The organism is Microthrixaceae bacterium (assembly GCA_023957975.1).
Classification (GTDB): Bacteria; Actinomycetota; Acidimicrobiia; order Acidimicrobiales; family Microtrichaceae; genus JAMLGM01.
The window spans coordinates 115,343-209,497 of record JAMLGM010000008.1 but is presented as its reverse complement, the minus strand read 5'-3'; the positions used below and the strand labels follow the sequence as shown (position 1 = coordinate 209,497).

General features: G+C 66.2%; 95 protein-coding genes, 2 tRNA genes, 1 pseudogene and 1 riboswitch (1 of these 99 running past the window's edge). Of the genes and pseudogenes, 30 read left to right on the top strand and 68 right to left on the bottom strand.

Annotation, left to right across the window (positions count from 1 at the left end; translation table 11 throughout):
- A partial coding sequence (locus M9952_12760) for a YbjN domain-containing protein (GenBank protein MCO5313793.1) occupies positions 1-417 on the bottom strand: 417 nt, incomplete at its 3' end.
- 9 nt (positions 418-426) lie between these two features.
- Positions 427-2,460, bottom strand: coding sequence for an NAD(P)/FAD-dependent oxidoreductase (locus tag M9952_12755; GenBank protein ID MCO5313792.1), 2,034 nt, complete (start codon positions 2,458-2,460; stop codon positions 427-429).
- A gap of 77 nt (positions 2,461-2,537) precedes the next feature.
- Between M9952_12755 and M9952_12750 the strand changes: the two genes are divergently transcribed.
- From M9952_12750 to M9952_12730, 5 genes are all read left to right on the top strand, one after another.
- Positions 2,538-3,569, top strand: a complete 1,032-nt coding sequence (locus M9952_12750) for an alcohol dehydrogenase catalytic domain-containing protein (protein ID MCO5313791.1) — start codon at positions 2,538-2,540, stop codon at positions 3,567-3,569.
- Between the two features lie 78 nt (positions 3,570-3,647).
- Complete coding sequence (locus tag M9952_12745; GenBank protein ID MCO5313790.1) at positions 3,648-4,715, top strand: ABC transporter ATP-binding protein; 1,068 nt, start codon at positions 3,648-3,650, stop codon at positions 4,713-4,715.
- Positions 4,715-5,587 (top strand): sugar ABC transporter permease, encoded by an 873-nt coding sequence (locus tag M9952_12740; protein ID MCO5313789.1) that lies wholly within the window; start codon positions 4,715-4,717, stop codon positions 5,585-5,587. Before M9952_12745 ends, M9952_12740 begins: the two co-directional genes overlap by 1 nt.
- A 67-nt stretch (positions 5,588-5,654) precedes the next feature.
- On the top strand, positions 5,655-6,491 hold the full coding sequence (locus tag M9952_12735) for a carbohydrate ABC transporter permease (GenBank protein MCO5313788.1): 837 nt from the start codon (positions 5,655-5,657) through the stop codon (positions 6,489-6,491).
- A gap of 67 nt (positions 6,492-6,558) precedes the next feature.
- Positions 6,559-8,097, top strand: a complete 1,539-nt coding sequence (locus M9952_12730; protein ID MCO5313787.1) for an extracellular solute-binding protein — start codon at positions 6,559-6,561, stop codon at positions 8,095-8,097.
- Positions 8,098-8,145: 48 nt separating this feature from the next.
- Here the strand turns inward: M9952_12730 and M9952_12725 are convergent, their stop codons facing one another.
- From M9952_12725 to M9952_12715, 3 genes are all read right to left on the bottom strand, one after another.
- Complete coding sequence (locus M9952_12725) at positions 8,146-9,441, bottom strand: FAD-binding oxidoreductase (protein MCO5313786.1); 1,296 nt, start codon at positions 9,439-9,441, stop codon at positions 8,146-8,148.
- Between the two features lie 103 nt (positions 9,442-9,544).
- Positions 9,545-10,513, bottom strand: coding sequence for a decaprenyl-phosphate phosphoribosyltransferase (locus M9952_12720; GenBank protein MCO5313785.1), 969 nt, complete (start codon positions 10,511-10,513; stop codon positions 9,545-9,547).
- Between the two features lie 56 nt (positions 10,514-10,569).
- Positions 10,570-11,316, bottom strand: coding sequence for a hypothetical protein (locus tag M9952_12715; protein ID MCO5313784.1), 747 nt, complete (start codon positions 11,314-11,316; stop codon positions 10,570-10,572).
- Between the two features lie 114 nt (positions 11,317-11,430).
- Here M9952_12715 and M9952_12710 point away from each other — a divergent pair, with 114 nt between their 5' ends.
- Positions 11,431-12,369, top strand: coding sequence for an LLM class flavin-dependent oxidoreductase (locus M9952_12710; protein MCO5313783.1), 939 nt, complete (start codon positions 11,431-11,433; stop codon positions 12,367-12,369).
- A 134-nt stretch (positions 12,370-12,503) separates the two neighbouring features.
- On the opposite strand, the gene ald is transcribed toward M9952_12710, so the two are convergent.
- A complete protein-coding gene (gene ald / locus M9952_12705; protein MCO5313782.1) occupies positions 12,504-13,571 on the bottom strand; it encodes an alanine dehydrogenase in 1,068 nt (355 codons plus the stop codon).
- A gap of 299 nt (positions 13,572-13,870) precedes the next feature.
- Here ald and M9952_12700 point away from each other — a divergent pair, with 299 nt between their 5' ends.
- A complete protein-coding gene (locus M9952_12700; protein ID MCO5313781.1) occupies positions 13,871-15,226 on the top strand; it encodes an aminotransferase class V-fold PLP-dependent enzyme in 1,356 nt (451 codons plus the stop codon).
- A 57-nt stretch (positions 15,227-15,283) separates the two neighbouring features.
- Here M9952_12700 and M9952_12695 read toward each other — a convergent pair whose 3' ends face one another.
- The 7 genes from M9952_12695 to M9952_12665 form a co-directional block, all read right to left on the bottom strand.
- Positions 15,284-15,700 carry a cytochrome c gene (locus tag M9952_12695; protein ID MCO5313780.1) on the bottom strand — a complete coding sequence of 139 codons (417 nt, stop codon included), beginning with the start codon at positions 15,698-15,700 and terminating at the stop codon, positions 15,284-15,286.
- On the bottom strand, positions 15,697-16,572 hold the full coding sequence (locus M9952_12690) for a cytochrome c oxidase assembly protein (GenBank protein MCO5313779.1): 876 nt from the start codon (positions 16,570-16,572) through the stop codon (positions 15,697-15,699). The genes M9952_12695 and M9952_12690 overlap by 4 nt, the downstream gene beginning before the upstream one ends.
- Positions 16,569-17,297 (bottom strand): SCO family protein, encoded by a 729-nt coding sequence (locus M9952_12685; protein ID MCO5313778.1) that lies wholly within the window; start codon positions 17,295-17,297, stop codon positions 16,569-16,571. The genes M9952_12690 and M9952_12685 overlap by 4 nt, the downstream gene beginning before the upstream one ends.
- Positions 17,287-17,742, bottom strand: coding sequence for a copper chaperone PCu(A)C (locus M9952_12680; GenBank protein MCO5313777.1), 456 nt, complete (start codon positions 17,740-17,742; stop codon positions 17,287-17,289). The genes M9952_12685 and M9952_12680 overlap by 11 nt, the downstream gene beginning before the upstream one ends.
- Positions 17,743-17,856: 114 nt before the next feature.
- Positions 17,857-18,489, bottom strand: a complete 633-nt coding sequence (locus M9952_12675) for a DNA-3-methyladenine glycosylase I (GenBank protein MCO5313776.1) — start codon at positions 18,487-18,489, stop codon at positions 17,857-17,859.
- A complete protein-coding gene (locus M9952_12670; protein ID MCO5313775.1) occupies positions 18,486-19,259 on the bottom strand; it encodes an alpha-ketoglutarate-dependent dioxygenase AlkB in 774 nt (257 codons plus the stop codon). Before M9952_12670 ends, M9952_12675 begins: the two co-directional genes overlap by 4 nt.
- Positions 19,260-19,290: 31 nt before the next feature.
- A complete protein-coding gene (locus M9952_12665) occupies positions 19,291-19,824 on the bottom strand; it encodes a methylated-DNA--[protein]-cysteine S-methyltransferase (GenBank protein MCO5313774.1) in 534 nt (177 codons plus the stop codon).
- Positions 19,825-19,926: 102 nt separating this feature from the next.
- On the opposite strand from M9952_12665, the gene M9952_12660 reads away from it, so the two are divergent.
- Positions 19,927-21,708: a DNA polymerase gene (locus M9952_12660; protein MCO5313773.1), complete on the top strand. Its 1,782-nt coding sequence runs from the start codon at positions 19,927-19,929 to the stop codon at positions 21,706-21,708.
- A 19-nt stretch (positions 21,709-21,727) separates the two neighbouring features.
- Here M9952_12660 and M9952_12655 read toward each other — a convergent pair whose 3' ends face one another.
- From M9952_12655 to M9952_12640, 4 genes are all read right to left on the bottom strand, one after another.
- Positions 21,728-22,192, bottom strand: a complete 465-nt coding sequence (locus M9952_12655) for a hypothetical protein (GenBank protein ID MCO5313772.1) — start codon at positions 22,190-22,192, stop codon at positions 21,728-21,730.
- A 227-nt stretch (positions 22,193-22,419) separates the two neighbouring features.
- The gene (locus M9952_12650; protein ID MCO5313771.1) at positions 22,420-23,535 is read right to left on the bottom strand and encodes an IS630 family transposase; all 1,116 of its coding nucleotides are present in this window, start codon (positions 23,533-23,535) and stop codon (positions 22,420-22,422) included.
- Between the two features lie 210 nt (positions 23,536-23,745).
- Positions 23,746-24,333: a TetR family transcriptional regulator gene (locus M9952_12645; GenBank protein MCO5313770.1), complete on the bottom strand. Its 588-nt coding sequence runs from the start codon at positions 24,331-24,333 to the stop codon at positions 23,746-23,748.
- Positions 24,334-24,398: 65 nt separating this feature from the next.
- Positions 24,399-25,607 carry an LLM class flavin-dependent oxidoreductase gene (locus tag M9952_12640; protein MCO5313769.1) on the bottom strand — a complete coding sequence of 403 codons (1,209 nt, stop codon included), beginning with the start codon at positions 25,605-25,607 and terminating at the stop codon, positions 24,399-24,401.
- Positions 25,608-25,749: 142 nt separating this feature from the next.
- Between M9952_12640 and M9952_12635 the strand changes: the two genes are divergently transcribed.
- Together M9952_12635 and yihA are read left to right on the top strand one after the other, a co-directional pair.
- Positions 25,750-26,061 carry an N-acetyltransferase gene (locus M9952_12635; GenBank protein ID MCO5313768.1) on the top strand — a complete coding sequence of 104 codons (312 nt, stop codon included), beginning with the start codon at positions 25,750-25,752 and terminating at the stop codon, positions 26,059-26,061.
- A gap of 9 nt (positions 26,062-26,070) precedes the next feature.
- Positions 26,071-26,748: a ribosome biogenesis GTP-binding protein YihA/YsxC gene (gene yihA, locus M9952_12630; GenBank protein MCO5313767.1), complete on the top strand. Its 678-nt coding sequence runs from the start codon at positions 26,071-26,073 to the stop codon at positions 26,746-26,748.
- Here the strand turns inward: yihA and M9952_12625 are convergent.
- The 4 genes from M9952_12625 to M9952_12610 form a co-directional block, all read right to left on the bottom strand.
- Positions 26,736-28,379, bottom strand: coding sequence for an ABC transporter permease subunit (locus M9952_12625; protein ID MCO5313766.1), 1,644 nt, complete (start codon positions 28,377-28,379; stop codon positions 26,736-26,738). The genes yihA and M9952_12625 overlap by 13 nt on opposite strands.
- Before the next feature lie 13 nt (positions 28,380-28,392).
- Positions 28,393-29,502, bottom strand: coding sequence for a thiamine ABC transporter substrate-binding protein (locus M9952_12620; protein MCO5313765.1), 1,110 nt, complete (start codon positions 29,500-29,502; stop codon positions 28,393-28,395).
- A complete protein-coding gene (locus tag M9952_12615) occupies positions 29,499-30,212 on the bottom strand; it encodes a thiamine diphosphokinase (GenBank protein MCO5313764.1) in 714 nt (237 codons plus the stop codon). The genes M9952_12620 and M9952_12615 overlap by 4 nt, the downstream gene beginning before the upstream one ends.
- Positions 30,201-30,311: riboswitch (TPP riboswitch) on the bottom strand. Its footprint overlaps the gene before it by 12 nt.
- Before the next feature lie 44 nt (positions 30,312-30,355).
- Entirely contained in the window at positions 30,356-31,504 is a 1,149-nt protein-coding gene (locus M9952_12610) for an acyl-CoA dehydrogenase family protein (GenBank protein ID MCO5313763.1), read from the bottom strand.
- A gap of 118 nt (positions 31,505-31,622) precedes the next feature.
- Here M9952_12610 and M9952_12605 point away from each other — a divergent pair, with 118 nt between their 5' ends.
- From M9952_12605 to M9952_12595, 3 genes are all read left to right on the top strand, one after another.
- Positions 31,623-32,771: an acyl-CoA dehydrogenase family protein gene (locus M9952_12605; protein MCO5313762.1), complete on the top strand. Its 1,149-nt coding sequence runs from the start codon at positions 31,623-31,625 to the stop codon at positions 32,769-32,771.
- Between the two features lie 112 nt (positions 32,772-32,883).
- A tRNA-Val gene (locus M9952_12600) sits at positions 32,884-32,957 on the top strand.
- Between the two features lie 117 nt (positions 32,958-33,074).
- Positions 33,075-34,394, top strand: coding sequence for an MFS transporter (locus M9952_12595; GenBank protein ID MCO5313761.1), 1,320 nt, complete (start codon positions 33,075-33,077; stop codon positions 34,392-34,394).
- Here M9952_12595 and murF read toward each other — a convergent pair.
- Complete coding sequence (gene murF / locus M9952_12590) at positions 34,279-35,646, bottom strand: UDP-N-acetylmuramoyl-tripeptide--D-alanyl-D-alanine ligase (protein MCO5313760.1); 1,368 nt, start codon at positions 35,644-35,646, stop codon at positions 34,279-34,281. The genes M9952_12595 and murF overlap by 116 nt on opposite strands.
- A 143-nt stretch (positions 35,647-35,789) precedes the next feature.
- Between murF and M9952_12585 the strand changes: the two genes are divergently transcribed.
- Positions 35,790-36,884: a D-alanine--D-alanine ligase gene (locus M9952_12585; protein ID MCO5313759.1), complete on the top strand. Its 1,095-nt coding sequence runs from the start codon at positions 35,790-35,792 to the stop codon at positions 36,882-36,884.
- 167 nt (positions 36,885-37,051) lie between these two features.
- Here the strand turns inward: M9952_12585 and M9952_12580 are convergent, their stop codons facing one another.
- The 20 genes from M9952_12580 to M9952_12485 all read right to left on the bottom strand — a co-directional run bounded on the left by M9952_12580 (position 37,052) and on the right by M9952_12485 (position 57,843).
- Positions 37,052-38,521: a hypothetical protein gene (locus tag M9952_12580; GenBank protein ID MCO5313758.1), complete on the bottom strand. Its 1,470-nt coding sequence runs from the start codon at positions 38,519-38,521 to the stop codon at positions 37,052-37,054.
- A gap of 32 nt (positions 38,522-38,553) precedes the next feature.
- Positions 38,554-39,495 carry a type II secretion system F family protein gene (locus tag M9952_12575; GenBank protein MCO5313757.1) on the bottom strand — a complete coding sequence of 314 codons (942 nt, stop codon included), beginning with the start codon at positions 39,493-39,495 and terminating at the stop codon, positions 38,554-38,556.
- 2 nt (positions 39,496-39,497) lie between these two features.
- On the bottom strand, positions 39,498-41,426 hold the full coding sequence (locus M9952_12570) for a type II secretion system F family protein (GenBank protein MCO5313756.1): 1,929 nt from the start codon (positions 41,424-41,426) through the stop codon (positions 39,498-39,500).
- 20 nt (positions 41,427-41,446) lie between these two features.
- A complete protein-coding gene (locus M9952_12565) occupies positions 41,447-42,739 on the bottom strand; it encodes a CpaF family protein (protein ID MCO5313755.1) in 1,293 nt (430 codons plus the stop codon).
- A 217-nt stretch (positions 42,740-42,956) separates the two neighbouring features.
- Positions 42,957-44,417, bottom strand: a complete 1,461-nt coding sequence (locus tag M9952_12560) for a P-loop NTPase (GenBank protein MCO5313754.1) — start codon at positions 44,415-44,417, stop codon at positions 42,957-42,959.
- A 4-nt stretch (positions 44,418-44,421) separates the two neighbouring features.
- On the bottom strand, positions 44,422-45,279 hold the full coding sequence (cpaB, locus tag M9952_12555) for a Flp pilus assembly protein CpaB (protein ID MCO5313753.1): 858 nt from the start codon (positions 45,277-45,279) through the stop codon (positions 44,422-44,424).
- A 218-nt stretch (positions 45,280-45,497) separates the two neighbouring features.
- Positions 45,498-46,844, bottom strand: coding sequence for a 30S ribosomal protein S1 (gene rpsA, locus M9952_12550; GenBank protein ID MCO5313752.1), 1,347 nt, complete (start codon positions 46,842-46,844; stop codon positions 45,498-45,500).
- A 77-nt stretch (positions 46,845-46,921) separates the two neighbouring features.
- Positions 46,922-47,677 (bottom strand): methyltransferase domain-containing protein, encoded by a 756-nt coding sequence (locus M9952_12545; protein MCO5313751.1) that lies wholly within the window; start codon positions 47,675-47,677, stop codon positions 46,922-46,924.
- A 2-nt stretch (positions 47,678-47,679) separates the two neighbouring features.
- Positions 47,680-50,352, bottom strand: coding sequence for a DNA polymerase I (gene polA / locus M9952_12540; GenBank protein ID MCO5313750.1), 2,673 nt, complete (start codon positions 50,350-50,352; stop codon positions 47,680-47,682).
- 101 nt (positions 50,353-50,453) lie between these two features.
- Positions 50,454-51,047, bottom strand: a complete 594-nt coding sequence (locus tag M9952_12535) for a response regulator (protein ID MCO5313749.1) — start codon at positions 51,045-51,047, stop codon at positions 50,454-50,456.
- Positions 51,044-51,343: a hypothetical protein gene (locus M9952_12530; GenBank protein ID MCO5313748.1), complete on the bottom strand. Its 300-nt coding sequence runs from the start codon at positions 51,341-51,343 to the stop codon at positions 51,044-51,046. Before M9952_12530 ends, M9952_12535 begins: the two co-directional genes overlap by 4 nt.
- A gap of 123 nt (positions 51,344-51,466) precedes the next feature.
- Positions 51,467-51,552 (bottom strand) — tRNA-Leu (locus tag M9952_12525).
- Between the two features lie 170 nt (positions 51,553-51,722).
- The gene (bcp, locus tag M9952_12520) at positions 51,723-52,184 is read right to left on the bottom strand and encodes a thioredoxin-dependent thiol peroxidase (protein ID MCO5313747.1); all 462 of its coding nucleotides are present in this window, start codon (positions 52,182-52,184) and stop codon (positions 51,723-51,725) included.
- A gap of 110 nt (positions 52,185-52,294) precedes the next feature.
- Positions 52,295-52,591, bottom strand: coding sequence for an HU family DNA-binding protein (locus M9952_12515; protein MCO5313746.1), 297 nt, complete (start codon positions 52,589-52,591; stop codon positions 52,295-52,297).
- A gap of 66 nt (positions 52,592-52,657) precedes the next feature.
- A complete protein-coding gene (trpA, locus tag M9952_12510; GenBank protein MCO5313745.1) occupies positions 52,658-53,479 on the bottom strand; it encodes a tryptophan synthase subunit alpha in 822 nt (273 codons plus the stop codon).
- Positions 53,476-54,675 carry a tryptophan synthase subunit beta gene (trpB, locus tag M9952_12505; GenBank protein ID MCO5313744.1) on the bottom strand — a complete coding sequence of 400 codons (1,200 nt, stop codon included), beginning with the start codon at positions 54,673-54,675 and terminating at the stop codon, positions 53,476-53,478. The genes trpA and trpB overlap by 4 nt, the downstream gene beginning before the upstream one ends.
- A 32-nt stretch (positions 54,676-54,707) precedes the next feature.
- Positions 54,708-55,403 (bottom strand): phosphoribosylanthranilate isomerase, encoded by a 696-nt coding sequence (locus tag M9952_12500; protein MCO5313743.1) that lies wholly within the window; start codon positions 55,401-55,403, stop codon positions 54,708-54,710.
- Between the two features lie 9 nt (positions 55,404-55,412).
- Positions 55,413-56,231 carry an indole-3-glycerol phosphate synthase TrpC gene (locus M9952_12495; protein ID MCO5313742.1) on the bottom strand — a complete coding sequence of 273 codons (819 nt, stop codon included), beginning with the start codon at positions 56,229-56,231 and terminating at the stop codon, positions 55,413-55,415.
- A gap of 13 nt (positions 56,232-56,244) precedes the next feature.
- Entirely contained in the window at positions 56,245-56,940 is a 696-nt protein-coding gene (locus M9952_12490) for a DnaJ domain-containing protein (protein ID MCO5313741.1), read from the bottom strand.
- A gap of 6 nt (positions 56,941-56,946) precedes the next feature.
- Entirely contained in the window at positions 56,947-57,843 is an 897-nt protein-coding gene (locus tag M9952_12485) for a hypothetical protein (GenBank protein MCO5313740.1), read from the bottom strand.
- A gap of 15 nt (positions 57,844-57,858) precedes the next feature.
- Here M9952_12485 and M9952_12480 point away from each other — a divergent pair, with 15 nt between their 5' ends.
- From M9952_12480 to M9952_12470, 3 genes are all read left to right on the top strand, one after another.
- On the top strand, positions 57,859-59,124 hold the full coding sequence (locus M9952_12480) for a DUF445 domain-containing protein (protein MCO5313739.1): 1,266 nt from the start codon (positions 57,859-57,861) through the stop codon (positions 59,122-59,124).
- A 178-nt stretch (positions 59,125-59,302) separates the two neighbouring features.
- Positions 59,303-60,073: an FkbM family methyltransferase gene (locus tag M9952_12475; protein ID MCO5313738.1), complete on the top strand. Its 771-nt coding sequence runs from the start codon at positions 59,303-59,305 to the stop codon at positions 60,071-60,073.
- Positions 60,074-60,173: 100 nt separating this feature from the next.
- Positions 60,174-60,962: a maleylpyruvate isomerase family mycothiol-dependent enzyme gene (locus M9952_12470; protein MCO5313737.1), complete on the top strand. Its 789-nt coding sequence runs from the start codon at positions 60,174-60,176 to the stop codon at positions 60,960-60,962.
- Positions 60,963-61,076: 114 nt separating this feature from the next.
- Here the strand turns inward: M9952_12470 and M9952_12465 are convergent, their stop codons facing one another.
- Complete coding sequence (locus M9952_12465; protein ID MCO5313736.1) at positions 61,077-61,424, bottom strand: phage holin family protein; 348 nt, start codon at positions 61,422-61,424, stop codon at positions 61,077-61,079.
- Positions 61,425-61,523: 99 nt separating this feature from the next.
- On the opposite strand from M9952_12465, the gene M9952_12460 reads away from it, so the two are divergent.
- On the top strand, positions 61,524-63,023 hold the full coding sequence (locus M9952_12460) for an HNH endonuclease (protein MCO5313735.1): 1,500 nt from the start codon (positions 61,524-61,526) through the stop codon (positions 63,021-63,023).
- Positions 63,024-63,206: 183 nt separating this feature from the next.
- Here M9952_12460 and M9952_12455 read toward each other — a convergent pair whose 3' ends face one another.
- From M9952_12455 to hisD, 9 genes are all read right to left on the bottom strand, one after another.
- Positions 63,207-64,769 carry a chorismate-binding protein gene (locus M9952_12455; protein MCO5313734.1) on the bottom strand — a complete coding sequence of 521 codons (1,563 nt, stop codon included), beginning with the start codon at positions 64,767-64,769 and terminating at the stop codon, positions 63,207-63,209.
- Positions 64,770-64,771: 2 nt separating this feature from the next.
- Entirely contained in the window at positions 64,772-65,149 is a 378-nt protein-coding gene (hisI, locus tag M9952_12450; protein MCO5313733.1) for a phosphoribosyl-AMP cyclohydrolase, read from the bottom strand.
- Positions 65,150-65,163: 14 nt separating this feature from the next.
- Positions 65,164-65,607, bottom strand: coding sequence for a co-chaperone GroES (locus M9952_12445; protein ID MCO5313732.1), 444 nt, complete (start codon positions 65,605-65,607; stop codon positions 65,164-65,166).
- Between the two features lie 67 nt (positions 65,608-65,674).
- The gene (gene hisF, locus M9952_12440; protein ID MCO5313731.1) at positions 65,675-66,442 is read right to left on the bottom strand and encodes an imidazole glycerol phosphate synthase subunit HisF; all 768 of its coding nucleotides are present in this window, start codon (positions 66,440-66,442) and stop codon (positions 65,675-65,677) included.
- A complete protein-coding gene (gene hisA, locus M9952_12435) occupies positions 66,439-67,236 on the bottom strand; it encodes a 1-(5-phosphoribosyl)-5-[(5-phosphoribosylamino)methylideneamino]imidazole-4-carboxamide isomerase (GenBank protein ID MCO5313730.1) in 798 nt (265 codons plus the stop codon). The genes hisF and hisA overlap by 4 nt, the downstream gene beginning before the upstream one ends.
- A gap of 61 nt (positions 67,237-67,297) precedes the next feature.
- Positions 67,298-67,921 (bottom strand): imidazole glycerol phosphate synthase subunit HisH, encoded by a 624-nt coding sequence (gene hisH, locus M9952_12430; protein MCO5313729.1) that lies wholly within the window; start codon positions 67,919-67,921, stop codon positions 67,298-67,300.
- Positions 67,918-68,553, bottom strand: coding sequence for an imidazoleglycerol-phosphate dehydratase HisB (hisB, locus tag M9952_12425; protein ID MCO5313728.1), 636 nt, complete (start codon positions 68,551-68,553; stop codon positions 67,918-67,920). The genes hisH and hisB overlap by 4 nt, the downstream gene beginning before the upstream one ends.
- Positions 68,550-69,632, bottom strand: coding sequence for a histidinol-phosphate transaminase (gene hisC, locus M9952_12420; protein ID MCO5313727.1), 1,083 nt, complete (start codon positions 69,630-69,632; stop codon positions 68,550-68,552). Before hisC ends, hisB begins: the two co-directional genes overlap by 4 nt.
- Entirely contained in the window at positions 69,629-70,972 is a 1,344-nt protein-coding gene (gene hisD / locus M9952_12415; protein ID MCO5313726.1) for a histidinol dehydrogenase, read from the bottom strand. Before hisD ends, hisC begins: the two co-directional genes overlap by 4 nt.
- Positions 70,973-71,040: 68 nt before the next feature.
- Between hisD and M9952_12410 the strand changes: the two genes are divergently transcribed.
- The 7 genes from M9952_12410 to M9952_12380 all read left to right on the top strand — a co-directional run bounded on the left by M9952_12410 (position 71,041) and on the right by M9952_12380 (position 76,673).
- The gene (locus tag M9952_12410) at positions 71,041-71,241 is read left to right on the top strand and encodes a hypothetical protein (GenBank protein ID MCO5313725.1); all 201 of its coding nucleotides are present in this window, start codon (positions 71,041-71,043) and stop codon (positions 71,239-71,241) included.
- A gap of 323 nt (positions 71,242-71,564) precedes the next feature.
- Positions 71,565-72,272, top strand: a complete 708-nt coding sequence (mshD, locus tag M9952_12405; protein MCO5313724.1) for a mycothiol synthase — start codon at positions 71,565-71,567, stop codon at positions 72,270-72,272.
- Positions 72,269-73,390, top strand: a complete 1,122-nt coding sequence (gene rlmN / locus M9952_12400) for a 23S rRNA (adenine(2503)-C(2))-methyltransferase RlmN (GenBank protein ID MCO5313723.1) — start codon at positions 72,269-72,271, stop codon at positions 73,388-73,390. The genes mshD and rlmN overlap by 4 nt, the downstream gene beginning before the upstream one ends.
- A 4-nt stretch (positions 73,391-73,394) precedes the next feature.
- Entirely contained in the window at positions 73,395-74,372 is a 978-nt protein-coding gene (locus M9952_12395; protein MCO5313722.1) for a rhomboid family intramembrane serine protease, read from the top strand.
- Positions 74,373-74,406: 34 nt separating this feature from the next.
- Positions 74,407-74,865, top strand: coding sequence for a MaoC family dehydratase (locus M9952_12390; GenBank protein ID MCO5313721.1), 459 nt, complete (start codon positions 74,407-74,409; stop codon positions 74,863-74,865).
- 510 nt (positions 74,866-75,375) lie between these two features.
- Positions 75,376-75,669 carry a transposase family protein gene (locus M9952_12385; GenBank protein MCO5313720.1) on the top strand — a complete coding sequence of 98 codons (294 nt, stop codon included), beginning with the start codon at positions 75,376-75,378 and terminating at the stop codon, positions 75,667-75,669.
- A gap of 62 nt (positions 75,670-75,731) precedes the next feature.
- A complete protein-coding gene (locus tag M9952_12380; protein MCO5313719.1) occupies positions 75,732-76,673 on the top strand; it encodes an ISL3 family transposase in 942 nt (313 codons plus the stop codon).
- Here M9952_12380 and M9952_12375 read toward each other — a convergent pair.
- Positions 76,660-76,956 carry a hypothetical protein gene (locus tag M9952_12375; GenBank protein MCO5313718.1) on the bottom strand — a complete coding sequence of 99 codons (297 nt, stop codon included), beginning with the start codon at positions 76,954-76,956 and terminating at the stop codon, positions 76,660-76,662. The two genes, M9952_12380 and M9952_12375, sit on opposite strands and share 14 nt — an antisense overlap.
- Before the next feature lie 692 nt (positions 76,957-77,648).
- Between M9952_12375 and M9952_12370 the strand changes: the two genes are divergently transcribed.
- Both M9952_12370 and M9952_12365 read left to right on the top strand, forming a co-directional pair.
- On the top strand, positions 77,649-77,831 hold the full coding sequence (locus tag M9952_12370) for a hypothetical protein (GenBank protein ID MCO5313717.1): 183 nt from the start codon (positions 77,649-77,651) through the stop codon (positions 77,829-77,831).
- Between the two features lie 56 nt (positions 77,832-77,887).
- Positions 77,888-78,250, top strand: a complete 363-nt coding sequence (locus M9952_12365) for a hypothetical protein (protein MCO5313716.1) — start codon at positions 77,888-77,890, stop codon at positions 78,248-78,250.
- 153 nt (positions 78,251-78,403) lie between these two features.
- On the opposite strand, the gene M9952_12360 is transcribed toward M9952_12365, so the two are convergent.
- Positions 78,404-79,351, bottom strand: a complete 948-nt coding sequence (locus tag M9952_12360; GenBank protein ID MCO5313715.1) for a TIGR03560 family F420-dependent LLM class oxidoreductase — start codon at positions 79,349-79,351, stop codon at positions 78,404-78,406.
- A gap of 109 nt (positions 79,352-79,460) precedes the next feature.
- On the opposite strand from M9952_12360, the gene M9952_12355 reads away from it, so the two are divergent.
- The 3 genes and pseudogenes from M9952_12355 (at position 79,461) to M9952_12345 (ending at position 83,187) form a co-directional block, all read left to right on the top strand.
- Positions 79,461-80,960 carry an HNH endonuclease gene (locus M9952_12355; protein ID MCO5313714.1) on the top strand — a complete coding sequence of 500 codons (1,500 nt, stop codon included), beginning with the start codon at positions 79,461-79,463 and terminating at the stop codon, positions 80,958-80,960.
- 344 nt (positions 80,961-81,304) lie between these two features.
- Positions 81,305-81,793: pseudogene (locus M9952_12350) on the top strand (ABC transporter ATP-binding protein).
- A 524-nt stretch (positions 81,794-82,317) separates the two neighbouring features.
- The gene (locus M9952_12345) at positions 82,318-83,187 is read left to right on the top strand and encodes an ABC transporter permease subunit (protein MCO5313713.1); all 870 of its coding nucleotides are present in this window, start codon (positions 82,318-82,320) and stop codon (positions 83,185-83,187) included.
- 51 nt (positions 83,188-83,238) lie between these two features.
- Here M9952_12345 and M9952_12340 read toward each other — a convergent pair whose 3' ends face one another.
- The 14 genes from M9952_12340 to thrS all read right to left on the bottom strand — a co-directional run.
- Positions 83,239-83,754, bottom strand: coding sequence for a GyrI-like domain-containing protein (locus M9952_12340; protein ID MCO5313712.1), 516 nt, complete (start codon positions 83,752-83,754; stop codon positions 83,239-83,241).
- A gap of 41 nt (positions 83,755-83,795) precedes the next feature.
- The gene (locus M9952_12335; GenBank protein ID MCO5313711.1) at positions 83,796-84,374 is read right to left on the bottom strand and encodes a peroxiredoxin; all 579 of its coding nucleotides are present in this window, start codon (positions 84,372-84,374) and stop codon (positions 83,796-83,798) included.
- Between the two features lie 4 nt (positions 84,375-84,378).
- Positions 84,379-85,128, bottom strand: a complete 750-nt coding sequence (locus M9952_12330) for a YebC/PmpR family DNA-binding transcriptional regulator (protein MCO5313710.1) — start codon at positions 85,126-85,128, stop codon at positions 84,379-84,381.
- Positions 85,129-85,138: 10 nt separating this feature from the next.
- The gene (gene pdxT / locus M9952_12325) at positions 85,139-85,699 is read right to left on the bottom strand and encodes a pyridoxal 5'-phosphate synthase glutaminase subunit PdxT (GenBank protein ID MCO5313709.1); all 561 of its coding nucleotides are present in this window, start codon (positions 85,697-85,699) and stop codon (positions 85,139-85,141) included.
- Between the two features lie 57 nt (positions 85,700-85,756).
- Positions 85,757-86,656 carry a pyridoxal 5'-phosphate synthase lyase subunit PdxS gene (gene pdxS / locus M9952_12320; GenBank protein ID MCO5313708.1) on the bottom strand — a complete coding sequence of 300 codons (900 nt, stop codon included), beginning with the start codon at positions 86,654-86,656 and terminating at the stop codon, positions 85,757-85,759.
- Between the two features lie 56 nt (positions 86,657-86,712).
- A complete protein-coding gene (locus tag M9952_12315; GenBank protein MCO5313707.1) occupies positions 86,713-87,789 on the bottom strand; it encodes a DUF3048 domain-containing protein in 1,077 nt (358 codons plus the stop codon).
- Positions 87,786-88,724 (bottom strand): hypothetical protein, encoded by a 939-nt coding sequence (locus M9952_12310; GenBank protein MCO5313706.1) that lies wholly within the window; start codon positions 88,722-88,724, stop codon positions 87,786-87,788. The genes M9952_12315 and M9952_12310 overlap by 4 nt, the downstream gene beginning before the upstream one ends.
- Positions 88,725-88,731: 7 nt before the next feature.
- Positions 88,732-89,286 carry a LemA family protein gene (locus M9952_12305; GenBank protein ID MCO5313705.1) on the bottom strand — a complete coding sequence of 185 codons (555 nt, stop codon included), beginning with the start codon at positions 89,284-89,286 and terminating at the stop codon, positions 88,732-88,734.
- A 113-nt stretch (positions 89,287-89,399) separates the two neighbouring features.
- Entirely contained in the window at positions 89,400-90,521 is a 1,122-nt protein-coding gene (locus M9952_12300; GenBank protein ID MCO5313704.1) for a glycosyltransferase family 4 protein, read from the bottom strand.
- Positions 90,522-90,523: 2 nt separating this feature from the next.
- Positions 90,524-91,459: a phosphatidylinositol mannoside acyltransferase gene (locus tag M9952_12295; protein ID MCO5313703.1), complete on the bottom strand. Its 936-nt coding sequence runs from the start codon at positions 91,457-91,459 to the stop codon at positions 90,524-90,526.
- Positions 91,460-91,534: 75 nt separating this feature from the next.
- Positions 91,535-92,251, bottom strand: a complete 717-nt coding sequence (locus M9952_12290) for a CDP-alcohol phosphatidyltransferase family protein (protein MCO5313702.1) — start codon at positions 92,249-92,251, stop codon at positions 91,535-91,537.
- Between the two features lie 104 nt (positions 92,252-92,355).
- Positions 92,356-92,994, bottom strand: a complete 639-nt coding sequence (locus M9952_12285) for a hypothetical protein (protein MCO5313701.1) — start codon at positions 92,992-92,994, stop codon at positions 92,356-92,358.
- Positions 92,995-93,005: 11 nt separating this feature from the next.
- Positions 93,006-93,533 carry an HIT domain-containing protein gene (locus tag M9952_12280; protein MCO5313700.1) on the bottom strand — a complete coding sequence of 176 codons (528 nt, stop codon included), beginning with the start codon at positions 93,531-93,533 and terminating at the stop codon, positions 93,006-93,008.
- Between the two features lie 20 nt (positions 93,534-93,553).
- Positions 93,554-94,155 carry the final stretch of a threonine--tRNA ligase gene (thrS, locus tag M9952_12275; protein MCO5313699.1) on the bottom strand. 1,375 nt of this gene lie beyond the right edge of the window, so 602 of the gene's 1,977 nt are visible here — the last part of the coding sequence; its start codon lies beyond the right edge, outside the window — the gene reads right to left on this strand; the stop codon is at positions 93,554-93,556.

Genomic DNA, 94,155 nt, shown 5'->3' with positions numbered 1-94,155 from the left:
CATCGTGCCGAGCGCCGGCATCAAGGCATTCATGGCAAGGCTCGCCGTAAGCGCGTTGTGTTCGAAGTCGACGCTCGACTTGTAGCGCACCTCACCGTCGCGCAGGTCGAGTTCGAAGTTCCCGATCCGCATGCCGTAGTTGGCGCGGGTGAACAACTCCGCAACCGCGAGACGTCGGTCCTCGGGAACCCGAACGTCGGTGAGCACGTAGACGTAGAGTTGTTCGAGTTCCACATTGCAGTGAACGACCACTCGGAAGTTGCCGTTGGTGCCGGCGACGCCGAATCGGTACGCCGTCGTTTCACTCATCTGCTCCGGGTGGAACTCCTCCTGGTCGAGGAGCTGGCCCAGCATCTCGAAGGCCAGCCAACCGTTGGCATGTTCGAGGTCGATGGCGTCGTTCTCGGTGTCGCCCATGTACACAGGCTACGTCGAGGCGCCACGCCCCGTCGCTGCAGACACGACATAGTCCGTCGCATTGGGCTCGCGGGTCCAGGTCCAGTAGTCCACGAGGCGCCACGGGTTGAGCACGTACACCTCGCCGTCATCGGCCTTGTAGTAGCTGTGGGCGATGTGTGGTGAGGCCCACACCGTTTGGCGGACCCGCTCCTGACAGCGGTCGAACCAGTCCTCGTAGGCCGCTGTCGTAGGCTCGATAGAGGTGCCGTGTTGCTCGGCCAACAGTCGCAGGCACCCCATCACATAGCGCACCTGACATTCGCTGCTGAAGATGATGCTGCCGCCGCTCGCCAGGTTGGTTCCGGGTCCGTACAGCATGAAGAAGTTGGGAAACTCCGGCACGGTGATGCCCAGCAGCGCCCGAGGGCGTCGCGCCCAGGCGTCATGTAGGTCCACCCCACCGCGTCCACGGATGCGCAGCGGGCTGATGAGGTCGTTCGCGCAGAACCCGGTGGCCCACACGACGACATCGGCCCGGTGCTTGACCCCATCGGAATCGACCACCCCGTCGGGCTCCAGGCGTTCGACCCCGGCGCGGACGAGTTCGACATTGCCGCGGGTCAGGGTACGCAGCCAACTCCCGTTGTCCTGCAGGGTGCGTTTGCCCGTCGGCGGGTAGTCGGGAACGACCTTGGCGACCAGATCGGGGTCGCCGTCGACCTGGCCGATGATCCAGTCGGCAAAGAACCCTCGCGCCATCTCGTTGATCTCGCTGACCGCCAGACGTTGCCCGCCTTCGGCGTCGACGTAGTCAGGGTCGACGATCGCCGCGTCGAGACCGGTATCGCACCCGGGGAAGAAGATGAGGAAACGAAACCAACGCCCGTAATACGGCAGGTTGGCAATGGCCCACCGCACTCCGTCGCCGACGGCATCGTGATAGCCGAGGTTGGGGAACATCCACTGCGCGCTGCGTTGCAGCACGGTGAGCGAGCGGACCTGCTCGGCGATCGCCGGGGCCACCTGGAATCCGGTGGCACCCGCGCCGATCATCACGACGTCGCGATCGGTGAGGTCGACGTCGTCACGCCACCGGGCGGTGTGGAACGCGGGACCGTCGAAGTCGCCTTCCACCTCGGGAACGAAGGGGCGGTTCAACATGCCCACCGCGCTGAGCAACGCGCGCCCCTCGACGATCTCACCCGAGGACGTCGACACCACCCACACGCCGCGTTCCTCATCCCAGTCCGCATCGGTGGCCTCGACGCCGAATCGCACGTGCGGCCGGACCCCGTGGTTGTCCATCACCCGCTCGAAATAGGCCTGCAGCTCTGGTTGGCGGGCGAAAAACTCCGACCAGTGATCGCTCGGCTCGAAGCTGTAGCAATAGAAGTGACTTCCGACATCGACGCGGGCACCGGGATAGCGGTTCTCCCACCACGTTCCGCCCGGGCCGTCGTTCTTCTCCAGCACGACATAGGGGTGACCGGCCTGTCCGAGGCGAATCGCCGCCAACAGACCGCTCATCCCACAACCGATCACCACGACGGGCAGGTCTTGCGCGCCAGGGGTGGGTTCCTCAGCGCGGTCGTCGCGACCGTCGAGGGCCAGCTCCTCGGTCATCATCGGCACATACTCGTCGCCGACCGGCATTCCGACGATCCACTCCATCAACTCCTTGAGCAGTTCGGGCGATATCGGTTCGGGCGTCGGGGCGCCTCGGTCTCGCCAGTCGGCGATGATCTCCAAGGCGAGTTGGCGCGCCGCGACCTGATCCTCATCCGACATGAACCCCTGGTATTCGTTGAGATAGCTACCGGCCGGTCGCAGCGGACCGTCGAGAATGCTCCGACGTGTCGCGTCGTCGGCGGCCAGGTGTACGCAGGTCACCAACAGCGTCGGAACCGACAGATCGTCGAGAAACGACCGAAGCTGTTCCTCGGAGACCTCGGCGATGGGTTGGGCAATGAGTCCCTCGCCGGAGGTCGAGCCGCCAGAGGTCGGGCTGCCCGTGGTGTCGTCAAAGTTGCTGCGACCGCTGGAGTCGTTGGTGTCGCTCACCGCGGCGAGTGTAGGCACCCGCGTCGATACAACCCGCTCCCGCTCCTGCCCGGGAGCGCGCGACCTATGGTGCAGCCATGCGATCGGTCCTTATCCATGAAGCTGGCACGGTAACGGTCGAAACCGTTCCCGACCCCTCGCTTGGCGATGCCCGCAGCGCCGTCATCCGGGTCGAACGATCGGCGATCTGCGGAAGCGACCTGCACTTCTACGACGGCGACCTGCCGATGTATCCCGTCGCCGCGGGACACGAAGCCGTCGGCACCGTGATCGAGGTGGGAGCCGAGGTTCGTTCGGTCGGCGTGGGCGACCGGGTGCTCGTGGCGTCGGTTGCGGGATGCGGGCGCTGCGCCGGATGCGGCACCGGCAACCCGACGGCGTGTGTCGACGGAGCGAGGGTGTTCGGTGCCGGAGAGCTGGGCGGTGCCCAAAGCGAGTACCTCGCGGTGCCCGGCGCGGATTTCAACCTCCTGGCGATCCCCGAAGGTATCGACGACGAGGCGGCCCTGTTGTTGACCGACAACCTCAGCACCGGCTGGACCGCGGCCAAACGAGCAGCCTTCGCGCCAGGAGCCGACGTCTTGGTGCTGGGGCTGGGAGCCGTAGGCCTGTGCGCCGTGCGCTCGGCGTACGCGCTCGGCGCGGCCCGGGTCTTCGCCTACGACCCGGTGGTCGGCCGCCGCGACCGGGGGCAGCGTTTCGGCGCGATCCCCATCGACGGAGCCCTCGACGTGGCGGCCGAGGCGCGCGACCTGACCGATGGCCTCGGCGCTCACGCCGTGATCGACGCCGTGGCGAACGATCGCTCCCTCGATACGGCCTTCGCAGCGGTTCGTGACACGGGAGGTATTTCGGTGGTCGGCGTGCATAACCTCGAGCCGTACCCGGCTCCGCTGCTGATGGGCGTGTTTCGCAGCATCAACCTCGCCATGACCACCGCCGTCGTGCACCGCAACTGGGCCGAGTTGGTGCCACTCGTGCGCTACGGGCGACTTGCCACCTCCGACATCTTCACCCACACCTTCGACCTGGAAGACGCTCCCGCCGCCTATGGCGCGGTGGCCGCGCGCAGCGAGGACGTCGTCAAGGCACAGCTCATCGTGAGCTGAGATCGAGCGTCGTCGGTGCACCTCGCCCGTTGCGCTCAGTAGGGTTGCGGTCTCGAACCCCGTCCGAAACGGAGCCCCATGAGCAACGTGAGTTTCCAGAGTGTCTCGAAGCACTTCGGCGACGCGATCGCTGTCAACGAACTCACCCTCGAGGTCCCCGACCGCGAGTTCATGGTGTTGCTCGGCCCATCCGGGTGCGGCAAGACCACGGCGCTGCGCATGGTTGCCGGCCTCGACACCGTCACCTCGGGCGAGCTGCGCATCGGCGGCGAACTCGTCAACGACGTGCACGCGTCAGACCGCGACATCGCCATGGTCTTTCAGAGCTACGCGCTCTACCCGCACATGACGGTGCGCAAGAACATCGAGTCGCCGCTCACCGCGCGCTCGGCAAATCGTCTCGACGCGGCCTCGCGCTCCCAGCGGGTGCACGAGGCCGCCGAGATCCTCGGCCTGAGCGACTATCTCAACCGCAAGCCCGGCGAACTCTCCGGCGGGCAGCGCCAGCGCGTCGCACTCGCTCGAGCGATCGTGCGACGCCCGCACGTGTTCCTCATGGACGAGCCGCTGTCGAACCTCGACGCGAAGCTACGAAACCAGACGCGCCTCGAACTGGTCGAGTTGTGGCGACGCCTCGAGACCACCTTCATCTACGTCACCCACGATCAGGTCGAGGCGATGACAATGGGCACCCGCATCGCGGTGATGAACCATGGCGAACTCCAACAGGTCGGGGCACCCCAGGCCGTCTATGACCGCCCGGCCAACAGCTTCGTCGCCGGGTTCATCGGCAGCCCGCCCATGAACCTGCTCGCCGGCATCAGCGAAACCGCCAACTCGATCGGGGTCGGAGCCGGCCGGGTCGGAGTCGGCGCCGCCATGAACGCTGCGCCGGGGCGCGAGGTGACCATCGGGATACGTCCCGAACACGTTCGCATCGGCGGCAACGACCTGCAGGCAACCGTGTTGAGTCTCGAACTGCTCGGCCACGAACGCCATGTGATCGCGTCGGTCGACGGGGCACGCTGGGTGATCCGCCAGAGTTCGGCCGAAGCCGCCCCCGAGGTGGGCTCGGTCGTCGGGCTCAGCGTCGATCCGACACAGGTCCACGCCTTCGACACGGCCACCACCGAGCGGGTGAACTGATGAGCGTCGCCGCACGGTCCCGCAAGGTCCGCGAGGGCCTGCTCGCCTATGCGATGTTGGCTCCGTTGATCGCGGTCTTCCTCGCGTTCGCCTACTACCCCTTCGTGCGCATCATCGACTTCGCGCTGAATCAGAAGTTCACCAACTCCGACGAGACCCGCTTTGTCGGGGTGCGCGGCATCTGGGACACGTTGAGTTCGGCGGACTTCCTCGACGGTCTGTGGATCACCGTTCGCTTCATGATCTACACGGTGCCCGCCGGCCTCATCCTCGGTGTGGTGCTGGCCACCGTCGCCAACCGGAGGCTGCGCGGCATCAAGATCTTCCAGACGATCTTCAGTTCGACGGTCGCCTCGTCGGTCGCGGTGTCGGCGGTGGTCTTCTACACGCTGATCAACAAGAACGCCGGCTTCTTCCGAGACGTCGAATTCATCAGCCTGTCGAGCCAGACCGGTGCATTGCGCGGCGTCGCGCTGACCTCGGTGTGGCAAAACATCGGCCTCACCTTCATCATCGTCCTCGCCGGAATGCAGGCGATTCCCGATGAGATCAACGAGGCGGCGACCCTCGACGGGTACGGCCCGATCCGACGATTCTTCCGCATCACCGTGCCGATGATCTCCCCCACGCTCATGTTCCTTGCGGTCGTGTTGGTCATCCACGCGTTGCAGGCGTATGCCCAGATCGACATCCTCACCAACGGCGGCCCGGCCGGCTCGACCGAAACCCTGTTGTTCAAGATCGCCCAGCTACAGGGGCGCACCGACCTTCAACGCGGTGCGTCGATGGCCATCGGGCTCTTCGTGGTCACGCTCATTGTGTCGATGGGCCAGTACCTCATGCTCAACAAGCGGGTGCACTATGAGAACTGAGCAGAGGACAACTGGGCCGAGAAAAGCCGGGTCGAGGACCACTGATCCGAGCCAGGCCGGCACCTCGATGCTGTCCAAGATCGGCTGGTACGTCCTGCTGAGCGCCATCTCGGTGGTGGTGCTCTTTCCGATCTACATGACGCTGGTCCGAGCGGTGAGTTCGGGCGCGTCGACCTTGTTCGCCAAGTCCCCGTCGCTCACCCCGGTCGACCCCGATTGGGGGGTCTTCACCAAGGCCTTCAACACACTCGGTATGGGTAAACCCATGTGGCAGAGCCTGGTGGTCACCTCCATCATCGTCGTCGCCCAGACGATCACCTCGGTGCTCGCGGCCTACGCGTTCGCCTTTCTCGAGTTCCCGCTGAAGAAGCTCATGTTCGGTTTCGTCATCGCCACGATGCTGCTGCCGATTGAGGTCACCCTCATCGCAAACGTTCAGACGATGTTCGACCTCGACCTCATCAGCGTCAACAACAGCACTTATCTACGCACCCTCGCGGCGCTTACGCTTCCATTCCTCGCCTCCGCGCTCGGGGTGTTCCTCATCCGCCAGGGGTTTCTCGGGATCCCCCGAGACCTGCTCGATGCGGCGCGCCTCGACGGCTATTCCGATCTGCGGTTCCTGTTCAAGGTCGCGGTTCCGGTGACCAAGCCGGTGGTGGGCTCCTTCGTCGTCGTCAGCTTTCTGAGCGCCTACAACCAGTACGTGTGGCCCCGCTTCGCCGTGAAGTCCTCCGACTATCAAACGGTGCAGGTGGCGCTGAGATCCTTCCTCACCGAGAACCCGAACGAACTGAACTACGGTTTCGCGGCGGCCATCATCGCCGCGGTTCCCGTGCTCGCCCTGCTGTTGATTTTCCAGCGTCAACTCGTGCGTGGCCTCACCGCCGGCGCCGTCAAGTAACCGCCCCCCATCGCGTTCGCACCCGTTGCGTCGCGACACACCACGTTCCCGACTCCAGGAGACCAACGTGAAACCACACCGTTCCCGTCTGGCCATCGCCGCCCTCGCCGCCTCGGCGCTGCTGGGCACCGCATGCGGCGAAGGCACCACCGACACCGGCACCGAGGCCCCCTCCGACGGAGGGGTCAACGCCTCGACGCTTCCCGATTGCCCGGTCGGAGCCTTCGAAAACGAGACCGGTTCCACCAAGGTGGTGCTGTGGACCAGCGCCGTCGGCGCAACCCTCGCCACGCTGCGCAGCATCGCGACCGACTACAACTCCAGCCAGAACAAGGTGGAAGTCGTCGTCGAGACCCAGGGCATCAAGTACGAAGAACTGCGCAAGAACTTCGAAACGGGTGTGTCGGCCAAACAACTCCCGGCGATCGTGATGGGTGAGGACACCTGGACCCAGTACATGATCGACAACGGCGTCACCATGCCCGCACAGGCGTGCATCAACGCCGATGACGACGAGCGGGCCCACGCCTATGACGACATGTTGCCCGGCGTGACCGCGGCCTACACGAGTTCCGAGGTGCTGTGGCCGGGGGCGTTCGGAGCCTCCACCGTCGTGTTGTACTTCAACAAGAACCACTTCACCGCCGCCGGCCTCGACCCTGAGAACCCGCCGACGACCTACGCCGAGGTGCAGGCCGCCGCGGAGCAGCTCAAGGCATCGGTCGGCGCCGGCAACGATGCCTACAAGCCGCTCGCGCTCCGGCTCGACTCCTGGTTCGTCGAAAACACCACGTCCGCCGAGGGCGAGACGTTCGTGAACAACGACAACGGGCGAAACGGCAAGCGGGCGACCGAATCCACGATGAACAACCCCGCGACGGTCGAGATGCTCGACTGGCTGGCCACGATGAAGGACAAGGGCCTCCTCAACACCGTCGAGTCGTCGAGCCTGATCGACCACTACCTCGCGGTTGCAACCGAGAGTTCCTCGATGCTGCTGGAAACCTCGACCTCGGCCACGCTCGTCGACCAGATCACCTCGAGTGCCGAGGGCCTCGATATTTCCCAGATCGTCGACGAGGAAACCGCCAAGCAGTTCGAAGCCTTCAACGGATTCAAAGTCCCCTTCACCGTCGGGTTGGGCAAGGGCCCATCGCTGAGCGCAGACAAGGCGGGCAACGGCCAGGTCGCCGGTGCCGCGTTCTACATGACCAACTCCGGCAGCGACGCGGTCGTGTCGGGTGCGTGGGATTTCATCAAGTACTTCAACGACACCCCACAGCAGGTGCGTTGGACACGTGAGGGCTCCTACATGCCGACCCGGGCCGCCGCCGTCACCGAACTGGAAGCCGATCCGGCCTGGGCCGACAGCCAACGCGGAACGTGGATCAACACGGCCTATGAGTCGATGAAGGACCTCGACGCCAGCTTCCCCGGCCCCCTCGTCGGCCCGTACCTGAAGGTGCGCGCCACGGTGCAGTCGATGCTCGAAACCATCGCACTTCCCGACTCCGGCGGCGCAGCCGATCGGGTCGCTCCCGCCCTCGACGAGGCGGTCGCCCAGATCACCTCCGATCTGGCCAACTACAACAGCACCACCCGCTGACCCGCACGACCCGCTGGTAGTGACGCGACCCTCGGGCGGCGTCTCGGCTCAACAGAGTCCGAGACGTCGCCCGAGGTCGCTTTGGAAACGATTCTGCGGATCGACCCGCGCCTTGGTCTCACGGAAGTGCCCCAGACGCGGGTACATCTTTTCCATGTGCGCCGGATCGAGGCGACTGTCCTTGGCCAGATAGATCCGGCCGCCGGCCTCGACCACCTCGGCGTCGAGACGATCGAGGATGACGTTGAGCTCCGGATTGCCCACGGGGGCATCGAACGCGAGGGTCCACCCAGCGGCCGGAAACGACAGGTCACCGAGGTTTCCGGGACCCATCCGTTTGAGCACCGCCAGAAACGACGGTGCCACCCCGGACCGGCTGAGTTCTTCAAGGCTGCGGCGTACGAACTCCCCCGCCTCGTCGGGCACCACGTATTGCCACTGCAGGAACCCTTTGGGCCCATACACCCGGTTCCAGTCGCTGACCAGATCGAGCGGGTGGAAGAACTGGGTGATGGTCTGAAGCCCGTTTCGACGTTGTGCCGGCGCCTTGCGAAACCACAGCTCGTTGAACGCCTTGACCGTCAACTTGTTGATCAGCCCCGACGGGGCAATCGGCGGAAACGCGGCGAGCGTGTTCGACGTGAAACTCAGCGGGTCGGACGCGAGTTTCGACGGCAGCTCGTCGCGCCGGGCGAACCGACCGCGGTCCAACACCGAGCGGCCCATCGCGTCGCCGCCGGTCATGATGTCGATCCACGCCACCGAGTAGTCGTACTCGTGGTCCCCTTCGACCATGAGCTGCATCACCGAGTCGAGATCCGCGGCTCGGTCGGTGTCGACGAGCAGCCGACTCGTCTCGATCGGCTTCATCTGGAAGGTGGCGTCGATGATCAGCCCGGTGAGCCCCATTCCTCCGGCGGTGGCCCAGAACAGGTCGGGGTCGGAATCGGGGGAGACATCGACGATGTCGCCGCTGCCCACCATGATCCGAAACGAATGGACGTGGTTGCACCACGAACCGGCACGATGATGGTTCTTTCCGTGGATGTCGGCGGCGATCGCTCCACCGACGGTCACCTGCCGGGTCCCCGGGGTGACCGGCACGAACCAGCCGAGTGGAATAAACCACTCCATCAGCTCCTCGAGCGAGGTGCCGGCCTTGGCGGTCACCATCCCGTCGGGGGTGGCGTCGATGATGCCGATCGCGCTGCGGCCGTCGACCACGGTGCCTCCGGCGTTCTGCGCTCCGTCGCCGTAGGACCGTCCCAGACCCCGACCGAGCACACCGCGCGAATCGCCGAGCACCTGGGCGCGAACATCGTCGAGGTCGAGCATCGAGGCCATGTGTGATGCCGTCGGCGCCGTTCGACCCCACCCTTGCAACAACCGGGTCGGATGGGTCCGCGCGCCACCTGACCGAGCGTCACCTGACGGCTCCGTCATCGGATCAACCGGCGACATAGAACCCGGCTCCCACGATGACCACCCACAGCACCCCCATCACCTGCAACTGTCGGTCCGACAACAAGAGCTCCTCGGGCGCCGAGCCCTTGCCGAGTTCGACCAGGAGGCCGTAGCGCAGGATGGCGACGAGGAACGGCAGGATCGACACCAGGAACCACACTTCGGCCGACGTCGACTCCTCGGCACGCTCGAATGCCCAACTCACATAGGCCACGAGCACGATCGCTGCCCCGACCCCCTGCAGGAACCGCAGGTACTGCTCGGTGTAGACCCCCAGGGTCTTGCGAATGCCCTCGGTTTGGCCGTCGAGTTCACGCTTTTCGGCGAGGCGCTTGCCGGTGGCGAGAAACAACGCCCCGAAACACGAGATGATGAAGAACCACTTCGACACTCCCACGTCGACGGCGTAGGCGCCGCCGAGCAGGCGCAGAATGAACCCGCCCGACAACACGACGAGGTCGAGCACCGGTTCGTTTTTCAACCAGAACGAATACAGCGTGGTCTGCACGGCATAGATGGCGACGACCACGCAGAACTGCGGGCTTCGCCAGTACGCCAGCGCCAGGCCGGCAACGCCGAGCACGATCGCGAGCGCGACCGCGAAACGCACGGTGATGATGCCCGCGGCGATCGGGCGATTGCGTTTGGTCGGGTGGCGACGGTCGGCCTCGACGTCAACCGAGTCGTTGATCAGATACGTCGCACTCGCGACCATCGAAAACACCACGAAGGCGAGCATGGTCTGCAGAAACGGCCGGCCGTGGAACTCGATGCCGTCGGGGCCCTTCGACACGATGGCGTTCGCCGCGACCGGGGCGATGAACACCAGCGCATTCTTCGCCCACTGCTTGGGCCGACAAGCCCGCACGGCGCCACGAAGCACCGCACCCGGACCCGGGTGCGGTGAATTGGGAACGGATTCGTTGGGGGATGCGGACGCGACGTTGGCCATGGGTGTGTTCACTGTAACGGAGGATGCTCAGACCCGACCGTGACGCCACCAAGTCTTCACCCGCCGATCATGTCCGCCATGAGCTGAATCGATGCGACGTCGGGAGGCCCGGCCACCTCGGAGAAAAATCCGCCGCGTTGGGTCTGCCACCAGGCGAAACACTCGGCCCAGTCGCCCGCACCGCTGGCAAAGTCGGAGGCGCCGTCGCTCACCCACCAGCTCTCGGTGCCACCGCGGTAGTGCATCCACCAGTCGCGCCGTTCGTCGTCGAGCAGGGTGACGTCGAGCGCATGGCCCAGTTCGTGAGCGGTGACATGAACGAGCTCCTCAAAGCCCAGGTCGGGGCGCACGAAGATCTCGATTCGTCGCTCGGCGGTGTAGGTGATTCCTCGAAAGCCGCGCCTCGGTCCGACGAATTCGATCGTCCAACCCGGCAGGTACGCCTGCCAGGGAAAGGTGATCGCCGCCAATACCCGGTCCCCGACCGGACGCGGGGCCAGGGTCGTGGTGGGCGCGGTTGGGGGTGCCGGGGTCGATGCCGGGTCCGTGTCGGTCTCGACCAACCCCAACTGCGGCACAGCATCCGGCGCCGGCGGATCGACCGACTCTGCGCCGAGTGCCCGGCTCGCTTCGTTGGCCAGCGGGTGGTGTTCACCAGCCGGAACGACGACCTCCGCGTACGGAGATGGCCGACTTGGCGACGCCTTGGTGAGCTCAGGGGTTGTCACGACGAGCGCCACGGCGACCGAGGCCGCTGCGGCGACACGACGCGCCACGACGCTCTTGCGACCACGACCAGGCATGCGGCGATGGTACGGAGGCTGTCAATGTATTTCCCGGTTCTTCACCGCCTCTCATTGCTTCATGCACTACTAGGGGGACGGTCTCCGAGCTGGCCGCGTGTCTAGGCTGCACCCATGCAGATCAGTATCTGGCCGAGTTCCGAACGCCCGTGGGGTGAGGTCCGAGACGATGTCGTTCGCGCCGATTCGCTCGGCTGGGACGGGGTCTGGCTGGCCGATCACTTCATGCCCAACGCCCCGGTCGACGATTCCGCTGGTCGACGTGGCCCGTATCTCGAAGCGTGGTCCTGCCTCGGCGCATTGGCGGCGCTGACGAGCAACGTACGGCTCGGTTCGCTGGTCAGTTCGGTCACCTACCGCCATCCCGCGGTGCTCGCCGCCATCGCCTGCACGGTCGACGAGATCAGCACTCGCCCTCATGGCAGCGGCCGGGTGGTGTTGGGAATCGGTGCAGGCTGGCAGGAGAACGAACACGAGGCCTACGGGTTGACCCTCGGTTCGCTTCGCGAGCGCTCCGATCGTCTCGCCGAGGCCGCGACGGTGCTGCGCTCGCTGCTGAGCGACGAACGCACGACGTTCGCCGGCCGGTTCTTCCAGCTCGACGACGCTCCCAACGAGCCGCGCCCAACGGGTCGACCCATCCCCTTGCTGATCGCCGGCAAGGGCGAGCTGCGAACGATTCCGACCGCGGCGCGCCTTGGCGACGAATGGAATGCATGGGCCTCGCCCGAGATGTTCGCCCACAAGTACGGAGTGCTCTGCGACGCCGCCGAGGCAGCCGGGCGCGACATCCGGTCGATGCGATGCTCGACCCAGGCCTTCGTGGTGTTCGGCGATCATCCTGAGGTGGTCGACGCCATCACCTCGATGGGGCGCCCGGTCGTGTCGGGATCCGACGCCCAGATCCTCGACGTGTTGGCGACCTACCGGTCAGCCGGAGTCGACGAGTTCATCGTGCCGGACTGGCTGTGGGACGACGCCACCGAACGCGCCGAGCACTACCACCACTTCTACGAGGTCACCCGCCCCCTCCACGTCGAGGGCGGCCCCTGACCGTCTGCCGCCGCAACAGCCTGCCGCCTCCCCGGCCTGTTCTCCGATAACCAGTGGTCGTGATCACGACCACTGGTTATCGGAGAACAGGCGGGCGCGGGGCATGGCCGGGGCATGGGCATGCGCGCCGGTTTTCAAGCGAGAGCCTCGAGCGGGTCGACGTAGGACAACCCGAGCGCCTCGGCCACCGCGGCGTCGGTGATCCTTCCGCGGTACACGTTGAGTCCGTCGCGAAGGTGCGGGTCGCGCCGCAACGCCTCCTCGGTTCCGAACCGGACGAGCGCCACCGCTGCGGCCAGGGTGGCGTGGGTCAGCGCGGCGGTCGACGTCGCGGCCACCCCTCCCGGCATGTTCGTCACGCAGTAGTGCACCACCCCGTCGACCACGTAGGTCGGTTCGGAGTGCGTCGTGGGCCGCGAGGTCTCACAGCAGCCACCTTGGTCGATGGCGATATCGACGATGACCGAACCCGGACGCATTCGCGCGACGTGGTCGCGGGTGACCAGCCGCGGTGCACGGGCGCCCCGGATGAGCACCGCACCGATCACCACATCGGCCCCGACGACCAGCCGGTCGATCGCCCCGCCGGTCGAGTACTGCGTCGAGATCGCCGGGCCGAAGCGTCGATCCAGATGATCGAGCACCGCCGGGTTGCGGTCGAGGACCGTCACGTCGGCGCCCATGCCGACGGCGATCGACGCTGCGTTCTCCCCCGCTGTTCCGCCGCCGATGATCACCACCTTCGCCGCCGGCACTCCCGGGACCCCTCCGAGCAGTCGACCCGAACCGCCGTGTGGCCCCTCGAGGAAGTGGGCGGCCGCCTGCACCGACATGCGACCCGCCACCTGCGACATCGGGGCGAGCATCGGCAGCGCTCCGGCCGCGTCGGTCACCGTCTCGTATGCGATACACGCCGCACCACTGGCGAGGAGATCCTGAGCCTGCTGTGGATCGGGGGCGAGGTGAAGGTAGGCGAACAGCGTCTGGCCGTGATGCAGGCGCTTGCGTTCGGCCGGCTGAGGTTCCTTCACCTTGATGACCAGGTCGGAGTCCTCCCACACCGCGTCGACGCCGACGATCGAGGCACCGGCGCCGCGATACTCCTCATCGTGCACGCCGATCCCCTCCCCCGCCGAGGCTTCGACCAGGACGCGGGCACCGGCCCGGACCAATTCGTCGACCCCGTCGGGGGTCAGCCCCACGCGATCCTCGGAATCCTTCACTTCCCTGGGCACGCCCACGATCACGGGACCGTCTCGCTTTCCGCCCGCACGCCGTTGTGCGGACCCGTGCGAGTTTATGAACCGAGCGCGACCGGACGCGCCGAGCACGCGCCGAGCACGCGCCGAGCACGCGCCGAGAACGCGCCGAGCACGCGCCGGGCGCGGCTACGGCCTCGCACGGCGCGACAATGGAGATTCAACAGAACGCGTTCGAGTTCACGAACACACTCGGCCGACCCCCGTCCCGCCCACCACCGTTGAATCACCAAGGCCACACCATGCTCACCACACTCGTCGGCGACGACGTCACGGTCCCTTGCCTCGACGGGGTCGAGCGAACCTACCTGTGCCTCGATGCCGGCGCCTCGACCCCGGCTTTTCAAGCGGTCGCCGATGCGGTGACGGGGTTTCTGCCCTGGTATTCGAGTGTGCACCGCGGCGCCGGGGCGAAGTCCCAGTTCGCAACCCGCCGCTATGAGGAGGCACGCGACGCGGTGATGCGATGGGTCGGCCGCTCCGACACCGACGACATCGCGGTGTTGTGCCGCAACACCACCGAGGCGATCAACATCGCGGCCCACCGGATCCCACTCGGCCCGAACGACACCATCGTCACCACCGTCGTCGAACACCACGCGAATCTGTTGCCGTGGCAGCGCGCCGCCACACGCAGCGGCGCCACGATCAGCTATGTCGAGTGCGGCCGAGACGGCACCTTCAGCCCCGACGACGTCGCCGCGGCAGTGAACGCGACCGTTGCAGAAGGTCGGCGGCCGGCGGTGGTCGCCATCACCGGCGCCGCGAATGTCACCGGGTGGATGCCCGACCTGGACCCGATCATCGATCACGCTCATCAACACGGTGCGTTGGTGCTCGTCGACGCAGCGCAGTTGGCGCCCCATCGTCCGCTGCACACGCTTCGGGCGGATTTCATCGCGTGGTCGGGGCACAAGATGTACGCGCCATTCGGCTCCGGGGTCCTGATCGGCCCGCGCCGGGTGTTCGAACACGGCGACCCGTTCCTCGTCGGCGGCGGCGCCGTCAATCTGGTCGACCTCGACGGGGCGATGTGGACCGAGGCCCCCGATCGCGAGGAGGCGGGGTCTCCCAACGTCGTGGGAGCGGTCGCCCTGCACGCGGCGATCGACACCTTCGAAACACTCCGATGGGAGGCCATCGTCGAACACGAACTCGCGATGGCCAAGGCGTTACGCCATGGCCTCGCCGGGATCGACGGGGTCACATTGCTCGGGCCCTCGGTCGACCACTCGTCGACGGCCTCGGACACGCTGGCGGTCGCAGCGTTCACGATCGATGCCATGGCCCACCCACTCGTCGCCGCACGCCTCAGCCATGAGTACGGAATCGGCGTTCGACACGGGTGCTTTTGTGCACACCCCTACCTCGTGCGCCTGCTCGGCCTCAGCGGCGACGAGACCCGGCGGTACCGCCACGACATCACCGTGGGCGATCGCCGCAACATTCCGGGAGCCGTGCGCGCCAGTGTCGCGATCTCGGCAACCGGCGCCGACATTGAGCGGTTCCTGAGTGCCGTCGACGACCTCGCCGGCGGCAAGCCCGAGCCGAGGCCCTATGTGCAGGATCCGACGACCGGCGACTACCTGCCCGGCTGAGCCGCGGCGGTCGCGGCGATAGCCGAGCGCCTCAGCCAAACGACTCAGCCAGGCGACTCAGCTGAGGGCTTTGATGAATTCGATGATCTTGGCGACGTCGTCGTCGCTGAGACGTTTTTCGTCGTAGGCACCCATCGCCGAGCGGGCGTCCTCGCGACGCTGTGCGTTCGGTTCACGAATCGACCGCACGAGGTAGTCATCGTCGACCGTCACCTTGTCGCCGCCCTGCAACGTGACCTGCGCGCCGTAGAGGTCCTTCCACGTCGGACCGGTGGAGTTCGACCCGTCGATGCTGTGGCACCCCTGGCAGCCCATCTCCTTGGCGATGAGTTGGCCCTCGGCGGCGGCACCGGTGAGATCGAGGGTCTGTTCCGGTTCGTTCGAGCACGCGCTCAACATCCACGCCGAGGACACGACGAGGACCGCGGCGATCGCCCGCCGGCTCCGACGCGCTCGAGATGCGGTGATGATCATGGCGAACCCTCCTCTGGTCGGGGTGCGCCGACAGCGGCCGTTACCCCCTCGGGTTGCGACGGTACCAACTTGCCCCGGAACTTCGGCGTTTCGTTGCCCTCGCGCGACATCTTGATGAACCTCACGGCGATCTGGGCCCAGATGACGAGGCCGCCGACCACCTGGAAGATGGCGGCCCCAAGCTCCTGATCGTTCGCCGCGGAGAGCCCGTCCCAGATCCGGGGGGCCAGTTCGTACTCGGCGAAGATCGGGAAGGGCGACCAGCTCATGAAGAACGCGATCGGCAGCGGAACCACCGACACGATGATGAGATACACGACCTGTGGCGGACCCTGAACCCGGGCCCGAAGCGGGCGCGGAGGCTGCACGGGCAACCAGATGAGGATGCCGGCGCCGATCCAGATCACGTCCATGAGGAACGATCCGATCTGGCTGGTGATCAGGCGATCGACGACCACGGGGGCCGTGACCGCGATGAGCATCCCGAGGGCGACCGGAAGGGTGAACTTGGGGCTCGACACCACGCGGTAGATCGCCTTGCGGCGCTCGGTCGCCACCAGTGCCCGCCCAGCGGCTGGCGGTGCCGCCCACAACAGCAGCGGACAGGCGATCATCACGATGATGATCTGGCGGACCATCTGCGCGGTGATGAGATAGCCGGCCCCGAGCGTGGCCAGGGGCCAGTCGATTCCGGCGAGGAGTAGCACCAAGCCGACCACGATGCCGATGCGTCGGCCCTTGCCGTGTTCGGGACGAAAGGCACCCGCCCGGTAGTAGGCGAAACCGAGGAGGGCAACGACAATCCACGCGCCCCAATAGGGCTGCCAACTCCAGGTCCAGTTCTCACCAGTGTTGGAGCACCAGAACCTCATGATTCCTCAGCCGGCCATTCGATCGTGGACAACACCTTGAGCTGATCCGCCCACTCCGATTGACGAAGGTCATAGGGATACATGACATGGCAGAGGTTGTCGCGGGTGAACGCGACGCACTGCAACGGGTGCCCGACGGTGTAGTTGCCCTCGGTGCCGTCGGGGAAGCTGACCGACGGCAATGCGAGCGAGGCGAGGACACCGTCGATCTCGGCCGGCGAGGCGGTGAGCCCGAGGAAATTGCGATCCTTGGACTCCAGGTAGTTCTTCATCACCTCGGGGGTGTCGCGGGCGGTGTCGACGCCGACGAACAACACGTTCACCGCCCGTGCGGAGGCTTCGAGGGTGTCGATCGCCGCCGCCATGTTGTTGAGGTAGACCGGGCACTGATCGGGACATGACGTGTACCCGAAGAACATCAAGGTGGTGCGCCCAGCGGTGGCCTCGGCGATGTTGTACGGCTCGGAGTTGTGGTCGGTCCAGGTCAGCGTCGGCTTGTCGAGTGGCCCGACCAGGATCGCGTCCTCGTGAAGCCCGAGCGCTGCGGCCGGACTTTGGTTGACGTCGACATCGCTGGCCGTTGAGCGCGAGCAGCCCGACAGGACCCCGGAACCAAACGCCGTCGCCCCGAGCACCGCTGCGCCGGTCAGCGACATCGAGGACTTGAGCATCTGTCGTCGGGTCCGTGGGGTCGACGCGAACCGTGGGTGATTCTCAGTGTCCATGGGACTCCTCGGTCAGCGACTCCACGACCTCTGCCGACACGGTGATCGGATCGGAGGTCTTGAACCTCAAGGTGACCTCGACCTGCTGGCCCACGGCGAGGTCGCCGGGGTTGTCCAACATGACGTGGTAGCCGCCCGGTTTGAAGGCCAACGAGGAACCCTCGTCGATGGGAACCTCGTGGAGGGTTTCCATGGCGGAGGTGCCGTCGGGGTTCATCGAGGAGCGGTGCAAGGTCGCGGTGGCTCCGGTGTCGGTGGCGACCTGTGTCAACACGTCGGCACCCCCCGAGTTGTTGATGACGAAATACAGCGCCGCCACCGTCGGGTTCATCGGTACGGGGATGGTTGCACCACTGACCGCGATCGCCGGGTCGGAGGACCCGCACCCTGCGGCGAGGCCCATCATCGCGGTGACGACGGCCAACGACACGAACGAGCGGATCACCCGTGGTTCACGGCATCCGCGTGTCGCGTGGTGGGGGGACCGAACAAAGACGCGCACAGCACCAGTTCAGTCGACCGGCGAGAAGCTGCCAAGTCGAGGCCCGATCGGCGCGTTTCAACCTGCATCGTGGCGATGACAGCCGATGAGGTGGTCGTTCACCATCCCAACCGCCTGCATGAGGGCATAGGCCGTGGTGGGGCCGACGAAACTGAACCCGGCGCGTTTCAACGCGTTCGCCAGAGCCTCCGACTCCGCTGTGACCGCGGGGATCTCCGACACGGCGCGGCGCACGGTCGGCGCAGACGGAGCGAAGGACCAGATGAGGTCGTTGAGACCGTCGCCGTCGCGCAACGCGATGGTGGCGATGGCATTGGTGCGAGCCGAGCGGATCTTGGCACGGTTGCGGATGATCGACTCGTCGGCCATGAGGGCGTCGAGTTGGTCGTCGCTCATCGACGCGACGGCGTCGACGTCGAATCCGGCAAAGGCGCGCCGCAGCGCCTCTCGCTTGTTCAACACGGTGCGCCAACTGAGCCCCGCTTGGAACGCTTCGAGCACGATGCGTTCGAACATCTCCCGTTCGCCGGCGACTTGCCGACCCCACTCGGTGTCGTGATAGCGCTGTTCGAGCGGACTCGACGCCGCCCACGGGCATCGCAGCACCCCATCCGATCCGGCGACGAGGTCGGGTGAAGGTTCGGGCGTGTGGTCGGGGCTGGATGTTGTGGAACGGTCGGATGTGGTCATTGGTCGCCTCCTGTGGCGTGGTCCTGCGGAGGCGGATCGACGACCGGTTGGGTCGCCAGTCGGGTCGCCCGTCGGGGCGCCCGTTGGGTCCTGCGTGGCGCGCGATCCGCGAGGCGCGTCATTCGCAGGGTGATGTTGAGTCGTCCCGACGCAATGCCGAGGTCGCCGCGGTCGGTGCCGGCGATGAGTCGGGGAACCCCGTGATACGCGAGGCGACTGGGTCCACCGAAGACGAACAGATCGCCCGAACGCAGCTCGATGTCGGTCCACGGCCGGCCCCGCGTCTCGGTGTTTCCGAATCGGAAGATGCACGAGGCCCCGATGCTGAACGACACCACCGGCTCGTCGCCCTGTTCCTCCTTGTCCTGGTGGAGCCCCATCTGCGCACCCGGTTCGTAGAAGTTCACCAGTGCCGCGTCGGGAACGTAGCGGCGCCCCCACTCCTGGTCGCGGTACGCATGGGCGACCGCGTCGGCACCGAGTTGCGCCAGCCACCCGGGCAGGGGCTTGACCGGGGCGCCGTCGGTGTCCTCGGCGACGTCGGTGTAGCGATACGGCACCCAGTAGCGACCCAGACAGGTGCCCTTCACGGTCATGGTCCCGCCGCCTGGGAGCCGCACCGCACGCATCGGCGCCGGCGGGCGCATCCAGTCCCGGGCCTCGACGACGAGTCGGCGCTGGGTCGACTCGTCGAGGTAGTCGGGCACGTGCACCGCACCCGGCGCTACGTGTGTGGCGCTCCGTTCAAGCGGGAACAGTTCCAACGACATCACCACCCGTCACCACCCGTCATGCCCGCGCTTACCGGCGCGTTTCCAGGTCGAGCAGGGTGCGCTTCATCCACTCGCCTCCGCCGTAGGACCCGACGCTGCCGTCGCTGCGAATCACCCGATGGCACGGGTGGATGAGCGGCACCGGGTTCGCGCCACAGGCCGTACCCACGGCACGGTGGGCACGCGGATGTCCGATCGCCTCGGCTACGGCCCCGTAGCTCCAGCGGTGGCCATAGGGGATGTGCGACAGCGCCTCGATCACCCTGCGGGTGAACCCCTCGACCAGCGACAGATCGCTACGGACCGAGAACTCGCGGCGCTCACCCGCGAAAAATTCGCCGAGCTCTCGGGCTATCGCCTCGGTGATCAGCGACTCTTCCACCACCTTGGGGCTCACCCTGCGCTCGAGTTCGCACAGCGCAAACTCGTGGTCGGGTTCGGACAACACGATGCGGTGTACCCCGCGTTCGCTGGCAGCAACGAGCAACGGCCCGATCGGCGAGTCGATCACCCGATAGCCGATCGTCAACACTGCCGCCTTGGTGCTCGTTTGAGTTGCCATGTCACGTCCTCCTGCGTCGGGTTCGATGTTATCGAACGGTTGTTCGTCTGTCCATGCGGATGGTGAAAAACCTTCCTCAGTGCGGTGGCAGGATGGCGGGAGATGTCTGAGCACCTCGTCGATCGACTCCTCGCCTCAGGGGCGCGCCGCGGCGATGCGATCGGGTTGGCGACGTCTCGTGACGGGCGCGTGGCCATCAGCCGAGATCAGGTGAGCGCGGATCTCGACCCGGCCTCGGTCGCCAAAACGATCGCCGCCATCGACGCAGAGCTCGCACCTCGCTGGGTGATGTGGGATCAACGCACCGCGGCCACGCTCGTCGCCCACGGCATCCGCCTTGTTCGCTCCTGGGACCTCGCCGCCGCCGACCGATTCGTACACGGCGGCTGGGCCACGTCGCCTGCGCTCATCTGGGCGAGGCTGCACGACCTCGACCCCAACACGATCCCCGTCGAGCGCGGACCCGACCTGTTCAACCAGATCGATCCAGCGGTCGAGTCCGCATCGCCGATCGACCCCGACGGCTATCTGCGCGCGTCGTGGAGCGCCGGTGGTTGGGAGGACTTCGACGGCGGCGCCGTGACGTGGGCCAGCCTCGCGTTGCGATGTGCACGACTGCAGCGCGCCGCTACCGACACACTCCCCGATCCGCCACGAACCCTGTCCGCCTTGCGCAGCGAGTCGTCGATCGAGCTGCTCTGCTCGGAACTCGCCGCGGATGGACTCCCGCTCGACGAGGCCCGAGCGAATGAACTCATCGCCGGCTACATCGGCCCCCGCCCGACCACACAACAAGACGAGTTCGACGCACGTGCCCAACGTGACGCCGCGGTCTTCGCCGCCGCACCCGGCGTTGGCCAAGTCGACCTCCGCAGCCCCGGCCAGGTGCGCACTCTGCTGCGACGCGTCGGCATCGAGGTCCCCGACACCCGGGCTTGGCGCCTCAAGGAACTGCGCGACCGGCACCCGATCGTCGAGGCGCTGCTCACCTGGCGCAAAGCCGAACGCATCGAGAGCACCTTCGGATATCGATGGCTCGATGAGAACGTGAGCGGCGGGCGTCTTCGTGGGGTGTGGAGCGGATGCGACGGGGCGGCCGGGCGTATGACCGCGTCGGCCGGGCTGCACAATCTCCCGGCGGAGTTGCGAGACGCTGTGCGCGCCGAGCCGGGGTACGTGTTCGTGCGCGCCGACCTCGGCCAGATCGAACCTCGCGTCCTCGCGGTGGTGTCGGGTGATCCGAAACTCGCCGAAGCCACCCGCGACGACGATCTGTACGCGCCGGTGGCCACCGCGCTCGGCGTGCCGCGAGATGTCGCCAAGGTGGCGGTGCTCGGCGCGATGTACGGCCAAACCACGGGAATCGGAGCGGAGGCCCTGCGAGGGCTCAACGCCGCCTACCCGGTGGCGATGGCCTACCTCGAACGAGCGGATCGCAGTGCTCAAGCGGCGAACGATCTGCGCACCTTCGGCGGACGCCTCATCCGACTTTCCGCGTCGTCCCCGTCCCCGAATGGAACCGAGGATCGCGCGGCGGTCGCGGCCCGGGGACGTTTCGGGCGCAACGCCATGGTGCAAGGCGCGGCGGCGGAGTTCTTCAAGGTGTGGGCGTTGACGGTTCGCGCACGGGTGGCGCCGCTCGACGCACGGATCGTGCTGTGCCTTCACGACGAACTGCTGGTGCACACACCCGCCGAGTACGCCGACAAGGTCGCCGCTGCGGTCGATGCGGCGCTCCAGGAGGCCGCGGCGCGCTGGGCGCCGAGCTCCGACGGCCGCTCCACCACCGGCCGTTCCGATGCCGGGCGTTCCACCACCGGGCATTCAGCCGTACGTTTCGTCGCAGAAACCTCCGTCGTGACCTCCTGGGCCGACGCCAAATAAGTAGGATAGCGACAGACCACTAGATATTTGGCAGCGCCCGAACCAACAGATGATCGGTCAGATTGCAACGTTCAAATGTGGTTCCCGCAGGACACCCCGACACCTCATAAGTGAACCCTGAGCCGAATGCAAACCCGTGACCTGGATCAATGATGATGTGATCGACTTGGGCATTGGTCACGCCAAGAGTCCTTGAATTGTCGACTGGACCACCTGCGGCAAAATTTGACTTCCAGAAGTTCAGCATTCCTGGCGCGGCTGTGCATTGGTTTAACGTCCCGCCAACCCCGGGAGCAGAGTTTGCCACCCGCGTCAGGTACAGGTCCCCCATTGAAACAAGATTCAAATACCGGGAGTAGGCTGAGTTCATGACATTGGCACGGAACCACTCCATTGACGAACACGCTTCCCCAGACTTGACATCATTGGGCCAGAAATGGGTGGTGCATGCAGTGAAACGGGCTGCTGTTGCGCCCCCGTCCATGCACGCCCAAGTCTTGTACTCGATCGCCGAGGTGGGCGCAATGCCCTTTACGGTTCCACCGTTTGACCATCTTGGCGAGTTGGAACGGACAACGAGAAAGTTGCCAAACCCCGTCCATGGGGCACTTCCTGTATTGAAATTACAGGCGGTCGGCGCCCCTCCAGCAGGGAAGGAGTCGGCAAAGTACCATTGATATTGACTTGGCCATACCCAGTTCAGGAAATTACCTAGTGGTCCGTCGCGGAATTGGTGAGGTGGGTCAGGGTGGCCCGCCCCCGGTTGACTTTCTCGATGATCTCCTCCGCCGTTTTGACCCACACGAGGGGTTCGGGGTCGTCGTTCCAGTGCGAGACCCACACGTCGATGGCTTCGGTTAGAGCGGCGACGCTGTTGAAGGTTCCTGTCTTGAGCCGTTTCTTGGTGAGTTGAGCGAACCAGCCCTCGACCAGGTTCAGCCACGACGCCGAGGTTGGCGTGAAGTGCAGGTGCCACCGCTTTTTCTGCGCTGGCTTGGCCAGCCACGCCTTCACCTCGGCGGACTTGTGCGCCGAGAGGTTGTCCAACACGACATGGATCTCCTGGTCCCGGGGGACGTGGACATCAATCCACCGAAAGAACGCCAACACATCGGCACTGGTGTGGGTCTTGCGGGTGTCATGAAGCACCTCACCGGTCACGACATTCAACGCCGCAAACAGGTCGGTGGTGCCATTGCGTTTGTAGTCATGGGTCATCGTGCGACCCCGACCCCGCTTCATCGGCAGCGACGGCTGGGTGCGATCCAACGCTTGGCACTGGGTCTTTTCATCGAAGCTGAACACCACCGCCCCCTCCGGCGGGTTCAGATACAACCCGACCACGTCGACAAGCTTCGCCTCGAAGTTCGGATCGTTCGACAACTTGAACGTGTCGACCCGCCAGGGACGCAGCTTGCGGTCCTTCCAGATTTTCGCCACGAAGTCCTTACCCACCCCGTGCCGCGCAGCCATCGTCCGTGTCGACCACTGCGTCGACTCGTCATCGGGCACCGAATGCAACGTGTCGTTCACGATCGCCTCGACCACGTCGTGGCTGACCTTGGGTTTGCGACCACGACCTCGAGTGATCTTGCCCACCTCATTGACCCCGCCAGCCTCGAAGCGGGTACGCCACCGCCGTACCGTGTCCGGGGTCGCATCAACGCGCCGGGCGATCTCGTTGTTCGCCACCCCATCGGCCGCCCACAACAATGCCCGCGCCTGGCGCACACAGCGGTACGGCAACACCGACGACCGCGCCATGCGATCCAACTCGGCCCGCTCGGCATCGGACACAGTCAACGGGGCAGCAACAGCGATCGGCATAACCCGACACTAACCCACCTCGCTATTTAACCGACGTACCACTAGCGTAGACGTTCGACGCTAGTCGGTGAGTTCAATCGCCCGACCACTCCCAATGCCGTTCCGTCGGCAAGGGTCCCGCCCCACGCTCAAGCTTCAGTCAATGGGGAGTTCAACCATCGCGTGGACGGGTTGGGCTGACGCCAAATAGGCCCGAGGTCGTGCGGACACCTACGCCTGCAGAACCGCGGCGCACATGTCGACGAGGTTTGCAAGGTAGTCGTCGTGGTCGAGCTCGGGCACCTCGCCGTCGTCGAGACGGCGGGCCCGATCGGCGATCGAGGAGGTCATCAACATGATGAGGGCCACGATGCGTTCACGCCGAAGCGCCGGCGACGCGTCGATACCGCGCTCGATCTCGTCGAGAATGGCCGCCAACTGAGCAGTGCTCTCCACGTCGGATTCGATGCGCCATGCGGTGAAGCGCCCGCGCAACTGATCGACGATGCGTAAGTACGCGCGGCCGCCACCATCGTCCAACATGGCCGAGTACGGCACGACGAGACATGCGATGAGGTCACGATGCGACGCGTCGCCAAGCGAGGCTCGACGGCGACCCCGCTCGATATCGATCGGACCCCCTCGTCGACGCAGGATCGCCGCCAGCAACCCCTCGCGGGAGCCGAAGTGATAGCTCACCGCGCTGGTGTTGCGTTGCCCGGCGGCCTCGACGATCTCGCGAGTCGTCACCGCGGCGATGCCCGAACGAGCAAAGCGCTGCTCGGCGACATCCAGCAGCCGATCCCGCGTCGACGTCACCGGAGCCGACCTCGCCGGAGTCGACGTCGGCGCCCCTGCCGACGCCGACGCGACCGACGCCCGGGTCACTCCGGCAGTTGGATCAACGCGCTCTCGGGAAGCACGCTGACCTTCAGGTTCGGATCGACCGGCTTCTCGAAATCCGGGTACTTACGCTTGGCCTCGCGGCGATACCGGGTGGTCGAGTGCTCCGGGTCGGTGTCGTAATTCGGAATCACCTCGGTGCCGAACAGTTCGATCATTTCGAGGATTTCCTCGTCGCGGAATCCCTCGGTCGGAATGCCGAACACCAGTTGATCGCAGCCGACCTCCTGGTACTTGGCGATCTGTTCGTTGACCTCCTCGGGGGTGCCACACAACAGGTACCCGGCCTCGATGAGGTAGTCGAGGGTCGACTCGTCGGGGATGCGATGCGGAGGGTTCGGCCACACGACGGCGTTGTCCTGGGGCGGCATCGTGTCGTGGTACATGTTCACCATCGTGTTGAGATAGCCGCGGCCGAGCGACATGGCGATTTCACGTGCCCGCTTGCGATCCGATACGCACACCACGGCGTTGGTCATCATCACGTTGTCGTTCTTGTACTGCCCGAGGGTCTCGGTGCAGTTCGTGATGCCTTCCTTGTAGGCGTTGATGCGGCCCTTCAGGTTGTAGATCGGCTCGAAGTTGAAGGCGATCGCACCGATGCCCAACTCGCCGGCCTTGGTGAACGTTCCGGGGTTGCCACAGCCCACCCACATCGGCGGGTGACCGGTTCCATACGGCTTCGGCAAGACGTTGTGGGGCTTTTCGATCTTGAAGTACTTCCCCTCAAACGTGTAGTCGCGCACCTCCCACATCCGCAGAATCTCGTGTGCCGCCTCGTCCCACATCTCCTTGGTTTCGGAGGTGAGCAGGTCGAAGGTGGCCATCTCATGGCTTCCCGCTCCACGGCCGGTGCCCCACTCGTAGCGGCCCTCGGTGATGTGGTCGAGCATCGCCACCCGCTCGGCGTTACGCACCGGGTGGTTGACGGGCCGAGACAGGTTCATGATCGCCGAGCCGATGTGGATCTGTTCGGTCTTGGCGGCGACATATCCGATGAGCACCTCGGGGGCCGACAGGTGCGAGTACTCGGTGAGTGCGTGGTGCTCGCCCATCCACACGTACTTCCAGTTGAACTTGTCGGCGTGGATGCCGTAGTTGACCTCGCGCATCAACATCTCGTGTTCGGCGCCCGGGTTGTGCGCCGCCGGGCCGGGCAGGTAGCCGTTGAGAAAGAGACCGAACTCCATGGGAATCCCCCTGTGATCTGCCGAACGGTGAGCCGCATCCGACATCGAGTACAACGGAGTCTAATGTAGGGCATTAATCGGTCGGGCACAAGGACGGGCACCCGCATGGCACAGACGCACCGCTGCGTGTTCTCATGGATCCATGACCGACCCGGCCACCGACACCCTCTCCTTCGCCAACGACGCGGATCACCACCGGTTCGTCCTGACCGACGGCGACGTGCTGCTGGGCTTCATCGAGTATGAGCTGAGCGACGGACTGTGGGATCTTCAACACACGGTCATCGAACCCACGGCGCGCGGACGCGGCCTCGGATCCGACCTGGCGGCCCGGGCGTTCGCCTACATCGCCGAGCGGGACGAGCGCTTCATCCCGACCTGCACGTTCCTGCCCGGTGTCCTCGACCGGTTCCCGCGCTTCGCCGACCACGCCCGCTCCCCCGAACAGCGCTGAGACACCACCATGGGACCCCTTCCACTCACCTTCGTCACCTCTGCATCGAAGTACACCACGCTTCCCGACTCCCCCGCCGAGGTCGCCTTCATCGGCCGATCGAACGTCGGCAAGTCCTCGCTCATCAACGCCATCGCCAATCAACGCCAACTCGCGCGCGTCTCCAAGACCCCCGGGCGAACCCAGCTCATCAACCTGTTCGCGCTCGGCGACGGCACCACCGTGGTCGACCTGCCCGGCTACGGCTTCGCCAATGCCCCGAAACAGGCCCGCAACGCCTGGGGGGCGATGACCGAGAACTACTTCCTCGGCCGCACCGATCTGCGTCGCATCATCATCCTCGTCGACGCCGAGGTCGGGCCGACCGCGCTCGACGTCTCGATGCTCGAATGGGTGCGCCACCACGAACTTCCCTTCGCCGTCGTCGCCACCAAACACGACAAGGTGAAGTCCTCGGCACGCCAGAAGCGCAAGCGCGAGCTCGCGGCGGGATGCGGCCTCGACGAACGCGACGTCCTGTGGGTCAGCGCCTCCAAGAACGTCAACATCGACCTGTTGCGCGATCGGGTCCGCGGCTGGCTCCACGAGGCACCCAAAGCGTCCACAAGCCGCTGGGCGGACGGCTGGGACGACGGCTACGACGAAGACCTCGGTGGCGACCTGCCGGCACCCCCTCAGCCCAGCTGACCGCGACCTCGCCGATCGACCAGCGCCACGGCACCGATGACGATCGCCGCCAGAACGCAACTCAACGCCATCGCCGCTCCGAAGTTGCCCGTTCCCGCCCGGCCGAGCAGACGGCTAATGAGAATCGGGATGGTGGGGCGATCCGGCCGGGCCAGAAACACCGTCGCTCCGAACTCGCCGATGGCCATCGCGAACGCGAACCCCGCAGCCACGGCCACCGGCCGCCCCAGGAGGGGAACCCCGATACGCAACCCCCGCCGCAACCGGCCGGCTCCCAGCACCGCAGCCGCTTCGAACGGCTGTCGGTCGACGCTGCGCACCCCTCCCAACAGCAGCCTCGCGGCGATGGGGGCCGCTGTCGCCGCCTGCACGAGCGGCACCGCGATCCAGGTGCCGCGCAGGTCGATCCACGCTCCGCTGTAGGCGAGGAGGAACCCGAGTCCGAGGGTCGCGGCGGAGATGCTCATCGGCACGATCAACAGCCGGTCGACGAAGCGACCAACCGAATCGTCGCGCCCCGCCGAGACCACCAGCGGGGCCGCCAGCGCCAGTGCCAGCACCGCTCCCAGCACCGCTCCCAGCACCGACGCACTGATGGCTCCACCGGCGTCTCCGGGACCCAGGATGGTCGTTGCCAGCGCAGGGATCGACCGGTCCGGCCGGTGCTGCCCAGCGCCGAACAGCGCCCGATAGTTGCCCAGCCCCCAGCCTCGAGCCGTGTGCAGCGACCGCAGCACCAATGCCAACGGCGGGCCGCCAGCGAACACCGCGGTGGCGAGCACCGTGAAGGCGGCGAGCGACCGGTCGCCGCGGCCACGCACCGGTCGACGGCGAACCGCACCCACACCCATGCCGACCCGCGTACGGCGCTGTGCCCCGACGCGGGCCTGCAACGCGACGATGGCCAGCACGATCGCGAGTTGTGCCACCACCAGCACCGCAGCGCTGGCCAGATCGAGACTGCGGGTGCTGAGGAACCAGACCTCGACCTCGACGGTCGACACCCGAGCGGAGCCGAGCCCAACGATCACCCCGAAGGAGGTGAGGCAGAACATGGCCACGAGCAACGCAGCATCCGCGATCTGCGGGGCGATCATCCGAAGGGTCGTCGCGCGGACCGCCCGCAGCGGGCGGTGCCCCAACGACCGCGCCGAGTCCTCGATCGATGCCGGCACCGCGGCGACCGCCGCCGCGACGGCCCGGACCATCAGCCCGAGGTTCAAACACACGTGCGCAACGACCACGAGCGCGAAGCGGGCGCCGTCGGCGTCGGGCAACCCGCCCACGACGGCGAGCACCGCGCTGGCCACCGTCAGCGTGGGCAACACGAATGGCACCATCACGACCGCCGAGACGACCGAACTTCCCCGAAAGGACAGGCGCGCCAACGCCCAGCCCATCGGAACCCCCAGCGCCATCACCACGACGACCGACGCCGCGCTCTGAGCGAAGGTGATGGCGAACAGCCGCAGTGTGCGTTCGTCCCACAGCACCGACCACGTGGCGAGTCCAAGCCCCTCGCGCCCGGCGACACCGGTGATACTGCGACCCATGACGGCGACGAGCGGCCAGCCATAGGCCAGCGCCCACAGCACCGCGCCCACGCCGAGCACCGCTCGCCGCCACGTCATCACACGACCACCGTCATCCGGCGATCGACCGCCAGGTGTCGATCCAGTCGTCGCGGTGCTCGTCGACCACGGCCGGGTCGATCATCACGCTCGACGACGGGCGGGGAGCGAACTGAACGAACAACTCGGGCAATTCGGCATCGGGCCGCGCCGGGTACACGAAGTTCGCGAGCGGCAGGCTCTGTTGCCACTCCAGCGACAACATCTCGTTGAGCACCCTCGTCGCCAACTCCTCGTGCGCCGATCCCGCCAGCACCCCGGCGAATTCGACCTGGTCCACACAGGTCGCCTCGACAACCCCCGAGGCCGGTTCGGCGACCTCGCCATCGGAATAGAACACCTCCGCCGGCGGGCTCGACGCGTAGCTGAGCACCAGCGGACGTTCGCCGCCACTCACGCTGTACTGCTCGTACCACGCCTCGCTCCACCCTCCGACCACCAGCGCCCCACCGTCGAGGAGCGAGCGCCAGTACTGCTCGGCCCCATTGCCGAAGTGAACACCGGTCGCCATCAGGAACGCCAGGCCCGGCGTGGAGGTCACCGGGTCTTCGAGCACCAGCAGCGACGCGTACTGCGGATCCGCGAGCTCCTCGAACGAGGTCGGCGGTGCGATGCCGCGTTCGGCAAACCAGCCGGTGTCGTAGTCGACACACACCGGACCGACGTTGATCGGCACGAGGCGACCGGTGGAGTCGAGGTGGAGCTCCTCGGGGACCGAGTCGAGGTTCGGCACCAGTTCGCGGTCGAATTCGACGAACACGGGTTCCGACAACGCCCGGCTCATCACCACGTTGTCGACCCCGAAGAAGATGTCGCCCGCAGGGCGGCCCGCGGTCAGGATCGCCGCCGCGAGCGCCTCGGCGCCGTCACCGCTCGCGCTGATGACGAGGTCGACATCGAGCGCCTCCTCAACCGCCGCCTCGACCTCGGGATCCAACACGTAGCTGTCGTAGGTGACGATGGTGATGGTGGGCCGCTGTGCACCCTCGTCGTTGGGCCGGTCGGCTGAATCGTCGGGGTCGCCGCAACCGGACGCGATCGTGGCGAGCATCGCCATCGCCCCCACGACCGGGACGAACCGGCGAGACCACCCGGACCTTGTACGACGTTGGATTCGACTCATGAGAGCACCTCTGCATCTGGAATCACGACGAGGGTCACTCCTTCGTCGACGGACACGACAACTTCCCCACCGAGCGCTTCGTTGCTGATGCCCAGGGTCGACCCGGCGCGGAGCCGATGCGAGCGCAACGTCCAACGCACGCCCGATTCGGACACGACCGCCTCGGGCGACCACGCCATCACGCTGAGCATGGCGCCCGAGCGCACCGTGGCCGACCACCTCGGCTGTAGCGCCGAGTCGACCACGGCGACATACGCGCCGCCGAGGTACGCCTCGATCGCCACCCCATGCAGCGTGGACATCGACGCGAGCAACGCCACATTGCCGAGCAGATGGTCGAGCCGACCACCCGCCCCACCCAGGACGACGATGCGATTCGACTCGCCGACCGACCCGTGGTCACGGCCCGACCCGTGGTCACGGCCCAGTTCCTCGATCGCGATGCCGAGCGCGAGTTCGAGGTCGGTGGCGTCCTTGTCGGAGGGGTACTCGAGAATCTCGACACCGTCGCGTCGAGCCCGCCCCAGCGCCGAGGCGCTCACCGAATCGAGGTCGCCGACGAGGAGGTCCACGTCCACCCCAAGCCGCTGCGCCAGGTCGAGGCCGCTGTCGGCGGCGACGACCAGGCATGCCACGGACGGATCGTGGAGCCAACCCGGCACGTGCTGATGGGTTGACGCGCCGCCTGCCAGGACGACCCCGATGGTCATGACGATTCCTCCGCTGGCATTACCCAGATCAGGTTCCCGGGTCGGCGACGCACATGTTGCCCTCTCAGCCTGGATGCCCAAGCTCCCCGTGTTCGGTTGTCGGATGCCGTTCTAGCACACGGCGCCGCAGGCTCCCGTCGAACTCACGCCCAGAAGCCGTCGACCCGGGCGAGGGTACGCAACATGATCTCGTCCGCGCCTCCGCCGATCGACCACAGCCGGGTGTCGCGGAAGAACCGGGCCGTCCAGTTCTCCTCCATGTAGCCGAGGCCACCGTGGTACTGCAGGCACACGTCGGCAACCCGCCGGGCGAGGCGGCCCGACTTCAGCTTGGCGATCGTGGCGTAGCGGGTGATGTCCTCGCCGCGGCTCTGGGCCATCGCGGCCTCCCAGTTGTAGACCCGCAACATGTCGACCTCGGCCGACAACTCGGCCAGCTCGTAGGCCAGGTGCTGATTCGCCATGAGGGGCTTGCCGAACGCCATGCGCTCGCGGAGGTAGGCGCCGGTGCGTTCGAGCGCGTAGTGACATGCGCCCGCCATCTGATGCGAGGCCACCATGCGCTCGTCTTGGAACTGTTGCATCTGTTGTTTGAACCCGTTGCCCTCGGATCCGATCAGGTTGGCGGCGGGCACCCGACAGTTCTCGAAGACCAACTCGGCGGTGTCGGAACTGCGCATCCCCAACTTGTCGAGCTTGCGACTCACGATGAACCCGGGGGCGTCGGTGGGCACGAGGATCTGTGAAACGCCCCGCGATCCCCCCTCGTCGGAGGTGCGGGCCACGACGCACACCCAATCCGCCTGGGTGCCGTTGGTGATGAACGTCTTGGCACCGTTCAACACCCATTCGCCGCCCTCGAGATGGGCCTTGGTGCGAATGCCTGCGACATCGGAGCCGGCGTCGGGTTCGGTGATCGCCACCGCCGCCACCGCCTCGCCGGTGATGGCCGGGCGCAGGTACTGCTCTTTGAGTTCGTGGCTGCCGAAACGATGCAGCGACGGCGTGGCCATGTCGGTCTGCACGCCGATCGCCATCGCCACGCCGAGGGGCAACATGCGCCCAAGTTCCTCGTTGAGGATGCACACATAGCCGTAGTCGGCACCACCGCCGCCGTAGACCGGGTCGTAGGTCAACCCGAGGAACCCGAGCGAGCCCATCTTCGAGAACAACTCACGGGCCGGGAAGACCCCGGTCTCCTCCCACTCCTCGGCGAACGGGTTGATCTCGCGTTCGACGAATTCCCGCACGGTCGATCGGAACAGTTCGTGGTCCTCGCTGGCTTGGGGCATCGGTGCTCCTGTCGGGTGTCTTGACGACGCGTGGTGGCGCAGGGAGCGTCGGCCCCAGCGCTCGAATGAACGTGCACCATCGTATGGCCCAGACCCGGTCTCATGGCAGGCTGTCGCGATGACACGACCGATCTTCACCGATGACCACGAAATGTTCCGCGAGGCCTACCGTTCCTTCGTCGAGCGGTCCCTCGTGCCGCGCCGCGAGGAATGGGAGGCGGCGGGCATCGTCAGCCGCGACGTGTGGGAGGAGGCCGGAGCCGCGGGATTCCTCGCGTTCGACACCCCCGAGGAGTACGGCGGCCCCGGGGTCAAGGATTTCCGCTACAACCTGGTGGTCGTCGAGGAACTGGCCCGGGCCGGGGCGATGGCCACCGGCGCCGGCTTCACGTTGCATAGCGACGTCGCGCTCCCGTACTTCCTGCGCTACTGCAACGACGAACAAAAGCAGCGGTGGCTGCCGGGCATGGCGAACGGAACCCTGATCACCGCGATCGCGATGACCGAGCCCGCCATGGGGTCCGACCTGGCCGGCATGCAGACCACCGCGATCCGCGACGGCGACACCTACCTCCTCAACGGCTCCAAGACGTTCATCACCAACGGCATCAACTCCGACCTCGTCATCGTCGCCGCCAAGACCGACCCCACCCAACGCCACAAGGGAATGAGCCTGCTGGTGGTCGAACGCGACATGGAAGGATTCGAACGCGGCCGCAACCTCGACAAGATCGGCCTGCACGCCCAGGACACCGCCGAGTTGTTCTTCAACGACGTCCGTGTCCCCGCAGAGAACCTGCTCGGCGAGGAGGGAACCGGGTTCCTGCAGTTGGTCGCCAACCTGCCGCAGGAACGCCTGGGGATCGCCGCCGCGGGGATCGCCCACGGTCGGGCCGCGTTCGACCAGACGCTGCATTACACCAAGGAGCGCACCGCGTTCGGCCAGCCGATCGGCTCGTTCCAAAACAGCCGCTTCAAGCTGGCCGAGATGGCGACCGAACTCGAGATCGGCCAAACCTTCGTCGACCGTTGCGTGATGGAGAACAACGCCGGAACCCTCACCGCCGAGACCGCATCGATGGCCAAGTGGTGGTGCACCGAACTGCAGAAGCGGGTGATGGATGCGTGCCTGCAACTGCACGGCGGCTACGGCTACATGCTCGAATATCCGATCGCACACGCCTACCTCGACGCCCGCATCACCACCATCTACGGCGGCACCACCGAGATCATGAAAGAGGTCATCGGCCGCTCCCTCGGGGTCTGAGAACCTCGCCCGCCACGGCTCCCCCCATGGCTCTCGCCACCTCGCCGACCTTCAGTCGTGGTCGTGATTGGATCGAGCGGCGCGCCGCTCTGCTAACATTGCGGCCGCCATCGGGCGTTTAGCTCAGTTGGTTAGAGCGCACGCTTCACACGCGTGAGGTCGGCAGTTCGAGTCTGCCATCGCCCACTACGAACACCACGGCAACCTCGGCGGGAGGGTTGTCGGCCACCTCGGCCGCCTCGGCGAGCGCAGCGCATGAGCTCAGATTCGCCCCCGGACCACAGCGCCGGGGAGACTCGACGCGTGAGTTCCCCGACCGCGACAACCTCCAGGCGAACCGCACCGCGACCCGGTTCGCCTCGTGCGGCGTTCGCGTCCCGGGCGTTTCGCTGGGTGTTTCTTGGTACCTTCGCGTCGAACATCGGCACCTGGATGCAAAACGTCGCGCTGTTGGCCTTCGCCGATCAGCTCACCCACGACGCGACCTTCGTCGGCATCGTCACCATGGCCCAACTCGGCCCGATGCTGGTGTTGTCCCCGATCGGGGGTGTCCTCGCCGACCGCTTCGACCGCAAGGTGCTGATGATCGGCGCGGCAACCGTGCAGGCGTCGATGAGTGCGGCGCTGGCGTTTGCGGCGATGTCGGATGACCCGTCGCTGTTGCTCATCGTGATGTGTGTGCTCGGAATCGGAATCGCCTCGGCCATCAACGGCCCGGCCGCCCAGGCCACCACCCCCGCACTCGTCGGGCGCGAGAACCTCGCCGGCGCGGTCGCGGTGAACTCGGCACAGATGAACGCATCGCGGGTCCTCGGCCCGATCCTGGCGCTCATCCCGTTCCTGGAAACTCCGAGCACCGTGTTCTTCGTCAACGCGTCGACCTATGTGTTCGTCATCGCCGCGATCGCGCTGGTGAAATTCGACTCCAAGCCCCCGCACGACCCGAACCGCGAGGCCCCGATTCGCCAATTCATCGCCGGGGTTCGCGCCGCGAAGGCCAACAAGGTGGTCGGCCGCGGGCTCGCAACCGTGTCGATCTATTCGCTGTTCTCGCTCGCGTACATCTACCAGATGGCCGGCTTCAGTCGTGAGGAGCTCGGCCTGGCAGGCCAGGCCTACCGGCTGTTGTTCGGAACCTTCGGCCTCGGCGCCGCGCTGGGGGCCATCGCGGTCGGAACCCGGCTGGCGCAGGTCGATCGCACGATCCTCGTGCGCGTCGGCCTCGGCGGCTTCGGCGTGTCGCTGGCGGTGTTCGGGCTGGCCTTCTCGACGGGTGTGGCCTTCGTGTCGGTCGGGCTCAGCGGGTTCTTCTACTTCATCGTCATCACGGCGCTGTCGACCGCGATCCAACACGAGGTCGAAGAGGAGAACCGGGGCCGGGTGATGGGCCTGTGGATGATGGGCTGGGCCGGGCTCGTTCCGGTCGGAAGCCTGCTCGCGGGCCTCGCCATCGACCGTGTCGGGTTCGGGCCGGTGTTCGTCGCCGGCGCCGTTGTGGCCGCGGCCCTCATCCCTTTTGCGGATCTTGACGCAACCAGGCGTCCACCAAGCGCTCAAGGCCGGCGCTTCGACTCGCCTTCACCAGCACCGCTTCCCCCCGAGACGGACGCGGCAGCGTTCTGATCGCCTCGGCGACATCGCCGAACGGTTCGGTCCCGTAGAGGTCGGTCCCGATGGCGACGACCTCGATGCCGAGTTCACGTGCCTTCACCGCGACCAGCCGATGCTGCTCGTCGGCGTCCTCGCCGAGTTCCCCCATGTAGCCGAGCACCGCAACCCGCCGCGAGGCGTCGAGCGCGGCGAGAGCATCGAGCGCGGCACGCATCGAGGTCGGGTTCGCGTTGTAGGCGTCGTCGAGGAGGCGGCCGCCCTCGGGCAGGGTGTGCAGCGCCATGCGCGAGGGGCTGAGCACGGCATCTCCGAGGCCGGCCGCCACCTCGGCCAGCGGCACCCCCGTCACCAGGGCTGCGCCGGCCGCGCCGAGCGCGTTCGACACGTTGTGGGCCCCGCTCACCCCCAACGTCACCGCAGCGCTGCCCCAGTCGCTGTGCAACGTGAACGAGGCTCGAAGATCGTCGCCCAGCGTCACGTTCTCGGCAACGACGTCGCCCCCGGCCCCGAAGGTGAGCACCGACGCGTCGGTGAGCGCGGCCATCGCCACAACGTGGGGATCCGAAGCGTTCAGCACCGCCACCCCGTTTGTCGGCAGCGCCCGCACCAGCTCCGATTTGGCCTCGGCCACCGCTTCGAGCGACCCGAACAACTCGGTGTGGGCCATCCCCACGGCGGTGACGACCGCATGGGTCGGGGCGGCGATCGAGCACAGATGGGCGATGTGGCCCGCGCCCCGGGCACCCATCTCGATGATGGTGCGTTCGGTGTCGCGGCGGGCATTGACCAGCGTGAGGGGCACCCCGAGTTCGTTGTTCAGCGACTTGGCCGACGCCGAGGTCACCCCGGCGCGTCGACAGATCGCCTCGAGCAGATCCTTGGTGGAGGTCTTGCCGACCGAACCGGTCACCCCGATCACCGGACCGCTCAGACGCAGGCGGGCAGCAGCACCGAGACGGCTGAGCGCGTCGATCGTGTCCTCGACGAGGATCCTCGGCGCGTCGAGGTCGACCTCGCGAGACACGAGTGCCGCGCTCGCTCCCCGCTCGATGGCGTCGCTCGCGAACTCGTGACCGTCGCGGTCGGCGACCAAGGCGACGAACAGGTCGCCGGCCTCGACGCTGCGCGAATCGAACATGACGCGCGAGATCGCCACCGACTCGGCGGTCGAACGGCGCCCCGACGAAAACTCGACACGGCCGCCGGCGGCATCGGCGAGGTCGACGAGACGGTCGATGACGATGGGGTGCAACGGATCGCTCACCACTCCATCCTGCCAGCCGCCGGCTTCCGCCCGCTGCCGCTGGGTTGCCGCTGGGTTCCGGGTGAATGCAGCCGGGTTCCCGGGGCAGGCCTCCCGGGGCAGGCCTCCCGGGGCCACGGTCAGTGCCCGCGTAAGCTCCGGGCATGGCCGCCCCCAGTTCCCGCACGCCGGTTTCGCTTCCCGATCACGTCCGGATCGTGCTGCTCTACGGCGGAGCATCGGCCGAGCACGACGTCTCGAGGGTGTCGGCCGCCAACGTGTTCGCCGCCGCAGACAAGGACCGGTACGACATCACCCTGTTCGGGATCGATCGCGACGGCCGCTGGCACCTCGTCGGCTCCGATGGGCCTCGCCACACCGACGAGGGCCTCGGCGGCCTCGCCGTCGAGGGCGAAGTCGTGTCGCCTTCGGCAGCCCTGAGCGCAATCATCGACGCGGCGTCCGATCCGGTCGTCGTGGTACCGGTCGTGCACGGGCCGAACTGCGAGGACGGTTCCCTTCAGGGCCTGCTCGAACTCCTCGATGTCGCCTATGTCGGCCCGGGCGTGTTGAGCTCCGCGGTATCGATGGACAAGGCGATGGCCAAGACGGTGCTCGACGCCGCCGCGATCCCCCAAGGCCGTTGGGACTCCGGCTTCGAATGGGAACTCGACGACGCACGCCTCGACGCCATCGCCGAGCACCTGGGCTTTCCGATCTTCGTGAAGCCGGCGAATATGGGCAGTTCGGTCGGGGTCACCAGAGCGAACGACCGCGCCGAACTCGACACGTCGGTTCGCGAGGCACTGCGGTTCGACGAACTGCTGGTCTTCGAGGAGATGATCACCGGCCGCGAGGTCGAAATCGCGGTGCTGGGCAACGAGTCGCCTCGGGTATCGGTTCCCGGCGAGATCGTCGCCGGCGCCGAGTTCTACGACTTCGATGACAAGTACCGCGACGGTGTGTCGAAAACCCTGGTGCCCGCGGCGCTCGACGACGCACAGGTCGCCGAGATGCAGGACCTGGCACTGCGCACCTATCGGGCCCTGCGGGCCGAGGGGTTGTCTCGGGTCGATATGTTTTTCGACGCCGACGGTCGAGGCTTTCTCGTCAACGAGATCAACACGTTGCCCGGATTCACGTCGATCTCGATGTACCCGACGCTCTGGGAGGCCTCTGGACTTGGATACCGCGAGTTGATCGATGAACTCATCCGGCTCGCACTCGACCGCCGCGAGCGACGCCGCCGCTCCAACTGATCTCCCGCGCCAGCCTGTTCCTGCCCGCGCCAGCTGTTCCTGCCCGCGCCAGCCTGTTCTCCGATAACCAGTGGTCGTGATCACGACCACTGGTTATCGGAGAACGGGCCAGGGGCGGGGTCAGGGCGGGGGCATGGCAGGGTCGGCGGGGGCAGGGCAGGGTCGGGTCAGGGGCAGAACCCGGAGGCGACTCGACAGGCGATCGTCCACTCCCCCACCTCGTCGACGATCCGGTAGTCCTCGTGTTCGGCGAGCCAGCGGACAAACGGCGTGTCGCTCTGCCACAACACGATGTCGTCGTCGATCGCGTCGATCACCCGCTCGTATCGCGACGGGTCCTCGCCGAGCAGCGCCACCAGACGCGCCAACTCCACGGTGTCGTGCACCTCGGCGCGGTCGTCCACCCACGGCTTCGCCTCGGTGCCGTAACGCCACTCGAGGTAATTGCCCACCCAGTCCGGCGTCAGGATGTGGGGCAGTTCAGCGCGCTCGGCACCGACCCATGTCCGGGCTTCGAGCTCGTCGACCGCCGAGGTCGGATAGTGCGACAGGTCATAGCTGGGTGTCCACATCATCAAGGCCACGACCGCGACGGCGAGCGCTCCGGACACGATCGCCACGTGTGATCGCCGCGGCGACGAGATTCCCTCCTCGGTTCCAAGACCAGCGAAGGCCGGTGCGACGAGGGGCACCATGGCGATCGCGCACAACGGCGCGTAGCGAACCGCATCGATCGACAACGCCAACATCCCCAGCGCCACGGCTGAACGCACCCACATCCGACGCCACAACAACGCCGCACTCCCGGCAATGCCCTGGGCCAGGAACACCATCGACATCCACGAATCCAACCGCAACGGGCGCCACTCGACGATCAAGATGAGCGACTCGCGGCCGAGCTGCTCAAGCGGGAAGGTCAACAACGACCATCCGTACGGGGTCGCCAGGGCTCCGAGGCACGAGCCGGCAACCATCGCTGCCACCTCACCGATCTCGCGTCGGCCGAACGCGCGCGATTCCACCACTCGCACGAAGATCAGCGCCCCGACGAATGGCACCCCCATCGCCCACGAACCGTGCAGCGGCACCCATACGGCGAAGATCCCGGCCAGCCACCATGCGCTGCGCCGCTCCACCACGACCAACAGTGCGGCAGCGAGTGCCAGGTACCCGAACGTCTGTGGCCGCTCGTTCCACCAGCTCACCCCCAAGAGCGCCGCGACCGAGACGAGGCCGAGGCGGGCGACGTTCGCCTTTGCCGGCGCGCTCAGGCGCCACAACGCCAGGATCAGCGCGGCCGTGCATGCGGCGATAATCAGCCGAACTCCGAGGCCCGAGCCGACCCGATCGGCCAACGCGTACAACCCGGAGGCTCCCCAGGCCGGAACCACCAGCGGTGTTCCCTCCGACGCCCACGTGTAGAGATCATGGGTCGGCACGGCTCCGTCGAGGATCAAACGCCCGGTCGCCAGTTGGGTGAGAAAGCTGTTGTCGCTCAGCGCTCCGGTGCCGATCAACGCCCCGCATAGGCCGACCACGACCGGCCACCAGCCGTGATCGAGCAATGAGAATCCGCCCGGCCGCCCGCCACAATCCTCGTTCTCCGATAATGAGTGGTCGTGATCACGACCACTCATTATCGGAGAACGGGTGGCGAGCCGCGAGGGCACTAGAAGTTCTCTTTGATGTTCAGCGCGGCCGGGCCGAGGACCACGCAGAACAGCGCAGGGAAGATGCAAAACACCATCGGGATGAGCATCTTCACCGGGGCCTTCTGCGCCTTTTCCTGAGCGAGCTGACGGCGCTTGATGCGCATCTCCTCCGACTGGGCGCGAAGCACGCGGCCGATCGACACGCCGAAGGCATCCGCCTGCACGATCGCCAACACGAACGAACGAAGCTCCGGAACCTGCACGCGTTCATCCATCGCACGCATGGCATCGGCCCGCGACGCACCCGACCGGGACTCGCCGAGCATCCGGGCGAACTCATCCGACAGCGGCCCCGGCACCGACGCGATCACCCGATCGAGCGCTTGTTCAAAGCCGAGGCCGGCCTCGACCGAAATCGTGAGCAGGTTCAACACGTCCGGCAGGGTCTTCATCACCGCGGACTGACGGTCCTCGACCTTGCGGTTGAGCCACAGGTCGGGGCCGTAGGCCAACCCGCCGCCGATCACCAACGAGGCGACCAACCCCATCATCCCGGACAGGACCCAGCCGAACACCAGATTGCCAAGCCCGAGCGCAATGCCCACCGGTGTCATCACCGTCTTGACAGCGATGAACCGGTCCACGGCGTCGGGGGTCGTGATACCCGCAGCGGTGAAGCGCTGGCGCACCTTGGCCATGTACCCGATCGGAGTGAAACGCCGGCCGAGGCCGACCGCCTTGGCCATCACCGGAACGATCGCCCGCTTCGACAACGACTCGGCGAGGGCGTCGGCCCGCATGTTCGGCATCGGAGCGCCGTCCGCGAGGTCGTAGCCGTCGAGGCTGCGCAACGACTCGCGAACCACCTGACGATCGTGGGCACCGGACGCTATGGCGAACACGACGCCAGCGACCGCCACCATGACCAGGATGAGGGGAACCAACAAAGCACCAGACATGGTCAAACCTCGATCGTGATCGTCTTTTTCATCCACACGAAGCCGATGATCATCATCACCACGGCTCCGACGAGGAGATACAGGCCCATCCCGCTGAACAGCTTCGAGATGTATTCGGGGTTCATGACGTACATGACGACCGCCAGCCCGGGAGGAAGTAAGCCGAGAATGATCGCCGACATACGGCCCTCGGCGGTGAGTGCAGCCACATCGCGACGCAGTCGCTCGCGTTGCACCATGGTGTCGGCGACCGTCATCAACAGTTCGGCAAGGTTGCCGCCGACCTCGCGCTGGATGCGGATGGCCATCACCGCCCAGCCGAAGTCCTCGCTGTCGAGTCGCTGGGCGATCCCTTCGAGCGCCTCGTCGAGGGGTCGTCCAAGGCGGGCTTCGGTCACGGCCCGGCGAAGCTCCTTGCCCATCGGATCGTCAATCTCATTCGACACCGCCTCGATGCCCTGGCCGATCGAATATCCGGCGCGAAGCGTGCCCGCGAGCAGCGTCAACATGTCGGGCAGCATCGCGGTGAACTTCTTCTTACGGCGTTTGGCCATGAAGTCGACGCTGAACCCAGGAAGCACCATCGCCACGATCAACACCACGAGCACGGTCATCATGCTGCGGGTGAGCACGGCCGCACCGAGGATCGCCGCCGCCGCTCCGGTGAGATAGAAGGTCAGGGCTTCGGCGGGGCGCAACGGAAGATCCGCCCCTTCGAGCTTCGCCTCCACCCGATGCAACAGGCCCCGTTCCTTGGCGATCGTCTCGGTCACCGCCACCGCCCGCTGCAACAGCGCCGCGGTGGCGTGCGCCGTGGCATCCTCCTCCTCGGCGAAGCGCGGCGCATCGTAGGACTCGTCGTAGTACCGCAGCGCGTAATTGAGGTTGTCGCGACGCTTGGTGATCAACATCGCTACGGCGAACACGGCGGCACCAGCCGCCACCGCACCGAAGACGATGATCAGATACTTCACCGCATCCGAGGTGAAGAACCCGCTGCCTGCACCATCCTGCACCGGCGTGGCGGTCACCGCCGTCGCACCGCTGGCGAAGACCCCGGGCCGAACGCCGCCGGTGACCGTGTCGTCGCCAACGGTCAGGCGAATCGACAGAAACTCAGCGGAAGAGTCGGGAACCGAGTCGATCGTGACACGACGTTCGCCGTCGATGGTCGCAGCGATGCGGTCGAAGATCGCGGCGAAGTCGGCGTCGGAACCCGTTTGGAACGTACCGCCGGTCGAACGGACGAGGTCGCGCAATGCGGCACCGTCGGCGGTGGAACCGGAGACGCCGACGACGTGCACCACCGTGTCGTTGTCCTGCAGCGTGCGAACGACCTGGGAGAACGAAGCCGCGCTCGCATCGTCGGTCGATCCGACAACCAACACCACGTGGCGACGCAGGTTCGGCGCCGAGCCGTGGGAGGTCGCCGCAATCGACGTGGCATCCCACAATGAGCTGGTTCCTCCGACCCTGACCCCGCCGAAGTTGGCCGACGCCCCGTCGAAGCTGGTCGACGGACGTCCGATCAATGCGGCGCCGTTGCCGGTGGTCACGACGCCGAGTTGGGCAATCCCGCCCTCCGACGGAGCGAGTGCCGCGAGGTCCTCCATCGCGACCCGCAACGTGGCATTCGACACTCCGGCGGAGTTGTCGAGTACCACCATCACGCTCGGGCGGACCCCGAACTGCGACAGCGGCTCTGCCGGCTGGCGATAGGTGGCGCCGTCGACCTCGAGGGTGACCTCGTCGACCGGTTCACCCGCAGAAAGGTAATCCGCGCTCAATTGTCCGCCGCGAGCGTCCACCGCGACGATCTGCAACGGCGGCGTCTCGTCGTTGACCTCTGCTCCCGAGGGGGTGGCACCCCCGGCGACCGCAGTGACGCCGAGCACCAGGCTCACCAGCACCGAAGAAACGCTGCGTCGCATGCGACGACCTCCTGAAGTCCTCATCGGCGCCCCATCCCCGGACGCGAACCGTCGCCGCCGGGCGAGAACACCTCTGGCCCGAGACGAATGCCCTGGTCGGCGAGCTTCTCGACAAACCTCGGGCGAACACCTGTCGCCTTGAGCTGTCCGCGGAACTTGCCGTGCTCGTCGACCCCGGCGGCGAAGTCGAACAAGAACACGTCCTGGAGGGTGATGACATCGCCTTCCATGCCCTGGACCTCGGTGATGTGGGTGACGCGTCGCGAGCCGTCGCGAAGTCGGCTGAGCTGCACCACCATGTCGACCGCTCCGGCCGTCTGTTCACGGATGGCCCGCACCGGGAGGTCGTACCCGCTCATCAGCACGAGCGTCTCGAGACGGGCGAGCGCATCGCGGGGCGAGTTGGAGTGCAACGTGGTCAGCGAGCCGTCGTGGCCGGTGTTCATCGCCTGCAACATGTCGAGGGCCTCACCAGAACGGCACTCGCCGATGACGATGCGATCGGGCCGCATACGCAGCGAGTTCTTCACCAGGTCGCGAATACTCACCTCGCCGCGACCCTCGACGTTGGGCGGACGCGACTCGAGGCACAGCACGTGGTCCTGTTGCAGCTGGAGTTCCTTCGCATCCTCGATGGTCACGATGCGCTCGTTGGACGGAATGAACGAACTCAACACGTTCAGCAGCGTCGTCTTTCCCGAACCGGTACCACCCGACACGATCACGTTGAGTTTGCCGACCACACAGGCCTGAAGGAACCGAGCCGATGCCGCGTTGAGCGATCCGAAGCGGATGAGGTCGTCGACCTGCAGCGGATCCTTCGAGAACTTACGGATGGTGAGAAACGGGCCGCCGATCGCCAGGGGCGGGATGACGGCGTTCACACGGGATCCGTCGGGAAGGCGCGCATCGACCATCGGGGTCGACTCGTCGACGCGACGACCGACCGCGGACACGATCTTGTCGATCACCCGGCGGAGGTGATCGGCATCCACGAACGTAGTGCCATCGCGTTCGACCTTGCCGCCGCGTTCCACGTACACGAAGTCGGGGCCGTTCACCATGACTTCGGAGACGTTTTCGTCGCCGAGCAGCTTCTCGATCGGGCCGTAACCCAAAATGTCGTCGGACACCTCCTGGATGAGCTGTGCCTTGTCCGCCGCCGACAGCGGGGCACGCTCCTGTCCGAGGATGGCCAGCAACTGTTCCTGTACCCGCCGGCGCAGCTCGTCACCCGACAGCCGGTTGTCATAGAGGATCGGGCCCAGTTCCTCGATGAGGTGGCTGTGGATCCGCTGGCGCAACTCATCCATGATCGGGTCACGCCGGGGGGCCGCCACCGCGGTGCCGGCGCCAACACCGGACGTACCGGCCGATGATCCGCTGCCGCCGTGTCCGCCCGAGGCCGGGGCGCCTGGGTGCGCAGGCGGGGTCGGTGAAGCACCGGCACCTTGGTTTGCCTCATGAAGACGTTGGTACAGCGACACCTGGGGAACTCCTGATCAAGGGCGAGTGGGCGAAACGGTGGGGTCAGCGGCGTTTGGCGCCGACGGGGGCGAACAGCTCCGCCATCTGTTGAATGGACTTGGCCACCGGAGACCGCGGGGCGTGCAGGATGACCGGCACCCCCTTGTTGACCGACTGGGGGATCAACACGTCGGAGGGAATCAGAGCATCGGCCTTGATCTGAAGCGTTCGCTCCACCTCGCCGATATCGAGTTTCACCTTCGAGTTGGAGCGGTTCAGCACCAGCATCAACTTGTCCATCGGCGTGTTGAGCAAGCGCAGGGTCTGCAGGCCGATCTTCACGTTCTTGATGTTCGGAATGTCCATGCCGGCCACGAGCACCACCTTGTCCGACACCTCGACGAGACCGAGGACGACTTCGTTGAAGTAGGCGGGGGTGTCGACGATCACATAGCTGCAGAACTTGCGAAGCTGCTCGACGATGGCGACCATCTCGGCCGCCCCCACCTGGTCGGCGAAGGCCGGCTCGAGTGGAGCGGGCAACACCTTGAGTCCCGATGCCTCGTGGGTGACGAGCAACGAGTCGAGCAAGGCCGAGTCCATCCGATCTAGGGAGGACACGGCATCGACGATGGTGTGATGCGGAGTGAGCTTGAGCATGACCGCCACATCGCCGAACTGCAGATCCGCGTCGACGAGACACACCGGTCCGGCGGAACGCTGGGCGAGGGCCACGGCCAGGTTCGTGGCGAGTACCGACTTCCCGGCGCCACCCTTGGTGGAAAACACCGTGATGACCTCGCCGAGTTCACCGGACCCTTCGCCGAATTCCTCGACCGAGTCCGACGGACCGCCGAGTTGCACGCGCTGTTGGGCGGCGTCGAGGTTGACCGCGACCCGCTGGATCGCCGCCGACAGTTGATCGATGTCGCCCTGCAGGGTCAGCACATCCTTGACTCCGATGCGCATCGCCTGTTGCAACAGGGAGGTGGTGAGTTCGTCGGTGACCAGAATCGCCCCGAGCGTGGCGTTGGTTGCGAGCAGGTGATCGGTCAGCGCCAGCGTGGCCGGCGCCGAACATGACGGACCGAGGACGATGACGACCGGGACCGAACCGGTGAGGCGACTCGTGAGTTCCTCGATCGAGCTGAACGGGGTCGCTCCTCCACCGAGCTGAGCGAGGATGACGTCGCGCATCTGCGGGTTCGACTCAACGACCGCAACCGAAACTCGGATGGACGGTGACGTCGGCGCTGCGACATCGCCAGAAGCGATCGCCGGCGAGCCGGTGGGCGGCGGTGGGGTCGCGGTCGCCCACTCCGGTTCACCGTAGGAGGCTTCACCGTAGGAGGTGCCGCCGTAGGAGGCTTCACCGTAGGAGGTGCCGCCGTAGGTCGCGTCGGAGAATTCCGCTCCGTACTGGTCGGCTCCGTACTGGTCGGCGCCGTACTGGTCGGCGCCGTACTGGTCGGTCGAGGTCCCGTATCCGAAGCCGTGCTCATCGTGAGGTGTGTGATCGGACATGGGATCAGCCGTTCTCGTTGGAGTCGGTGGCGGTGCCATACGGCGTGACGCCCAACACACCGGCAGCCGGGATGACTCGGGTGGCTTCAATCGGCTCCGGGACGTAGTCCTTGCGCACGAGGCTCAACCAGATCTGGATGTTCGCCGAACTCGAGGCGGCAACCAGCACCTGTGCGGCGGCCGGAGGCAGTTCGAAGGTGATCATGTTCGAGGTCGGCGGCACGGTCGTCTCGGGGGCGGCGGGATCGGTCGGCGCAGCAACCGCCGAACCCAGCGAACGGCCGACGGCGGCGATGCGTGCCTTCTGGAACAGCGAAGCGGTGCAGGATTCCATCGCAGGAGCGGCGCCGCCCTCCTCGCTCGCTGCGCCGATGACGAAGTCGGTGGTGCCGGGCGTGCATTGGCCGCTGAGGGTGATGTTCACGTAGTCGCCGGGCTGGGGAAGCTGGGCGACCCCGCGGACCTCGTCGAAGCTGATCGTCTGAAAGGTCATCCCCTCGGCGATCGCCGCTGTCGCTCCGTTCTGAGCGACGGTGTCGTTGCTGAACATCGATGCGGTGATGATGGTGCCGGGCTGCAGATCGATCTGGGCGAGCATTCCCTTGATCTCCGCCGGGCGCAGGATGGCGTCGGCCGGAACGTCGACCTGACGCCGTTCGCCCACGTCGATCGCTCCCGCGGCGATGGCCTCATCCGCATTCGAACCGCGGCCGATACCGCCCCTGGCGATCACCACCGATGTCAGCTGAACATCGCCCTGTGCCCGATCCTCGATACCTCCGACGTATTTCGAGGTCATGAAGGCGGCCAGCAATCCTGCCACCAGTGCCCCGATCAGTATCAGTGTTCTACGAGAACTCACGACGACCTCGATCCGTTGTCTGCGCTACGTGCGGCCGCCGGCACCCCCTGATGAGGTCCCTTCGCGACGGCTTGCCACGTCATTCGTCGGCAGCAACGACGCGATTACTTAGGATGTCGTGTCAAAAATCCGTGCTCACCGCCAAAACGACAGCGGCACCCGGCCGGAACCGGATGCCGCTGCTCAATTGATCGAACGGTCAGTCGACCGTGTGGGGACTACGCCTCTTCGGAAGTGCCCTCGGCGGCCGGAGCCTCGAATCCCTCGAGCGGGGTCACGCCGTCGGCGGCGAATCCCTGCTCGGCGTAATACTGCTCCCAGGCTTCCTGACCTTCGGAGGTGCCTTCGATGGCGCCACCGATGTAGTTGCCCTCATCGTCATAGGCGTGCTCGCCGAAGTGCTCCTGGTATTCGGCGGCGACGATGCCACCCTCGGCAGCCTGCTTGATCGACAGGCTGATCCGGCGACGCTGCAGGTCGAGATCGATGATCTTGACCCAGAGTTCCTCGCCGGGGGTGACGACCTGCTCGGGGAGGTCGACGTGATGCGACGACATCTCCGAGATGTGAACGAGACCCTCGATCCCGTCGCCGACCTGGATGAACGCACCGAAGGGCACCAGCTTGGTGACACGGCCATAGACCAGTTCGCCGACCTGGTGGTTGGAGGCGAACTCCTGCCACGGATCCTGCTGGGTTGCCTTGAGCGACAGGCTGATGCGCTCGCGGCTCATGTCGACCTCGAGCACCTCGACCTCGATCTCGTCGCCGACCTGGACGACAGAACCCGGGTGATCGACGTGCTTCCACGACAGTTCGGAGACGTGCACGAGGCCGTCCATGCCGCCAAGGTCGACGAACGCACCGAAGTTGACGACGCCGGAGACCACACCGCGGCGGCGCTCGCCCGGCTTGAGATTCGTGAGGAACTCGTCGCGCTGTTCCTTCTGGGTCTCTTCGAGCCATGCACGACGGCTGAGCACCACGTTGTTGCGGTTCTTGTCGAGCTCGATGATCTTCGCCTCGAGCGTCTGGCCCACATAGGGCTGAAGGTCGCGCACCCGGCGCAACTCCACCAGCGAAGCCGGCAGGAAGCCACGAAGGCCGATGTCGACGATGAGACCGCCCTTGACGACCTCGATGACCGGGCCGGACACGACGCCGTCGGCTTCCTTGATCTGCTCGATCTGACCCCACGCACGCTCGTATTGCGCACGCTTCTTCGACAGGATTAGGCGACCTTCCTTGTCTTCCTTGGTGACGACCAGCGCCTCGACCTCATCGCCGATCGAGACGAGTTCGTGCGGGTCGACGTCGTTGCGGATCGACAGCTCACGTGCCGGAATCACGCCTTCTGACTTGTACCCGATATCGAGCAGGACCTCGTCGTGGTCGACCTTGACGACCGTACCGGTGACGAGCTGTCCGTCTTCGACACCCTTCATCGACGAGGAGTAGAGGGCTTCGAGGTCGGCGTCGGAGACGTCGTAGTCGAGGATCTGGCGGTAGGCGAACTCCTCGCCGGTGGGATCGTCGGAGGTGAGTTCTGTGGTGGTATCTGACACGAAAGAGCCTGTAGGGATTGATGGATAGTGGATAGAGATGCGCTGCGATACAACGGTCGCAGCAAAGCACGAACAGGCTAGGCGCTGCGGCGGCGTTGCGCCACTACGAGAAACTCGGGCGTGTGCACCGAGGGCGCCGTGGCCACGTAGTCGCCGGGGGTGACCGAGAAGATGTCGTTCACCTCCAGGCCGGCGCGTTCGACGATCATGCGAAGTTCCCGGGGCGTGTAGCACGTGGTCCACAGTTCCGCGGGAATCGCCGTCCCACTGGGGTCGCGCACCTCGGTGGTCTCGTGGTTCACCGCGGTCGCAGCGTCGAACGTGTCGTGGTCCTCAAGCCAGCGCACCTGGAAATAGGAACTGAACGCACTCAGCCCGACGACGCCTCCCGGCCGAAGTGCGGCCTCGATGCCGCGCAGCACGGCCAGATCGTTGTCGAGGTTGGACGGATCGAGGCTCACCGGGGGGCCGCCGAGACCGAACGCCCCCTGACACAGCGAGATCGCGGCGTCGAATTCCGCCTGAAAGCTCATGTTGCGGGCGTCGCCGCACACGAATGTCGCGGTGGTCGCCGCAGCGTCTGCGTTCGCGAGGTCGATGAACGTGGCGCTGATGTCGAGCCCGACCACCTCGAATCCGCGACGAGCGAGTTCGAGGCTGTGACGGCCCGGACCGCAGCCGACGTCGAGCACGCGCATCCCTGCCTCAAGCCCGAGCACCTCGACGATGAAGTCGACCTCCTGGGCGGTACCCATCGTGAAGGAGTACCGCAGATATGCGGGTCCCATGTGGTCTGCCAGGGCCTCGAACCAGTGTCGTTGGCGATCGGCCACGGTCACCCCTTCGCCGCGGCCCACGAGTCGCCCGACGCGACGTTGACCTCGAGCGGGACGGCCATGGCAAACGCTCCGCGCATGATGTCGATGACCTGCGCCTGCACCTCATCGAGGCGTTCGGGGGCGACCTCGCAGATCACCTCGTCGTGCACCTGCAGGATCAGGCGCGCCCCGGTGTCGCCCTGTTCGAACGCGTCGTCGATCCGCACGAGCGCCACCTTGAAGATGTCTGCCGCCAGCCCTTGAATGCCGGCGTTCATGGCCTGACGCTCCCCGGCCATTCGTACCGAACGCACGCCGGAACTGAGCTCGGGAATGCGGCGCCGGCGCCCGAAAAGGGTCTCGGTGTAGCCGCGTTCGCGGGCCTCCTCGACGGTGCGATCCATGTAGTTCTTCACCGCAGGAAATGCCAAGAAGTACGCATCGAGAATGCCCTGGGCTTCCTTTGTCGCGATGTTGAGGCGCTGGGCGAGCCCGTAAGCCTCCATCCCGTAGGCCAATCCGTACGAAACCATCTTCGCTTTGGAACGCATCTCGATGCTGACGTGATCGGGTTCGACGCCAAAGACGCGCGCCGCGGTCTGGTTGTGGATGTCGCGTCCGGAGGTGAAGGCCTCGATGAGGCCCGGGTCGTGTGCCAGGTGGGCGATGCAACGCAGTTCGATCTGGTTGTAGTCGGCCACGATGAACACCGATCCGGGTGACGGGATGAACACCTCGCGGAAGCGTCGACCTTCCTCGGAACGCACCGGAATGTTGTGCAGGTTCGGCTGATCCGAACTCAGCCGACCGGTGCGGGCCACGGTCTGGTTGAAGGTGGCGTGAATCCTCCCGTCCGGGCCGACCTCGGCGAGCAGCCCGGTGCCGTAGGTGCTGCGCAGCTTCTCCATCTCCCGGTACTGCAACAGGTACTCGACGATCGGATGTTGATCGCGAATTTTCTCCAGCGAGGCGGCATCGGTGGAATAGCCCGTCTTGGTCTTCTTCTGAGTGGTCAGGCCGAGCTTGTCGAACAGGATGGTTCGCAGCTGCGGGGTCGAGTTCACGTTGAACTCCTCCCCCGCCTCGGCCACCACCGCGCCCCGCAGGCGCGCCGCTTCGGAGGTGAAGTGTTCGTTGAGCGCCGCGAGCGCGTCGCGATCGACGCCGATGCCCAGGAACTCCATGCGGGCCAACGCGGTGATCAAGGGGTATTCGATCGTGTCGGCCAATGAACTCAGGCCTTGTGCCTCGAGGGCCTCGGTGATCGGCGTCGCGACGAACGCCGTGGCGAGGGCCTCGCGCGCCGCTGCGGTCCCCACCGGTTCCGAACCGGCATCGAAATCGAGTTGCCCGGCGGGGGTGGCGTCGCCCTGGGCCAGTTCGGCGTCGGTGTATCGCTCGACCAACTCGGCGATGCCGTACCGGGTGTCGGCCGGGTCGAGCAGGTAGGCCGCGATCTTGGTGTCCATCGCCAATCTCGGCAGTGGACGGCCCTCGGTCAGCCACCGGCGAAGCAGCGGCTTGATGTCGTGGGCGATCACCTCCGGACCGTTCGCCAACAGGTCGTCGAGGGCGTCGCCATGCGCGGCGAGCACCTCAGCGTCGAACCACGACACCTCGGCGCCGTCGCGGTCGCTCACCACCGCGAGCCCAGCCAGATCGCTTCGACCGGGCTGGCCGTGCCACGAGGGCGCCAACACGATCGGTTCGGAACGGTCGGCGAAGCTCCGCAGCAACGCGGCGGCCTCATCGCCGGACACCTCGTGAACCTCGGCCTCGATGACGTTGCGTGCAGTGTCGAGTTCCGCCGTGGTCGTGTCGCCGAACGCTGCGCCCAAACGGCCGATCAACGTGCCGAACTCGAGGAACTTGAACAGGTCGCGCACCGCATCGGTGTCGACGTCGCCTCGCCGCAACTCCGACGGCGCAAGGTCGAGTTCGACGTCGCGCTTGAGCGTCATCATCTCGACGTTGCTGCGGGCCTGAGCCTCGTTTTCCTCGAGGTTCCTGCGAAGGGCCGGGGTCTGATCCGCGGTGTGCGCGTAGATACCGTCCATGTCGCCGTACGCGGTCACGAGTTTCGCCGCGGTCTTCTCCCCCACCTTGGGCACGCCGGGCAGATTGTCGGAGGGGTCGCCTCGCAGCGCCGCGTAATAGACGTACTGCGATGGTTTGACGCCGGTGCGCTCCTCGATGCCGGCCTCGTCGTAGAGCGCGTAGTCGCTGACGCCGCGCTTGTTGTACAACACGCGGATGTGGGGATCCGCCACGAGTTGGTAGCTGTCGCGATCGCCGGTCACGACGATGACGTCGATGCCGTCATCGGCCGCCTGGGTGGCCAGGGTGGCGATGATGTCGTCGGCTTCGACCCCCGCCTGTTCGAGGATCGGGATCTTCAACGTCTCGACGAGTTGGCGCACCAGCCCCATCTGTTGTCGCAAGATGTCGGGGCTGGCCTCGCGCTGGGCCTTGTAGGACTCGACCATCTTGTGGCGAAAGGTCGGTTCGGGGCGATCGAAGGTGACCGCGAGCAGGTCGGGCTGGTGATCGCGCACGAGGTTGATGAGCATCGAGGTGAACCCGAACACCGCATTGGTGACCTGCCCCGAGGCCGTGGCCATGTCGGTCGGCAGGGCGTAGAAGGCCCGGTAGGTGAGGGAGTTCCCGTCGATCAGCATCAGCGTCGTCATCGGCGCCGATGCTACTCATGACCCCCGACCCAGCCTGTTCTCCGATAACCAGTGGTCGTGATCACGACCACTGGTTATCGGAGAACGGATGTGGCGGCGGGTCAGGACGGGGAGAGTTCCCCGTCGACCACCGCCTGGGCGATTGCCTTCATCGTCGAACGTCGGTCCATCGCGCCCCGCTGCAGAAAGCGGAACGCCTGCACCTCGCTGAGCCCGTGGTCGTTCATCAACACGGCCTTGGCACGATCGGTGAGCTTTCGGGTCTCGAGTTGCTCCTCGAGCGTCGCCGACCGATCGGCGAGCGCCGCCATCTCGACGTAGCGACCGACCGCCATCTCGATCGCCGGCATGAGTTCCTCGGGCTGGAACGGCTTCACGAGGTACGCCATCACCCCGGCGTCGCGGGCGTCTTCGATCAGCTTGCGCTGGCTGAACGCGGTGAGCAGCACGACTGCGCACAGTCGTTCCGAGGCGATTTCACCCGCCGCAGTGATGCCATCCATGACCGGCATCTTGACGTCGAGGACGGCGACATCGGGCTCGTGTTGTCGCACGGCCTCCACAGCGAGGTCGCCCTGGCCGACATCGGCCACCACCTCATAGCCCTGCTCTTCGAGAATGGCGCACAGGTCCATCCGGATGATGGCGTCGTCCTCGGCCACCACGATGCGCAACGGTGCGCGCGGTTCGCTCATGATCTCCCCGATCGGCGCTGGTTCATCTCGTCGAGCAACTCGTCCTGGCGCGCCTCGAGCGAGGCGATCTTGTCGACGAGGCCCTGGCGATGACGAACGAGCGCGTCGCGATGACGGATCGCATCGTTGGAGTCAAGCACGGCGGAACGGTCGTCGCTCACGATCGACCGCAGCGCGGCGTCCTCGGCCTCATCGACGAGTTGGTCGAGCTGTTCGTCGGTCACCGCCAGATCGTCTCGGGCGCTGCGAAGGTTCTGTGCGACGGACCGTAACCGGCGTTCCACAAACCAAGACATGCGGCCCAAGTGTAGGCGACGCCTTTGCGCGCACGGATCGGACGGGGGCTCCGGCGGGTTCGCACGACGCGACTCACCCCGAACGTTTCGGTCCGGGGTGAGGTGATCGTGCGTGCTCGCTTTTGGTGCCCGGGGTGGGATTCGAACCCACACGCCCTTTCGGACAGTGGATTTTGAGTCCACCGCGTCTGCCATTCCGCCACCCGGGCCCGGCGCACACTCTAGCGTGGTCGCCATGGGTTCCACGAACGGTTCAACGAGTTCGCCACGGCGCCACCGACGGCTGCCGTTGCTCATCGCCGCCATCGCGGTCGTCGCCTTTCTCCGAGAACGGCAATTCGCCAAAAACCGCTCGGCGCTACACCCGTAGCGAAGGCGTTCAGTCCTCGGCGAGCGCCGCCAACAGGTTGGTCGGTGTGTCCTTCGGGCTGATCTTCGGCCAGGCCACCTCGATGCGGCCCGTCTCGTCGATCAGGAAGGCGCTGCGCTGCACCCCCATGTAGGTCTTGCCGTAGTTCTTCTTTTCGACCCACACCCCGTACTTCTCGGCAATGGCGTGGTCCTCGTCGGACAGCAGCGTGAAGCCGAGTTCGTACTTGTCGTCGAACTTCTTCAGTTTGGCCGGCTTGTCGGGGCTGATGCCGATGATCATCGTGTCTCCCACCTGCCCGGCGATGTCGCGGAGCCCACACGCCTGGGTCGTACAGCCGGGGGTGTCGGCACGCGGGTAGAAGTACACCAGGACCTTGCGGCCGGCCAGCTTGGACAGCTGCACCTTGGCCTCGTTCTGGTCCACCAGGGTGAACGCGGGGGCCTTCTTGCCTTCAGCGGGAGTCGTCATGGGCCCAATCTAGACACCGCGCCGAACGCGTTGAGGGCAGAGCGCGGTCGCGCCCTCCCCTCAACGAGATTTTCTTGCTGAGCGGCGCCGACCTACGGCGCCGCTGCGGCTCACTTCGGAGCAGGCTTGTCGCCCTTGGCGATGGCCTTCAGCGTGGCGCCGGCGGTGATCTTCACAGCCTTGGTCTTGCCGATCTTCATCTGCTCGCCGGTCTGCGGGTTGCGCACGACGCGGGGGTCACGGGTGACCTGCTCGAACTTGATCCAGCCGGGGATGGTGACGGTGTCCTTACCCTTGGCGACGGTCTGAGCGATGATGTCCCAGAACGCGCCGAGAACTGCGTCGACGTCCTTCTTCGACAGATCGGTGCGCTGAGCGATGGTCTCGACCAGTTCAGTCTTGTTCATGTTCCTGACCCTCCCGGGTGCATTGAAGTTACAACGGTGTGACTTTACCGAGTTTTCGGGGGTTTGTCAGCATTCGGCGTCCAAAACGCTCCGAAATTCCCCGACGAGCTCACCGACCGATTCGGCGGTACCCACCTCGATGGCGCGCCGCACGACCGCGCTGCCGACGATCACCCCGTCGGAAATCTTCGAGGTCTCCGCCGCCTGGGCCGGTGTCGAGATGCCGACACCGACCAACACCGGCTTGTCGGTCACCCCGCGCAGGCGTCGAGCGATCTCGAGTGCGGAGGCCGAAAGCGCATCTCGTTCACCGGTGATGCCGAGCAACCCGACGCCATACACGAACCCCCGAGCGCGTTCGGCGACGCGGGCGAGACGCTCATCGGAGGCCGTCGGCGCGGCCAACATGATCGTCTCGATGCCAGCGGAATCGGCGGCCGCACACCACGGAGCAGACTCCTCGATCGGGATGTCCGGCAAAATGACACCGTCGATGCCGGAATCCTTCGCGGTGCGGGCGAAACGCTCATAACCGAATCGGTAGACGAGATTCGCGTAGGTCATGACCGCCAGCAGACATCCGGCATCGAGACGAGACGCCTCGTCGAGCACGCTCACCGGGGTGGCCCCATGCGCGAGGGCGCGCTGGGAACTCTCCTGGATCACCGGCCCGTCCATCACCGGATCGGAAAAGGGGATACCGATCTCGATGAGGTCGGCACCGGCCTGCGCTGCGGCGCGTACCTGGTCCTGCCAGCCGGGGAGCCCGCCGGTGAGGTAGATCACCAGGCTCTTTCGGCCAGCCTGGCGGTTGGCGAGAAATCGCGCCTCGATGGGCCCCGGCTCCGGCGAAACTCCCACGACGCCTGCTGCACCCACGACGCTCACGACTCCTCCCCCAGGAACTCATGGCCGACGAGGCCCATCATCTGATCGACGTCCTTGTCGCCACGACCCGACAGGTTCACGATCACGTGGCTGCCGGCAACCCGCTTCGCCTCACGCATGACCCAGGCGAGCGCGTGTGCCGACTCGAGCGCCGGGATGATCCCCTCGGCCCGGCTCAGGGTCTTGAAAGCCTCGATCACCTCGTCGTCGCTGACGGGGTGGAACTCGACGCGGCCGATGGCGGCGAGATGCGCATGTTCGGGCCCCACCCCCGGGTAGTCGAGCCCCGCCGAAATGGAGTGTGCCTCCTCGACCTGCCCGAACTCGTCCTGCATCAGATAGCTGTGCATGCCGTGCACAATGCCCGGAACCCCGCGCTGCACCGCCGCCCCTCCGGCGGGTTCCACGCCGATGATGGTGGCATCGGTGTCGATGAACCCGCTGAACAGCCCGATGGCGTTCGATCCTCCACCCACCGCGGCGACCACGACGTCGGGGGTGCCACCGACCGCGGCGTCGAACTGCTCGGCCGCCTCACGGCCGAGCACTCGGTGAAACTCGCGCACCATCCACGGATACGGGTGCGGCCCCATCACCGAACCGAGGCAGTAATGGCTCGACTCCACGGTCGCCACCCAGTCGCGCATCGCCTCGTTCACCGCATCTTTGAGGGTGCGGCTTCCCGAGCTTGCCGGCCGCACCGTGGCACCGAGCAACTTCATCCGAAAGACGTTGAGTTCCTGGCGGGCGATATCGACCTCGCCCATGTAGACGACGCAGTCCATCCCCAACAGCGCCGCCGCGGTCGCGGTCGCCACGCCGTGTTGGCCGGCGCCCGTTTCGGCGACGAGGCGGGTCTTGCCCATCCGCTTCGCCAGGAGCGCCTGCCCCAACACGTTGTTGATCTTGTGCGAGCCGGTGTGATTGAGGTCTTCTCGCTTGAGCCAGAGATGGCACCCCAACCGCTCCGACAGGTTCGAGCAGTAGGTCAGCGGCGACGGGCGACCACCGTAGGACGCCAACAGGTGATCGAGTTCCGCGCGAAAACCGTCGTCGGCCCACGCCTCGCGAAACGCCCGATCGAGGTCCTGGCACGCTGGGACAAGGGTTTCGGGAACGAACATTCCGCCGAAGTCGCCGAATCGGCCGTCGACGGGGTCGCCCATCAACGTCGCCGGTCTGATCGTTTCGCTCACGGTGTCTGCCTCATTGGATCTGTCTCGTGGACTCATAGGTCGGAGTCGTCGTACCAGTCGAAGGGCGCCGACGTACTCGCGGCCCCATCGGGGTCGGCACCGGGATCGTCGACCTCCGATGCCGCGGGTGCAGCGGCGCGCACTGCGGCGATGAACTCGCTCACCAGCACCGGATCCTTCTGCCCCGGCGAGGCCTCGACCCCGGTCGACACGTCGACCCCCCACGGACGAACCCGTTCCACCGCCGCTGCGACGTTGTCGGCGGTCAAACCCCCGGCGAGGATCAGCCGGGCTCCGTCGGGCACCCCGTCGACCAGGTTCCAATCGAAGACCTTCCCGCTGCCGGGAACCTGGGCGTCGAGCAACATCGCATCCGCCCGGTACTCCTCGAACCGCTCGATCCCCGGGGATCCCGCGGCGAAGGCGACGATGAGGCGGCGCGGCCGCGGGGTGATCTCGGAGGCCAGTTGCGGGGTCTCATGGCCGTGGAGCTGAACGCCGCGAAGGCCCGCTTCGAGCACTGCGTTGGAAATGAACTGTGGGTCCTGGTCGCGAAACACCCCGATCGGCTCCACCTCAGGCGGCAGCCGCCTGGTGATGTCGCGGGCGACACCGACGCTCACCTGTCGAGGCGAGGGAGCGAACACGAACCCGATGGCATCGGCCCCGAGGGCCACCGCCATCAAGGCGTCCTCCTCGTTGGTGATGCCACAGATCTTCACCCACATGGCCCCAACCTACCGGTCGTGGTGAGGGGGTCGCCGCACCTTTAACGCCGCGAGTGCTGCGCCCGGATCCCCGCTGGTCACCAGGTGCTCCCCCACCAGGACCGCGTCATATCCGGCAGCGGCGAGAGCCTCGGCATCGGAGCGTCCCCGCACACCGGATTCGGCGACCTTGACCACACCGTCGGGAATGGTGGCCGCGACCCGCACCGCCCGGTCCTGGTCGACCTCGAAGGTCTCCAGGTCGCGCTGGTTCACACCGATGAGCGTTCCCCGGGTCGTACGCAGCGCCCGTTCGACCTCGGCCTCATCGTGGGTTTCGACCAACACGTCGAGGCCCAACTGCGCAGCGAGATCGTCGAAGTTGGCCAACTCCTCGTCGCTGAGCGCGGCGACGATCAACAGCACGCAGTCGGCTCCCATCAACCGGGCATCGACGACGTCGAGTGCACATACGGTGAAATCCTTGCGCAGCACCGGCAACGACACCGCCGCACGGGCTTGGGCAAGGTCGTTTGCGGACCCTCCGAAGTGGTGCTCGTCGGTCAGGACCGACAGACACGCGGCGCCGCCGGCCTCGTAGGTCTGCGCCAACCCGGCCGGGTCGAGTTCGGCGAACAAGTCCCCCTTCGACGGCGACCGGCGTTTGACCTCCGAGATGACGGCCAGCGTGGCGTCGGCGGTCTCTGCGGTCGACCCGAGGAGCGCGTCGCGAAATCCCCGAGGCGCCTCCATCGCTGCGGCACGATGCATCAACTCGTCGAGGCTGCGACGGTCGGCCGCGGCGCGGGCGCGGTGGAACTCGAGGATTCGATCGAGGTAGGTAGCCATGACGGCCTTGAACCTACCTGTTCTGCGAGCCGACCCCGCGCTCCTTGGCTGCCGTGGCCGACGCGAGCCTCACGATGAGCGCGCCCAGCGCACTGACCACGACGAACACCGCCGCGATCACCAGCAACGACGGGCTCGACGTCGCTGCCCCGCATGCGCCGATGAGGCCGCCGATGGCGAACAGCACCAATGGAGCGAAGCGGGTTCCGCGCCCAAGGGTTCCGCGCCCGACGGTTTGGTCGACCGGGGTCGGACTGGGAGGGGTGAACTGCTCCCCACCGCCAAACTGGGACCCTCCGGGCCGACCGGTCGCGGGCTGACCGATTGGGGGTTGACCGGATCGCTGGTTGGGATGCAGGTCGGAGAAATCGAGGTGATGTGGAGGCGTCGGCCAGTGATAATCGGCCCCGACGCGCCCGGCGCGCGGCAGCGGCGTGGTCCTAACGCGTGTCGCCCGAGATTCGTCGCCGGCACGACCGCCGGCCGCGGGTGCGGGCAGATCCGGAATCGACAGGTCGTAGAACGCCCGCTTCTCCTCGTCGCGCAGCGTCGCCCAGGCTTCATTGAGCTCTCGCATCCGAGCTTCACCGGACGGGCCGGCCACGTCCGGGTGGGCCTGGCGCGCTGCGTGCAGGTAGGCGTGGCGAATCTCCTCAACCCCCGCATCACGACGCACGCCGATCACCTCGTAGTAACTGTTTCCGCCCACAGAACCTCACTCCTTGGCAGCAACTCTCGTTACCACCGCTTCCGCCGAGCCCACCGTTACCCGAGTGTCCGGTTCGACCGAACGCTTGAGCATCGACAATGCCACGCCATGACTCGAAGAGGTTACCGCGCCCACCACACCATCGGAAAGGGTATTCGCCACGACCTCCGCACCGATCTGGACCATGGCACCGGGGTCGTCGAAGACGAGCACGCTCAGATGCCGCGGGGTGTTGTTGCCCCGGGCATCGACCCGGGCGACGAGTTCCTGCCCCGTGTAACACCCCTTGGTCCAACTCACCGATTCCTCCACGAGCCACGGGCCCAACTCCCCGGGAATCGTGTCCTCGTCGAAGTCGACACCGAAGGTGGGAACTCCGTGTGAGATACGCAGGCGTTCGACCGCAACCGGGTCGAGTTCCATTCCCGCGGGGGCCGCTATCAGCGCCGGGTCGGAACAGATGAGGTCGACTCCGCGCACCCCCACCGACGACCCGGCCGGCGCCCCGACCGGCACACTCGCCGCCTGTGCCGGCACCACGACATCGGCATCGGCACCGGCACCGGCACCGGCATCGGCGAGCGACCGCACCGACAACATCTGGTGGCCCACCGCCAACGACATCGCCACCTCGACTCGCAACTTGAACCGTTCGAGCCGAGCGAGCGCGTCCGGGGCCGCGGCCGGTTCGAGGTCGAGCACGAACGCCTCGTCGCCGACACGATGCACCCGCAGCCACGCCACGGTCTTTCCGCTCGGAGCGAGCAGCAACGACCACCGACTGTCGGCAACGTTCATCGAGGCGACGTCCTGGCTCAGTTGTCCCTGCAGATACGACGCCGAGTCCGGTCCTTCGACCGTGATCACACTGCGTTCGACCCATGCCCCAACGAGGTTGCCCATAGGGTTGAGTCTTCCATGGCTGCCAGCTTTCATCTGACATCGGACGATCGACAACGCCTCGCCGATCTGCGCCGTATGCGTCGGCTCGCATCGCTGGTGCTGCTGGGTGCGACCGTCGTGTTCGTCATCGCTCGCCTCCTCGAGGTCCGCGTCGATGACACCTGGGGATATTTGCGGGCAACCGCCGAGGCCGGGATGGTCGGGGGGATCGCCGACTGGTTCGCCGTCACCGCGCTGTTTCGCCACCCGTTGGGGATTCCGATCCCACACACCGCCATCCTCCCCAACCGAAAGGATCAGCTCGGACGCACCTTCGGCGGGTTCGTCCAGGGCAGCTTCCTCGCTCCTGAGGTACTCACTCAACGCCTCGAAGGGGTCAGCGTGTCGGACCGCATGGCGCAATGGCTGCTCGAGTCCGACAACTCCGAACTCGCGGCCGAGAAGGCGGCGGCGCTGTTGGCGACGATCGCCCGTCTGTTGCCGGACGAGGAGATCGGCGACCTGCTCGTCAACGACGTCCTCGGCCGCCTCGATCAGGTCGATGTTGCACCGATCGCCGGGCAGGTCCTCGACATCACCACCGAGGACGGCCGCCATCACCAGCTGCTCGACGCGGTGCTCAAGGGGCTCAGCGACATGTTGAACGAGCAGCGCGGCGTACTGCGCGCCCGGTTCATGCAGGAGTCGCCGTGGTGGGTGCCTGAGGCGGTCGACGACAAGGTTTTCGACAAGATCTATTCGGGGCTGAACACGTTCATTTCCGAGATCCGGTCGAACCCGCACCACGAGGTGCGTCGACACGTCGACCGCAAGGCCCGCGAGCTGGCGGTGAAGTTTCGAGAGTCACCCGAACTGGCCGAGCGCGCCAATCAGTTGAAGATGGACGTCATTCAGAACCCGGCCGTACGCGACTGGATCATCGACGTCTGGGGCGAGTTGCGCGACGGGCTCATCGAACAGGCGGCAACCCCCGATTCCGCCCTGCGGGCACGCCTCGCCGAGGCCGCCCGATCGATGGCGCAGCGCCTCCGCACCGACGCCGAGCTGCGCGAGCGGATCGACGCCGGCGCACGCGAGGTCACGGTGTCGATGGCTCGCCGCTACGGCGCGGAGGTCGCCGGATTTGTCGAGACCACGGTGCAGCGCTGGGACACCGCAGAGACCACCGCACGGGTCGAGGTGCTCCTCGGCCGCGACCTGCAGATCATCCGGATCAACGGCTCGGTCGTCGGCGGCCTCGCCGGGCTGATCATCTACACCTTCTCGCGCCTGCTCACCTGATCGCGTGCCCGCCTACTGAGCCCGCCGCCCAGCCCGTTCTCCGATAACCAGTGGTCGTGATCACGACCACTGGTTATCGGAGAACGGTGCTTGACGCCCCCACGTGCGGTTCGTAGCCTCGCCGGCCATGTCAGGGCCGAGTTCGGGTACCAGAGTGCAGACGATTTCACGTGGAATCATGAGATACCTCAAGCACTTTGGTCTCCCAAGGACGGTGAAATACCTCGTCCTCGACCGTCCCGGCGCAACGGGATTTCTCGAGCTGACCTGGGAGGGGTACCCGGCGCCGTTTCGGCTCCGCCGCGGCGGGACCGACCTGCGAACCTTCGTCCACGTCATCGCCGGCGAAGGCTATCAACTGCCCTGGGACCTCAAATCCGAGCCGCGTTGGATCATCGACGCCGGAGCAAACTGCGGATTATCAGCCGTGTACTTCGCGAAGACCTACCCGACCGCCACGGTCATCGCCATCGAACCCGACGAGGAGAACTTCCGCCTTCTCGTTCACAACACCGCTTCCTACGACAATATCGTCTGCGTGAAGGCGGCGTTGTGGCCGCGGTCGGGATCGATCAACCTCGTCGACCCTGGGGTGGGGGCATGGGGTTACCGAGCGGCCGATTCCACCGATCCCGGGGCCGAGGACGCCGCTGAACCTGGCGGACCGAACACCGAGGCATCGCTGCCGAGCACCGAAATCGCAGCAGTCACCGTCGAGGAGTTGATCGCCGACCACGGCATCGACGAGATCGGAATCCTCAAGGTCGACATCGAGGGCGGTGAACACGCCGTGTTCGGTTCCGCCGACGGATGGATCGACCGGGTCGAAACGATCGCCATCGAACTCCACGACCGTTTCCAGCCGGGCTGCACCGAGGTCTTCGAGGCGGCCACCGCCGAATTCACCCGCCGGGTGGAGCGCAGCGAAGACCTTTTCGTCGGCCGCTGAATCCCACCCGCCACGGATCCGGTCGAACGCAGATTCAGGCGAACGCTGATCGAACCCTGTCGTGACGGGCGACGAGCGACGAGCGTGACAGACTGAGGCCATGGATTCCTCGACGATGCTCAGACGCTTCGAGGACGAGGCGCGGCGTTTCGCCGAATTGGTCGCCGCCACCCCCGCCGATAGCGCCGTACCGACCTGTCCGGGGTGGACCTTGACCCGCTTGGTCGTCCACCAGGGTTCGATTCTCCACTGGGCCCGAGCGCTGATCGACGCCAACGGCGAATACCTCGATCGCAGATCGCTCGACATCGGCCTGCCAGGAGTCGACGCGAGCCCGCAGATCTGGGCTGATTGGCTGCTGGAGTCGGCGACCCTGGTCATCGAGGCGCTCGAGCGGATCCCCGACGACACCCCCACCTGGACCTGGGGCGACGGCACCACCGCTGCTTGGTGGACTCGCCGCCTGCTTCACGAAACGGCGGTTCACCGCATCGACGCCGAGCTTGCGGCAGGCAACACCGACTGGACGATCGATGCCGAGGTCGCGATCGACGCGATCGACGAACACCTCGCCAACGTCGAGGCATCGGGGTCGTTCTGCGACGCGGTTACTCACCTACGTGGCGACGGCTCGATCCACCTACACACCACCGACCTCGACGGTGAATGGCTGATCGATCTCAACCCCCACGGGTTCACGATCGGCCACGGCCCACGCGCTGCGACGACGGCCACGAGGCAAACGGTGGCCGCGAGAGGAACGGCGCGAGACCTCCTCGCCGCGGTGACCAACCGAGCCTCGAGCACCAACGGGCTTCCCGACGGCCTCCAGATATTCGGTGAACCCGGGATGCTCGTGTGGTGGTTCACCAACAGCGCGCTCACGTGACGCCCGGCCCTGAGCCCGAGCGCTTTGGTGTCAGTCGTTGACGATCAGTCGTTGACGATCAGTCGTTGACGATCAGTCGTTGACGATCAGTCGTTGACGATCAGTCGTTGACGATCAGTCGTTGAGGAGCAGCGACGACCCGATCGAGGTGACGATGCTGTAGAGAATCGCGGCGAACAGTCCGCTCCAGAAGGTGTCGATTTCGAAGCCTGGCGCCACCTCAGCGGCGAGCAACAACAACACGGCGTTCACCACGAGAGCGAACAGCCCGAAGGTCAGGATCGTCAGCGGCAGCGACAGCAGCTTGAGAACAGGACCGATGAGCGCGTTCACGATGCCGATGATGAGCGCAGCGAAGATGGCCGCACCCCAGTCCTCCACACGAATCGTGTCGCGGAACACCACCGGCAACAACATCACCGCACCGGTTGAGATCGCCCATCGGACCAGCAGTCGTTTCATGGCGCGCAGGCTATCCGCTGAGCCGCGGGAGCGTGTCGGGCGCTTTGGGTTTGACGGTCGCGGGCTTCGTTGTCGGGGGTCGCGTTTAGAGTCATACATATGTTCGAGGGCTTCGACACCGAACTGAATAGCCTGGGTTCCGGGATCGACGATGTTGCGGTGTTGTTCGAGCTGCAACGCCGTTTGGATCTACACATGATCGACGTGTTGGGCGAACTGGATGCTGTTGGGATGACCGACATCGTCGAGGGCCTGTCCACCAAAGCGTGGGTGTCGAAGACGGCTCGTTGTTCGGGGGTGACCGCGGCGCGTCGGGTTTCGGTGGCTCGGGCGGTACGGCGGCGGTATCGGCCCGAGGTGTTGGACCGGCTCCGCTCCGGTGTTGTCGGGTTTGATCACCTGGTGGTGATCGGCCGGTGGTCGAACCCGCGTATCGAACCCACCTGGTCCGACAACGCCGGGCCCATGTTGGATTTGGCGGAGCATTTGACGTTCGCGAAATGGGAGAAGGTCATCGCCGCGTTGGCACGACTCGTCGACACCGACGGCACCGAACCCGCCCCACCAGCAGAAGAGTCCTGGCTCGACCTACGCGACATCCACGGCCCCGACGGCGTCATCGGCGTGGAGATCGTCGGAGAGTTCTTCGGCGACTACGCGGAGGTCGTCCGCCAAGCCATCACCGACGCCACCAACCGTCACCGCAAAGCTGTCCGCAACGACGCCGAACAATTCGGCGGGTCGCCGACGACATCAGAATCGCAGTTGCGGGCGAAAGCGTTGATGGACCTGTGCCGGTTCGGCACCCAGTTCACCCTGTCGGGTAACTACCGGCCAGGCACCGCCGAAGTCACAGTGATTCTGCAACACGACGAACACGGTAAACCACGCGCGTATTCGCCTACGGGTGATCCACTCACCGCCGATGTGATCGAACGCATGATGTGTGACCCAGAACTACGCGCCGTCCTGTTGGACTCGCTCGGCCAACCGCTCGATGTCGGCCACTCCGTGCGATTGGCGACCGACGCGCAACGCGCCGCACTCGCCGCGCGTGATGGCGGGTGTTGTTTTCCCGGCTGTGAGGCTCCCGCACAACAAACCGAAGCCCACCACGTGCGCCATCACCGCAACGGCGGCGCCACCGCAGTGAACAACCTGGCGTGCCTGTGCCGACACCACCACGGCCTGGTGCACCGCGTCGGCTGGGCCATGCACATCACCACCGACGGATGGACCCTCTACACCCACCCCTGTGGCATCACCATCTGGGGGCAACAACACGGCGTACAACGCCAAGGCCCCATCCCCGAAGAATTCGCGGCAGAACCCGAACCTCCGGCCCGACCCAAAGTGAAAGTCCGCGGCGGAACCATCGACCTCGCCGACGCGATCGCCACCATCCGGCGCCGCTACGACCGCATGACCGCCACCCCCAACACCCGCATGTACCGACCCCACGACGCCCGCAGGTCAAACACAGGCCGAAACTCGGGCCGGAGCAGCCGAACCGGCGGAGCGACGAGGGCCAGGCGAGCCACAGTCGGGCAACTCTCACTCACCCCGACCAAACCACCCCAACCACCGATACGCCAATGAACCGACGACCCCACCGACTCAGGAACCGGCTCAGGCCTCCGAGGCACTCCGCGATGTCACCGCGCTGTCCCGCGGGCACGCGACCGCGCCTTTGTTGCGGCGTTCGGCGGGGACGCTGATCGCCTCATGCACTGACCACCTCGTGCGCTGACTACCTCATGCACTGACCACCTCGTGCGCTGACTACCTCGTGCGCTGGGCGGTCATCCGTTCGGCCGGGCGCACCGCGGCGAGCAAGGCTTTCGCCTTGTTTCGGGTTTCGAGTTCCTCGTCCGCCGCAACGGAATCGGCCACCACCCCGGCGCCGGCCTGCACGCTGGCCCGAAACGGCATCTCGCCGTCGGCGGTGTCGATGATCATCGTGCGGATCGCGATGGCGGTGTCGATGTTGCCCGAGAAATCGAGATATCCGACGACCCCCGCATACGGACCACGCTTGGTGGGCTCGAGTTCGTCGATGATCTCCATCGCCCGGACCTTGGGCGCCCCCGACACGGTGCCGGCGGGCAGTGTGGCCTTCAACACGTCGATGGGCGTTCTGCCCTCGGCGAGGGCGCCCGACACCTGACTCGTCAGGTGCATGACGTGGCTGAAGCGCTCGAGGGTCATGAGCTCGTCGACCTTGCACGTCCCGAACTCCACGACGCGGCCGACGTCGTTGCGGGCCAGGTCGACCAACATGATGTGCTCGGCGCGTTCCTTGGGGTGCTCCAACAGCTCGGCCGCAAGTCGACGGTCGTGCTCATCGGTCGTGCCGCGGAACCGGGTCCCGGCGATCGGCCGGCTGATCACCTGCCCGCCGAGCAGTTGCACCATCGGTTCGGGTGAACAACCCACCAGCGACAGCTCCGGTTCGCGCACGAAATACATGTACGGCGACGGGTTGATCTGACGCAGCACCCGGTACACGTCGAAGGGGTCGGCGTCGACCTCGAAATCGAAGCGCTGGGCCAGAACCACCTGGAAGATGTCACCGCTGCGGATGTACTCCTTGGCGACCTCAACCGCGGATTCGTACTGCCCCGGGGGCATCGAGGACTCGACCGCTGGCAACTCGTCAGATTTCGACGGTGGCGACACCATCGGCTCATCCAGCGGGGTGGCCCCGTCGGCCGCCATGGCGTCGATCCGTGCGACGGCCTCGTCGTAGAGCGCGTCGAGGTCCGCGTCGCTCGCCCCCTCGGGCACGTACACGTTCGAGATCAGCAACGCCCGCTGGCTCCAGTGGTCGAGCGCGACGAGGTCGCCGATCAGGCTCAGGACCGCATCGGGCCACCCACGGTCGTCGTTCGGCACCCCGGGAAGGTGTTCGACCTCACGAACCACGTCGTAGCCCAGGTAGCCGACGATGCCCGAGTGCAGCGGCGGCAACGTGTCGTCCTCCTCGGCCCGGTATCGCTCGAGCAGCTGCTCCACGACCGCCAAAACTCCACCGGACAGGTCGAGGCCATCGGGCAGATCGCCGGTCACGGTGATCTCGCCACCGCGGCACACCAGGCGCGCCCGCGGCGACCGGCCGACGAAGGACCAACGGTTCCACCGACCGGCGGTGCCGACCGACTCGAGGAGAAACCCGGACTCGTTCGCCCCCTCACCCACGCCGCACAAACGACCGAACACCGCCACCGGGGTGACCTGATCGGCGAGCAGCTCGCGCCGCACCGGCACCACGGTGGCACGCCGGGCAGCGGCTCGGAACTCGTCGCGGCCGGGGATCACCCCGCCGATCTCGCCATCCTCCGACACGCTCAGGCCCCCGCCTCGCCAAATGAGGAAAAGAAGCAGGTGTACGCGCCGGTGTGACACGCACCCTTGCCCTCCTGCACGACCTTGAACAACAGCGTGTCGCCGTCGCAGTCGTAGTAGGCCTCACGGATGAATTGACGATCGCCGGAGGTGTCGCCCTTTCGCCACACCTCGGAACGGCTCCGCGACCAGAACACGGTGCGGCCCTGTTCGAGGCTCATGCGCAGCGTTTCGGAGTTCATCCAGGCCATCATGAGCACCGCGCCGGTGTCGATGTCCTGCACGATGGCGGCCACGAGGCCGTGTTCGTTATAGGTCACCTTGTCGAGCGCCTCAACGGTCGGGGTGATAGGGGTGACGGCAATAGCTGAGTCGCTCATAGTTCCAGTCTCGATCACAAATACAGGCCGGTGCTGCCGACCTCGAGCCGTTCCGCAGCGACGGCGTGGACGTCGCGCTCGCGAAGGATGATGAACAGGTCGCCGTTCACCTCGACCTCACTGAGATCGGACGGATCGAACAGCACCTGATCGCCGATCTCGACGTTGCGAACCGCCGGACCGGCAGCCTTCACCTCCGCCCAGCTCAAGCGCCGGCCCATCTGCGCCGTGGCCGGAATCAGGATTCCGCCCGAGCTTCGGCGTTCGCCTTCCGCAGCGTCGAGCTGCACCATCAGGCGGTCTTGAAGCATCTTGATGGGCAACTTGTCGACGCGCCCCATCGGGCGCGAGCCGGCGGGGGCTGCCGGAATGCCAGCGGTGTCGGCCTCGGCGCCTTGGCTGTCGCCAGATGTGCCATCGGGGGTGTCGGCTGAGATGCCGTCGGGGGTGTCGCTCACGCAGGGTCTTTCTCGAGGTCGGGTCAACAATCTACCGAGCCGGCCGCACCGTCACGCGGCCGCACCGTCACGCCGGCCGTACCGTGAGACCGGCCGCGCTCATCGCCGCCTTCGCCTCGGCGACGGTGAACTCACCGAAATGGAAGATCGATGCCGCCAGCACCGCATCGGCCCCGCCGAGGGTCACTCCCTCGACGAGATGCTGCAGGGTTCCCACGCCGCCCGAGGCGATCACCGGAACGTTCACCAGATCGCTCACCGCCCGCGTCACGGCGAGGTCGAAGCCGTCGCGGGTGCCGTCGCGGTCCATCGAGGTCAACAGGATCTCGCCGCAGCCCAACTCCACGATGCGTTGCACCCACTCCAGCACGTCGATACCGGTCGGGGTTCGACCGCCGTGCACGTACACCTCGAAACCCGACGGGGTCTGGTCGCTCGAACGCGAGTCGACGGCCACCACGGCGCACTGAGAGCCGAACTCCGCCGCGATGTCGCTGATCAGCTCGGGGCGCTCGACCGCAGCGGTGTTCGACGACACCTTGTCGGCCCCGGCGCGCAGCATGCGTCGGGCGTCGTCGACGGTGCGGATCCCACCCCCGACGGTGAAGGGGATGAACACCTCCTCGGCCACGTGGCGGACCATCTCCAACGTCGTCTCGCGCCCATCCGAGCTGGCCGTGATGTCGAGAAACACCAGCTCATCCGCGCCTTCGAGGTCGTAACGCGCCGCGAGCTCGACCGGGTCGCCGGCGTCGCGCAGGTCGACGAAGTTGGTTCCCTTCACGACACGACCACGGTCGACATCGAGACACGGTATGACCCGCGACACGTTCACGCCGCACCTCCATCGCCGCGACCCACGGCCTCAACGCGACCCACGGCCTCAACGCGACCCACGGCCTCGAGCGCCTCGACCAGGGTGAATGCCCCCTCATAGAGCGCCCGTCCCATGATCGCCCCGCCGAGCCCGAGTTCGCCGACGCGCATCGCGGCGAGCGACTCAAGATGGGCGACGGTTCCCACTCCCCCCGAGGCAATGACCTCGGGCGCCTGGGCTCCGAAGGGCTCCATCGCTGCGAGCACCGACGTGAGCTGTTCGATCGACGGACCCTCGAGGGTGCCGTCCCGCGCGATCTCGGTGACGACGAACGCCGAGGCACCGACATCGGCGAACCGCGTCGCCACCTCGATCAGGTTCAGCCCCGAGGACACCTCCCAGCCGTGCGAGGCCAGGTCGGTCCCGCGGGCGTCGAGGCCGACGGCCACCGGCTGACGGGCCGCCACGGCCGCCACGAGATCGGGGTTTTCGAGCGCCGCGGTGCCGATCACGACCCGAGCCACGCCGGCCTGAGCGAGCGCGGCGGCCGCCTCGACCGACCGCACCCCTCCCCCGGACTGCACCGGAACCTCCACCGCCGCGCAGATGGCGGCGATGACTTCGCGGTTGGTGGCGTCTCCCGAGCGGGCAGCGTCGAGGTCGACCACGTGGATCCACGGGGCGCCGGCATCCGCGAACTGGCGAGCCTGGCTCACCGGGTCGTCGCCGTAGTGGGTTTCTCGGTCGTAGTCGCCCTGGTACAGCCGCACACAGCGGCCGCCGCGCAGGTCGATGGCGGGATACAACTTCATGGCCTGTGCCTCATCAGGGTCGGGGATGGCGTCACGTCGCTGCGGATCACGTCGCTGAGGATCAGGCGATCGTTGATCGGCGGGGCTCGGCCCAGCGCAGAAAGTTCGACAAGATCGCCAAACCGGTGGCGGCGGATTTCTCGGGGTGGAACTGGGTCGCCCAGACATTGTCTCGGGCAACCGCGGCACCGACGGTCGCTCCGTACTCACACGTTGCCACAGTATCGGCATCGACGGTGGCGAAATAGCTGTGCACGAAATACACCCACGGGTCCTCGAGGCCGACAAAAATCGGATGGTCGGCCACGGTCGGCGTCAAACGGTTCCACTGCATCTGTGGCCGCTTCACGGTGGGCGGCAACAGCGAGATCGTCGAGTCGAACACGCCCAGGCCCGAATGGTCGGGCGACTCCTCGCTGCCCGCATACAGCAGCTGCATGCCCACGCAGATGCCGATGAAGGGCATCTCGGCGGCGATGGCGCCGAGCGCCACCCGGTCGAGCCCCGACCCCACGAGCGCGTCGACACACGCGCCGAAGGCACCCACCCCGGGCAGGGCCACCGCATCGGCCGCCTCCACCTCTGCCGGATCGGCGGTGAGTCGGGCCTCGGCGCCGACGTGTTCGAACGCCTTCTGGGCCGAACGCAGGTTGCCGATGCCGTAGTCGAGGACCGCCAGCTTCACAGCACGCCCTTGGTGGAGGGCAACTGGTCGCCTTCCACTCGCACCGCGTCGCGCAGGGCACGCGCCACCCCCTTGAAGGTGGCCTCGATGATGTGATGCGCCGTGACCCCACCCTTGCTGGTGACGTGCAACGTGACGGCCGAGGAGTCGGCCAACGATCGGAAGAAGTGCTCGGTCATCTCCGGGTTGAACGGCGGGTTGCCGAGCGGCAGGATCTCGCCGAAGGTCACATTCCAGACGAGATAGGGACGGCCCGACAGGTCGAGGGCCACCTCGATGAGCGCCTCGTCGAGCGGATAGAGCCCCGACGCGAACCGTCGCACCCCGGCCTTGTCGCCGAGAGCCTCGCGCAGCACCTCACCGAGGAGAATGCCGGTGTCCTCGACGGTGTGATGGCCATCGACGTGCAGATCGCCCTCGGCGCGCACGGAGAGGTCGAACCCACCGTGGCGGCCGATCTGGTCGAGCATGTGGTCGAAGAACGGGATGCCGGTGGACACGTCGACGACCCCGGTGCCGTCGAGGTTCAACTCGATCGTGATGTCGGTTTCCTTGGTGGTTCGGCTGCGGCGGGCCGTGCGTGGGGCCGTGCGCGCCGGCCTGGGATCGGGGCTCATGGGATCGGTGCTCATGGGGTCGGGGTCTCCAGAATCTCGGCGAGGGCGTCGAGGAACGCCGTGTTCTCCTCGGCGGTTCCCAGGGTCAGGCGCAGGCAGTCATCGAGCCGCGGCCACGACGCACAGTTGCGAACAAGGATCGAACGGTCGACCAAGTCCTGCCATACCTGCGCGCCCGAACGGTGCCGTGGCCGAAACAGGATGAAGTTCGCACCCGATTCCCACTGATCGACGTCGAGGTCCGCGAGCGCCGACTGCACCCGACCGCGTTCCTCCACGAGGGCGGCGACACGGGCCGACATGTCGTCGAGGTAGTCGAGGGCCAACAGTCCGGCGATCTGCTTCGAGGCGTCGAGGTGATACGGCAACACGACCTTGTCGAGTTCGGCCACGAGCCAAGACGGCGCCAGCGCGTAGCCGAGCCGGGCAGCCGCCATCGACCAGGTCTTGGAGTAGGTGCGGGTGACGACGAGGTTGCGGTCCTCGCTCAGCAATTCCTTCGCCGACCACGGCGCGAACTGCCCGTAGGCCTCGTCGACGATGAGGAGCCCGTCGACCGCCTCCACCAGTTCGAGCACCCGTCGAATCGTCGCCTCCGATTCGAACCGCCCGGTCGGATTGTTCGGCGAGCACAGAAACGTCACCGCTGGACGGTGGCGGGCTATGAGCGTTTCGACCACATCGAGGTCGAGTTCGAACTCGTCGGTGCGCTCCCCTTCGACCACCGCCGTGCCGGCAATCCGACTGAGGTGGCTGTGTAACGCATAGGTCGGCTCGAAGGTGAGCGCGGTTCGCCCCGGACCGCCGTAGGTCAACAGCACGGTCTGCAGCACCTCATTGGAGCCGTTGGCGGCGAAGACCTGATCGGCCTCGACGCCCTCGACCTCGGCGATGCGAGCACGCAGTGCCGAAGCGCTGCGGCTCGGGTAGCGGTGCCACTCGATCGACCCGATGGCCTCGGCCAGGCGCCGGGTGAACTCCGGGGGCGGCGGTTGCGGGGCCTCGTTGGTGTTGAGCCGGATGCTCACGTCGAGTTGGGGCGAGTGGTACCCCTCCATCATCGCGACGTCGTCGCGTACCTTCGGCCGGCTCATGGCCGCTCCCCCGCTTGCGCCGCGTTCGGGTGCGTCGCGTTCGGGTTCACCGCGGCGGCCGCTTCCAGGCGCATCCGAGCGCTCAGCGCGTGGGCGTCGAGCCCCTCCGCGGAGGCGAGCACGTCGACCACCGGAGCCAACGCCGCCGATTGCTCGGCGGTGAAGGTGATGACGTGGTGGTGCTTTTGGAAGTCGGCCACGGTGAGCGCCGAGCTGAACCGGGCGGTTCCGTCGGTGGGCAGCACATGGCTCGGCCCGGCGACGTAGTCACCCATCGACGCGGGCGACCAGGGACCACAGAAAATGGCCCCGGCGTTGCGCACCAGGCCCACGAGCGCCTCGGGATCGGCGGTCATGATCTGCAGGTGTTCCGGTGCGATGGCATTGGCGACCTCCATCGCCTGTTCGGCGTCTCGGCACAGCACCGCGTAGCCGGCCGTGGCGAGGGTTGACACGATCTCGTCGCGCCGCGGCGACGCCTCGGTGATGCGTTCCACCTCGGCGCTGACGGCATCGGCCACCGCCTCGTCCCAGGTCACCAGCCAGGCGAGCCCGTCGGGGCCGTGTTCTGCCTGGACGACGACGTCGACCGCGGCGAAGGCCGCCGGAGCGGACGAGTCGGCGACGACGACGATTTCGGAGGGACCGGCGAAGGCCGATGCGATTCCGGTCACGCCGGCAACCTCGCGCTTGGCGATGGCGACGTACTTGTTTCCCGGCCCGCAGATCACGTCGACCGCCGCGATCGTGTCGGTTCCGTAGGCCATCGCGGCGATCGCCTGTGCCCCGCCGACCGCATAGACCTCGTCGACCCCGGCCACGAGACACGCCGCGAGGGTCACGTCGGTGACCGCACCAGTGGTGCGATCGGGTGGAACGCACACGACGACCGAACCCACTCCCGCGACCTTGGCCGGAATCGCCGTCATCAGCACCGTGGAGGGGTAGGCCGCCCGGCCTCCGGGGACATAGCAGCCGGCCCGGTCGACCGCGACGTTGAACGACCGGATGTATCCGCCGTCGCCATAGGTCGTCTCGCCGTGGACCTGGGTGCGGTGGAAGGCCTCGATGCGCCCGGCCGCCACGGCGAGCGCCTCGCGTACCTCCGCCGGAGTGCGCTCAAATGCGGCGGTCAGCTGTTCGGCGCTCACCCGCACCGACTCCATCTCGATGCCGTCGAACTCCCTGGTGAATCGCAGCAGCGCCTCATCGCCCTGCTCCCGTACGGCGGCGAGGATCGAGCGAACGGCGGCTACGGGTTCGTCACCGGCCACCTCTGGACGGGGAAGGTGGGCGATCACGTCTCGGTCGACGTGACGCAGGTCGAGGCGATTCAACACGGCTCCAACGCTACCGGTTGAGCGCGACCCCCCTCGAATGGGTTTGGCTCGCTGCTAGACACGTCGCCATGAGTTCCTCGGCCGACCTGGCATCTGTCGCTTCCACCCTCGAACAATTGATGGCCCGCGTCGGCGGGGCGGTCGACGAGTTCACCGGTACTGCGGATGAGGACGTGAGCATCGCACTCATGGACGTCGAGCGGTCGTTGCGCAGCGCGAACCGACGCCTCGACCGGCTGGTGAAGGAACTGCGTCGCCGCGGCCTCTAGCCCACCGGCCGTCACATCTGGTCGATTGCGGCAGGCAAAATCACCTTCGAGCAAAAATGCGACCGGCGCCTCCTGATGGGGCGCCGGTCGGGCGAAACGGGTGGCGGGATCCCATTATCGCCTTCTCCGGATGGCGGACATCCGGAGCGGTTAAAACCGTACTGCCAACCCCGAAACTTGTCGAGTCAAGCGGCAATTATTCCTATGTGACGTTTGTCACATAGGAATGAAACCTAAGAAAAACGCCTTACGCCAGACCCCCGGAATTCTGGGGTTTTGTCACTGCACACTGCCGACACATTTTCTCCGCGTACGCTGACACCATGACCAAATCGCCCCCATTTGACCGCCCCCCGCAGGAGCCGGATCCCAGCGCGATTCGAGCCCTCGCCGAGCGCTTCGGCGGGGAGGTCGACCACCACGAAGGCCACGAGCGCGCGTGGGTCATGTGCCCGCCCGCAGACCTCGATTCGGTGCTCACCGCGGCGGCCGAACTCGACCTTCGCCACACCCGCACCCTCCTGCAGATGAGCGTCGCTCTACCGGTCGCCGACCCCGCCCCAACTCGTCCGATCGCCACGCGTCCCTTCGAGTTCGAACGCGACCACGAAGCGTGGCTCCGGGTGAACAACGCCGCGTTCGCCTGGCACCCGGATCAGGGGAACAAAACCACCGCCGATCTCGAGACCACCATCGCCGAACCGTGGTTCGACCCAGAGGGGTTCCGGATCCTCGACCTCGACGAAACCATGGCCGGGTTCTGTTGGACGAAGATCCATTCCCAGGAATCGCCGCCGCTGGGCGAGATCTTCGTGATCGCCGTCGCCCCCGAGTTCGCCGGGCGCGGCCTCGGGCGGGCCCTCACCCTCGACGGGCTCGACTGGATGGCCCGCCAGCGGCACCTGACCGCAGCGATGCTCTATGTCGAAGCCGACAACACCGCCGCGCTGCGCACGTACGAACAGATCGGATTCGAGGTCGTAGCGACACGAGTAGCGTTCGAACCAGCCGCTTCGCCGAATCTCTTATGACCGCACCCACCACGCTCCCCGGCACCACGCTCCCCGGCCGCTTCCAGGTGAGCCGCGACGACCTGGCGGCCCTCCTCGAGGGGCAGCCGGCCTACCGGGTGGATCAGGTCTGGAAGGGGTTCTACGAACAGTTCCGTTCCGTCGACGAGTTGACCACCCTGCCCAAGGCGCTGCGCTCGACCCTGTCCGAGCGCCTCCGCGACAGCCTCGAACTCGTCACCGAGTCGGTCAGCGAGAACGGCGACACCACCAAGTTCCTGTGGCGCCTCCACGACGGAGCGACGGTCGAAACCGTGCTGATGCTGTACCCCGACCGGGCGACGGTGTGCATCTCCACCCAGGCCGGATGCGCGATGGCGTGCCAGTTCTGCGCAACCGGGCAGGCGGGGTTCGAACGCCACCTCGACGTGGGCGAGGTCGTGGAACAGGTTATTCGGGCCGCCCGGGTCGCCGCCGACGCGGCGACGCCACGGCGAATCTCCAACATCGTGTTCATGGGCATGGGCGAACCGCTTGCCAACTATGACGTGACGTGGGCGGTGGTCGAGCGACTCCACGGCGACGTCGGCATCTCGGCCCGGCACCTCACGATCTCGACCGTCGGCATCGTCCCCGGCATCCGACGACTCACCCTCGAGTCGCTACCGGTGAACCTGGCGGTTTCCCTTCACGCCGCGAACGACACGCTTCGAGACGAACTCGTGCCCATCAACAGGCGTTACCCGCTGGAGGTGTTGGCGCAGGCGTGCGCCGAGTACCTGGCGGTCAAAAGCCGGCGGTTGAGCTTCGAGTGGGCGATGATCGACGGGGTCAACGACACCGAACGCGACGCCCGGGAACTGGCGGCCTACGCCACGTCGCTTCGAGCACACGTCAACCTCATCCCGCTCAACCCGACCCCCGGATACCCCACCGTCGGCTCGCCCATGCGGCGCGTCCGCGAGTTCCGGGACCGACTCGATTCCCTCGGAGCGAACGCCACCATCCGCCAGAACCGCGGCACCGAAATCGACGCAGCCTGCGGGCAACTTCGCAACGTTCATCGCAGCCGCGGCACCGCCAAGGTCGCCACACCGGTGTCGCTGGCACAAGATCGCGGCGTTTCGCTGCCAGAATGACCTCGTGTTTCGCTTCGCTCCTCAGCGCTACGGCAACGACGGCTGGTTTCGAGTCGGCTCCGTCGACGTCACTACCACCATCTTGGTCCTCGGCGTGTCGGTCCTGTCACTGTTCCTCACCGCGATCAGCCAGGCGACGTTCTTCGACCCCTACTCGCTCAACGGACATCAGGTCCGATCGGGTCAGGTCTGGAGGATCGCGACGTGGCCGTTCGCGAACTTCCCCAACATCTGGTTCATCCTCTCGGCGTTCATCTTCTTCATGCTCGGCACCCAACTTGAGGGCGACGTCGGCCGTAAGCGCTTCGCATGGATGCTGGCGATCCTCACCGTCGTTCCGGGCATCGTCGGCGTGCTGTACCCGGTGGGTTGGGGAATCTCCGGAGCGTCGCTCCACACCGGAGCGGAGGCGTTCGGCCTGTCGAATCTGACGACCGGCCTCCTGGTGATCTTCGCGCTGCGTTTCCCCTTCGCCCGGTCCTTGCTCAACATCCCGTTGTGGGTGCTGTTGGCCGTGTTCGAGACGATCTACGCCCTGCAGATCATCGCGGAACGCGACTGGGCGATGCTGGTCTTCTTCCTCGCCTCGCTCGCCGTCGCGGCGCTCATCGCCCGGGCCTTCGATCTCACCGAGTTTCACCAGATCCCCAAACTGCCGCTGCCGGGGTTCGTCAGCGGCGACCCGTACGCCAAAACCAACCGATCCCGGGCCCGCAAGAACAAACAGCAGGCCGGCTCGTCCACGTCCAGAGGCAACTCAACCGGCAGGCCGACCGGCAAGGGCCGTTCGCCGGGTTCACCGTTCGCCAGATCCACCCCCGCAGAGGTCATTCCGCTGAGGCCCGAGCCGCGCCTGAGCCGCGAGGCACAAGCCGAACTCGACACGCTGCTCGACAAGATCAGCGAAGGCGGCATGGACAGCCTCACCGTCGATGAGCGCGCTCGTCTCGACGAGCTCAGCCGGACCCTCCGCGGCGAGTAGCGGCCTTGGGTGCGGGTGCGTAAGAATCTGCGCCATGACAACGGAGATCACCGGCATTGAGGGCTTGAAGTCCCTCGAAGGAAAGCACCTCGGATACAGCGACTACCTCGAGGTCACCCAGGAACGCGTCAACCAGTTCGCCGAGGCGACGGGCGACCATCAGTGGATCCACGTCGATCCCGAACGCGCCAAGGACGGCCCCTTCGGCGGCACGATCGCACACGGCTACCTCACCTTGTCGCTCGGCCCGATGCTCGCACCTCAGGTCATGAAGATGGGCGGCTTCAAGATGGCCGTCAACTACGGCTGTGGCAAGGTTCGCTTCCCGAGCCCGGTTCCGGTCGGCGCCAACCTCCGCCTCGGCATCGAGGTCACCCAGGTCGAGGACCTCGGCGAAGGCGCCGCGCAGTGCACCTTCCTGTACACCTTCGAGACCGAGGGCTCGTCGAAGCCGAGTTGCGTCTCCGAGGTCATCATCCGCGTCTACGAGTAGGCCAGACTGCCGAGTAGGCGCTCAGGCCGACTGGGCCAGACTGCTCACCCGTTCACACTCACCCGTTCGCCCCCGGCGAGCGGGTGAGTCGCGCCCAGGCCGCTCCAGGTCCTGAGGCACGAGTTGGTAGGCGTGGAGACGCCGAGGTGCGCCTTCATTTGATACCGCTGACCGGGAATCTGGCTATCGGGCGTCTTCGCGGCGGCAGCGGTGATCTGGTGGACTAGCACTAGAACGCGTGCGTTCGACTGCGCGTCGCACGTCGAGGTCGGGGGTGCTGGCGAAATCGTAGTGAGTCTGGGTGATCTCGAGGCCTGCGCGGCCGGCTGCATACTCGGCCTCCCCACTACTTCAAACGAGTAGCTCGGCCTCACAATCGCCTTTCGATAACGGGCTCTTCGGATTTGAGCGGGGTTTGGGGTCCGCGGGCGCGGGACAGGGGCTCACCAGAATCGGTGGTTCTAACGCCGTCGATGATGGAGAGCCCCTGTGGAATGCAACCCTACGCGCATGTGCGAGCTGCTGGTCGGTTTGGGTGAGGTGAACGTTCTCGGTGTCGATGACCGGCCGGGCGGGCCGATCATCGTGAAGGTCGAGTCGAGGCTCGATGAACAGGCATGGTGTCGTCGCTGCGGGACGCGAGGCTCAATCAAGGACCGCGACGATGTGGTGCTGGTGGACCTGCCGTGTTTCGGTCGTCCAGCACGACTGGTGTGGCGCAAACAACGATGGTGCTGCCGTGAGACGCTCTGCCCGACAAGATCGTGGACGGTGCAGGACGCCAGGATTGCTGTGCCGCGTTGACTGACCGCGCCGGGAGGTGGGCGACGGTCCAGGTTGGCCGTCTGGGTCGAGCGGTCAGCGATGTGGCAGCGGAACTGGGGTGTGATAGCCACACCGTGAACGACGCGGTCGTCGCGTACGGTGAGGCGTTGTTGAAGGCGGACACCGGGCGGGTCGGCGAGGTTGAGGCATTGGGGTTGGACGAAACGTTGTTCGTCCGTTTGGGGGAACGGCACCACAAGCAGTGGGCCACCTCGATCGTTGATGTCGGCGGTGCGGGGCGTCACCCGAAACTGGTCGAGGTGATCGAGGGGCGGACCGCCGTCAAGGTCAGCGGTTGGATCGACGCCCGCCCCGAGGCGTGGCGAGAAGCGATCCGTTTCGGGGTGTTGGATATGTCGGGCCCGTACCGCAAGACGTTCAACGACAGTCTCAGCCATGTCACCCAGGTTGCCGACCCGTTCCACGTGCACAAGCACGCGAACGCCAAGCTGGATGAGTGTCGGCGGCGGGTGCAGAACGAAACGCTCGGCCACCGGGGCCGCAAAGACGATCCGTTGTACCGGTCACGCCGCTTGTTGACCAAAGCCCACGATCGCCTTGATGAGGCGGGCGAAGCGAAGCTGTTGAGCCTGTTGGAGGCGGGCGACCCCAACGGCGAGGTCCGCATGTGTTGGCACGCCAAAGAGACGGTCCGCAGCCTGTATCGCATCGACGACCCCGGCGACGTCGAGGCTTTCATCGACGACATGTCCGACGCCGACATGCCGCCCGAAGTCCGTGCTCTGGTCGGAACGCTGCGACGTTGGCGCGACCAGATTGTTGCGTGGCACCGCTCCAAAGTGACCAACGGTCCGACCGAAAGGATGAACAACTTGATCAAACGGGTGAAGCGTGTCGGGTTCGGTCTGCGCCGGTTCCGGAACTACCGGGTTCGGGTACTGCTGTACGCGGGTCGACCGGACTGGGACCTGCTGGGTGGCGTCACCCCGGAGATGACGCCGAACGCGGTCAGCATATCCTGACGACCGCCGCCACCCTCGTCAGGATATGCTGACAGGCGTCACCCAGGCCGACGGCTTGCTGCGGTCGGCGGAGGTGGCGTTCGTCGGTGCACTCGTCCACCGCTTCCCCGTTCTCTTGCCGCTCCTGCAGGAGCACCTCGATGACTACGACGGGTTGCTCCCGCACGTCTTCCTTGGTGACGTGACTCGGTGGGTTCTTGGGCACATCGAGTCGCCAGCCGATTCGGAGGTAGGGGCTGTACTGGTGTTCTTCGAAGCGTGCTTCGCGCAGGGCGGCGAACATGAACGCGAGCTGATCTCGGTTTCGTTCTTGGAGAATCTGCCTCGGCGAGGTGAGCCGGGTGCAGCGCTGAGGGATCAGCTTGGGCCGGACCTGCTGCGACAGCTGGACCAGATCGGATGATCGTCCGCCGGTCGCTTCTGTTCGTTGTCGGGCTCCTGCTCGCCCTCGATCTGGGCGTTCTGTCAACATCGGCTGCAGCGGCACCGGCCGGAGAACGCACAGCCGCCCCCTACGACTACGACACGTCAGGTGCCGCACGTACGTCCGCTGGCGTTCGACCCTCTGCTGAAGAGGCTCTCGCCCAGGCCTTCGAAGGCGTGGACGGCATCGCTGCGTCGACCGTCGCGGCCCATCGTGCAACTACGACCCCATGTCGCGCACAGGTACCCCAAGAGGAACAGGCGTAGCCGATGACTGGTGGTGGGCGTCGAATGTGGGGCCGAATTGGCCGGGAACGCTGGTACCGGAGAGCTTCGACCTGTCGGTAGCTGGTCAGAAGTTCTCGGTGCATCCAAACGCGACCAAACACATGGCTGTGAATCGCCCTGCCGGCGTCAACACAACCAAAAACCTCACCAACGCCAAAAGCTCCTTGGACGACCTTCTGCCGGTGCAGCCGTCTGGAGCGCTGAGGTCGGTTGGCTGGGCTCTACGGGAGGGTCACGCCCGGGAACCTGACCGAGCAACTTGCGATGACTGAGGTTCGTGCGGCACCTGCAGGTGTACGCGTGCGGGTGACCATGACCGACGCTCGGTGGCCGGCCGCCGAGGGCTGGGTGAAGATGGCCCAGAACGTCAACGGCGTCGAGATGTACTACGTCCGAAACAACATCACCGGCGCCGTCGACGACTTCACGTTCACGAGCGCCGGATGAAACTCACGTGCGCCTTCAACAGGTCGTCTGCGCTGCCTGATGAGCAACGCGGCCGCATGGCCGACTTCGAAGAGACGTACCCGCTGACCGTCGGCGCCGAGTACGTCGTGGCAGGCATGGGTCTTTGGGAAAGCGTGCTGTTCGCCTTGGTTCGCGACGACTGGGGAAAGCCGTGCACCCCACCGTTGGCGCTGTTCGAGCCGGGCTCGGACGAGATGCCCGACGGTTGGCGGTTCGCGCTGTACCCCGGCATCCGGGCGACGGGCCGGGAGCTCTGGGTGCAGCCATGCGGCGCGCTGTGGGGGTACGCCGAGCTTGTCGAAGATGAGGATCACCTCGGGGCGCTTGCGGAACGCGATTCGCAAGCGCTGGCGATCTTCGTGCGTGAATACGCCCGTCGAGTTGCAGAACTCAATTGACGTTCCGTCGGTTTGCGCCCTTGCTGGTCTTCGTCCTTGCCGTGTTGTTCCTCGCCGGCACGACGACGGCCGCAGCGGCACAGGCATCTACGACGGGTTCATTCTCGGGACGTGTTCAAATCAACGGAACGACCAGCGACTGCCGCTCGGTACTCACCGAAACTGTGGCATCACCTGGGTCGCGAAGAGTTCCAACGTCTCGGTGTCGGGAAGATCCGCAATCCACGGCACCACTCCACCGAGGCCGAGGCGCTGGTAGGCCTCAAGCTTCTCGACAACCTGCTCGGGGGTCCCGATGAGGTTACCTTCGACCCAACTGTCATACGGCTCACCCCACGCCCCCATCGATTCGATCGGCAAGTCGGACTCGGACTCGCGTACGAGCAACGACGGCGACCAGGTCTTGACGATTTCGTCGTAGTCGCGACCGACCTCGGCACAATGCGCTTTGAGCACCTCGCACTTGTGCGCCCACTCGTCGAGCTTTCCTCCGAAATTCGAGCGGTCCGCATGCCTGGCGACGATGCGCAACGTCACACGCTCCCCACCCCCACCGATCCAGATCGGCGGCAACTTCTGTAACGGCTTCGGATCGCACTGTGCCCCACGAACGGAATGGATTCGACCGTCATAGGTCGCCTCCGGCTCGGTCCACATGAGCTTGGTGATTTCCACGGCCTCCTTGAGCGACTGGAGTCGATCGCGGTTGTCGGGATAGTCGTACCCGTAGGCCTCGAACTCCTGTTGATACCAACCCGCCCCCACACCGAAATCGAGGCGGCCGCCGCTGACCACATCGAGGGTGGCCGTGATCTTTGCCGTGAGTGCCGGGTTTCGATACGGGGCACAGCTCACCATCTGACCGAGACGCACGCGCTCGGTGACCTGGCTGACCGCTGCGAGGGTCGTCCAGCATTCGAAAACCGCTTCGTTCGCCGGCACGGGGACGTTGTGGACGTGGTCGTACACCCAGATCGAGTCGTAGCCGAGTTCGTCGGCCAGTCTCGCGACGCGCATCGTCGCTGCCCATTTGTCCTGGTCGTCGGGAATCCCCGCGAGTTCCATCTTCCAACCCTGCGGTATGAACGTTCCGAAGATCATGGCGCCACCCTACGACCCGGGGTCATGTCCGAACCGTCCGGGCCTTGATTCCCGAGCATTTTCAACCTCCGGGGCTTGGCTGTCGGGGGTTCCGTTTAGTATCAAACGCATGTTCGAGGGCTTCGACAGCGAACTGAATAGCCTGGGTTCCGGGATCGACGATGTTGCGGTGTTGTTCGAACTGCAACGCCGTTTGGATCTGCACATGATCGACGCGTTGGGCGAACTGGACGCTGTTGGGATGACCGACATCGTCGAGGGCCTGTCCACCAAAGCCTGGGTGTCCAAGACGGCTCGTTGTTCCGGTGTGACCGCGGCGCGTCGGGTGTCGGTCGCTCGGGCGGTTCGGCGCCGGTATCGGCCCGACGTGTTGGACCGGCTCCGCTCCGGTGTTGCGGGGTTTGATCATCTGGTGGTGATCGGCCGGTGGTCGAACCCGCGTATCGAACCCACCTGGTCCGACAACGCCGGGCCCATGTTGGATCTGGCCGAGCATTTGACGTTCGCGAAATGGGAAAAGGTCATCGCCGCGTTGGCACGCCTCGTCGACACCGACGGCACCGAACCCGCCCCACCAGCAGAAGAGTCCTGGCTCGACCTACGCGACATTCACGGCCCCGACGGTGTCATCGGCGTAGAGGTCGTCGGAGAGTTCTTCGGCGACTACGCCGAGGTTGTACGCCAGGCCATCACCGACGCCACCGCACGTCACCGTAAACAGGTCCGCAACGACGCCGAACAATTCGGCGGGTCACCGACGACGTCAGAATCCCAGTTGCGGGCGAAAGCGTTGATGGACCTGTGCCGGTTCGGCACCCAGTTCACCCTGTCGGGTAACTACCGGCCAGGAACCGCCGAAGTCACCATCATCCTGCAAGCCGACGAACACGGCCAACCACGCGCCTATTCACCTACGGGTGATCCACTCACCGCCGACGTGATCGAACGGATGATGTGTGACCCAGAACTCCGCGCCGTCCTGTCGGACTCGCTCGGCCAACCGCTCGATGTTGGCCATAGCGTCCGGTTAGCCACCGACGCGCAACGCGCCGCACTCGCAGCGCGTGACGGGGGGTGTTGTTTTCCCGGCTGTGAAGCACCCGCACAACAGACCGAAGCCCACCATGTTCGCCATCACCGCAACGGCGGCTCCACCGCGGTGAACAACCTGGCGTGTCTGTGCCGACACCACCACGGACTGGTGCACCGCGTCGGATGGGCCATGCACATCACCACCGACGGATGGACCCTCTACACCCACCCCTGTGGCATCACTATCTGGGGGCAACAACACGGGGTACAACGCCAAGGCCCCATCCCCGAAGAACTCGCGGCAGAACCCGAACCACCCGCCCGACCGAAGGTGAAAGTCCGCGGCGGAACCGTCGATTTGGCCGAAGCGATCGCCACCATCCGACACCGCTACGACCGCATGGCCGCCACCCCCAACACCCGCATGTACCGACCCCACGACGCCCGCAGGTCAGCCTCCAGCCGAGGCTCAGGTGGGACCGGACGAACCGGAGGAGCGACGAGGGCCAGGCGAGCCACCGCCGGGCAACTCTCCCTCACCCCAGCACGACCACCCCAACCACCGATACGCCAATGAACCGGCGCCGCCCGAAACGACTCACGAACCCCTCAACACGGGCCCCCTAAACAGCGACCCCTCATCAGGGGCCCTTGGCGCGCACACGAACGGCGCGCACACGAACGGCGCGCACGCAAACCGGCTGACTCCCGTGGGCTGTAGGGATGCAGGGTTCGTGCCGATAGATCGATGTGCCGCCTTTTCGCCGTTCGCCATCTCGCCAGCCGCTCTCCCAGCAGTCTGTAGCTCACCCGCCGTCAGCCCAACAGTCATCAGTCCAGCCGCCGTCAGCCCAGCAGTCGCCAGTGTCCCATCCGACAGCGGCCCAACCGAATGCCGACGCTGTCGTGTCGTTGCGGCACGTGACGCATCGATTCGGCGAAGTCACTGCCCTCAACTCGCTGTCCTTCGATGTCCCCTCGGGCGGCATCACCGTCCTGCTCGGGCCCAACGGGGCCGGCAAGACCACCGCCATCCGAGCGATCACCGGCGCGATCTCTCCATCTGGAACGATCCGAACGTTCGGTATCGACCCTCGCGTCGACGGCGACAGCGTGCGTCCGCGCTGCGGAGTCGTCAGCGCGAAGCCGGCGTTGTATGACCGTCTAAGCGGACGAGACAACCTTGAGTACGCGGCAGAGCTCTACGGCGTCGCCCGGGGTGACATCGACTCGCGCGTCTCTGAGTCCGCAGAGCGCTTCGGCATCACCCATGCCCTCGACCACCTCGTCGGCGGCTATTCCACCGGGATGAAGACTCGTCTCGCGCTGGCCCGCGCCGTGCTACATCGCCCCGAATTGTTGCTCTTCGACGAGCCAACCTCGGGCCTCGACCCGGAATCCTCGGCCGCGGTCCTCGACCTCATCCGGGAGATGACCTCCCTCGGCATCACCGTCGTGATGTGCACCCACCTCCTCTCCGAAGCCGAAGGGCTCGCCGATCACATCGTCATCCTCGAAACCGGTAGCTGCGTATGTGAAGGGCCCACCGCTCAACTCACCCGACGCTTCTGGCCCCATGACACCGTCGTGTTCGACGCCGTCGCACCCGACCAACTCGACCGAATCGCCACCTGGCCTGGCGTCGTCGGATACGACCGTGCCGACCTCGCCCGGGTACAGCTCGACGACATCGGCCGCATCCCGGCCATCGTCTCCTCGCTCGTCGCCGACGGGGTTCAGCTCACGCGGGTCGAGCCGGTGGTTCCCACTCTCGAACAGCTCTACTTCGCCGTCCGCAGCGGCCGCGGGCAGGACCGTTTCGGCCGCCCCGCAGCCCCCACCGCAGCCCCCACCGCAGCACCCGCTCACGCCGCCAACCCCGCCCGTGCCCATGCCAATGCCCTGGCCGGCTCTGCCTCCCAAGGAGGTCGACGATGACCGCGACCAACATGACGACTACACCGATCACTCGGCCGAGATTCAGCGGCCACCGAATGTGGGTCGTCGCCCGCACTGAACTCAAACAGCTCGCCGGCGCCAAGGACTACTGGATCCCGATGGCGCTGCTGGGCTCATTGTTCTTCATCGTGCTGCCCGCGATCCTGTTACTCACCGTGTCGTCGTGGGGTGACACCGAGGTCGTCACTCAGGTCTCCCAGTCGCTGCGGGTGCTGCCGAAGTCGGCGCAGGCGCAGATCTCGCGCATCGACGAGGGCGGCCAAACCCTCTACGCGCTGTCGGTGTTCCTGTTCGCCCCCGTGGCGGTCATCGTGCCGATCACGATCTCCACCGCGGTCGGCGCCGCCACCATCGTCGGCGAACGAGAGCGAGGCACGGGCGAATTCCTCGCCCACTCCCCCGCCTCGGCCCGCGAAATCTACCTCGGCAAGCTCATCGCCAGCTTTGTTCCGGGCTACCTCACCACCCTGGTGGGATTCGGGTGTTACTCGGTGCTGGTCAACACGATCGCCGGTCCCGCCGTCGGAGGCTGGTTCTTCCCCACGGCCCAATGGTGGGTCATGGTGCTGTGGATCATCCCCCCGTTCCTCGCGCTGACCTTGTCGCTGGTGCTTCGGCTCTCGGCGACGGTTCGATCGACCGCTGCAGCCCAACAGGCCTCCGGCCTCATCAGCCTGCCGTTGATCGGTATCGCCTACGGGCAGTCATCCGGGGCGGTGTTCGGGCAGACCAACGCCGGCATCTGGGTCGGGGCCATCGCCTGGGCGTTCGCGGTTGTGAGCCTCACCCGCGGCGTACGTTCGGTCACGCGGGCACGCCTCCTCGGGGTCGCCAACGAGGCATAACACCCCCGGTAGCCGCCTCGCCCGCACTCGACCTTTCAAGAACTCGACCGCTCAAGTACTCGACCGCTCCAGAAGGGTGCAATACAACTCGGTGATCATCGCTGCCGGGTCGGCATCGGGGGTCGGTTCCGTGACGTACACCTCCCACGACACCTCACCCGGGTGCTCACCCTGCGACATGACCCAGCCGATCATCTCGGGCCACGCAGCGGAGAGGAGGTCGTATCCGCCCCGAAGCGTTGCCGTCGCGACACGACCCGCCGGCAGCTCACCAGCCACAACGCCGTCCTCACCAACCGAGACCTCCGAAGCCCCTTCGTAAGGCTCTGAAACGGCGAAACCCGCCTCGATGTCAACGGTGTCGGTGGGATGTGAGTTGTAACGGGCAAAGGCAGGTCCCGCCGGCACTACCCCCGCAGCGTGAATTGCGGCGGGTACGGCAGTGAACACCCTGTCGAAGAACGAAGTGATGTCGGCAAAGGCGACTGTGCCTTTCACGACCGCTGTATGAACCCGGCCGACCTCAATGATTCGCTTCTCGCTCAGCACGTCCATACGCGCAATCATTCCACAACAACTCAGTGCGGCCCAGTGCAACTCAGTGCGGCTCACTGCGACCCAGTGCGAACCGAACTCGCCAGAGCATCGAGCATCTCGGCGAGCGGCTGATACCCCGAACCGGGACCGATCGAGCGATGGATGGCGGCGATGCAACCCTCGGCGTCGACGATCACCACGGTGCGGCGATACAGATCCAACAACCCCAACACCGCGTAATCGGCACCGACGCTACGGTCGATATCGCTGAGGAGCGGAAACGCGAACCCCCCGTGCGCCGCCGCGAATCGGCGGTGGCTCTGCGGGTCCTGCGGCGAAATCGCCACGAGTGCCGCGCCCGACTCCGCCAGCAGACCGACGTGTTCGGTATAGCTCTTGAGCTGCGCGGTACACACCGGTGTGTCATCCGCCGGGTAGAACGCCAACACCAGCGGAGCTCCTTCGAAGTCCGACAGCGACCACTCGCCGAGATCCCCGGTGCGCCCGTCGATGCCCTCCAGCGAGAACGGCGGAGCGGCTTCGCCGACGCGCAACTCCCCCGGCTCCCCCGAGACGCCGGGCTCCCCCGAACCGCCGGGCTCCCCGGGCGCTCCAGGCTCCCCAGCGTGCCCCGACCGTGACGTGCTCACGGGATCACCCCGCCAACTCGGCGAGGATTTCCTCGGAAATATCGAAGTTGGAGTAGACCTCCTGCACATCGTCGTGGTCGTCGAGCGCCTCGATCACCTTCAACACGGCCTGGGCGGCCGACAACGTATCGATGGTGATCGTGGACGACGGCAGCATCGTCAGGTCGCTCGACTTCGGAGCAAACCCACCCGCCTCGAGCTCCGTTCCCACCGTGTGCAGCTCCGACGGAGGCGTCACCACGTTCCAGTCGTCGCCGTTGCGGGAGATGTCCTCGGCCCCGGCCTCGAGCGCAACGAGCATCAGCTCCTCCTCGTCCGCGGATCCGTCGATGACGATGAGCCCCTTGCGTTCGAACTGCCACGACACCGCACCCGGCTCGGCAATCGACCCACCGTTCTTCGAAAACGTCGTACGAATTTCGGGTCCGGTCCGATTTCGGTTGTCGGTCAGCGCTTCGACGTACACCGCCACCCCGCCGGGGGCGTACCCCTCATAGGACACCTCTTGGTAATCGACGCCCTCAAGTTCGCCGGTGCCGCGCTTGACGGCGCGTTCGATCGTGTCGAGCGGCACCGAGGCCGCCCGGGCCTTCTGGAACATGGTGCGCAACGTCGGGTTGGAATCGACGTCGCCGCCGCCCTGTCGAGCCGCCACTTCAACCTGCTTGATGAGCTTTGCGAACTGCTTACCTCTCGCCTTGTCCGCTGCGCCCTTCTTGTGCTTGATGGTTGCCCACTTGGAATGGCCTGACATGGCAGTTCTCCTACTCGCCGAGTACGGACAGAAAATAGCGGTGCAGACGGTCATCTTCACCAAGTTCTGGATGAAAAGTCGTTGCAATGACGCGACCTTGGCGAACCACGACGGGCTGGTCGCGAGCGCTCGCAAGCACCTCGACCCCCTCCCCGCAGCGCTCGATCACGGGGGCCCGGATGAACGTGGCGTGGAACGGGTCTTCGAACCCGCGGATGGCCAGGTCGGTCTCGAAGGAGTCGATCTGTCGACCGTAACCATTGCGCCGCACGTCGATGTCGAGGCCGCTGAAGCAGCGTTGGTCCGCTCGGCCATCCGCGATGTGGTGCGACAAAAGGATCGCCCCGGCACAGGTCCCGAACGCCGCCATCCCGTCGGCGAGCCGCTCGGCGATGGCGTCGAAGATCCCGAGCGAGATCGTCAGCTTCGACATCGTGGTCGACTCACCCCCGGGCAACACGAGCCCGTCGATGCCTTCGAGATGGCGAACCTGGCGAACCTCGACGGTATCGACGCCGAGGCGCCGGAACACCTCGCGGTGCGCTGCAAACGCCCCCTGGACCGCCAACACGCCGATCCGAGGACCGGAACCGTGTCGGTGGTCCGGCGACTGGGTCGTGGCGATGGGCTACCAGCCCCGATCGGCGAACGTGGTCTCGAGCCCACCGATTTCGAGACCGGGCATCGACTTGCCGAGACCGCGTGAGACCTTGGTGAGGATTTCAGGGTCGGCGTAATTGGTCGTCGCCTCGACGATGGCCTGAGCCATGAGCGACGGGTTCTCCGACTTGAAGATGCCGGAACCGACGAACACCGCCTCGGCACCGAGTTGCATGACCAACGACGCATCCGCCGGGGTCGCGATGCCACCCGCACAGAACATCGGCACCGGCAACTTGCCGGTGTCGTGGATCTCCTGCACGAGCCCGAGGGGCGCACGCAACTGCTTCGCCCACTCGAACTGCTCGGCCTCATCGGCCTGGGTGATCTTTCGAATGTCGCCGAGGATCTGACGCAGGTGGCGCACCGCCTCGACGATGTTGCCCGTGCCCGCCTCGCCCTTCGAGCGAATCATGCACGCACCTTCGGAAATGCGCCGAAGTGCCTCGCCCAGGTTGGTGGCCCCGCACACGAACGGCACCTCAAAGGCCCACTTGTCGATGTGGTGCACCTCATCGGCCGGGGTGAGCACCTCGGACTCGTCGATGTAGTCGACACCGAGGTGCTGCAGGATCTGCGCCTCGGCGAAGTGGCCGATCCGAGCCTTGGCCATCACCGGAATCGTGACCGCCGCCTTGATCTCCTCGATCATCTGCGGGTCGCTCATCCGCGCCACTCCACCGTCGCGTCGGATGTCGGAGGGCACCCGCTCGAGCGCCATGACCGACGAGGCTCCGGCGTCTTCGGCGATCTTGGCCTCCTCGGCGTTGACCACGTCCATGATGACGCCGCCCTTCAGCATCTCCGCGAGCCCGCGCTTGACGCGCACGGTGCCGCGAACCGACGACGGGGAGTCATGTTCTGTCATGGCCCGAATCCTAGCGACCCCTCGCCCGCCGCCCGAAAACAGCACCGCTGCGAGGGCTATTTCAACGCACCCGCGGCGGCCTCGTCGAGCACTGAGGTCGTGTGTCCTTCGGTCAATTCGACCCAGGTGCGACCCGGATACAGCTTCAACGGCTGGCCGTCGAGGGTCGTCAGGGTCATCCCGGTGATCTGGTTGGGGCGGTTCCAAGTCCCCTCGATGATCTTGCCGTCGGCAAACACCTGCACGCGCCCGCTGCCGACGACCTCGGCGGTCGGCGTCTTCTTACCCCCCTTGTAGTCGATCTCCATCACCACGATGTTGGTGGCGTTCACCTGTCCGCCATCGGAGGTCACGTGAGCCGATTTGGCCTGCCAGCGAAGCCATTGGGCCGCCTCCGGGTCCCAGCGCCACGCCGAGGTGGTGTCTCCGACCCTCAGGGTCACCCCGGGCACCGGAATGCCGGTGGCGAGCTGCTCGCCCGCCGCGAGGTACTGAAACACGGGCAACGGCGGACCCTGCCCGGCCTCGGCGTACGCGAACAGCTTCTCCGTGCTGGTGAACAGGTTGTGCGGAGCCTTGTGGTCGGAGGAACGCCAGTAGTCGGAGTTCTTCACCTTGTCCCAGTTCACGTTCACGATCCAGTCGGAGGTGTACATGTCCTTGGTCACGCCGTCATTCGCCCCGGACCACCCAAACAGCGGACGTCCGAGCAAGGCCAGGATCGGCGGATCGGAATAACGGGCCGAGCGAGTCGGACCGACATTTGCAGCATCCTGGGTGTGGAACACCGCCATCAGTCGGCTCGGGCCCTCGACCTTGATCTCGAACACGATGTCGGCCGAGTTCAGCCCCGACTGCGGCATCGCTCCTGCGACGTTGTCGATCTTGATGGCCAACGCCGGACGTTGGAGGAACTGGTTGGTCGCCTCGTCGACGGGCGCGCCGGTCAGCGGAGCGACCGCCACCGGGTCGGGGACCGTGGTCGTCGTGGTCGTGGTGGTGGTGGTCGTGGTGCTGGTGGTCGTTGTCGTGGGAGGCGGATCGTCCTTGCTGGAACATCCAAGGGCCAACGACACGACGGCGAGGGCGCCGGCCGCAGCTCGAAGCCGGCAGCTCGCAGTTCCGCCGCTCACAGTTCTGCCATGAGCATCGAGCGCTGATCGATCGGGGTCGGGGTTCGCAGGAGCCGAACGACCTCGTAGGCGTTGTGTTCGCCGGCGATCGGGGTCAGCGGATCGACCAGCCACAGGTGCGCGGTGCCCAACGTTGCGCTCGCAACGTGGGTGCCCAGCTCGATCATCTTGTCGAACGCGGCGCCGAGGCCCGGGGGATACCGCGTGATGTCGACCGCGCCAAGGTCTCCGAGGAACTCGCGTTGGGTTCCAAATGCCTCGGTCAGCACCCGCACCAACGACTCCGCGGCGCGTGTCTTGCCGGGCAGTTCGGCCGCGTCGACGCCGAGGCCCAACAGCCCGAATGACCGGTTGGCGGCGAGTTGCATCGCCAGTTCGGCATCGTTGGCCCGCAGCCGCACCAGCGCGGCCGCGAACACGCCCTCGAGCTCGATGCGTTCGAGTTGCTCGAGTAACCCTGTCGTAGCGACGACCACACCGGCATCGGCGGGCCCATAGACCGCAAGGTTCAACCCGCTGGAGTCGACCACTCGCAACTCCGGGCGTTGCGCGCCGACGTTGAGGGTCAACCCGTCGATCAGGTTGTAGTAACGCGGATAGTCGTCCTCTGTCGCCGGCCTGGAGTCGACGACCGCGTCCACCTTTGCCTTCGCTCCCTCAGGCACCTTCTTCAGGGTCGCCCAGGCGGCGACACCGCCGATCAACAGCCCGACGATCACCCCGACGGGCCACGAGATCAAGAACCCGATCACCACCGCCGACACCACGAACGACGCCACACCGGCCACGATCGCATGCGGTCGGGCGATCATCGCGATGGCCTTGGAATTGAGGTCGCTGCGTTCGAGCAATGATCGGTGCTGGCCGCGATCCGTTCCGGCGGTCCCGGCGGTCCCAGCGGTTCCGGTGGTCGATTTGGTGGAGTTCGGTGTCATAAGCGTTTCAGAACGAGACGGAGACGTCGCCGCGAGCGTCGCCTTGGGCTTGGAAGTATTCGCGTTGGGTGAACTTGAAGGCGTTGGCGATCAGGTTCGAGGGAAAGGCTTCGATCTTGGTGTTGTAGGCCCGCACGTTGTCGTTGTAGTACTGCCGGGCATACGCGATGCGGTCCTCGGTCGAACTCAACTCGGCCTGCAGCTGCTGAAAGTTCGTGTTGGCCTTCAACTCGGGGTACGCCTCACTCAACGCGAACACGCTCTTGAGCGCTCCGGTGATGGCGTTTTCGGCCTCGGCCTTGTCCGCGATCCCGTTGGTGTTCATCGCCAGGTTTCTGGCCTGCACCACCTTTTCGAGCGTCCCCGACTCGTGCGCCGCATACCCCTTGACCGTCTCGACCAGGTTCGGGATCAACGAGTACCGGCGATTCAGTTGGACGTCGATCTGGGAGTACGCCGACTCGATCTTGTTTCGCAGCCCGACCAGCCCGTTGTAATTGGCGATCAGCAACACCGCGACCAACACGATGAGGATGATCAGAACGATGACAACCCATTTCATGGACGGCTCCTCGACCGGCGACTCGTTGCCGCGCCGCCCCATGATAGGCAACCCGACCCACCCCAGGGGGTGCCGTCGTCAGCGACCGAACAAGGCCCACTGGCGGCCTCGGATCACGCCCGCATGGCCGCTTCGGCGATGACCGCCTCGTACAACACGGTGTAGGCCTCGGCGAGGCGGTCCATCGAAAACCGGTTGGCGCGCCGGCGCCCGTGCTCGCGCAACACCTCGGCCAACGACCGGTCGCGGAGTACCTCCGCGAGCCCCTCGGCGAGCGATCGACTGTCGCCGGTCCGGGTGATGCGCGCCGCAGCAGGCTCGCCGTCGAGCGGGCCGGCAACGCCCACGTATCCGGTGATATCGCTGCACACCACCGGAGCGCCGGCGGCCATCGCCTCCAGCAGAATCACCCCGAAGCTCTCGCCACCGAGCGACGGGGCCACGAAGGCCGCGGCCGCAGCGAGGCGACGGTTGCGTTCCTCGTTGCTGATTCGCCCAAGCCACCGCAGCCGCTTGTCGTCGCGGTACTTCGCCTTGAGCGCAAGCGTTTCGGGCCCCGTCCCGGCGATCCACACCACGACGTCGTCGTCCATCTCCGACAACGCCTCCAACAGCACCCCGAGGCCCTTGCGTTCCTCGTGACGGCCGAGGAAGAACACCGCAGGCTTTCCTTCGTCGCCCGCCTCGTCGGGGCGGTCCCACGGGTCGGCCCCGGCGAACTGATCGATCTCGATCCCGTTGAACAACACGGTCCACGGTTCCGGAATCGATTGGCCGGCGAGGCGTCGGGCCTCCTCGCTCACCGCCACCTTGGCGTCGATTCGACCCCCGACCCACCGGGCGAGGCTGGAAAACGACGAGTACGCGGGTTGGTCTCCGGCGGCGTGGAAGGTGCCGACCACGGGGGCCGGCTTCAGCAACAGTGCGGTCACGGACGGTCCGGGTACGAGCGGTTCGTGCAGGTGCAACACGTCGAAGTTCTCATCCCACAGCATGCGCATCGTGCGGATCTGAGTCGGGGCGTTCGGCGAGATGGGGGCAACCGAGCCGTTGGCGGCGTTCATGACCGACTGCCCAACGACCATGACCCCGCCCTCGGTGGTGGGCCCGTCGGCCGGCGCGATGATCTGCACCACGTGACCGCGGCTTCGCAGCGCCCGCGCCAAACCGAACACCTGACCCTGAACGCCGCCGGGGACGCTCAGGCTGTAGGGACAGACCATTCCGATGTACATGGTCAGCTCAACGTCGGCCGCGGGGCGCCGAGGAGTTCGAAATCGCTCGGCCAGTTCGGCTGCAGAAGGTGCCATTGCTCGGGTGCGCGGCGGATCAGCGTTTCGAGCTCGCCGGCGAGAACCTGCATGAACCGCTGCACGTCGCCGCGAATCGAGACCGCGTCGGGGTCGCGTTCGATCGTGACCGGGGGCCGGACCACGCCGTGAACCCCCTGTTCGGTGAAGTAGACGGCGACCGGAAGCACCGTGGCCCCACCCTTGAGGTGCATCACCGCCGGTCCCGCGGGCAGCGAGGTCCGTTCCCCGAAGAAGTCGACCTCGGGGCCGCTTCCGGTGAGGTCGCGGTCGCTCAACAGACACACGATCTGACGGTCCAACATCGCGCCCACCACCTCGTCGGCGGCGTCGGGGCCGAGCGGGATGATGTTCATGCCGAGCGACTGGCGGAATTTGAGAAACCACTCGAACAACTCGGGGGGCTCGAGGCGTTCGGCCACCGCCGCGAGTTTCCATTGGCGGATTCCGGTGATCCAGAACGCCGCCCACTCCCAACCGCCGAGGTGTGGCAGGGCGAGGATCGGGCCGACGGGGTCGTTGTCCATCGCCGCCTCGAGATGTTCGATCCCCTCGACGGTGAAACCTTCGGCGACCTGACCGAGGTCCATGGCGGGGAGCCGGAACGAGTCGTAGTAGTACCGCGCGTAGCTCTCGTAGGTGGCCTGCACCCGCGTGTTGAGTTCGTTGCGGGTCAGGTCGCGGCCATAGATGCGCCGCAGGTTGCGCTCGATCACCCAGCGTTTGTCGCCACCGCGTACCGTCGCCAGCCGTGCCGCCAACTGAAGCGACGGGTCGACCAGCGCCCGCGGCGCGTTGCGCGACACGACTTCGCCGAGTTGGTACGCGCGAAACGCAGCGGGGCCCTTCAATCGGGAAAGCATGGCGTGATGCTATCGACTACCGACAGGTGCGACCCTGCCGGTCCGTTTGACTACCTCGACTCCGGCGGAGCGAACTCAGCTGCCGCGTCGAGCCTCGGCGCGGGAGCGGGCGGCCGCACGGCGTGCCTCCCAGCGCACCGACGCCGGAGTCTTCGCTGCGGCGCGGGCCTTGCGGCGCGTGCGGGTGGCGCGGGGTTGGATCTGCGGCTTGTCGGCGACCTTCCAAACCTTGACGAAACGCTGCAGCGCGGTCGCCATGTTCAACACGGTCAGCGCAACGAGTACGGGCACCAACAGTGGTTCGATCACGAGCCCGACGCCGAGCAGGATGAAACGTTCGGCGCGTTCGACGAGTCCGCCCTTGGCGTCGAGGCCGAGGGCGTCGGCCTTGGCGCGGATGTACGAGGGCAACATCGCGCTTCCGAGCGCAGCGAAGGCCAACATGGCGGCCCGTGGGTGATAGGCGGGGTTGTCCATGAGGTACCACGCGACACCGCCGAACAGCAGCGCGTCGGTCACGCGGTCACACGTCGAATCGAAGAAGGCCCCACGTTGGCTCGCCGTGCCCGAGGCCTTCGCCACGGCGCCGTCGAGGGTGTCTGGGATTCCGGTGAGTGCGAGGAGCACGACGCCCCAGCCGAGGTGACCGGCGCCGATGGTCACCGCCGCCGCCACCGACATGAAGAGGCCGGCGAAGGTGACCTGGTCTGCGGTGATCCCGGTGTTCTTGACGCTGCGTCCAATGGGTCGCGTCCAGGTCTCGATCGTGCCTCGGAACCGTCCGTCGAGCATGCTCTCTCCTTTAACAGCAGTTCACCGTCTCGCTAACTATAGTCAGCATAGCGTTCCGCTGTGGGAAATCGTAACGATGTGAACACTCACATCGGTGGAAATCGTCAAATACCTGAGGCTCCGGGCTGAGCCCAGTCTTCTGGATTGTCCTCGGCGAACCACTCGACGACCCCGCCGTCCACAGCATCGACGATCACGATGCCCCGCTTCTTCGGGGGGTTCTCGCTCGAATACACGAGCAGTCGCCACACCGGCCGACTGAGCCAGCCTCGCCACACCATCTGCGCCGAGGCGTGGCCCACGGCAAACCCGACCGTTCGCGTCGCCGTGATCAGCGCCTCGGTTTCGTCGACGTTCAACGTGCGCCCGGCGACGAACCCGTAGATCGCGAACACACCCAACGCAACCGCTACCCACAACATCCCGTCGTTCACGTAGGGCGATGAATCGGCGAACGCCACCCACAGCGCGAGGCACCCCAGCGCCATCGCCCCGTAGATCGCGGCGGGGATCCGACGCCGGTTGTTGTTCGGCAGCGTGTAGTCGCTTTCGAAGTCCTCCGCGTTGAGGTCGTCGGGCAATTCGTCGACGATGTCGCGCTCGTCGAGGCAGGGCGCGAGCGCCTCAGCCGACTCGGCCGCCTCTACCCGTTCGCCGACCTCCACAGGCTCCACGAGCGACCCGGCTGCTGCCGCGACCACGTCATCGTCGGTCGAGTGCTTCGAGGGGGTTTCGTTCGACACGAGGGTCCACCCTACGCGTCCCGCTTCGGCAACACGAAGGCGGCACGCAACCGGTCGCAGGCCTCGTCCAACGACACCGGTAGCACGCGGGTCTCCGCCGCCACGCCCATGAAGTTGGCATCACCGGTCCAGCGTGGAACGCAGTGCACGTGCAAATGGTCGGACTGGCTCCCCCCGGCTGCGGCGCCGAGATTCAACCCGACGTTCACCCCGTCGCAGCGAAAGGCTGCCTTGATGGCCTGCACCGAGGCGGTCACCAGATTCCACAACTCCAGGTGCTCCCTCGCGCTCAGCCCCTCGAGGTGTGGCTCACCGCGATTGGGCAGAACGAGCAGATGCCCGGAGGTGTAGGGGAACTTGTTGAGCAGCACGAAGCAGTGCTCGCCTCGCGCCACGATGTGCTTGTCGGAATCCGACCCCGGCGCTGCGAGGATCCGTTCGAACAGCGTGCGCCCGTCGGCGGGGTCCTCGGAGCGGGTGTCGGCGATGCCGGTGACGTAGTTGGAACGCCACGTCGCCCAGAGTCGATCGAGTGCCATGTCGTGAGATCCCGCGCGGCCTACGCGTTGCGCCGTTCGGCGACCTCGTCGAGCACGCGTCGGGCGAACTCGTCGACCGCGACGTCGCGTTCGACGTCGCGCCCACGAGCGTTCACGCCGACCGTGCGGGCCGCGACATCGTCGTCGCCGACGACGAGGACGTACGGGAGCTTTTCACCCTTGGCCTTGCGGATCCGGTTTCCGAGGGTCTCGTCCGCACCGACGACGTCGACGCGGATCCCGGACTCGCCGAGCAGGCCCGCCACCTCAAACGCATAGTCGGTGTGAGCATCCGCGACGGGCAGAATGCGTACCTGCACCGGGGCCAACCAGGTCGGAAACGCCCCGGCGTAGTGTTCCAACAACACGGCGAAGAACCGCTCGACCGAGCCGAACAGGGCCCGGTGAATCATCACCGGACGGTGGCGGTTCCCGTCGGCGCCCACGTATTCGAGGCCGAAACGCTGCGGCAGCATCAAGTCGACCTGGATGGTCGACATCTGCCAGGACCGGCCGATCGCATCGCGCGCCTGCACCGAGATCTTCGGGGCGTAGAACGCGCCGCCTCCAGGGTCGAGGACGAGTTCGAGGTCCTTCGACGCGGCCGCCACCCGCAGCGCCT

Bases quoted from the DNA above. Each gene is read 5' to 3' on its own strand.
- M9952_12650 (MCO5313771.1), bottom strand. From the start codon at position 23,535: ATGCCGATCGCTGTTGCTGCCCCGTTGACTGTGTCCGATGCCGAGCGG.
- M9952_12515 (MCO5313746.1), bottom strand. From the start codon at position 52,591: ATGAACAAGACTGAACTGGTCGAGACCATCGCTCAGCGCACCGATCTG.
- M9952_12280 (MCO5313700.1), bottom strand. From the start codon at position 93,533: ATGGCACTCGATCGACTCTGGGCGACGTGGCGTTCCAACTACGTCACC.
- M9952_12695 (MCO5313780.1), bottom strand. From the start codon at position 15,700: ATGATCATCACCGCATCTCGAGCGCGTCGGAGCCGGCGGGCGATCGCC.
- M9952_12625 (MCO5313766.1), bottom strand. From the start codon at position 28,379: ATGACGTGGCGGCGAGCGGTGCTCGGCGTGGGCGCGGTGCTGTGGGCG.
- M9952_12640 (MCO5313769.1), bottom strand. From the start codon at position 25,607: ATGGAGTTCGGTCTCTTTCTCAACGGCTACCTGCCCGGCCCGGCGGCG.
- M9952_12530 (MCO5313748.1), bottom strand. From the start codon at position 51,343: ATGTCTTGGTTTGTGGAACGCCGGTTACGGTCCGTCGCACAGAACCTT.
- M9952_12715 (MCO5313784.1), bottom strand. From the start codon at position 11,316: ATGCCTGGTCGTGGTCGCAAGAGCGTCGTGGCGCGTCGTGTCGCCGCA.
- M9952_12690 (MCO5313779.1), bottom strand. From the start codon at position 16,572: ATGAGGTTCTGGTGCTCCAACACTGGTGAGAACTGGACCTGGAGTTGG.
- M9952_12560 (MCO5313754.1), bottom strand. From the start codon at position 44,417: ATGTCCGATCACACACCTCACGATGAGCACGGCTTCGGATACGGGACC.
- M9952_12290 (MCO5313702.1), bottom strand. From the start codon at position 92,251: ATGCTCGACGGACGGTTCCGAGGCACGATCGAGACCTGGACGCGACCC.
- M9952_12475 (MCO5313738.1), top strand. From the start codon at position 59,303: ATGAGATACCTCAAGCACTTTGGTCTCCCAAGGACGGTGAAATACCTC.
- M9952_12385 (MCO5313720.1), top strand. From the start codon at position 75,376: ATGTGCGAGCTGCTGGTCGGTTTGGGTGAGGTGAACGTTCTCGGTGTC.
- M9952_12565 (MCO5313755.1), bottom strand. From the start codon at position 42,739: ATGGATGAGTTGCGCCAGCGGATCCACAGCCACCTCATCGAGGAACTG.
- M9952_12615 (MCO5313764.1), bottom strand. From the start codon at position 30,212: ATGACCATCGGGGTCGTCCTGGCAGGCGGCGCGTCAACCCATCAGCAC.
- M9952_12500 (MCO5313743.1), bottom strand. From the start codon at position 55,403: ATGTGGGTGAAGATCTGTGGCATCACCAACGAGGAGGACGCCTTGATG.
- M9952_12345 (MCO5313713.1), top strand. From the start codon at position 82,318: ATGACCGCGACCAACATGACGACTACACCGATCACTCGGCCGAGATTC.
- M9952_12365 (MCO5313716.1), top strand. From the start codon at position 77,888: ATGGCCGACTTCGAAGAGACGTACCCGCTGACCGTCGGCGCCGAGTAC.
- hisA (MCO5313730.1), bottom strand. From the start codon at position 67,236: ATGAAGTTGTATCCCGCCATCGACCTGCGCGGCGGCCGCTGTGTGCGG.
- M9952_12585 (MCO5313759.1), top strand. From the start codon at position 35,790: ATGGCCGCCCCCAGTTCCCGCACGCCGGTTTCGCTTCCCGATCACGTC.
- yihA (MCO5313767.1), top strand. From the start codon at position 26,071: ATGGGACCCCTTCCACTCACCTTCGTCACCTCTGCATCGAAGTACACC.
- pdxS (MCO5313708.1), bottom strand. From the start codon at position 86,656: ATGACAGAACATGACTCCCCGTCGTCGGTTCGCGGCACCGTGCGCGTC.
- M9952_12410 (MCO5313725.1), top strand. From the start codon at position 71,041: ATGAGTTCCTCGGCCGACCTGGCATCTGTCGCTTCCACCCTCGAACAA.
- M9952_12675 (MCO5313776.1), bottom strand. From the start codon at position 18,489: ATGACCACATCCGACCGTTCCACAACATCCAGCCCCGACCACACGCCC.
- M9952_12655 (MCO5313772.1), bottom strand. From the start codon at position 22,192: ATGGACGGGGGCGCAACAGCAGCCCGTTTCACTGCATGCACCACCCAT.
- hisC (MCO5313727.1), bottom strand. From the start codon at position 69,632: ATGAGCCGGCCGAAGGTACGCGACGACGTCGCGATGATGGAGGGGTAC.
- M9952_12580 (MCO5313758.1), bottom strand. From the start codon at position 38,521: ATGAGTGGTCGTGATCACGACCACTCATTATCGGAGAACGAGGATTGT.
- hisB (MCO5313728.1), bottom strand. From the start codon at position 68,553: ATGAGCACCGATCCCATGAGCCCCGATCCCAGGCCGGCGCGCACGGCC.
- M9952_12570 (MCO5313756.1), bottom strand. From the start codon at position 41,426: ATGCGACGCAGCGTTTCTTCGGTGCTGGTGAGCCTGGTGCTCGGCGTC.
- M9952_12360 (MCO5313715.1), bottom strand. From the start codon at position 79,351: ATGATCTTCGGAACGTTCATACCGCAGGGTTGGAAGATGGAACTCGCG.
- M9952_12610 (MCO5313763.1), bottom strand. From the start codon at position 31,504: ATGCCCCAAGCCAGCGAGGACCACGAACTGTTCCGATCGACCGTGCGG.
- M9952_12535 (MCO5313749.1), bottom strand. From the start codon at position 51,047: ATGAGCGAACCGCGCGCACCGTTGCGCATCGTGGTGGCCGAGGACGAC.
- M9952_12495 (MCO5313742.1), bottom strand. From the start codon at position 56,231: ATGGCTACCTACCTCGATCGAATCCTCGAGTTCCACCGCGCCCGCGCC.
- M9952_12470 (MCO5313737.1), top strand. From the start codon at position 60,174: ATGGATTCCTCGACGATGCTCAGACGCTTCGAGGACGAGGCGCGGCGT.
- M9952_12390 (MCO5313721.1), top strand. From the start codon at position 74,407: ATGACAACGGAGATCACCGGCATTGAGGGCTTGAAGTCCCTCGAAGGA.
- M9952_12310 (MCO5313706.1), bottom strand. From the start codon at position 88,724: ATGACACCGAACTCCACCAAATCGACCACCGGAACCGCTGGGACCGCC.
- M9952_12725 (MCO5313786.1), bottom strand. From the start codon at position 9,441: ATGGCCTCGATGCTCGACCTCGACGATGTTCGCGCCCAGGTGCTCGGC.
- M9952_12740 (MCO5313789.1), top strand. From the start codon at position 4,715: ATGAGCGTCGCCGCACGGTCCCGCAAGGTCCGCGAGGGCCTGCTCGCC.
- rlmN (MCO5313723.1), top strand. From the start codon at position 72,269: ATGACCGCACCCACCACGCTCCCCGGCACCACGCTCCCCGGCCGCTTC.
- M9952_12605 (MCO5313762.1), top strand. From the start codon at position 31,623: ATGACACGACCGATCTTCACCGATGACCACGAAATGTTCCGCGAGGCC.
- M9952_12355 (MCO5313714.1), top strand. From the start codon at position 79,461: ATGTTCGAGGGCTTCGACAGCGAACTGAATAGCCTGGGTTCCGGGATC.
- M9952_12370 (MCO5313717.1), top strand. From the start codon at position 77,649: ATGACTGAGGTTCGTGCGGCACCTGCAGGTGTACGCGTGCGGGTGACC.
- M9952_12330 (MCO5313710.1), bottom strand. From the start codon at position 85,128: ATGTCAGGCCATTCCAAGTGGGCAACCATCAAGCACAAGAAGGGCGCA.
- M9952_12670 (MCO5313775.1), bottom strand. From the start codon at position 19,259: ATGTCGTTGGAACTGTTCCCGCTTGAACGGAGCGCCACACACGTAGCG.
- M9952_12480 (MCO5313739.1), top strand. From the start codon at position 57,859: ATGGCTGCCAGCTTTCATCTGACATCGGACGATCGACAACGCCTCGCC.
- M9952_12575 (MCO5313757.1), bottom strand. From the start codon at position 39,495: ATGTCTGGTGCTTTGTTGGTTCCCCTCATCCTGGTCATGGTGGCGGTC.
- M9952_12665 (MCO5313774.1), bottom strand. From the start codon at position 19,824: ATGGCAACTCAAACGAGCACCAAGGCGGCAGTGTTGACGATCGGCTAT.
- hisI (MCO5313733.1), bottom strand. From the start codon at position 65,149: ATGAGCGACTCAGCTATTGCCGTCACCCCTATCACCCCGACCGTTGAG.
- M9952_12635 (MCO5313768.1), top strand. From the start codon at position 25,750: ATGACCGACCCGGCCACCGACACCCTCTCCTTCGCCAACGACGCGGAT.
- M9952_12620 (MCO5313765.1), bottom strand. From the start codon at position 29,502: ATGAGTCGAATCCAACGTCGTACAAGGTCCGGGTGGTCTCGCCGGTTC.
- M9952_12710 (MCO5313783.1), top strand. From the start codon at position 11,431: ATGCAGATCAGTATCTGGCCGAGTTCCGAACGCCCGTGGGGTGAGGTC.
- M9952_12700 (MCO5313781.1), top strand. From the start codon at position 13,871: ATGCTCACCACACTCGTCGGCGACGACGTCACGGTCCCTTGCCTCGAC.
- bcp (MCO5313747.1), bottom strand. From the start codon at position 52,184: ATGACGACTCCCGCTGAAGGCAAGAAGGCCCCCGCGTTCACCCTGGTG.
- M9952_12465 (MCO5313736.1), bottom strand. From the start codon at position 61,424: ATGAAACGACTGCTGGTCCGATGGGCGATCTCAACCGGTGCGGTGATG.
- M9952_12305 (MCO5313705.1), bottom strand. From the start codon at position 89,286: ATGAAATGGGTTGTCATCGTTCTGATCATCCTCATCGTGTTGGTCGCG.
- M9952_12375 (MCO5313718.1), bottom strand. From the start codon at position 76,956: ATGTTCGCCGCCCTGCGCGAAGCACGCTTCGAAGAACACCAGTACAGC.
- M9952_12300 (MCO5313704.1), bottom strand. From the start codon at position 90,521: ATGTACATCGGAATGGTCTGTCCCTACAGCCTGAGCGTCCCCGGCGGC.
- polA (MCO5313750.1), bottom strand. From the start codon at position 50,352: ATGACGACGCTGATGCTGATCGACGGGAACTCCCTCACCTACCGGGCC.
- M9952_12295 (MCO5313703.1), bottom strand. From the start codon at position 91,459: ATGCTTTCCCGATTGAAGGGCCCCGCTGCGTTTCGCGCGTACCAACTC.
- M9952_12750 (MCO5313791.1), top strand. From the start codon at position 2,538: ATGCGATCGGTCCTTATCCATGAAGCTGGCACGGTAACGGTCGAAACC.
- M9952_12660 (MCO5313773.1), top strand. From the start codon at position 19,927: ATGTCTGAGCACCTCGTCGATCGACTCCTCGCCTCAGGGGCGCGCCGC.
- M9952_12485 (MCO5313740.1), bottom strand. From the start codon at position 57,843: ATGGGCAACCTCGTTGGGGCATGGGTCGAACGCAGTGTGATCACGGTC.
- M9952_12685 (MCO5313778.1), bottom strand. From the start codon at position 17,297: ATGGACACTGAGAATCACCCACGGTTCGCGTCGACCCCACGGACCCGA.
- M9952_12340 (MCO5313712.1), bottom strand. From the start codon at position 83,754: ATGATTGCGCGTATGGACGTGCTGAGCGAGAAGCGAATCATTGAGGTC.
- M9952_12460 (MCO5313735.1), top strand. From the start codon at position 61,524: ATGTTCGAGGGCTTCGACACCGAACTGAATAGCCTGGGTTCCGGGATC.
- M9952_12720 (MCO5313785.1), bottom strand. From the start codon at position 10,513: ATGGCCAACGTCGCGTCCGCATCCCCCAACGAATCCGTTCCCAATTCA.
- M9952_12745 (MCO5313790.1), top strand. From the start codon at position 3,648: ATGAGCAACGTGAGTTTCCAGAGTGTCTCGAAGCACTTCGGCGACGCG.
- M9952_12735 (MCO5313788.1), top strand. From the start codon at position 5,655: ATGCTGTCCAAGATCGGCTGGTACGTCCTGCTGAGCGCCATCTCGGTG.
- mshD (MCO5313724.1), top strand. From the start codon at position 71,565: ATGACCAAATCGCCCCCATTTGACCGCCCCCCGCAGGAGCCGGATCCC.